Source organism: Saprospiraceae bacterium (genome assembly GCA_016717265.1).
Lineage (GTDB): Bacteria > Bacteroidota > Bacteroidia > Chitinophagales > Saprospiraceae > Vicinibacter.
Window position 1 is genome coordinate 461,371 of record JADKFX010000001.1, and the last position, 115,343, is coordinate 576,713.

90 protein-coding genes, 2 tRNA genes and 1 pseudogene (1 of these 93 running past the window's edge) are annotated in these 115,343 nt (G+C 32.5%); 38 read left to right on the forward strand and 55 right to left on the reverse strand.

The features are described from left to right. A protein-coding gene (locus IPO86_01815) for a TonB-dependent receptor (protein MBK9726833.1) crosses the window boundary here: on the forward strand, positions 1 to 875 show its 3' end. 1,558 nt of this gene lie to the left of the window's left edge; only the last 875 of its 2,433 coding nucleotides appear in the window; its start codon lies beyond the left edge, outside the window; it ends in the stop codon at positions 873 to 875. A 262-nt stretch (positions 876 to 1,137) separates the two neighbouring features. Here IPO86_01815 and dinB read toward each other — a convergent pair whose 3' ends face one another. After that, on the reverse strand, positions 1,138 to 2,286 hold the full coding sequence (dinB, locus tag IPO86_01820; GenBank protein MBK9726834.1) for a DNA polymerase IV: 1,149 nt from the start codon (positions 2,284 to 2,286) through the stop codon (positions 1,138 to 1,140). 144 nt (positions 2,287 to 2,430) lie between these two features. On the opposite strand from dinB, the gene IPO86_01825 reads away from it, so the two are divergent. From IPO86_01825 to IPO86_01835, 3 genes are all read left to right on the forward strand, one after another. Beyond that, positions 2,431 to 3,192, forward strand: a complete 762-nt coding sequence (locus tag IPO86_01825; GenBank protein MBK9726835.1) for a helix-turn-helix domain-containing protein — start codon at positions 2,431 to 2,433, stop codon at positions 3,190 to 3,192. Between the two features lie 407 nt (positions 3,193 to 3,599). Beyond that, positions 3,600 to 3,986: a hypothetical protein gene (locus IPO86_01830; GenBank protein ID MBK9726836.1), complete on the forward strand. Its 387-nt coding sequence runs from the start codon at positions 3,600 to 3,602 to the stop codon at positions 3,984 to 3,986. 29 nt (positions 3,987 to 4,015) lie between these two features. Continuing rightward, complete coding sequence (locus tag IPO86_01835; protein ID MBK9726837.1) at positions 4,016 to 6,724, forward strand: hypothetical protein; 2,709 nt, start codon at positions 4,016 to 4,018, stop codon at positions 6,722 to 6,724. A gap of 160 nt (positions 6,725 to 6,884) precedes the next feature. On the opposite strand, the gene IPO86_01840 is transcribed toward IPO86_01835, so the two are convergent. From IPO86_01840 to IPO86_01860, 5 genes are all read right to left on the reverse strand, one after another. Beyond that, positions 6,885 to 7,397, reverse strand: coding sequence for a DinB family protein (locus IPO86_01840; GenBank protein ID MBK9726838.1), 513 nt, complete (start codon positions 7,395 to 7,397; stop codon positions 6,885 to 6,887). 217 nt (positions 7,398 to 7,614) lie between these two features. Then, positions 7,615 to 8,160, reverse strand: coding sequence for a hypothetical protein (locus IPO86_01845; protein ID MBK9726839.1), 546 nt, complete (start codon positions 8,158 to 8,160; stop codon positions 7,615 to 7,617). A 145-nt stretch (positions 8,161 to 8,305) separates the two neighbouring features. Continuing rightward, positions 8,306 to 10,063, reverse strand: coding sequence for an aspartate--tRNA ligase (gene aspS, locus IPO86_01850; protein MBK9726840.1), 1,758 nt, complete (start codon positions 10,061 to 10,063; stop codon positions 8,306 to 8,308). Positions 10,064 to 10,310: 247 nt separating this feature from the next. Next, positions 10,311 to 10,850 carry a hypothetical protein gene (locus tag IPO86_01855; protein ID MBK9726841.1) on the reverse strand — a complete coding sequence of 180 codons (540 nt, stop codon included), beginning with the start codon at positions 10,848 to 10,850 and terminating at the stop codon, positions 10,311 to 10,313. A 76-nt stretch (positions 10,851 to 10,926) separates the two neighbouring features. Beyond that, positions 10,927 to 11,616 (reverse strand): serine/threonine protein phosphatase, encoded by a 690-nt coding sequence (locus tag IPO86_01860; protein ID MBK9726842.1) that lies wholly within the window; start codon positions 11,614 to 11,616, stop codon positions 10,927 to 10,929. 391 nt (positions 11,617 to 12,007) lie between these two features. Between IPO86_01860 and IPO86_01865 the strand changes: the two genes are divergently transcribed. Continuing rightward, positions 12,008 to 13,564, forward strand: coding sequence for a YifB family Mg chelatase-like AAA ATPase (locus IPO86_01865; protein MBK9726843.1), 1,557 nt, complete (start codon positions 12,008 to 12,010; stop codon positions 13,562 to 13,564). A 156-nt stretch (positions 13,565 to 13,720) separates the two neighbouring features. Here IPO86_01865 and IPO86_01870 read toward each other — a convergent pair whose 3' ends face one another. From IPO86_01870 to IPO86_01885, 4 genes are all read right to left on the reverse strand, one after another. Further along, complete coding sequence (locus IPO86_01870) at positions 13,721 to 16,324, reverse strand: T9SS type A sorting domain-containing protein (protein ID MBK9726844.1); 2,604 nt, start codon at positions 16,322 to 16,324, stop codon at positions 13,721 to 13,723. A 225-nt stretch (positions 16,325 to 16,549) separates the two neighbouring features. Beyond that, a complete protein-coding gene (locus tag IPO86_01875; GenBank protein ID MBK9726845.1) occupies positions 16,550 to 17,947 on the reverse strand; it encodes a hypothetical protein in 1,398 nt (465 codons plus the stop codon). A 123-nt stretch (positions 17,948 to 18,070) separates the two neighbouring features. Next, complete coding sequence (locus IPO86_01880; protein MBK9726846.1) at positions 18,071 to 18,859, reverse strand: anti-sigma factor; 789 nt, start codon at positions 18,857 to 18,859, stop codon at positions 18,071 to 18,073. Further along, positions 18,856 to 19,446, reverse strand: coding sequence for a sigma-70 family RNA polymerase sigma factor (locus IPO86_01885; protein ID MBK9726847.1), 591 nt, complete (start codon positions 19,444 to 19,446; stop codon positions 18,856 to 18,858). The genes IPO86_01880 and IPO86_01885 overlap by 4 nt, the downstream gene beginning before the upstream one ends. A 244-nt stretch (positions 19,447 to 19,690) precedes the next feature. On the opposite strand from IPO86_01885, the gene IPO86_01890 reads away from it, so the two are divergent. The 4 genes from IPO86_01890 (at position 19,691) to IPO86_01905 (ending at position 26,767) form a co-directional block, all read left to right on the forward strand. Continuing rightward, a complete protein-coding gene (locus tag IPO86_01890; GenBank protein MBK9726848.1) occupies positions 19,691 to 21,712 on the forward strand; it encodes a DUF4331 family protein in 2,022 nt (673 codons plus the stop codon). A 97-nt stretch (positions 21,713 to 21,809) separates the two neighbouring features. Beyond that, positions 21,810 to 23,015: a tetratricopeptide repeat protein gene (locus IPO86_01895; GenBank protein ID MBK9726849.1), complete on the forward strand. Its 1,206-nt coding sequence runs from the start codon at positions 21,810 to 21,812 to the stop codon at positions 23,013 to 23,015. 149 nt (positions 23,016 to 23,164) lie between these two features. Next, entirely contained in the window at positions 23,165 to 25,372 is a 2,208-nt protein-coding gene (locus tag IPO86_01900) for a TonB-dependent receptor (protein ID MBK9726850.1), read from the forward strand. Positions 25,373 to 25,723: 351 nt separating this feature from the next. Then, positions 25,724 to 26,767, forward strand: a complete 1,044-nt coding sequence (locus IPO86_01905; GenBank protein ID MBK9726851.1) for a fatty acid desaturase — start codon at positions 25,724 to 25,726, stop codon at positions 26,765 to 26,767. Positions 26,768 to 26,926: 159 nt separating this feature from the next. Here IPO86_01905 and IPO86_01910 read toward each other — a convergent pair whose 3' ends face one another. Genes IPO86_01910 through IPO86_01925 form a run of 4 tightly spaced genes read right to left on the reverse strand, consistent with a single transcriptional unit; the run spans position 26,927 to position 30,074 of the window. After that, the gene (locus IPO86_01910) at positions 26,927 to 27,376 is read right to left on the reverse strand and encodes a toll/interleukin-1 receptor domain-containing protein (protein ID MBK9726852.1); all 450 of its coding nucleotides are present in this window, start codon (positions 27,374 to 27,376) and stop codon (positions 26,927 to 26,929) included. A 17-nt stretch (positions 27,377 to 27,393) separates the two neighbouring features. Further along, entirely contained in the window at positions 27,394 to 28,227 is an 834-nt protein-coding gene (locus tag IPO86_01915) for a hypothetical protein (GenBank protein MBK9726853.1), read from the reverse strand. Continuing rightward, positions 28,224 to 28,895: a hypothetical protein gene (locus tag IPO86_01920; protein ID MBK9726854.1), complete on the reverse strand. Its 672-nt coding sequence runs from the start codon at positions 28,893 to 28,895 to the stop codon at positions 28,224 to 28,226. Before IPO86_01920 ends, IPO86_01915 begins: the two co-directional genes overlap by 4 nt. A gap of 9 nt (positions 28,896 to 28,904) precedes the next feature. Beyond that, complete coding sequence (locus IPO86_01925) at positions 28,905 to 30,074, reverse strand: patatin-like phospholipase family protein (GenBank protein MBK9726855.1); 1,170 nt, start codon at positions 30,072 to 30,074, stop codon at positions 28,905 to 28,907. 472 nt (positions 30,075 to 30,546) lie between these two features. On the opposite strand from IPO86_01925, the gene IPO86_01930 reads away from it, so the two are divergent. Both IPO86_01930 and IPO86_01935 read left to right on the forward strand, forming a co-directional pair. Then, positions 30,547 to 31,299, forward strand: coding sequence for a hypothetical protein (locus IPO86_01930; protein MBK9726856.1), 753 nt, complete (start codon positions 30,547 to 30,549; stop codon positions 31,297 to 31,299). A 189-nt stretch (positions 31,300 to 31,488) separates the two neighbouring features. Continuing rightward, positions 31,489 to 31,881, forward strand: coding sequence for a DUF1801 domain-containing protein (locus tag IPO86_01935; GenBank protein ID MBK9726857.1), 393 nt, complete (start codon positions 31,489 to 31,491; stop codon positions 31,879 to 31,881). A gap of 52 nt (positions 31,882 to 31,933) precedes the next feature. Here IPO86_01935 and IPO86_01940 read toward each other — a convergent pair whose 3' ends face one another. From IPO86_01940 to IPO86_01995, 12 genes are all read right to left on the reverse strand, one after another. After that, positions 31,934 to 32,083, reverse strand: a complete 150-nt coding sequence (locus tag IPO86_01940; protein ID MBK9726858.1) for a hypothetical protein — start codon at positions 32,081 to 32,083, stop codon at positions 31,934 to 31,936. Between the two features lie 342 nt (positions 32,084 to 32,425). Next, the gene (locus IPO86_01945; protein ID MBK9726859.1) at positions 32,426 to 33,049 is read right to left on the reverse strand and encodes a response regulator transcription factor; all 624 of its coding nucleotides are present in this window, start codon (positions 33,047 to 33,049) and stop codon (positions 32,426 to 32,428) included. 99 nt (positions 33,050 to 33,148) lie between these two features. After that, entirely contained in the window at positions 33,149 to 33,460 is a 312-nt protein-coding gene (locus IPO86_01950) for a hypothetical protein (GenBank protein ID MBK9726860.1), read from the reverse strand. Positions 33,461 to 33,528: 68 nt separating this feature from the next. Continuing rightward, positions 33,529 to 34,317: a hypothetical protein gene (locus IPO86_01955; GenBank protein MBK9726861.1), complete on the reverse strand. Its 789-nt coding sequence runs from the start codon at positions 34,315 to 34,317 to the stop codon at positions 33,529 to 33,531. Then, positions 34,275 to 34,919, reverse strand: coding sequence for a hypothetical protein (locus IPO86_01960; protein MBK9726862.1), 645 nt, complete (start codon positions 34,917 to 34,919; stop codon positions 34,275 to 34,277). Before IPO86_01960 ends, IPO86_01955 begins: the two co-directional genes overlap by 43 nt. A gap of 22 nt (positions 34,920 to 34,941) precedes the next feature. Continuing rightward, positions 34,942 to 35,493: a hypothetical protein gene (locus tag IPO86_01965; protein ID MBK9726863.1), complete on the reverse strand. Its 552-nt coding sequence runs from the start codon at positions 35,491 to 35,493 to the stop codon at positions 34,942 to 34,944. Positions 35,494 to 35,551: 58 nt separating this feature from the next. Next, positions 35,552 to 36,184, reverse strand: a complete 633-nt coding sequence (locus IPO86_01970) for a hypothetical protein (GenBank protein ID MBK9726864.1) — start codon at positions 36,182 to 36,184, stop codon at positions 35,552 to 35,554. A gap of 21 nt (positions 36,185 to 36,205) precedes the next feature. Further along, the gene (locus IPO86_01975) at positions 36,206 to 37,009 is read right to left on the reverse strand and encodes a hypothetical protein (GenBank protein ID MBK9726865.1); all 804 of its coding nucleotides are present in this window, start codon (positions 37,007 to 37,009) and stop codon (positions 36,206 to 36,208) included. Positions 37,010 to 37,560: 551 nt separating this feature from the next. Beyond that, complete coding sequence (locus IPO86_01980; protein ID MBK9726866.1) at positions 37,561 to 40,944, reverse strand: T9SS type A sorting domain-containing protein; 3,384 nt, start codon at positions 40,942 to 40,944, stop codon at positions 37,561 to 37,563. A 364-nt stretch (positions 40,945 to 41,308) separates the two neighbouring features. Continuing rightward, positions 41,309 to 42,610, reverse strand: coding sequence for a hypothetical protein (locus tag IPO86_01985; GenBank protein MBK9726867.1), 1,302 nt, complete (start codon positions 42,608 to 42,610; stop codon positions 41,309 to 41,311). Between the two features lie 89 nt (positions 42,611 to 42,699). After that, complete coding sequence (locus IPO86_01990; protein ID MBK9726868.1) at positions 42,700 to 44,952, reverse strand: hypothetical protein; 2,253 nt, start codon at positions 44,950 to 44,952, stop codon at positions 42,700 to 42,702. Beyond that, the gene (locus IPO86_01995; protein MBK9726869.1) at positions 44,949 to 47,267 is read right to left on the reverse strand and encodes a hypothetical protein; all 2,319 of its coding nucleotides are present in this window, start codon (positions 47,265 to 47,267) and stop codon (positions 44,949 to 44,951) included. Before IPO86_01995 ends, IPO86_01990 begins: the two co-directional genes overlap by 4 nt. Positions 47,268 to 47,874: 607 nt before the next feature. Between IPO86_01995 and IPO86_02000 the strand changes: the two genes are divergently transcribed. The 3 genes from IPO86_02000 to IPO86_02010 are packed head-to-tail and all read left to right on the forward strand — an operon-like array spanning position 47,875 to position 50,314. Beyond that, entirely contained in the window at positions 47,875 to 48,786 is a 912-nt protein-coding gene (locus IPO86_02000) for an ABC transporter ATP-binding protein (GenBank protein MBK9726870.1), read from the forward strand. Positions 48,787 to 48,791: 5 nt separating this feature from the next. Continuing rightward, the gene (locus tag IPO86_02005) at positions 48,792 to 49,631 is read left to right on the forward strand and encodes an ABC transporter permease subunit (protein ID MBK9726871.1); all 840 of its coding nucleotides are present in this window, start codon (positions 48,792 to 48,794) and stop codon (positions 49,629 to 49,631) included. Positions 49,632 to 49,675: 44 nt separating this feature from the next. Then, a complete protein-coding gene (locus IPO86_02010) occupies positions 49,676 to 50,314 on the forward strand; it encodes a hypothetical protein (protein MBK9726872.1) in 639 nt (212 codons plus the stop codon). Between the two features lie 77 nt (positions 50,315 to 50,391). Here IPO86_02010 and IPO86_02015 read toward each other — a convergent pair whose 3' ends face one another. The 4 genes from IPO86_02015 to IPO86_02030 form a co-directional block, all read right to left on the reverse strand. After that, the gene (locus IPO86_02015; protein ID MBK9726873.1) at positions 50,392 to 51,576 is read right to left on the reverse strand and encodes a phospholipase; all 1,185 of its coding nucleotides are present in this window, start codon (positions 51,574 to 51,576) and stop codon (positions 50,392 to 50,394) included. Between the two features lie 8 nt (positions 51,577 to 51,584). Then, complete coding sequence (locus IPO86_02020) at positions 51,585 to 52,022, reverse strand: DUF2062 domain-containing protein (protein MBK9726874.1); 438 nt, start codon at positions 52,020 to 52,022, stop codon at positions 51,585 to 51,587. A 271-nt stretch (positions 52,023 to 52,293) separates the two neighbouring features. Then, positions 52,294 to 52,824 carry a nuclear transport factor 2 family protein gene (locus IPO86_02025; protein MBK9726875.1) on the reverse strand — a complete coding sequence of 177 codons (531 nt, stop codon included), beginning with the start codon at positions 52,822 to 52,824 and terminating at the stop codon, positions 52,294 to 52,296. Between the two features lie 37 nt (positions 52,825 to 52,861). Next, a complete protein-coding gene (locus tag IPO86_02030) occupies positions 52,862 to 53,860 on the reverse strand; it encodes a hypothetical protein (GenBank protein ID MBK9726876.1) in 999 nt (332 codons plus the stop codon). 384 nt (positions 53,861 to 54,244) lie between these two features. Between IPO86_02030 and IPO86_02035 the strand changes: the two genes are divergently transcribed. The 4 genes from IPO86_02035 to IPO86_02050 all read left to right on the forward strand — a co-directional run bounded on the left by IPO86_02035 (position 54,245) and on the right by IPO86_02050 (position 61,549). After that, the gene (locus tag IPO86_02035) at positions 54,245 to 56,194 is read left to right on the forward strand and encodes a sensor histidine kinase (protein ID MBK9726877.1); all 1,950 of its coding nucleotides are present in this window, start codon (positions 54,245 to 54,247) and stop codon (positions 56,192 to 56,194) included. A 1-nt stretch (position 56,195) separates the two neighbouring features. After that, entirely contained in the window at positions 56,196 to 56,828 is a 633-nt protein-coding gene (locus IPO86_02040) for a response regulator transcription factor (protein MBK9726878.1), read from the forward strand. Between the two features lie 155 nt (positions 56,829 to 56,983). After that, positions 56,984 to 60,274: a glycosyl hydrolase gene (locus IPO86_02045; GenBank protein MBK9726879.1), complete on the forward strand. Its 3,291-nt coding sequence runs from the start codon at positions 56,984 to 56,986 to the stop codon at positions 60,272 to 60,274. 129 nt (positions 60,275 to 60,403) lie between these two features. Next, on the forward strand, positions 60,404 to 61,549 hold the full coding sequence (locus IPO86_02050) for a T9SS type A sorting domain-containing protein (GenBank protein MBK9726880.1): 1,146 nt from the start codon (positions 60,404 to 60,406) through the stop codon (positions 61,547 to 61,549). Between the two features lie 125 nt (positions 61,550 to 61,674). On the opposite strand, the gene IPO86_02055 is transcribed toward IPO86_02050, so the two are convergent. Together IPO86_02055 and IPO86_02060 are read right to left on the reverse strand one after the other, a co-directional pair. After that, the gene (locus IPO86_02055) at positions 61,675 to 62,127 is read right to left on the reverse strand and encodes a DUF1801 domain-containing protein (GenBank protein MBK9726881.1); all 453 of its coding nucleotides are present in this window, start codon (positions 62,125 to 62,127) and stop codon (positions 61,675 to 61,677) included. 2 nt (positions 62,128 to 62,129) lie between these two features. Continuing rightward, a complete protein-coding gene (locus tag IPO86_02060) occupies positions 62,130 to 62,570 on the reverse strand; it encodes an SRPBCC family protein (protein MBK9726882.1) in 441 nt (146 codons plus the stop codon). Between the two features lie 108 nt (positions 62,571 to 62,678). Between IPO86_02060 and IPO86_02065 the strand changes: the two genes are divergently transcribed. Then, the gene (locus IPO86_02065) at positions 62,679 to 64,766 is read left to right on the forward strand and encodes a hypothetical protein (GenBank protein ID MBK9726883.1); all 2,088 of its coding nucleotides are present in this window, start codon (positions 62,679 to 62,681) and stop codon (positions 64,764 to 64,766) included. A 49-nt stretch (positions 64,767 to 64,815) separates the two neighbouring features. Here IPO86_02065 and IPO86_02070 read toward each other — a convergent pair whose 3' ends face one another. Continuing rightward, positions 64,816 to 66,009, reverse strand: coding sequence for a class I SAM-dependent rRNA methyltransferase (locus IPO86_02070; GenBank protein ID MBK9726884.1), 1,194 nt, complete (start codon positions 66,007 to 66,009; stop codon positions 64,816 to 64,818). Positions 66,010 to 66,054: 45 nt separating this feature from the next. Between IPO86_02070 and IPO86_02075 the strand changes: the two genes are divergently transcribed. Further along, entirely contained in the window at positions 66,055 to 67,014 is a 960-nt protein-coding gene (locus IPO86_02075) for a cytochrome c (GenBank protein MBK9726885.1), read from the forward strand. Positions 67,015 to 67,063: 49 nt separating this feature from the next. Here the strand turns inward: IPO86_02075 and IPO86_02080 are convergent, their stop codons facing one another. The 7 genes from IPO86_02080 to IPO86_02110 all read right to left on the reverse strand — a co-directional run bounded on the left by IPO86_02080 (position 67,064) and on the right by IPO86_02110 (position 74,615). After that, complete coding sequence (locus IPO86_02080; protein MBK9726886.1) at positions 67,064 to 67,285, reverse strand: hypothetical protein; 222 nt, start codon at positions 67,283 to 67,285, stop codon at positions 67,064 to 67,066. A 63-nt stretch (positions 67,286 to 67,348) separates the two neighbouring features. Further along, positions 67,349 to 67,735 carry a DUF2147 domain-containing protein gene (locus IPO86_02085; GenBank protein ID MBK9726887.1) on the reverse strand — a complete coding sequence of 129 codons (387 nt, stop codon included), beginning with the start codon at positions 67,733 to 67,735 and terminating at the stop codon, positions 67,349 to 67,351. Positions 67,736 to 68,299: 564 nt separating this feature from the next. After that, the gene (gene ybeY, locus IPO86_02090; GenBank protein MBK9726888.1) at positions 68,300 to 69,064 is read right to left on the reverse strand and encodes an rRNA maturation RNase YbeY; all 765 of its coding nucleotides are present in this window, start codon (positions 69,062 to 69,064) and stop codon (positions 68,300 to 68,302) included. Positions 69,065 to 69,212: 148 nt separating this feature from the next. Further along, positions 69,213 to 69,599, reverse strand: a complete 387-nt coding sequence (locus tag IPO86_02095; GenBank protein ID MBK9726889.1) for an ATP-binding protein — start codon at positions 69,597 to 69,599, stop codon at positions 69,213 to 69,215. 2 nt (positions 69,600 to 69,601) lie between these two features. Then, positions 69,602 to 72,946, reverse strand: coding sequence for a DUF4175 domain-containing protein (locus IPO86_02100; GenBank protein ID MBK9726890.1), 3,345 nt, complete (start codon positions 72,944 to 72,946; stop codon positions 69,602 to 69,604). Between the two features lie 188 nt (positions 72,947 to 73,134). Next, entirely contained in the window at positions 73,135 to 73,950 is an 816-nt protein-coding gene (locus IPO86_02105; GenBank protein ID MBK9726891.1) for a 2,3,4,5-tetrahydropyridine-2,6-dicarboxylate N-succinyltransferase, read from the reverse strand. A 2-nt stretch (positions 73,951 to 73,952) separates the two neighbouring features. Next, positions 73,953 to 74,615 carry a hypothetical protein gene (locus IPO86_02110; protein MBK9726892.1) on the reverse strand — a complete coding sequence of 221 codons (663 nt, stop codon included), beginning with the start codon at positions 74,613 to 74,615 and terminating at the stop codon, positions 73,953 to 73,955. Positions 74,616 to 74,883: 268 nt separating this feature from the next. On the opposite strand from IPO86_02110, the gene IPO86_02115 reads away from it, so the two are divergent. The 9 genes from IPO86_02115 (at position 74,884) to IPO86_02155 (ending at position 90,310) form a co-directional block, all read left to right on the forward strand. Further along, positions 74,884 to 77,010 (forward strand): T9SS type A sorting domain-containing protein, encoded by a 2,127-nt coding sequence (locus IPO86_02115; GenBank protein MBK9726893.1) that lies wholly within the window; start codon positions 74,884 to 74,886, stop codon positions 77,008 to 77,010. 1,223 nt (positions 77,011 to 78,233) lie between these two features. After that, a complete protein-coding gene (locus tag IPO86_02120) occupies positions 78,234 to 79,199 on the forward strand; it encodes a methyltransferase domain-containing protein (GenBank protein ID MBK9726894.1) in 966 nt (321 codons plus the stop codon). 240 nt (positions 79,200 to 79,439) lie between these two features. Further along, entirely contained in the window at positions 79,440 to 80,921 is a 1,482-nt protein-coding gene (locus IPO86_02125; protein MBK9726895.1) for a cysteine--tRNA ligase, read from the forward strand. A 26-nt stretch (positions 80,922 to 80,947) separates the two neighbouring features. Beyond that, on the forward strand, positions 80,948 to 81,943 hold the full coding sequence (locus IPO86_02130; protein ID MBK9726896.1) for a M28 family peptidase: 996 nt from the start codon (positions 80,948 to 80,950) through the stop codon (positions 81,941 to 81,943). Between the two features lie 380 nt (positions 81,944 to 82,323). Beyond that, positions 82,324 to 83,316: a cytochrome c gene (locus IPO86_02135; protein MBK9726897.1), complete on the forward strand. Its 993-nt coding sequence runs from the start codon at positions 82,324 to 82,326 to the stop codon at positions 83,314 to 83,316. 71 nt (positions 83,317 to 83,387) lie between these two features. Beyond that, positions 83,388 to 83,936 carry a cupin domain-containing protein gene (locus IPO86_02140; protein MBK9726898.1) on the forward strand — a complete coding sequence of 183 codons (549 nt, stop codon included), beginning with the start codon at positions 83,388 to 83,390 and terminating at the stop codon, positions 83,934 to 83,936. Between the two features lie 218 nt (positions 83,937 to 84,154). Further along, entirely contained in the window at positions 84,155 to 88,258 is a 4,104-nt protein-coding gene (locus IPO86_02145) for a gliding motility-associated C-terminal domain-containing protein (GenBank protein MBK9726899.1), read from the forward strand. A gap of 126 nt (positions 88,259 to 88,384) precedes the next feature. Continuing rightward, positions 88,385 to 90,160, forward strand: coding sequence for a right-handed parallel beta-helix repeat-containing protein (locus IPO86_02150; GenBank protein MBK9726900.1), 1,776 nt, complete (start codon positions 88,385 to 88,387; stop codon positions 90,158 to 90,160). A gap of 42 nt (positions 90,161 to 90,202) precedes the next feature. Further along, a complete protein-coding gene (locus tag IPO86_02155; GenBank protein MBK9726901.1) occupies positions 90,203 to 90,310 on the forward strand; it encodes a hypothetical protein in 108 nt (35 codons plus the stop codon). Positions 90,311 to 90,444: 134 nt separating this feature from the next. On the opposite strand, the gene IPO86_02160 is transcribed toward IPO86_02155, so the two are convergent. Both IPO86_02160 and IPO86_02165 read right to left on the reverse strand, forming a co-directional pair. Further along, a complete protein-coding gene (locus IPO86_02160) occupies positions 90,445 to 90,891 on the reverse strand; it encodes a RecX family transcriptional regulator (GenBank protein ID MBK9726902.1) in 447 nt (148 codons plus the stop codon). Continuing rightward, positions 90,891 to 91,511, reverse strand: a complete 621-nt coding sequence (locus tag IPO86_02165) for an HAD family phosphatase (protein ID MBK9726903.1) — start codon at positions 91,509 to 91,511, stop codon at positions 90,891 to 90,893. Before IPO86_02165 ends, IPO86_02160 begins: the two co-directional genes overlap by 1 nt. 369 nt (positions 91,512 to 91,880) lie before the next feature. Between IPO86_02165 and IPO86_02170 the strand changes: the two genes are divergently transcribed. Both IPO86_02170 and IPO86_02175 read left to right on the forward strand, forming a co-directional pair. Further along, positions 91,881 to 91,954 (forward strand) — tRNA-Ile (locus tag IPO86_02170). Between the two features lie 206 nt (positions 91,955 to 92,160). Beyond that, positions 92,161 to 92,265 (forward strand) — tRNA-Met (locus IPO86_02175). A gap of 102 nt (positions 92,266 to 92,367) precedes the next feature. Here the strand turns inward: IPO86_02175 and IPO86_02180 are convergent. The 4 genes from IPO86_02180 to IPO86_02195 all read right to left on the reverse strand — a co-directional run bounded on the left by IPO86_02180 (position 92,368) and on the right by IPO86_02195 (position 97,069). Next, positions 92,368 to 92,748: a hypothetical protein gene (locus IPO86_02180; protein ID MBK9726904.1), complete on the reverse strand. Its 381-nt coding sequence runs from the start codon at positions 92,746 to 92,748 to the stop codon at positions 92,368 to 92,370. Positions 92,749 to 92,869: 121 nt separating this feature from the next. Beyond that, entirely contained in the window at positions 92,870 to 95,164 is a 2,295-nt protein-coding gene (locus IPO86_02185) for a T9SS type A sorting domain-containing protein (protein ID MBK9726905.1), read from the reverse strand. A gap of 314 nt (positions 95,165 to 95,478) precedes the next feature. Beyond that, positions 95,479 to 95,616, reverse strand: coding sequence for a hypothetical protein (locus IPO86_02190; GenBank protein MBK9726906.1), 138 nt, complete (start codon positions 95,614 to 95,616; stop codon positions 95,479 to 95,481). A 406-nt stretch (positions 95,617 to 96,022) separates the two neighbouring features. Further along, complete coding sequence (locus IPO86_02195; protein MBK9726907.1) at positions 96,023 to 97,069, reverse strand: T9SS type A sorting domain-containing protein; 1,047 nt, start codon at positions 97,067 to 97,069, stop codon at positions 96,023 to 96,025. 225 nt (positions 97,070 to 97,294) lie between these two features. Between IPO86_02195 and IPO86_02200 the strand changes: the two genes are divergently transcribed. Continuing rightward, positions 97,295 to 97,729 (forward strand): DNA repair protein, encoded by a 435-nt coding sequence (locus IPO86_02200; GenBank protein ID MBK9726908.1) that lies wholly within the window; start codon positions 97,295 to 97,297, stop codon positions 97,727 to 97,729. A gap of 37 nt (positions 97,730 to 97,766) precedes the next feature. On the opposite strand, the gene IPO86_02205 is transcribed toward IPO86_02200, so the two are convergent. Then, positions 97,767 to 98,318, reverse strand: coding sequence for a hypothetical protein (locus tag IPO86_02205; GenBank protein MBK9726909.1), 552 nt, complete (start codon positions 98,316 to 98,318; stop codon positions 97,767 to 97,769). 92 nt (positions 98,319 to 98,410) lie between these two features. On the opposite strand from IPO86_02205, the gene IPO86_02210 reads away from it, so the two are divergent. From IPO86_02210 to IPO86_02225, 4 genes are all read left to right on the forward strand, one after another. Then, entirely contained in the window at positions 98,411 to 98,752 is a 342-nt protein-coding gene (locus IPO86_02210; GenBank protein ID MBK9726910.1) for a helix-turn-helix domain-containing protein, read from the forward strand. Between the two features lie 1,066 nt (positions 98,753 to 99,818). Beyond that, positions 99,819 to 100,697: a hypothetical protein gene (locus IPO86_02215; GenBank protein MBK9726911.1), complete on the forward strand. Its 879-nt coding sequence runs from the start codon at positions 99,819 to 99,821 to the stop codon at positions 100,695 to 100,697. Positions 100,698 to 100,710: 13 nt separating this feature from the next. Beyond that, positions 100,711 to 101,496, forward strand: coding sequence for a hypothetical protein (locus IPO86_02220; protein ID MBK9726912.1), 786 nt, complete (start codon positions 100,711 to 100,713; stop codon positions 101,494 to 101,496). Between the two features lie 66 nt (positions 101,497 to 101,562). Then, complete coding sequence (locus IPO86_02225) at positions 101,563 to 102,351, forward strand: hypothetical protein (protein ID MBK9726913.1); 789 nt, start codon at positions 101,563 to 101,565, stop codon at positions 102,349 to 102,351. A gap of 79 nt (positions 102,352 to 102,430) precedes the next feature. On the opposite strand, the gene IPO86_02230 is transcribed toward IPO86_02225, so the two are convergent. From IPO86_02230 to IPO86_02240, 3 genes are all read right to left on the reverse strand, one after another. Next, positions 102,431 to 102,673, reverse strand: coding sequence for a hypothetical protein (locus IPO86_02230; protein ID MBK9726914.1), 243 nt, complete (start codon positions 102,671 to 102,673; stop codon positions 102,431 to 102,433). Between the two features lie 118 nt (positions 102,674 to 102,791). Then, entirely contained in the window at positions 102,792 to 103,877 is a 1,086-nt protein-coding gene (locus IPO86_02235) for a hypothetical protein (protein MBK9726915.1), read from the reverse strand. Positions 103,878 to 103,885: 8 nt separating this feature from the next. Then, positions 103,886 to 107,029 (reverse strand): N-6 DNA methylase, encoded by a 3,144-nt coding sequence (locus IPO86_02240; protein ID MBK9726916.1) that lies wholly within the window; start codon positions 107,027 to 107,029, stop codon positions 103,886 to 103,888. A gap of 297 nt (positions 107,030 to 107,326) precedes the next feature. Here IPO86_02240 and IPO86_02245 point away from each other — a divergent pair, with 297 nt between their 5' ends. Together IPO86_02245 and IPO86_02250 are read left to right on the forward strand one after the other, a co-directional pair. After that, positions 107,327 to 107,554: a hypothetical protein gene (locus IPO86_02245; GenBank protein ID MBK9726917.1), complete on the forward strand. Its 228-nt coding sequence runs from the start codon at positions 107,327 to 107,329 to the stop codon at positions 107,552 to 107,554. 91 nt (positions 107,555 to 107,645) lie between these two features. Continuing rightward, on the forward strand, positions 107,646 to 109,223 hold the full coding sequence (locus tag IPO86_02250; protein MBK9726918.1) for a DnaJ domain-containing protein: 1,578 nt from the start codon (positions 107,646 to 107,648) through the stop codon (positions 109,221 to 109,223). 48 nt (positions 109,224 to 109,271) lie between these two features. Here the strand turns inward: IPO86_02250 and IPO86_02255 are convergent, their stop codons facing one another. The 5 genes and pseudogenes from IPO86_02255 to IPO86_02275 all read right to left on the reverse strand — a co-directional run bounded on the left by IPO86_02255 (position 109,272) and on the right by IPO86_02275 (position 115,290). Then, a complete protein-coding gene (locus IPO86_02255) occupies positions 109,272 to 109,478 on the reverse strand; it encodes a hypothetical protein (GenBank protein ID MBK9726919.1) in 207 nt (68 codons plus the stop codon). 185 nt (positions 109,479 to 109,663) lie between these two features. Continuing rightward, the gene (locus tag IPO86_02260; GenBank protein MBK9726920.1) at positions 109,664 to 110,419 is read right to left on the reverse strand and encodes an ATP-binding protein; all 756 of its coding nucleotides are present in this window, start codon (positions 110,417 to 110,419) and stop codon (positions 109,664 to 109,666) included. 33 nt (positions 110,420 to 110,452) lie between these two features. Further along, positions 110,453 to 112,000 (reverse strand): annotated as a pseudogene (locus IPO86_02265) (IS21 family transposase). A 511-nt stretch (positions 112,001 to 112,511) separates the two neighbouring features. After that, a complete protein-coding gene (locus IPO86_02270; protein ID MBK9726921.1) occupies positions 112,512 to 113,687 on the reverse strand; it encodes a T9SS type A sorting domain-containing protein in 1,176 nt (391 codons plus the stop codon). Positions 113,688 to 114,114: 427 nt separating this feature from the next. Further along, positions 114,115 to 115,290 carry a T9SS type A sorting domain-containing protein gene (locus tag IPO86_02275; protein ID MBK9726922.1) on the reverse strand — a complete coding sequence of 392 codons (1,176 nt, stop codon included), beginning with the start codon at positions 115,288 to 115,290 and terminating at the stop codon, positions 114,115 to 114,117. Positions 115,291 to 115,343 lie beyond the last annotated feature (53 nt).

The window sequence follows — 115,343 nt, forward strand, 5'->3', positions numbered from 1 at the left end:
TACCGGAGTTACAGGAGCCCGCTGTACTTTTAAAATATTTAAGTTGGTTCCCAAGTGCCGGGATCAATTGGAATATTACAGAACAAAATAGCATGGCATTAAATTATAGTAGAAGAATCAATCGTCCGGATTACAACGTATTAAATCCATTTAATAATCAATTAAGTCAATTGTCTTATGAAAAAGGAAATCCTTTTCTAGCTCCTGAGATTGTGAATAATTTAGAATTAGGATATACTTTAGCCTCGAGATTTAATTTTAAAGTAGGATATGCTTTAACCAGTGATCAAATCACTCGTTTAATTGGTCCTGATGACAAAGATCCACGCGCTAGTTTTATTAAATGGGACAACCTTGCAACACAAGAGATTTGGAGTTTCAATGCAAGTCTTCCGATACAGATTCATAAAATATGGAATGCTTATTTTAATCTTGGTGCTTCTCATATTCATAATCAAGCGGATTATGGAGGGGATGCCATTGTAGATCTGAAAGCCTTTACCTATAGTATTTATCAACAACATAGCTTTGATTTACCCTTGAAGTTCAAAGGAGAAATTTCTGGTTACTATTCAGGACCTGGAATCTGGGGTGGTGTTTTTGTTTACGAATCAAGCTGGAGTCTTGACTTAGGCCTTCAGAGAAAATTTTTAAAAGATCGCCTGAATGCAAAATTGAGTGCAAGTGATTTGTTTTTTACTTCTGGCTGGAAAGGTATTTCAGAATTTAATGGTCTCCGATCCTATGGTAAAGGAAATTGGGATAGTCGTCGCCTCAGTTTGAATTTAAGTTATCGCTTTGGCAATGATAATGTAAAATCTCGCAAACGGAATGTGGGTCTTGAAGATGAAGCAGGAAGAGTTGGGGGAGATTAAAAATTAAATGAATTCAAAAGCTAATTCTCATAAGCTAAAATACTTTTTAGTATCCTTTGACATTTCTAAAATTCGACTTTTTATTTGATTGGACAAATATTATAGTCCAATGAATCCTTTTTGCAATTAAGGCTTAGCATTTGTAGCCAGCGGCATTAACCATTGTTATTTTATAATTGGGATTAGACTCATTTAGAAATACGTGGTATAATTTATAAACGGGATTGAAGCAAATTATAGTAAAAATTGATATCATTGCTTTCTACTTCAATACCGCCGCGCGCATTACAGATCCTACACCCCATCTGCGTCGTATGTGATCCAATTGCTGCAACAAAGAGATCTGTTCTTCCGTATCTTCAAATAAACGGATCTGGTAATTTCCATGTACCAATCCACTAAATTTTACACCTATCAATCGGATGAGTTGTCGCTTTTCGTAAAGACTATCAAATAAATCATAACTCACTTTGCGCAACATATCATCATTGGAAGTATATGGAATCTTCCGTTGTTTGGAAAATGTATTAAAATCGGCATATCTGATTTTAATTGTAACACAGGAGCAAACGCGACCACCCTGTCTCAATTCGAATGCTAATTTTTCAACCATATCCAGCAATAAAATCCGAATGCGCCGGATGTCAAGTGTATCTTGTTCAAACGTGTTTTCTTTGGAAATGGATTTCTGCTCATGAAACGGTACCACAGGCCGCTCATCAATGGCATTCGCATGTTCCCAAAGACTTCGTCCACTTTCATTTCCAAATTCCCGCTGGAGTAATCGCACCGGAATCTCACTAAGAATCCGAATCGTGCGCACACCCATAAAACTCAATCGCTTATAAGTTTCTTTGCCAATACCAGGAATTTTATTCGTGCTGAGCGGTGAAAGAAATGCGCGTTCTGTTCCTTTCAGAATCTGAATAGCGCCATTGGGTTTAGCCTCTCCAGTACCTACTTTGGAAATGAGTTTATTAGGTGAAAGCCCAAAAGAAATAGGCAAGCCAGTCTCCTTGATTAATTTAGTCCGAAGCTCAGAAGACCATTTCATACATCCAAAATATCGGTCCATACCCGTGAGGTCGAGATAAAATTCATCAATGGATGCCTTCTCATATAAAGGTGCTTCCTCCGCAATAATATCTGTAACCAAGCCAGAATACTTGGTGTATGAATCCATATCACCCCGCAATACAATTGCTTGAGGACAAAGTCGTAAGGCCATTTTCATGGGCATCGCAGAATGTACTCCAAAAGCCCGTGCTTCATAACTACAAGCCGCTACTACGCCACGACTACTGTAACCACCTACAATCAAAGGCTTACCGTATAGGCTACTGTTTTTAATGCACTCCACAGATACAAAGAAGGCATCCAGATCCATGTGTAAAATCGCACGATCAAACATAGTTTCCGGTGTTTATTAATTCTAATAGTCGAATATATCGACAAATATAGGTCGAATTATTTAAAGTGCTTCAAATTGTCGGAAAATTCAACTATTTTTGTGTAAAATATAATATACTGCTATCTAAAACTAAATTTACCTAAGATGTACTTAGCACAAAACCTAAAGTTCCTTCGCACAAAATATAATTATTCTCAAGCTGAAGCAGCCGATAAAATCGGCATACCACGCACTACCTTAGGAGATTATGAACGGGGCCATACCGAACCAAACATGGAATTACTGCTTACCCTGGCAAAAGTATATGGCGTGCAAATTGAAGGATTACTAACCCGGAAATTAGAAAATCTAGCTTGGGAAGATGTGACCACAGACAATGTAAAAATATTAGCAATGACTGTGGATCATAATCAAAAAGGAAATATCGAACTGGTAAGAACTAAAGCAGCTGCAGGATACCTTGAAAATTTCCAGGACCCTGAATTTGTCAGCGAATTACCTAGACTCCAATTTCCTGCTTTGCAAGGATATTACAGGGCTTTTGAAATAGAAGGTGACTCCATGCTACCGATGGAACCCGGATCGATTGTTATTTGTAAATATGTAGAAAAATTAAAAGACATAAAAAATAATGAACCCTATATAATCGTATCCCAACAAGATGGCGTCGTATATAAAAGACTTCAACTTCACAATGAAAAAAAAGCGCTTCAATGTATTTCTGATAATTTACAATACCCAAGCTTCCAACTTCCCTGGGAAGATGTAAAAGAAGTATGGGAATATCATGCACATCTGGCATTCACAGAACCAAAAACAAACTACGATCATTGGAAAAATGAACAAGTAAGCGATATCCAGAAAAAAGTGAACGAACTTCACAGACATTATGTAGGTAAAGAATAAATAAAAATCATAGCAATTTGAAATGTCGATAAATCTGAAGCGACTGCAAATAAGAGTACTAAAAAAGTAGCTGTAATGGAAGGAACTTCAAGCGCCTGCGAGCAGTATGAAGAAGGCTTTTGTTTTAAAATGCGCCCACATTCGCAAGTAATTAATTACTATGAAAATTCAGAATTTAATTTTTAGAATTATAAAAATGAACCCATTTTATTTTTATCACTAAATTTAAATACATCTGGTAATTTTTAGAATATATCAAATACTCATAAATGGGTATAAATTAGATTCCAAATAATACCAACTTTGGATTACGAAACACCAGCTCTATTTAGAGCCCTTATCATCGTCATTTTCAATTTAATAGTCAAGCCATAGTTCGCTTAAATCACTTATTAAATATACATGACATGAAAAACACGAAGATCTTATTTACATTCATTAGTTGCATTTTAATCTACATTCATCCCGGCTACAATCAATCCATTGTAAAATTGAATACATCAGGAACGGCAGGAAATACAAATCTTTTGCTGAATAATAGTACCAGCGATTTTTTGGGAAATATTTATTACTGTACCGTGAATCATTTACAAAACGGTACCCTGAATGTTGTAAGCTTAACAAAAGAACTAACGCTGAATTGGTCCTATAATTATACGATAGGAGCAGCGGGTTCCATATCCGGAGTACATTATTTAAATGGTAAAATTTTTATTAGTTGTTCATCTGGAAATAATACCGAATTATTGATTATTGACAGTTTTGGAAATATACTTTTTCCAAAAAATTTTTAAATGACCATACCAGCTTTACCTCAGCACTTATGAATAACCAGGATTTAATCCTTACATCCGATATAAGACCAAGTGCCGGAACCGTTGAAATATCCAGATGGACACCCCAATTTACACCTATCTTTAATAAACGAATTTCATTTACCAATCGGGATGATGTTCATATTTATTATGTAAAACAAATAGGCAACCGCATATATTTTGGAGGTACTTCCAAAGAAACCGGAATCTATCATTCATATTGGTTTATAGCTGCTCTTGAATTAAATGGCACGCTTGCCTTTTTAAAAGAATATGAGGTAATTAGTAATGACCTGTATCCGAATACTTCTATTGTCGCCTTGGATTCTGTTGATGAAAATACCATCCTTGCAGCAGGCTATGTAAATGATGCAAATCCAATAGATGGAAATTTTAATTCCTATGCTGATGGACTGATTGTAAAACTTGATCCAAAGGATGGAAGTGTGAAAGATTATCTTATTTTAAGCCCAAAGTTGGAATCTGATTACTTATATTTTCTTGGGATTAAATACCAGGCAAACAATAAAATAAGAATTAGCGGTGCACAAGGAATTAATCAGGATTTTTTAAACACTGGTTTGCTTTATGGTGAACTAGACTTGAATTTTCAAGATATTCAATTTAAATTTTCTAAATCCTATTCGATTTTAACAAGATTGGAAAAATTTATTGACTATAATCATATTTCTGGAAGGTCTGAAAATTTTGGGATTTTCACTACCCATGTAGGTTCTGGAATATGTAATTCAAATGTTTCCTGTTTCGAAAAAGCAGAAATCATAAGTATAAATAAGGAATTACGCTTCGTATCGAATCGCTATGAATTTACCAACCTTAGTTATACTGCTGAAGATATAACGATCATCCGTAAACCCATTCCGACAACCCTAAGTGCACCTTGTGGTATTTCCATTTGTAGTTCTTCACAAACGATTCCAATATGTAAACAAAAATATATTTATGATTATCGTTCCATTCCACAAATTCCTACAGCTGTTACCAATCTGACCCCATCCATTGCTTTAATGACCCATGATAAAATCAATAAAAAAATAATTCTGGATCCAATTACGAGTGGCGTAGCACTTGTTTTATTTGAAACCCAATTGGATCTGTTTACGAAACAACAGGATACTCTAAAATTTATAATTAATAATGATTCATTGCCTGATTTGAATTTAGGTTTGGATAAAACAATCTGTCAAGGGGATTCCCTGGTTTTAAGTTTTGGATTGGATTCAACACGTTGGTTTGATGGTTCAATATCAAAAAACAAAACAATAAAAACTGCCGGTAAATATTGGGGTAGCTATTTTAATGAATGCGGTTCTAAGTCAGATACAATACTTATAACACTTGAACCAAAACCAAACTTAATGCTAGGAGCTGATTTTCTAATTTGCGGAAATCTTCCAGCTCAAATTGTTTCCAATTATGACAATACAATCTGGAATACAGGGCAAAGTGGGCGATCCATTTCTGTTACCAATCCAGGACGCTATGTTGGATTTGTAAGTTCGGCATGTGGAACTTCTTTTGATACCATTCAGGTAAATAAATTTGACCGCAGCGCCTTCGATGCCGGACTAGATCAAAAAACTTGCGACACGGAAACCTTACTCAACGCAAATTTTATTAATCCCTATCCAAATTTATATACTTCTAAAATAAATTGGAAGCAAATCGATGCTTTAACAGCTGTTAATTTTAGTGCAATTGATATTTTAAATCCATTGATTACAAATCTTACAAAAGATCAATTACATTCCTTTGAACTCAGCATCACATTAAATAGCAGCTGCGAATTAAAAGATACGGTACACGTATTTTCACAAACTTGTTTTATTGATAGTTGTGCTTTTTTAATTGACAAAATCTGTCTGCCAAATGGAATGATTGAGCTCCGGGCTTTGGATGCAAATGGAAACTTAATTTCAGCAAAACCCAGACAAAGAGAACTGCTTTGGAACATCCAGGATGGCCCTTCTAAATCGACTTATTCCATATTTAATAAAAATCCAATTATAGTTTCAAACCATACAATAATCGGACTTACATCTAAAATATATAGCTGGAAAAAAGGATATCCAAAAACCATAGAATATGCTGATATCTGCGAAAGCAAAACCAGGGATTCATTAAATTTATCATGTACAGGTCCCTGCGAAGACTTTTCATTTGTGCTCTCTTCTTGTGATGATGATTATGACTTTGATTTGAATTTAAACTTCCCATTCCAATATTGTAAATCTATTTGTGATAATTCTTGTGACTATATCATTGGAATATTTGATCTGAATGGAAATCTTGTGGATCCAAATTCTTATAATATCAAATGGTCAACAGGAGAAACAAAACAAGTGAGTATTCAAAAAGGATGTTTAAATTATAATATCAGTGTTGAAATTCGCCGGGGTGATTGCGTATGGTTTGGTCGTTATCGGGAATCTTGTAATCATGCCGGAGGTAATATTATAGGTGACCAAAATGAATTTAAACAAAATCGCATTCACAATCTTGACATGAATACTTTAATAAATCTTAAAAGCCAACAAATGGAATATAGTATTTATAATTTATATGGTCAATTTATTGGTACCAAAGACTTTCCAATAAATAAATTAACTGCGGGATTGTATTTTATTGTTCAAAATAATAATGCGAAACACATCATTCATAAAATTTTTATAAGTGATCCACAAGTTCGCGATTAATGGAAGCTTAATTTTGAATTCATAGGATGTGACATTGCGATTTTATTTTACAAAACCGCAATGTCACATTTATTTAAACTTAAATCTTTGATAACCCAAAATAGTTTAGTATACGAATAATCAAATTTATTCAACAGGATTGTTTTAAACCTTCCTTTTATTAAAAATACCGCTCCTGCAAAACCTGGATATGATGTAAGGAATGTCCTATAAGCAAACAGGCGACAGCCCTTGCAGAAATAGGGTTTGCATCTGGATCTCCAATGGCCTTACTCTGCTCTTCTGTAAGATTTTCAAGTAATTTTTCAGTGCTTTGTCGAACGAGCTTAAATTCCAAAACTAAATCCTCCATTGCTCTTTCAGATACATCAACATTTGCAGCATATAAATTTTCATCGACACTTGCTAAACTTGTTTTTGTATCACCCCTGGCGGCAACTAAAGCGCGATATGACATCACCCGTTCTGTATCTAGTATATGCATAAACATTTCTTTGGGCGTCCACTTAGATTCCTCGTATCGAAAATTCTGTTTGCTTTCTGGGATTGTTAAAAAACAATCCATCGTGTAATTTGTATTTTGATTTAAATAAGTCAAAATATTTCCTTCCGGCACTAAACGAATATATTTGTCAAAATACGGTTTGTATTCATTGGATTCAGGTTTATTCATGCCTATCGATTACTTCATTAGAAAATTTATTTTCATTTAATAGTTGATTTTTTGCATGCTATAAATTGCAATAGAAAATTAAATTTTAAACAGAATTATTTAAGCATTGATTTCCGATAAACCATAATTCCTGTTAAAACAAACCAAATAGTAACGGCATAGCTCATGGGTAAATAATCATTTGGATCTTTATCTAAAATCATCAATAAACAAATGCTTAGGCAATTCCTAATACAGTGGCATAAATACCAAGCCATCGTTCCAAAAATTGACCTCTTAATAATCCCCAGCCTATGAATACAAATCCAAGATGTGTAAACATTCTCCCAAAACGTTTAATACAACTTGCCCATTCATTGGTGACTTCTAAACTTGCAATGAGTGCATTATGCTGTTCCACGGGTATGAGCCCAACTTTCCATTGCGCAAAACCCCCTGTATGCATGTAATAACCTTCGGCAATTCCTGCCACTAACATCCCAAGACTGCAGACCATAACCCCGGCATTTAACACAGGGCTCGCAGTTGAATTCTGATGTAAACTGCTTAAAGCAACTATGCCAATGATTCGAATAAAATAACCAAACACCAGAATTTGAAAAGAACGCACCCAAAATTCCAGATTATTTGTGATTATGGGTAACATGTCCAAACTGAAATTCAGAGTAACACTGACAGGCATTATAGTATAGCCTGCAAATACAAAGATCCCACCTATTAATAGGCTAAGACCTGTAAAACGAAGATTAAATTGAGAGTCCATTTGAGTTTTTTGTTTAAACCCAAAATTAAACAAAAGCCAGAAATTGAATGCTATTTTAAATTACCAGCGCTATTTTGCAATGAAGCTTTAAACTAAAATAATAAAATATTAAATGAAACTTCTTAATATAAGGAACTTTTAATCATTATTTCTCCTTGATTTGAATTCCTAATTCCTTTAATTGTTTTTCGTCAATTTCTGAAGGTGCATCAATCATCATATCTCGTCCCGTATTGTTTTTTGGAAAGGCAATATAATCGCGAATAGAAGTATGACCTTGCATAATGGTGCACAAACGATCTAGTCCGAATGCAATACCACCATGGGGCGGAGCGCCAAACTCAAAAGCACCTAATAAAAAACCAAATTGGGACTCTGCTTCTTCTTTCGTAAATCCTAATATTTCAAAATTTCGAGCTTGTAATTGTCGATCATGAATTCTGATGGATCCACCTCCAATTTCAGCTCCATTAATTACCAAATCATAGGCAGCTGCTCTTATAGATGATAAGATTTCCTTGTTTGAATTTTGCATTTTATCAAGATCTTCTGGAAGTGGACTCGTAAACGGATGATGCATTGCAAAAAATCGATTGGCCTCTTCATTCCATTCTAATAGTGGAAAATTTAAGATCCAAAGTAGTTTAAATTCACCTGATTTTATTAAATCGAGTTTCCTTGCAATTTCTAATCGAAGTGCTCCTAATTGTTTTAAAGTAGTTTCCTTCTCACCTAATAAAATAAATACGATATCCCCCTTAGCTGCTCCAATTTTTTGGGCTAATTCGTGTAATTCTTCATCACTATAAAATTTTCCGATAGAAGATTTAATACTGTCTTCTCCATATTTAATATAGATCAATCCTTTTGCACCAATTTGCGGACGTTTTAGCCACTCTGTTAATTCATTTATATCTTTATTACTAAAGGCAGATTCTTTTCCATTTGCGATGAAACCATAAACAGAATTTGCAGAATCAATCAATTGAAATCCTTTGCCTTTCATTAAGTCAAGGTTTATAAATTTTAGATCAAAACGAAGATCCGGTTTATCAGATCCATAGTTTTCCATGGCATCATCATAATTCATTCTTTGAAAATCATCCAATTCAATATTCAGACAATTTTTAAATAAGGATTTTGTCAGTGCTTCAAAGGTTTGTAAAATATCTTCTTGTTCTACAAAAGCCATTTCACAATCAATTTGGGTAAACTCCGGTTGTCTGTCGGCTCTTAAATCCTCATCGCGAAAACATCTGACGATCTGAAAATATTTGTCCATTCCAGCAATCATTAAAATCTGTTTAAAGGTTTGAGGAGATTGTGGAAGTGCATAAAATTGTCCTGGATTCATACGACTTGGAACGATAAAATCGCGGGCACCTTCGGGTGTTGATTTTATTAGATAAGGTGTTTCGATTTCTAAAAAGCCATATTCACTTAAAAATTTCCGCGTTTCAAGTGCTACTTGATGACGGAATATCATCTTCTCTTTTACAGGTGTTCTTCGAATATCCAAATATCTATATTTTAACCGAAGTTCATCACCTCCGTCACTTTCATCTTCAATTGTAAATGGTGGCACCTGTGAAATATTTAAAATTTTAAAATCAGTCACCTGAATTTCAATCTCACCGGTAGGTCGATTTAAATTTTTACTGCTGCGCTCTTTTACGATTCCGGTTGCTTGAACCACATATTCCCGTCCACAACTGCGTGCTAAGGTACATAGCGAAGCATCCTGTTCCATATTGAAGGCTAATTGTGTAATGCCATAGCGATCCCGAAGGTCAATAAAACTCAAACCGCCCAAATTTCTTGTAATTTGAACCCATCCGCTCAGTGTAACGGGCATACCAATATGATCCATTCTTAACTCTCCACAAGTGTGTGTACGATACATAATTTAAAATTAGGGCACAAAGATAATCGGAGACTTATAGAAATTAACGAATTGTGTAAATTCCAACAATTGAAAATCTAAATTGATTCTAATACCAATTGTATTTATGAATTACAAGAGTTCATGCCACAGGCTACAAATAAGGAGTGTAAATTTCCCTAAGGATTCATTAGACTAAAATATTTGTTGAAGTAGTATAAGTACTATTTTATTTAAATCTAAATGCCAAATATTAAAAGAAAAATTGCTAGTTGTATTGACGGTATTTTGATGTCATACTCACAGAAATAATCTTACTATTACTTGTAATAAAAGCCAAATCTGCAGCTTCACTACCTTTCGATAGAAAATAAATCTCAACAGCTGGTATAAACCATCCACTTAAATCTGGAAAAGCATCTTTTAATCCTACATTTAGTGTCCCCGTTAATGCTTCCTCGTTGGAAGTCAAGATTACATTTCTTGAATACAAAAATTGCCAGGAAACTACTCCGCGTGCAAAAATATTATTTTCAGAGGCTGTTTTATTATCTAGAAAGGAAACTTTAAATTCACTGTCCACGTGTTCGTCTGTACATACATGCTCAACTATTTCACTCCATTGATAGACGCGATTACTTCCTTCCATATAAGTATTTAATTTACCATTTGATGCATCAAATACGTTATTTCCCAATAAATAAAGATCATAGGTATCTTTTACCCCACAAGGAGAATCGTCTAATAATTCACAGCCTGAAAAAAGGGTGAATAATAAGCCCAAGATAAAGACTTTAAACAGTTTCATTGTATGTAAAAATTTATTATTTTAAAATTGATTCGGGCAACCAAAATAATACAATTTGAATCAAATACTAAAATTTTTATTCTTTTCCTTCATTTATTAAAATATCGATGCATTCTGTGTAGACAAACTCCATCGTATCTAAAAGCAATGCTACTAAATATCCCTGACCCTTACCTTGGTTTTTGAAAACACATCCACCATCTAAATTGATGCAATTTCCGGTTTGCTGTAAGAGCGATTCTAATGGTATCGGTGTGTGCCCGTGAATTAATTTACGGTTTCCTAATTTGGCATCCACTGGTTTGATTTTTCGGGACCATAGCATCGCTGTAGTATCTTCAAATAGATTTGCTTTTTTAAAATTAAGACCAGCATGGACCAGGATAAAATCAGCTAATTCGACATAATAAACCGTTGAATTAATGAAATCCTGATAGCTTTTAGGGAAATCTTGAAAACGCCTGACTCCAAAATCTTCCATAGTCGAATCACCACCATTTAATAACCATTGGAAATAGGAAGAAACATTATTGACAGAATCGATCATAAGCTGCTCATGATTCCCTCTCAAACAGTATATCTGATAAGCATTTTCTTTTAATTCAAGAATCGTATTTATAACTCCTATGCTATCCGGCCCTCTGTCAACAAAGTCACCCAATACATAAATTTTGTCCTCAGAGCGAATGGCTAACACCTCAAAAAGGAGCTTTTTGAAAGTTTTATTGCAGCCATGGATGTCACCAATTACAATTCTTCTTTCCATTTTTTTTCCTACAATATAAGAGGCTGTCAAGAGGGGCCCATGGGAATGCTATACAATCAACCCAAAAAATACCTATCAAACAGTAATTAAATCCTGTAAAATAAAGATTTTAGATAAGCAACTGCTCGATATTTCAAGGCTTAGCCTGATTAGAAGATCTGGAATTTTGAATTCCCGGGTAAATCATTAAAACATATTAAATGGATCAAATTCTTTTAAAATACCATCTGTGTTTATTTCTGTGGTCCTTATGTAAGTTAGAATGAAATAAACCTTCCATAATTTGATATTATTAAAAATAAAAATTTTATTATCTTGCTTTCGAAAACACTATCATTTCAAGCTCGTCTTGAATATTTATTATCTATGAAACACCTAAAATTAGTATTTTATGTTAGTCAAATTATTTTCTGCGGCCGGTCATGGCGTAGATGCTTCTACCATTACCGTAGAAGTGAATGCTGGAGGCACTGTAGTCACCGGTAAAATAAGTTATTGGATGGTTGGCTTGCCAGATAATGCGATCAAAGAAGGGTATCAACGCATTCAATCTGCAATTCGCAATATTGGGTATCAATTCCCACGAGTAAAAATGGTCATTAATTTTGCACCAGCTGATATAAGAAAAGAAGGTTCTGCATACGACCTACCCATTGCACTCGGGATATTAGCAGCAACAAAACAAATATCCACTGCAAAATTTGATGAGTATTTAATCATGGGAGAACTCAGCCTCGATGGCAGTTTGCGACCATTTAAAGGCGTTTTACCAATTGCTATTTTAGCAAAACGAGAAAAATTTAAAGGAATTATTGTTCCAAGAATAAATGCAAGAGAAGCTGCTATCGTTAATGATCTGGATATTATCCCAGTCGAAAATCTAATGGAAGCTGCAGAATTTATGGATGGTCGACTTGAAATTCCAACACTTGTTGTTGAACCCCGGGAAGAATTTGCACAAAGTCAAACACATTATTCAAAAGATTTTGCAGATGTAAAAGGACAGGAAAATATTAAACGCGCATTAGAAATCGCTGCAGCAGGAGGACATAATGTAATTCTTATAGGCCCTCCTGGTGCAGGAAAGACTATGCTCGCGCAAAGACTTCCTACCATTTTACCTCCTTTAAGTCTTCAAGAAGCATTGGAAACTACCAAAATTCATTCCGTAGCTGGTATTTTACCAAGTGATTCAGGCTTGGTAAATAGCAGACCCTTTCGATCACCTCATCATACGATTTCTGATGTTGCTTTAGTAGGTGGAGGTTCAAATCCAATGCCGGGAGAAATTTCATTAGCACATAATGGCGTTTTATTTCTAGATGAACTTCCTGAATTTAAACGCGCTGTGCTGGAAGTTTTAAGACAACCTATGGAAGAACGAAAAGTGACGATCTCGAGAGCTAAAATTTCAATTGACTATCCATCTAGTTTTATGCTGATTGCCAGTATGAATCCTTGCCCCTGTGGATTTTATAACCATCCTGAAAAAGAATGCGTTTGCGGTCCTGGTATTGTAAAAAAATATCTGAGTAAAATTAGTGGCCCTTTATTAGACCGAATCGATTTACATGTTGAAGTAACACCAGTTTCTTCGGATGAATTAATGGAAAATACAAAAGGATCCGAACACTCCACGCAAATCAGAGATAGGGTAATGATTGCAAGAGATCGGCAAGAAAATCGATATACTGATTTTATAGATTTGTATTGCAATGCACAAATCCCATCTAGTATGGCAAGAGAAATCTGTGCTATCAATCCTGCTGGCGCTACCTTATTAAAAACGGCCATGAATAAATTACAACTATCGGCAAGAGCATATGATCGTATCCTTAAAGTTGCACGTACTATTGCAGATCTTGGAGATAGCGATGAAATAAAAATTGAACACCTGGCAGAAGCTATACATTTCCGGAGTTTAGATCGCGAAGGTTGGGCCGGCTAACAAATTGAATATCCGCTTTTGTAAATTTTAAGATAGCATAACTCAAATAAATGAAAAATAAAAACGATCCTATTTAATTAATACTAAAGTTGTATAGTATTAAAATTTATAAAAGCCTCACTATTCATTTATTAAAACTTTTGTCTTTAATAAATTTTACATTTTCTCGAAAGCCCTTCTTTGATTGCCCTGTACGCTAATAAATTGAATAAAATAATATCCTGGACTTAAAGATTGTATATTAATTTTTCCATCTTGCAGATTCAAAGTTCGAATAATTTTCCCTTCTGCATTCAGTAGTATTAAGCTTTCTGGTTTTATACTCGACTTTAATTTAATCGTAATATAATCTTTAGTTATCGTAGGATATAATTCAAATAAATCGATCCTATCAACTTCAGATACTGCAGTTCTGATTGGAATCGTTATCTTAATTATTTTCTCACATTGATTCGCATCCGTAATTATTAGATTATAATCACCTGCTGCTAAAGAGTCTAATTTTTCATTATTTATTTTAAATGTAAACGGAGCGGTTCCACCAGAAATATTCAAATTTGAAATGCCACCATCCTTTTTACCTGGATTTGCTGACTTCGTATTAAATGTTGCATTGATATCAGCAGGTTGTGAAATTGTGAAATTATAAATATTTTCAGTATTTTTTGCTGAGGTAATGGTTACTGAATAATTTCCTGCCGCAACATTTGTAATTTTATTTGTCTTACCTCCAGTACTCCAATTAAATGTAAAAGGATCAGCACCTAATAAATCTTCTATTTCAATACTGGCTTTTCCTCCAAAACAAGGGATCGTATCTTGCTTAATTTTAGTAATCGTTGGAATACTGCAAGCATAACCAATAGTTTTACAATGAATATCCTGATCGCAATCACCTTCTGCAATCAAACAAACTTCCTGAGACGTTTTATTGCAATCTAAAATGGCATCTATTTCACTAGCATTCAAAGTATCTTTACCAATCACCCATTTTACATTTCGGGTATTTTTCGATTCCGATTTTAAATGTATAAATTCATAATCCGTCGTAAATACAAAATCCGATTTAGGTGCACCTGCCTGAAGTTTTGTTATCGTGTCCCGAATACCTTCAGACAAATTATAAAAACTACCACTTGCGTTTGTCTCTAATTTAACTGCCCGAATCATATATTCAAATTTAAACCCAAGTCGTGGACATAAATCTTTATATACGGTATCGGTTACATTTTTTGCTATAACCTCAAATTGAGTATTTCCTTCTGTTTTGCGATAAATATAATATCCATCGGTAGCACTTGCTGATCGTGTCCATCTCAATTCGATATGTGGACCCGATTCAACGGCTTCTAAACTAGATACTGCTTCTATCGGAAACATTGCTAAACTAGGGTCCCCCAATAAAGCAATATGGATAGATCTGGGACTAGACCCTGCATTATAAAGTACGGTATTATTCATGCTTAATCGGGCTCCATATCCTATATGATCTCCCATGGCCATATGATGCACTGCCCAATGAGGTCTTCCTGCCCAGGCGCATGTTAAAATGGTGCCACTTCCTAAAGAAGATCGCATAAAATTATTTTGACTATCCCAGTCTCCAAAATAACTACCAAATAAAAATGTGAATACAGTTTGCAAGCTATCCGTTGCCATATTTTGTGATGTTGAAATCCCACCTGCACTGGTATAACTTCCACCACCGGAACCATAGGAACACAGGTACGATTTTTTACGCAAACTATCCCTATAATTACCATATTCAACATTCGCAGGATTAAAAAATACAGAGAAATTTTTCATTCCAGTTTGACCGAATGCTTCATTTGCAAAATTAAAATTATCAAGTACAATGCCCCGTTTCTCAGCTTTTATTTGGCCTGTTCTCCAAAGATGATTTTTATTTAGATAGGCACGAGTTAATTCAATTTCATTTTTACTAAAAGCTGGCAAATTTGCAAAATCAGCGCGTCCAACTTCCAAATCAATATCAGATGGAATTGAATTTTGGTCAAATTTACCATCTCCAATAATATTTTTATTTTCTGCTCTGCTAGCTCCTGGATCACTCACTAAAACATCTGTCCAATTCCCATCGAGATCCCCATAATAAGCATCTGCTGGCCAAGCTCCTAGGTGATCCGGTACATGTCCATCAGGTGCAATATCTCCAGAATACGGAACTTTCACATGACCTAAAATGAAGATTGTTTTTAGATCCGGATTTAATTTCTTTAAGTCAATAATTTTTGTTCGAATATCTACCACGGTATTTTTTGCAGTTGGCACATACGTTAATACATTCCAGGCTTCATTTGCTAAATCTGATTTCCAAATATTAATTTCCGTTTTTAACCGGGCATTAATGGTACTGTCAACCAATAATAAAATAGATCCTTTAATTTCAGTCGCAGGCAATTTTATGGAAGCGTAAACATATCCAAATCCATTCCCTGTTGGACTCACTTTAGAAACTCTATATTCATAGCCTTTGCCAACTTCTATAGTTTTATCAACATACCGGCTTGAATCTTTTGAAACATTGGCAATTGCATTTCCCCAAGAGTTCGCTGTTTTGTTTTTACGAAAAATATAATAATTCGTGGCATCCGGATCTTTTATCCAATTTAAGGTAATACTAGCAGGGTTTTCTTCAGTTTCAACCCAAAGTAATACAGAAGCCTTAATGCTATAATTTTGGGAAGTAGCTATAAAACTCAATAAATTGGCAAATAGAAATGTCAATATAAAACGCATAGTAGGAAAATTTAGGTCGAAATTAAGGAAAATACTGGAAACCAAAAGATTAATATTTACAGCCACATTTATTTCATAAAACCCGATTTCGTTTTTGATAAATGCCCCTCTATCACATTTTTATAAATAAATATTCTAAATAATATAAAATCATTTAAGAATAAAATTTGAATCTTGTTCTAAATTAAAAAAATACTGCACTTATAATTTTTCCGTTTGGTTGAATCAGGTAAAAATCCAACCATTGCTAAAAAACATATTCCATAAATAAGTATTCCAAATAGTATTCAATAAAATTAAACCAATTGCATTTAGTATCTGTAACGATCTAGTCAATGATTTATAGCGAATTAAAAATAGGGAAGTTGCAACTAACAAATAAAGTCCAAAAAATGAAAACTGAAATCGATTTCCACCATAATTCACAATATAAAGAAACAAGAATAAAGCAATGGTGAGCATACTAAAAATTCGAATTGTCCATTTTATAGACATTTGAGAATACGAATTCAAAAATATAATTAAGAAAATATAGAAAAATGGAGAAGCCAAAATAAATCTAAAAAAACTATGCAAATTTCCTCCTGATGTCAAACAGGTAAAAAGAAAAATACCAATCAAGTAAAGCATGGAAACCAATTCTAAATATTCAACTTGATAATTGGCAATTTTTAAAAAGTAAGGATCCTGATTTTTAAATTTATTAATTAGAATATACAGAAATAAAAGAAACACAGGAATGCATACAAAAAATATTGCGAAACTTGTCAAACCGAAACCTTCAATAGACCAATCCGAGATTTGCCTAAATACTTGAATTCCTCCGGACCAGCTCTTTTGCGCTTCCCAAAATGCAGTCCATGTATTTGTATAAAAATATTGTATCCATATCACACACAGGTAGGCTAAAATAAACGGAACGGATTTTAATACTGCTTCTTTTAGAAATGCAGAAAAGTTTTTGGTCTTTAATAGTAATAAAAATTCAATCAATAAAATTGGAATCAAAACAAAAACAGTGGCTGGTCTCACCATGCACATTAAAAAACAACCGACAAAAAAAATCCAATATTTCTTATTCAAAATTCCTAAAACCATGATCGTAGCAGTAAATAGGAATAGTGCCTCTGTATAAGGGAGATAATAAACAATGGTGGAAGGCAATGAAATGAAAAGCGCATAAAGCAGATATTTAGAATACAATGTAGTTTGTAAGAATTGCCAAATTAACACTCCTATAGATATCATAAACAGGAGATAATTGATCATGGAAATCCCGATGGTGCTGCTCCCTGTTAGTTTCCACAAAAGCGGAAAAAGTGGAAAGAATGCAGCTCTTACCTGGCCATAACATTTAGTTTCAGGTTGGTACATTCTTTCACTAATGCATTTGTAAATAGCTGCATCCCAAGTATCAAAATGGTCCTTTTCTATTTGTAAAAATGGTTTTGAGACTTTTTTAATTTCAAAATTATTCCAATCCCCAATGCGCTCATAGTTTTCTGATATGATCCCAAGGGTATTGTGATAAATGTACTCATTTTGGAAAAGAATAAATACACCCAAAAATAGAATTAAATTCAGGATGCCAATTCCAAACAGCAGTGTAATTTGTCTTTTCATCACAAGATTAAACAAACGGAAATTAAACTTTTCTATGATTCTTTGTTGAAGGTATCAAACTAAATTCAAAATTAAAATAACACTTGGATTTGGATGTCTTCCAAAACCTATTATTTGAAAATTTTAAATACCTCCAATTACATACATTTGATCCATGGTTGGCGAAGGAAGTCCACCTTGAGGTTCTAAAGTGATTGCAAAAGCTTGTGCTTGAGACACAAATTTAATTTCTTTAAACATCGTATTTCTAGTACCTATATCAAAAACGCCTAGGTCTACAGGTTTACCAGCAACAATGGCCCATAATTGATATTGCTTTTTAGCCGGACTTGGTGGAAGATCTAAAATATCTAAAAATATTTTTGCCGACACGGTATCATAATATATAGCTGCAATTGATTGAGGAGACTTTGCAGTCCCTTTTAACAGCACTCGCAGAGAATTTTGATTGCGTAATATATCCAACTGCTTTCCACAATCAATCAACGAAAGGCTGTCTTGAAAATAAGCTTCTGAGAGTTGATTGAACTTTTGATGTTCTACTTGTAAATCTAATTCCAATTTACTGCGATCCATCCAAAGATAAGCAATAAAAAGGCATAATGGAATTGCAATTGCTAATATCGTTTTTATTAAATTATTTCTTACCCGGGTTTTTATTGCAAATGCATTTTTCTCCAATTCAATGGAATCAAATATTTTATTTTTCAAGGTATCTGGTACTTGAACTGCATATTGTTTTGCAAATTGTTCAAGTGCACTTTGTATCGTATTAAATTCAGTTTGAAGTTCAGGATGTTGTTGTAGTAGCATTCTAATTTCTTCATTCTGCTGCACAGTCGTTAAACCTAAAGCATATTGCTCCAGAATTCCAGAGTTGATATATTCTTGTATGTCTATTTGTTTTTTCATTCAAAAAAACGTAAAACGATTAGCATAAATGTAGATAATGCGGTGCGAAGCATTTTAATAGCGGTATTAATTCTTGTTTTAACGGTACCTAATGGTAATTCAAGTTGATCTGACACTTCTTGTTGTGTAAATCCCTTTAAATAGATTAAATCGATTAGTTCTTTATATTTAGGTTCCAATTTATTTATTTGTTGCATTAGTCCACTATCTGAAATTTGATTTTCCTCGCTATGTGATATACTATCATATACGCCTGGACTTAACATTTGGATTTTTCTATTTTTTTCTTTGCGCGCTACATCGATCGCTGTATTTCTAATGATGGTTAACATCCAGGTAAATAAAGAAGCAATTTCAGGATTAAATTCAGTTAAATTTTTCCAGATTTTAACAAATCCTTCTTGCAAGGCATCGTCTGCTAAACTTTTTTCATCCAGAATGCGCAATGTAACACCATACATGGTATCTCCATAATGATCCATCAATAGTTTCAACGCCAACTCCGGGGTCTCGTTGCGTAGTTTTAAAAATTGAGGAAGTATGGTATCTGTCTTAGCCATATATTCTAAGTGGCTAAGATAGGCCATTCGTGCATAATTTTAATCCTATTTGCAATTTTTTCAAAGATTGGTAAAAATCAGAAGGCCTATTTCTAATTCCGAATATTCTAATTCCTAAAAAGCAGAATTCAGAGTGCTGCGATAATATAGTGTATGTTATAAATTCTGTCCATTTATGTACTTAATATGAATTTTTAGATAAGTTTTTAAAATTTAAAGAAAAAGGAAATCCAATATCCAATTCCGAATCGTATATCTAAAAAATCAAATTATGAAATTAAAATTTGTACTATTCAGTCTTTGCTTCTCTTATATGACGGCTATTTTAGCTTCGAGTCATAGAGAAGCACCCCTTATTGCAAACGATCCATTGGCCGACAATGTTGATTTGTATGCTTTTAGAAGTCCCGATAATCCGGGAATGATTACCTTAATTGCGACGTATGTCCCTTTACAACTTCCACATGGAGGGCCAAATTATTACAGTTTTGGCGAAAACATACGCTATGAAGTCCATGTGGATAATGATGCCTCCAAACCTGGGGATGAGATTACTTACCGCTTCACTTTTAAACAGGTGAATGAAGACCCGACTACGTTTTTCAATATTCGTCTTGGAAAACAAAACTTAAAAACGACCTATACTCTTGAACGGAGTATTGATGGCGGACAAACCTTTGCTGTTATTGTTACAAATGGCATCGTGCCTCCAACAAATATTGGGGCACGTTCTATTAATTCACCGGTTGGTTTAGGTACAACGTATGCAAGTTTAATGCAGGGCGCTGTTCAAAATACAGCTTCCGGAGAACGGGTATTTTGTGGACCAACAGATGATCCATTTTTCGTGGACTTAGGCGGTGTATTTGATTTAGGAGATTTACCACGTCAAAATGGCAAAGCTCGCGATGGATTAGCGTGTTTAAATGTAAGTGCAATTTGTATTCAAATACCAATCGCAACCTTACTAAAAACAGGTGCTCCTGCAAATCCTAGAACGATTTTAGATCCTGATTATGTAATTGGTGTTTGGGCTTCGTCAAGCAGAAAAGCAATCAGAACGTTGACTCCTGGTGGAGAAGAACATGCAGGAAATTGGGTTCAGGTTTCCAGATTGGGAATGCCATTAACAAATGAAGCTGTTATTCCAATTGGTTACAAAGATTATTGGAATGGTTTAACACCTTATCAGGAGCTTGCAGATACTTTATTAGATAATTTCTTTTACAATCCAGAATTAGCATTGTATATGGATGATGCATTATTTGGTGGAGCTGTACCTGGTTTTTCAAAACTTAGAATTCAAAGAAATTCATTACAAGCCTTTGACTTTGGTTATGGAAAAGATGGTTTATTTGGTTTAAAAGGAAACGCAGCTTTGACCGGTACCGCCTTAGATGATGCTATCTTTGGTACTTTGCTATTACCTGGAAAAGGAAAAGCGCGGTCTGTTGATTTATGGCCAACTTTTCACACAGGAGTACCAAACTTTAAACCGTATCAATTAGCTACCGGTAAAAACGGTAACCCATTAGCAGAAGGAAAGCCATTCATTCATAATTTCCTTCCTAATGGAGGAGATATGTTGCGATTGAATATGGCCGTTCCGGTAACCCCAAGAAATGATGCTGCATTTAGCACTTTAGGATTAATTCAAGCATGTGTTCTTGGATTAACAGATCCCAAATATGCAAATACAAATATCGAATTTATTCCAAATATGGATGGCTTTCCAAATGGAAGACGTCTCGAAGATGATGTAACCCGTATAGAATTACAAGCTGTTTCTGGTGCTGTCTTAGCGGCTATAGGTTTATGGTATGATGACTATACCGCTGGAAGTCCAAATCCTGTTACTCCAAATTTACTTGGAGTGCTTACCTATTCAACTGGTGTTGAAAAAAATGATGTGGCGTTCAGATCTGATTTTCCGAACCTGGCAATGCCCTGGTCTGGTGATGGCGAATGTGGTGGCAAAGTAGTAACCGCAGTTCAAAATCCTGGTGGTGGTATTATAGGATTGGAAGGTCCTAAAGTTTCATTAGCAAACTTCCCAAATCCAGTTGCAGATTATACAACCATTAAATTGAATACACAATTTGATGGAAGAGTAAAAGTGGATCTTCGGAATGCAGAAGGAAAAACAATTCAAACTTTAAGTCAAAATACTTTTGAAAAAGGTTTACATGAATTTACGGTGGATTTAAGCAAAATTAATGCAGGTATTTATTTTGCAACGGTTATCAGTGAAAAAGGCGGTATCCTTGGAAATACGAAATTGATAAAAATTTAAATTGCATTTTTGAAATAAGTCCTTATAAAATTTCAAAATAAATAAGGACTTATTTTTTTTAAAAAAATTAGTTTACAAATCCATTCAAATTTAAAACATGAAACTATTCCTCTACATTTCACTTTTATTTTGCACTCTGTTTGCATGTACAGATCAAGCTAAAGTAAGCTTTGAAACACCTGCACTTTTAGAACGCTCAGAAAAAATCCAGTATTTTAATGAATGGTCTGAAATAAGAACAAAGTATGCAGATCTCAAGCATATATTAACAAAAGATGCATCAAAAATTGATGCGCTTATTCAATTAACAAATCTATTTATTGCAGAAGCAAGAGTTACAGGTGAACATGGACATTATTACCCTGCTGCAATGACCACTATTACACAAGCCCTAAATCAAAAAAATATAAGTAAAGACCAAAAATTTATGGCCCTAAGTGCAAAAGCAAGTATTGAATTATCCTTACATAATTTCAAAGAAGGCTTGAAAATTGCACAGGAAGCAATTACTTTAAATCCTTATAATGCACAAATTTATGGAGCCTTGGTAGATGCATATGTTGAACTTGGACAATATGATAAAGCCATAGAAACAGTAGATAAAATGGTTTCCATTCGACCGGATTTAAGATCTTATTCCAGGGTTTCTTATTTAAGAGAAATCTATGGACTGCCGGATGAGTCTATAAAAGCAATGCAAATGGCAGTAGAAGCTGGAAGTCCGGGTAGTGAAGAAAAATCCTGGGCTGCACTACAATTAGCCCAATTATGTCTACGGTATGATAAAGTAAAAGAAGCGGAATCCATATTAGTACAATTATTATCTGAACGTCCGGATTATCCATTTGGAAAAGCAGCTTTGGCAGATGTATATTTAAAACAAAACAAGATTGCAGAAGCTGAAAAAGAATTAAAAGAAGCATGTTTAATTATTCCAGAAGTTGGATTTTATGTTCAATTGGCAGAAATCTATAAAAAAGAAGAAAGAAAAAATGAATTTGATGAAAAAATAAAAGAAATTATGGAAATGCTTGAAGATGATATGAAACATGGACATAATATGAGTTTAGAATATGCAGCAATCTATACAGATCTATTAGAGAATCCGGATAAAGCATTAGAATATATTCAACAAGATCAAACGCTGCGCCCTGACAATATAGACATCAATCGTAGATTAGCAAAAATATATATGCTTAAAAAAGACAAGTTAAAAGCACAGGAATTTATTCAAAAAGCAGAAAAAACAAATTCAAAACATCCGGAATTAAAAATATTACAAACAGCATTAGCAAGCATGTAACTGAATTTGAAGTCAGTATTTTCATATTTTTATTTGAATAAAAATAAATTTCAAAATCAACTTTGGGTTTTTCAAATATAAAGTGAAAATTAGATTCCCTAAATTTAATGTAAAGCATTCTGATTACGAATAAATTTAAATATTAAAAAATGAAAAGAACTTTACTTTATTTAATTGTAGTATTTTGTATTGGTTCTGGAAATTCCCAAATCAAAGGTCATGTTTTTGATCTCAACAATAAGCCCCTACAAGATATTGTAGTTCTAAATAAACAAACCAACGAACATACGCATTCAGATGCAAATGGATACTTTAAATGTTTGAAAAATAATCCTGGAGATACACTGCAATTTTCATTTCTCGGTTATAAATCTGTAGTTCATTGGATTGTTGAATCGGATTTTAAAATAAATTTAAAAATTCAAATGGAAGAAAGCTCACTTCTATTGGACCAGGTAAATATTACAGAGCCCTTGCATTATAATTTACAAAAAATTGATATGATTTTGCAACCTGTCCAAAATAGTCAGGAAATGCTGCGACTGGTTCCAGGTCTATTTATAGCACAACATGCAGGAGGAGGTAAAGCAGAACAATTATTTTTACGTGGATTTGATATTGACCATGGAACTGATATTGGTATAACAGTAGATCACTTGATTCCTGTAAACATGGTTTCACATGCGCATGGTCAAGGCTATGCAGATCTTCATTTTGTAATTCCTGAATCCGTCAGAAGTATTGATTTTGAAAAAGGAAGTTATAATGCTTCAAAAGGGAATTTTGCTACGGCAGGCTCTGTGGATTTCCAATTAAAGGAACGAATAGCGAATAATTCTTTGATTTTTGAAACCGGAAAATTTCAAAGTCATCGATTGGTTGGACTGATTAAATTATTGGAGAACGAAAAAAGCAATGCTTACATAGCTTCTGAGTACATAAGTACAGATGGCTATTTTGAAGCTCCACAAGATTTTAAGAAATTCAATACTTTATTGAAATATAATTTTCAACTGAATGAAAATTCTAAAATAAAATTAACTGGAAGCTATTTTACAAGCTCCTGGAATGCCTCCGGTCAAATCCCGGTAAGAGCAGTAGAATCCGGATTCATTGGCCGATTTGGTGCTATTGATCCAAATGAAGGAGGAGAAACAAACAGGTTTAATTTTATGGCTCAGTACCTACTTTCTACGAAGTCACATCAGGCTTTAAAATTAAGTGCATATTTTTCCAATTATAACTTTGAATTATATTCCAATTTTACATTTTTCCATAATGACTCTGTGAATGGAGATCAAATTAAACAAAAAGAACAACGAAACATCTATGGTTTCGAAGCAAATTATACGGATCATCTAGGGAATATCGAATTCAACACAGCCTTAGGTAGCAGAATCGATGAAACTAAAGATAGTGAATTATCCCATACCAAAGACAGATCTCAAGTATTGAATAGACTAGCCCTAGGCGATCTGAATGAACACAACTTATATCTGTATTTGAAATTAAATTGGCTCTTTAATAAATTAGAATTCCAGGTACAAGGAAGGGCAGATTTATTTAAAGTTTCATATTCAGATAAACTACTAAATCCAAATAGTAAAAGTAGCGATTGGGATTTCAAAATTTCTCCTAAGTTAAATGTTTATTATAATCTAAATAACTCTATGCAGTTGTTTGTGAAATCGGGATTGGGATTTCATTCTAATGACACGAGACTTTTGAGGGAATCACAAGAAAAAGGAATTCTAACTCGTAGTTTCAATGTAGACTTAGGCACGCAAATTAAACTTGGCAATTCTGCTTTATTGCATGGAGCGTTATGGCTTATTAAAATGGAGGATGAATTAGTGTATGTTGGCGATGAGGCTGTAGTAGAATCGAGCGGAGAAACGGTACGAAAAGGAATTGAAGCAGGTATTAGATGGCAACCCATTTCTTGGTTTAGCTTAAACTTTGAAACTTCCTGCACAATTGCTAAAAGTGCAGATGAACCTGAAACTTTAAATTATATTCCATTGGCTTCAAAATGGACAACCATGGGAAGTTTGAATTTTAAAAATATACGAAACTTTTCTGCCTCCCTAAGATACCGTCAATTAGGCGATCGCCCGGCAAATGAAGACTATAGTATTACAGCAAAAGGTTATCAATTATTAGACGGAAATATAAATTATAAATATAAAAATATAAATTTTGGGTTTGTAGTTGAAAATATTTTTAATACAAAATGGAATGAAGCACAATTTGCTACCTTGTCCAGATTAAAAACCGAAACAGAATCTACTGAAGAAATCCATTTCACTCCGGGTACTCCGATTCATTATCGATTTAAAATACAAATCGATTTTTAAGTTAAATTAGTGTAAACTGTAAATAGAATTGCAAAAATATTTTGTAATGTTTTCAACATAATTCACTATTTACTAATGTGTAAGCAGGTTAAACTGTGCAAATAAGCTAATTTTTAAGTCAGATTCTTGTATCATGTTGATAAAAGACCGCTTTTCATTAAGATGAACTTATCCGCTTTATCCTTTGTTTTAAATGGGTAAAGGAATTAAGAGATAAATTTTTATTTTTGCTTTAATATCATCTATATTAAGCTGATTATAAAGCCTTTATAAATTTTTCTGAAAGTTTATTTTTCTTAAATTGCGATGCGAATATGCGTATATTTGCACGCTTAAAATGGAATCTAAAGAATGAAAGCTGAAGTACAAGAATTTACAACCAACGTTAAATTAGCTCTTAAATCAATAAAGCCTTATCAAAAAACAGACACTAAAAAAGCTGTTTTTCAAATTATCAATTCCGTAGGGTCCTTTTTACTGATCTGGGTTGCAATTTATTTTATTTGGGATTATAGTTTTCTTTTAGCAGTTTTACTTGCTATTTTAAATGCACTCTTTTTAGTGCGTATTTTTATTATACAACATGATTGCGGTCACAATTCTTTTGTAGAATCCAGTGGTTGGAGAAAAATTATCGGATATTCTTGCAGTATGTTAAGTTCCGTACCTTATTTTTATTGGGCAAAATCACATCATTTTCACCATATGAATAATGGAATGCTTGAGGTGCGTGATATTGGGGATATAGATACTTTGACTGTTAAAGAATTTTCGCAATTAAGTAAATTTGGTAGGTTTAAATACAGAATTTATAGATCTCCAATAGTTATGTTTTTCTTTGGACCTTTATATTATATTTTTATACATAATCGTTTACCATTAGTAAATCTTGAAGAATTTAAAAAAGCAAAACCAGGATTATGGATAAATAATTTAATTTATATCATTGTAATTGTTGCTCTTTGTTTTGTCTTAGATTGGAAGCGATTTCTTACAATGCATGTTATTATTTTATCTGCTTTTGCAATTATCGCTATTTGGTTTTTTTATATACAACATCAACATGAACATGGCTATAAACATTGGCGTGATAAATGGGAATTTATGTATGCTGCTGTGAAAGGAAGCAGCTATTATAAATTACCCGCTATTATGAATTGGTTTACTGGAAATATAGCGATTCATCATATTCATCATTTAAATCCAGCAATACCGAATTATAATTTAAAAAAATGTGTAGATGCCATTCCCTGGTTCCAAAAATATACTACAGAAATAACATTTTGGCAAAGTCTAAAATTAGCTACACATAAACTTTGGGATGAAAGCCAGCAACGGATGATTACATTTAGAGAGTATTACCAAATGGAAAAATTAGGACTTGTAAAAGTTTAATCAACAGCCTTTAATTTTATTGAATTATTTAATTATAATTGCAAAAGCAATTATTAATAGCTTATTTCCTTTATATTTTGCTTTATCCTTTTGGCTTTCTAAAAATAAATCATCAGAAGCAAGCCATTTATTAAAAGAAATTTTGAAATATCAGTTTATTCATTGTAACATAAAATCAACAACTTCCCTTATTTTTTTTGCAACCTCTGTTAATACTTCATCTTTATTTACGGCGCTATTAATTGGTTTTGCTCCAACTGGCAACGCTTGAAGTTTTCTAAATGGCATACCACTCCAATCACATGCTCGGGCAATGATGGGGATTACCCGTGCTTCTCCTTTTTCATGGCGCTCCATGGCTGTCTTAAGTTCGTTTCTCCAAATATATTCTGAAGCAATGAAATCCACACTAACTAATAATAATATAATGTCTGCTTCTACCAGCTCTTTTTTAATAAGGGCATCCCATTCATCACCTGCATGGATTTGTCGATCTTGCCACAAATTTATTTTTTCCGATCTTTTAAGTGTGATTAGAAATTTATCGAGGTCGTTTTTTATAGACTCATCTTCATGAGCATAGGATATAAAAATATTTAATTTTGCCATGCTAAAATAATGAGGATTTAAAACTTGCGGTCCTGCTTATGTAATTTATTCTGGTAACGAGGATTATTTAATATATCCTCAACAGATTTCTTAGTCGCTTTTCCAAGCCAGATCTCAATTTTTTTAGAAGCTCCCGGCAAATCAACAAGTAAGGGTTCTTGATACATTTCAATTTTTGCATTCAACAGGGTACGGTACATTTCATATGCCAGTTTCTGATCATTTTTATCAAAATACTTAATATAAGAATTGAATGATTGATTTTCAATTTTCACATTTTCTGCAACGAATTTATCATACCAGTCGTTATCTTTCAATGCATAATAAGCCCTCTTTGCTTCTGCTTCAAAACCCGGCATATACTGTATAAAACATTTATACTGCCTTGCATATTTATCAATGTTTTGAACCTTTTCTTTTAAAATGTTTTCAGTGGCTGGCTTAATGACAATATTAAGTCGTTTCTGCAATTCTATCGTTTGCTTTTGTAAAGAATCGTATTTGCTTTGAAGACTGTTTAATAAGCTAATAGACTCCTTTTTAATGGAATCTGATTCCGTAGCAGAGGTACTTAATACTTTATTTGAATTCTCTAATGAGGTTTGCAAACTATCAAGCCTTTGTAATGCAGTATTAAGCTTTTCTACTAATAACTTTTTTTCATCCAATTGTTGTTGCAATTCTTTTTCCTTTTTGCTCAATTGACTTCCTAAATAAACAATGGCTATACCGAGCAAACAAAAGCCTAGTATTACAATAACTGTTAGAAGCTTTGATTTTTTCTCGTTTTCGAGCAATGTATCCAATACCTGAATACTTTGTTTCATAATTTCTTTTCGTTCAGCGCTCATACACCAGGATTTGAAGAATTTGATAATTTGGTAGGAAATAAAACACTGCGTAAGGATAATAAGGCTACTAATCCAAACATTAATAAACTTAAAATTGATAAGAACAGATCCTCGATTCTAGTATAAAGATAATACGATGCCATGGCACCGATAATTAAGACCAAACTAGCGAGAATCCAGTAAAAACGATGACCTTGATCCGCAATTTTAATAGACTGCAACTCCGGAAATATAAAACATTTAATATCATCACCAATCTGCTTAAAAATGGTTTGTTTGTCGGGAAGTATTTTACTTAAATGCTCAACTGATTTATTATCATCTGGAATTGCGTCATGAGAATATTTATTCAGTATATCATCTGTTTTCCAATCACAGGCACGCAAAATAATGGGTATAATTTTTATATGCTCAGTATCGGCAATTTTCAACATGGACCGGCATTCCTCACTATTTAAATAATCAATACTAATCAGTGGAATGGTGATATCCGATAATTTTAAAAACTCAGCATTTTTCGTGATATCTCCGTTTTGTTTAAACAATTCTTGCTCATCATAAATCTCTATCCAACCTTTTCGTTTATATTGCAATAGATGGTTATTTAAGTCTTTATAGAGACTATGGTCTTCGGCGGTATCAGAGTACGAAAAATAAATTTTTTTCATAACGTTGATTTATTGATCAAATGTTGAAGGCAAATTATTTTCAGTAAAATGTACAGATGCTTTTCTTCCGATTTCTAACAAATCAGGAATATTTTCATAATGATCCATTTCTGTAATAGATTTAATTTTTTCATCGCTAAAATGTAAATCTAATTTAGTTAATTCCGATTTTATTAATTTAACATTATGTCTGGTAAAACTAAATAATTTTTCTTTTAAGTAATTAATGTCTTTTAAATCTCCAAATTGGCTATCAATAAAGTCGGTAGGTCCGTGATTTTTACCAAACGATTGTAAAATAATTTGATTCATTTCCAACGCATCAATCATAAACAAATTAGAAAGTTTTGACGCCCAACTAACACTTCTTGCTTCAATAAGAGCATTTGGATCATCCTTTGCAATTCCATTTCCTGTTCCTAACGAGGTAATTAAAAGATTATTTTCACCTGTATTCCATTGAAATCCAAAGGTCGGCACAGTGCTCGCTAAAAACATTTGGAATGCCGGATTATTTGCTAAGCTGACTCCTCCATCAATAAATGCAGCATCAAAGGATTCCCCATTTCGTTTCTTTAATTTCAACAATTTAGGCTTAAAATAATAAGGTGCTGCCGAACTGGCCCGGCATAATTCCCACAATTTTAAAGATTTATTCGCTCCATAATACATTCCGGCTGGATGATTAGTAACAGTCCAAAGACTATAGGTGTCCGCTCTCTTGCTGTGAATTGCCAAGCCACATTTCAATTTTTGAGGATCCCCGATTTCAATATTACCGAAGGCATTTTGCAATTGTTTTTCAAGATTCTCAGAGCTATAAGTAGATTTAAAAATGGCCCGAAAAGAAGTCCAATCTCTTGGGATTAAGGAGTAATTCAATTTCCCGAATACGACCTCCCCAAGTTCTTCATAGAGTTTAATAATTTCACTTACTTTCAAACCAATTGAAAGTCCGGCTGCAATAATGGCTCCGGTGCTAGTGCCGCCAATAAGGTCATAATAGTCACTCAAACGCAAGTCTTTATCCTCATATCGCTCCTGAAGTATTTTTTCAATTTTCTCCAGAAAGCCTAAGGTTAAAATTCCACGTACACCGCCACCATCGAGAGACAGAATGCGTTTTGTACCCGTATTTGCGTCTAGTTTTTCTTGTAAGGAGCGTTTTTTGAAGAGCATAAATATTGATTTTAATGTCGTTAGCTAATAAATAAATAGGGTTCTAATATCAAGCCAATTATTTAAACCTTTGGAAATCAATAGCCAATAATGGTCATTGCTTAAAATTAAAAAAGTGATCAGTTTAAAAATTCGGAAGGACAAAAAACTATTTACTACAGCATTTTAGCTGACCGGCTTGATTGCATTGAACATGGGGAAGATGCAAAGTGAAGATAGTACAATTGATAATATCCACAAAGTTTCCAATTAAATTAAATAAAACTCACTCTTTATTAAAATAGCATAAGTTGATTTGGGACCCATTTTGGGCCTTCTTCTCGAATCAACGTAGGCTCAAAAATTAGACTTAAAAATAAGGACTCAAAGAAACGAAAGCTAATGCAAAAGCAAATACGCAGCATTGTAATTTAAATATTGTTAAGGTGATTACGAATTTCAAAATATGCAATATCTTTATAAAAAGTACAAAATGCTTAGCTTATCAAAGTGTATAATTCTTGCATATTTACTGGTATCCTTGCTATCTTGCCAAGCACCACTACAAGATCGTCGCTATTATTCAAATCCATATATACTACGGGACGAATATAAAAAATCAAACAGTATAAAGCTTGTGATTAACTATCTTTCTCTAAATGCAGATGACGAAACTTCTAATAATGAAATACAAAGATCGCCAAAAATGACCTTTTATAACTCAAAGGATACTTTAATCGGAGATCTTTTAGATGTAAAATTAGAATTGAATCTAACTTATAATGAAAGAAGAATTCAAGACAGTATGTATTTTAAAGTTTCAAAATATAATGAAATAAACGAGTTAATTTCTTCCGTCAAAATAAAGAACCAAGCTTATTTCTATCAAAGTTATGAAGAACAAAAATTTCATACTGTAAATAAAACCGAATCTGTCACGGTAACTATCCCTTCAAGAACGGAGACGGTTGTTGATTCTAAAGGCGAACGCCATACAATAGACATTCCTGCTTCCACAAATACTCAAAATATATCTGTACCAGTTTCAAATTCGGATACAAGACTATTTAATATTATTCATAATAAAATAGATTTTCAGCTTAGCAAAGAAGATTTAAAGTTAATCTCTACTTGCTCAAATTTAGAGTTTCGGATTTATACAGATAATGGTGGGATAAGGCTGAATTTTCCATATTCTAAACTAAATAAATTGAAAGATTTTATAGCAAGCTGCAGTTCTAAGTAAAAAAAAGAATTCAATATAGAATAATAAAAGCCTGCAAAAATTAAGCCTCCTTTTGCAAATAAATTTTGCTTTTTCAAGTTAAATATAAATTCATAAAACATTCTATGTTTTTCATAAATGCTTTGCATCTTTGTAATGCAAAATCGATATTTTGGTTTTTCATAAGTAAATAATTGAAAATTATAAAGTATGCTTAAGTTGAACTTCAATACAGTGGATGAATATATCGCTTGTTTCCCGGAAGACGTTCAAGTTATTTTAAATGAACTAAGACAAACCGTAAAAAAAGCTGCTCCAGATGCAGAAGAAGTCATTAGCTATCAAATGCCCGCTTATAAATTTCATGGTGCATTGATATATTATGGCGCATATAAAAATCACATTGGATTTTATCCAACCGGTTCGGGAATCGCGACTTTTAAAAAAGAACTTTCAATCTATAAAGGAGCAAAAGGCAGTGTACAATTTCCATTAAATCAACCAATTCCCTTTTCCTTGATTAGCAAAATTGTGAAATTCCGTGTAAAGGAAAATTTAGAAAAAGCAAAGCTTAAAGAAAAATTGAACAAGAAAAACAAATAGTACTTATTTAATAACATTTGCAATCCTTTTCGCTTCTAATGGTCAAATGAATTTAATTTTCATTTGTTAGTAAATCCAGGTAGCTATAAGAATATGCATTTGGATTTGCCGGCGCCATCTTTAAATCTGTTTGCGCATTTATTTTTAAATGCATTAAGAAAATTAAAAGGACAAGAATGAATAAATTTAGTTTCGTTTTCATTTTGAATACATTTTTGTTTGATTAGAATACGATTGAATATTATAAATGATTTTTATTATTACACTCTTTAAATTATTTCGCGAATTAGAAGAATCTACAATCAGTTACTTCGCATAAATAAATGTATAATAATTACAACTCAAAAATATTTTGCTTTGATGAGCTTAGAAATATAACTTTTGTTATATGCTAGTTACCAGGCGTAAGATGACTTAAAATTATTTGGCTGCCACAAGGACATATTGACATGCATTACATTCCCAAAAAGGAGAATGCAAATTCTTCTGATGTCAAATTTGCTGAACTAAAAATTAAGGAATAAAATACAGCACTATTTCCTTTTCAATTTCCCTTGAGAAGGTTTATAGCTTCTGTGCGATTGCTCACTTGTAACTTTTCGTAGATTTTATGAATATGTTGCTTAACCGTACCGGTTGTGATTCCCATTTTATCTGCAATCTCTTTATACAAAAAACCTTGCGCTAAGAATTCTAGTAATTCTTTCTCTCTTGAAGTAATCGGTAATTCCTTGTTAACTGTAGGAATATTAAATTTTTGAAATACATCCAGAATTCTTCTGGCAATGCTTGGCGACATTGGGGAACCTCCCTTATATAATTCCTGAACTGCCTCAATAATTTTATTAGTAGCCGATCCTTTTAAAATATATCCTTTAGCGCCTGCCTGAAGTGAGTTAAATATTTTTTCATCATCTTCATAAACCGTAAACATACAAAACTGCATTGCCGGACAGTATTGTGTCAGATATTTAATGGCATCAATTCCACTCGCTCGGGGTAAACCAATATCTACTATAAGTATATCTACCGGATTTTGAGGTAAAAATTTCATAGCATCTTCAGCATTATAATAGCATTGATTGCAACTCATGTCGACCTGTTCGTTAAACAATTCGTGGAGCATGGACGATACTTCTTTCAAATCTTCCAGGATGGCTATTTTCATAAATGCGAATTGTTAACTACCAGCGTACTACAAAAATAAGGAATAGAATACATGCGAAATCTAAATTTATAAAGGAACTTGTTCATTTAAATTCTTTTGTTATAAGAAACGGTCTATTAAATAAAGGCAAAATGTGATTACAAGGAGTACTGAAATAATTTTAACACAACCCTGTTTAGAAGCTTCGATGATGGGCAATTCATTTTTATATAAATCAAATTGCATTCCACTTAAGCCTAAAAAAAAGGTTATAGTATATACATTATTCTCATGTTCAAAGCGATGCTTAGCTCCAAAAATTGAATATTTTGAACTCACGATATTTCCATTGACCTTAATAATTTCTTTTCCTAAGATAGAATTATGCACTTCAATAATCAGATTATCCAGATAGATACTTACTATTTTCATATTAATATTTTTTACAAAGTTCAGTTATTAAAAATTAAAAGACATATAACTTTTGTTGGTATCAGAATTTATGAAATACTAAATTGCAGCATAAGTAAAGTGCCTTTGGATTGTTTTTGAATGTTCAGGCTACCCTGTACTTGCTCCATCCGTTTTTGCATATTAAACAGACCATTGCCAAGTTCTTTTTTCGATTCAAATTCAAATCCAATTCCATTATCTGCTATTGAAATTTGAAGCAAATTCTCTTGAAATTTTGCAGAAATAATAACTTTATCTGCCTGGGCATGTTTGGTAATATTATGTAAGGCTTCTTTACAAACCAGAAACACATTTCTTCTTTTTTCTCCGCTTAATTTTAATCCTTCTGCCATGATTTCTTGTTGCCAATCTAATGCTATGACATGCTCTTCAAGATATTCAGAGGCATAGCGACGAATGTAGGCCAATAAATTTTCGAGCGTATCATACCGGGTATTCATAGCCCAAATGATTTCCGACATATTTCGAACAAGTTGGCTGGAATGCTCCGAAATTCTTTTAACTTGTTTTTCCTCTTCCGGATCTTTAGCTTGTTTTAAAGCGCGTTCACTCAAATACTTTATGGTTGTTAAACCAGATCCTAAATCATCATGCATTTCGGAAGCGATGCGATTGCGTTCTTTTTCAATAGCTTGTTGGTTTTCAATTATCAAATTTTGTTGTTTCAAAAGCAGATCCTTTTTTTCTAGTTGTTGAGTATATTTCTTTTTCTGATAAAAAACCAAGAACCAGATCAGCAATCCGGATAATAGTACAGGCATCAAAAATGCCGTTAAGATAATTCTATAGATTGCTTCTTGTAGATCCAGGGACATAATAAAACGGCTATATAGCTCAAACTTAAAAAGATATTTCCAATTTTAAGCAATGAATATAATGGAGCCACTAAAGGTAACTCTGAATTAATAATCGTGTTTAGAAATACGAGTACTGGAAATGTAGCAGAATAAAATAGTAAAATGCCTACTGAAAGCCAAAAAAGGGGTATCGACATTAACAAATAATCCTCATTGAATTTGATTAAATCATAAAAAAATAATACGATCAAAATTAAAACAAAACACATTCCAAAATTATAACTTATAGTATTGATAGTATTGTAACCTTGCCCATATAAAAAATTGAGGATTGAAGCAGCAGAAATCACAAAACTACCAAGAAGTAACTTTTTTGAATAGTTCCGTTCTCTAAAATGAAAATAAAACATCAAACTGAAATATTGGACTTCCAAAATAATTAATATATTATAAACCCAGGTGTTATTTCCAAAATTTTTGCCAACATATGGACCTACAATTAATTCAACAAGTACTAGAATAAACAAAAATAATCTGAACCAAGGCAATTGAAACTTTGAGTTTTTCTTTACCAAAAGGCATAATACAAAAGCAATAGCTAAAAGTATTTTATAAATCATGCTAATTTTAATCCTTTACTTATTATTCAGGAATTTCCGTTCCACATATCTCTGGTGGACATAATCCACCAAGATTTTTTAAAGGTCTATCTAAATAATTTAAGTCACTATCTGCTGCACTTAAGATAACTGAAAACCTGTTATTATAAGTAGCAAATTTTCCATAATCTACAAGGTATTTAGCAATTAATGGATTATTTTTATTGTAATATCCAAAATAAATTCTCAAATATCCATCAGCTGGAATCGTATTCATAAAAGTAACTAAATCCGCCTTAGAAACCAATACAGATCTTTCAATGTTTGTCATACCCATATCATTATGACTTTGAATTGAATCAATTACTTTAACCCATTCTTTGATAAGTTCTCTAGCTGTATCTCTGGGAATATCCATTGGAATAGCCGCCTTTTCTACAGCAGACAATATTCTTTTCTGATTGGGACTAGTGTTAATTGTATCTTGAGATATTTGTGTTGTTTGAGAAGCTGGTTTCTTGCTTTCAGTTTTACACATAAGAAGAAAAACAGTTACGAATAAAATTGCAATTAATACTATTTTAGAATTCTTCATGATTTTGATATTGAATTATGTAAAATTATTTTATTAAATACTTGATTTGAATGATTTACTAATTACCATGATATAATGGATCTTCATTGGAATATCTTGCAGGACGACAATCAGGCGGACAAAGACCACCAAGATTTAGTAATTTTTTTGTAAAATCAATTTCCCCATTTCCGTCTGTTAACGCAAGAATCACCGAAAATCTATTCTCTGAAAATTCTTTAAATTTATTATAGTCATTAGGATTTGTTAATTTTGAACTAACATACTTAAAGATATCTGTATCATTATAATCATACTTTCCAAAGTAAATTTTTAATCCGACTGTCTGTGAGTTGGTAATATGATCACCCAAATATTCTCTAATATTTTTATTTGGAAAATAAACAGACCTTTCAATATCATTTGGTTTCGGTGACCCCGGATTTCTACATTTATCTAGTTCATTAACGTAAGCTTGTACCATTTTTTTTGCAGCTGGTTCAGGAATTTCAAAAATCTTATCATTTATAGATTCATACCCTAGAACAGATACAGTTTTTTCAGATTTTTCAATTGAATCCTTTTGAGCATTCTTTACAAGCTCAAGATTACTTATTTTCCTGGCTTTTTCAGAAATTTTTGATTGTTGGTAAAATACCAAAATGATTAGTACAATAATAATAAGTATTAAAAAATAACTTGCAATTTCCATATTAATAAATTTTAATTGTGATTAATTTTCCACTGTTTTTGTAAACGGATTTTTATCCAATCGAAGACTAAGGCTTAAAAATGGATTAAAAATATATTTTAATTTATGAAGTGCTTCATCAGAAATAAATTCCTTTAATTCCTGATCTTCTGTATAACTTCCATTTAGAAATTTCTTTCTATGTAATGACACACCGATATCCAGTCCGATATTTTCATAATAACGAACTCCCCCTCCTATAAAAAGTGTTGGGTTTGAAAAATCTAAGCCCAGCCCAGCAGTCCAGGAAAAAGTATATCTATCATATTTAGTTCCTACCCAGGTAAACATTACAGAAGGTGTATAATAAATATATTCTGGGCTGCGATCTTTTCGAATGCTAAAGATACTATTCGTATCTTTTAAATAATAAGTTCGCTTTTTACCAATGTCAAAAATGGCACTATAACCAAATGTAGTAATCCACTTTCCTCTTGTTGGAGTTATATATTTATAATTCCAGGTTTTCTTTTTGCCTGTAGCATCTGTTTCTATTATTATTACAGTAACAATCTGGTCCTTTTTCAATTTACCAATATGAATTGGCTTTTCTGGAATAAAAGATACTGGTGCTAAAGACAAAGGAGCTCTTTCCACATTAGAAACAACTACAGAAACGGTATAAGAATTTGCTGCAAGCATATTTTTAATAACAAGAGTATAATCTACATTATCCTTGATCGATTGCGTAAAATCGGTAATTGGATCCTTGAGATTAATCTCAAGAGTTTGAGAAATAAGCAACAAACTGCAAAAGTTGAATAGGAGAAAAAATTTATATTTCATGATTATAAAATTGAGATGTGTTTGAAAAAATAGAGGCATCTGTTTATTTATTTTAATAATTTTAGGATCACAACGACTCCATATATTTTATAGCAATGCCATAATCAAGACTACCTACCAATCTTAAAATAATTAATAAACTCCTCAGAAAAACTAAAATATATCCACTGTTGGTTATTCAGGCGATTTACAAAAATAAGAATGCTTTAATATATTCCAAATTAAATTACCATTATTTTTTAAAATACGCAATTAGATTTTATTTTTTCCAAAATTTAAATAATAATTAGATAGTATCTACTTTTAAAATCGAAGTTCTTACAATATATAATTCTGATTCGCTACATTTTTTTAATAAACTCAGTTTAAAATATTTTTGAAATTTAATTTTCAAAATATGATTCTGATCTATTGTAATCCACACTGCTTTAAAAAAGGGTACCACAACTCTGGGCTTTTGTTGGGATTTGACTCCGTATTCATTTACAGATATTAATGGTACCCCAAACAGTATTTATGATTCTTATCATTAATCACCAATTCTAATTGTATTACATCCTTGTAAAAGGAATAGCAGTCAGGCCTTTATCTGTTTTAATTCTTAGGTAATACAAACCTTTCGTTAAATGCTCTACATCTAATTTAATAAGAGCTTCAGAACGACGTTCATAGTTTGCCGGAATCACTTTCCCATCTGTAGAGAAGAGTTCTAACTTCAAATTCTCCTGTATCGCTGTTTCAAAGGATATAAAAAGTTCCTTCTCTGCAGGTGATGGCCATAATTGATATTTAATAGTTGCGTTAAAATCTTTTGATGCAACAATATTCTTGTCTATTGTTATAGCACCATTTTTTGAATTTACAGTAAAGTTTGATTGTCCATCTGCAAAAGAAATCGGAGTAGGGCTTGAAGTAAAACTGATTTTAGATTCTTCCTTATCTTGCCCAATAGCTGTATATTCAATGGTAAATAAAACCTCATTATCATTTAGCGTTATACCTTCATTATTTAAAATAAACCAGGTAACTCCTAATTTACCTTTCTCTACTTCTTTTATATTAAAATGACCAGAGCTTAAGTTTAATTTTGGATTTAAATTTAGCAATTGATTAAATTTAATTTTAGCTTCCTGCCAGGAAACTGAGAATCCGAAACTTATCACTTTAGTAAAGCCTTTTGCTGTTACTTTAATGAATCCACTTTCACCAGGTTTAACGCCTATACTATCTAATTTTATATCAATCACAGGTGCTGCTCTTGAAACCATTTGATTTCCTTTAATAATTTCGCGATCTCCTCCAACAATTTTTTGCGGATCATTATCTAAATCTACATCTCCCATTTTTATACCTGTAAAATCTTGATTGCTTTCGTTTTTGCTAACTTGTAATGAAATCGATTCCGGAAATGTTGCCTGAAATGGATTATTTGCATTCGGAAATACAAATGACTTTGGTATAAAACGCCAACTTTCTACTGCTGCAAATGGCTGTGATTTATTTAAAAACACTGGAATAATTCGCGCAATATCGGTCGCTGTTATAGAACGATTGTTATCAGCATCTGCCGCGATCATTTTATATGGTGATGGCAACGTAAAGGTTCCTAACAAATGCCCTTGAATATCAGAAATATCTGCAATCTCCACTCCATTTCCAAAATTGATATTTTTTCTTGGACGGATCGTAAAACTTCCTGCCGGTACATTCGTGAAACAATAATTTCCAGAAGCATCTGTCTTCACCGTTTGATTAACTGAACCCGTTAATTCAACATTTGCATCTTTAATACCCAGATTGTCTTCTCGTGTAATTTTACCACAAATAGTATAAGAACCATTTACACAAACACTTCCCGTTTTTAAGGTAGGGATAACCGTTACCCGATTTTGCTTTACAATATGGTTGGTACCATCAATTGAAATTGTTGCCATAGAATTTGCAGCTCCTTTCATCTTGATCTTTAAATAACAGAAAATATCATTATCATTTAGTGTCGTTCCGGAACCAGAAGTTCCCGCCCAGGCTACTTTCATTTTGGAAGTACCGGTTAATAATTTAACAAGTGTACTGGAATTGATATTTGGACCACCTACTACATCGATAAAATCAGCTACCGTGGTTGGATTTAATACAAACGTAAGATCTAATGAAGTTACATTTGTAAATCCTTTCACACGCACTGGCACTAATACTTCCTGTCCTGCTGCTACACATGCCATTTCATCCGGATCAAAACTTATTACACTTACAGGTTGTGGTTTTATTGTGAAGCAATAGCAACATTGATAACAGCTTCCAGAAAACATTCTTAAACAAATCATATAAGAACAACTTGGATCCGGTAGTTTGCAAATAGGGTTTTTTGAATTGCTTGTTGTCCCTCCTGTAAACGTACAACCTTCTGACAAAGTCCATTCATAGGTATCCATTTGTGGAACATTCAGAAAACTAACTTCGGCATTTTGATTTAACTGATACAATATGGGAGGATGTGGTGATGGTTTCGTGCCACAATTTGGATTAGGCCTACATATTTTAACACATTTATAAATCATTCCACAACCATTTCCAATTGTCAAACAAACATTGATACATTCCTTTCCTGTTGGTATTTTACACTTAAAAGTAGAGGCCGTGGTACTTACATTATTAATATAGGCATTCTGATCATCCACTCTCCAACTGAATGTTTCTGCATCTGTCGACACTTGTGTAAATGAAACTTCAGAATTGCTATTCGGATTTGTTGAATTTATATAAACCGTAGGTGAACTTGTACAAGGTTTTCCAATTTTAACAAAATAACAGCATTCGTAAATTTTAATTCTTCCAGATCCTGTGAATCTAAATACTTTAAAACAAATAAGATACGTACCTGAAATTGGAATCTTACAGGATGGATTAATTGAAAGAGAACTTGTGCCATTTAAATATTCAGGCTGAATGATAACATTATTTTCATTTTTAAACTCCCACTCAAATTCTTCAAGTACCGCTGTGCCTTCCGGGCCATTCGTAGGGGTAACTTCTTCGCAATAACTACTCGTCAAATGGATAATTCTTGGATCAACACAATCAAAAAGATAACTGAAACAATCATCACAATCGGCACACGGATCCAAAGCATTTCTGCAAGGATGATACTCTGTTCCTAAATAGCCTGCTTGACCCGCCCAACATCCATTTGTGCCTACCTCTTCATTGGTGCCATTTAAACATACCGGATTATAATCAAGGGAACAGGTGATTAATATAAATTTGCTGGTTGTTAAACACACACCACCCAAAAGGAAGGCATCATTTGTTCTGTTAGCATAAAAATTTGCAATCGAAGGAAAAGTGGATTTTGTGTTGGGTATATTCGTAGCATTAAATACTTTATAATTGTTTCTAAATATTTCAATGGATCCACTTTGATGATAATATAAATTCATGTTAAACCAGGATTTTAACGGATAACTAAATTTTCCAATAATAGCATCATTTGCATTTCTAATATTTGCCGTTCCACTACCTAAAAATTCAAAAGTTAAAACTAAATTGTAATTAGCATCTAACATACTAAGTTGGCCCTTCCAACCTTGTTCAAACAACATGTCATAACTAAATCGATAGGATTGCGGATCAATTCGCAAATGATAATTATTGTCTACTGGTGTTCCTCCATAATAAAAATCAGCAAAAGCAAGAGATTGAGTGCCAAACGTGCCATAATTTATGCCCGCTGCTTTCGGACGATAATTTGGACTTGCTGGATAAACTTCCCAATCATTCGTAATCAAAGGATCACTAAGGCTTAAATTCTCATAGTGCTCACATTGTTTTGATTCCCAATTCAAAAATGGAATTGGACATTTAGTAGAACAGTTGTTCTGAGAAAATCCTATACTGTATAGGAAGCATAAAACTAGAAATGTAAAAATTGGTTTCATTTTAATTGAATTAATAGTTAATTAAAAAATTTAAATCACGTCGTAAAAGTAGAATGGAGAGAAAGGTCTTGAAATATAACTTTTGTTATAGACCAGTAGATAAATGTGATTAGAACAATTCAAAAAAATGAAATCAAATAAAAATTTAGGAGCTTATACAAATGGACTCCGGAACAAATCGCAAGAATTGAATAAATTAAAAGGGAAGTACTAGCAATCTTAAGGTTTCACTTAGAAAATTCCATTCAGGAATTCAATAAAATAAATATCGAATCCAAGTATTCTCATAAATCGACAAGATTACTTTTTATATTTTATGAACAGGAATCTTGTGCAATTTCACAGACTTAATCTGCATTAAATGCTATTCCTTTCCATAAATAATCTCCCGGATAGCATCCATAGATTCCGGATTTTTTTTATCCCAATAATGCGTATGTGATGCGAGTGGAATTGATTTTACGAAACTATTTTTCGCAAGAACTTGAATGTCTTTGATCCCGGGCCCAAAATTTAAGGAAACAGGTCCACCTATAAAATCATTCTTAAAATAAATATTCGTCCAACGGGTGGCTGCAAAATAAGCAGCATGATGTAAAACCTTAAGCGTCCTCTTTTCTCCACTTTCGGATATATAATCTAAATGAAATGCAAAATGCTTATCTTTTAAATCAATTACTGGCGGACAGGTAGGAAACTCCCGCTGTTCTTTCTTCAGCTTAAAATCCTCCTCATTTTTCGTTAATAAAAAAGATCCATGGGTCAATGGAGAACCGATTGTAATGAAATCACTTATCCTCCAGGGATTTCTTAATTTATTCTGTTCAAAAAATAATTCTAATTGATGCTCCATATATTTTTCTGAACTTACGTTCCCCTTTTCAATATACTTCAGGTTCTCATCCAACGCATCCTGTTTTAGGATTTTAGTATCCGTAATATGCCCATGTACTGCATTATACTCAGCAAATAAACTTGCCATAACATCATATGCTACAATACTTCCAAGACTATGTGCAACAACTACAATCCTACCATACTTTGCTTTGTTTGGATTTGACGATGATTTCTGCTCATGCAATTTGCGCAATAGATCTAATGCACCTTTTCGTATTTTATCGCGGGTATCAATATTTTCTGGAGAAGCAATTGTGTATCTTACAACATCACCTAAATATTGAAGCACTGTTTCTGAAAATAAACCTTTTAATAAAGGAAGTACAATTTTCCACAATAGATAAATTCCAACACCATAAATTGAAACCTGGAAAATTGTCACTTCGGATTTAAACTCATAATGATTCAGCCACCAAATAATTAGAATACTCATTAAAACGACAAAACCCCGAAGGATTGGTACGAATTTTCCTAAACGATTGGATGGACTTTTAAAAAATAATAATTTAAATAACCAGCTTAAAACATCAGCCATGCCAGGAACCTTTACATGGTGAGCCCAATAATATTCATAAAAATCAAAAGGCTTATCATCAAAACTTAATCTGCGAAGTTCCAGATCTTCTGTTATCCTGTTTGGGCTACTATATATAATCTGATCTTCAGTACTAAGATTCTTAACAAAGCTTCGCAGGGTTTCCATTGGATATTGATTTCCCATTCCATGAATCAATACAACCGCTTGTCTGCCGTTTTCAAATTCATTCATATTGATGATTTAATTTTTCCAAATTACAAGTTCTTAAAATACATATAAAAATTGATTACCATTCATCTGAATACTTTAAAGTATCGACATCAGTTGTCTGAAGTATAAAAATTCATAAGCGGAATATCTACTAAAACGGAAAAGCTTAAACGCCCATAATAATCCAGCTTTGAAATATTATTTTCTGGTCCAACCGTTCTTAATAAGGGTGCTATTTGATATCCAGCATTTACAGATATTGGCGTTTTTCCAAATCCAAAAGACAAAAAGGCTCCTGGTGAAAATATTTCTGCAAACGTGATTTTAGGAATTGAAGATTCATTATCCCGAAAACGGAATGCAGTTAATGCACCTATATCTATAATTGGAAAAAAAAGACTTAAACTTTTACCTCCCTTTTTTCCCTCATTCTTACCTAGTTTTCCCGCACTAAAAGAAATTCCAACGGGAGCTGTCAATCCCCAAACAAATTCAAATGTATCATTGACGCGAATATTGCGCTCCGTTCCGATAAACGGACCTAAATAAGCATTCAAAGCAATATTGCAGGAGGTCTCTCTTTTAATTCTGGCAGAACCTGCAGGGAGTGCAAAAGTTTCTATAATCTCCGCTGCCTGGTCTGAATTCTCAGCTTCTGACATGGCTGCCATAAAGTTTCCATATTTAAGAAGTTTATTGCGCAGCTTCTTATTGATTTCAAAATCTAATTTACTTTCATTTTCTAAGAATATTAAATCATAAAGACTTGTCAAGTTTGATATAGCAGAAGAATATTTACGGTTATTAATATGACTAATTAATTGAATCGAATTTCTTGAAATGTCAATATAATGATTTATTTTCTTAAGTGCATCTGGATTGAAAATGTCTGCCGAAATATTAGCTGGCAATAATTTTGGAATTTTTGCAATGTTATCCATCAATTGCATACAGACATCAAAATAGCTTAAAACATTTTCCAGTTTGTCTTCCGGACTAGTTGTAATTTTTGAATTCTCAAGAATTCTATTTAATCGATCGGTAGTTCCTGTCAGGTTTTTTAAAAACGTTTGATAAATGGGAGCATAGAGATTATATTGTTCGCCAACTTGATTTAGCATCGAGTCCACTGCGATTCCGGCGATTGTAATTTGTGCTCGCTTTACATCCTGTAAAAATAGACCTAAAAATATTTTTAGAAATTTAATGTCTCTAACTAATGGCAAAAGTTCTTTTGAATCGATCCAATATCTTTTTCCAACAGCATCGTTATTCTTTAATGAAACTGAAAATAATTTAAGCGTTTGAATAAGCCCAGTTAATGTTGGATCTAATCCTCTAAGTTGAAAGTTATCCAAATTTTCTAAAAATTGTGCTGGATGCGTTCCATCTCTAATTGCAATTGAAAATGCAGAAGAAAGATTTAAGCTTGTTTCTAATTGCGGATATTGATCAAAAAATGGCCTATGGTTATCTATTATTTTTGTTACATTATCTGGCAATAAGGATAAATCTTTTTCAAAATTTTGGCGTAATGTAGATAAATACATTTGGTAATTATAAATCTCCGTTCCTATAACTAATAAAGTCCCATAGGTATGTTGAAATAGACTTTGAAAATCCCTATAATCATTAGACTCGATCGTTTCTTTAAATTTCTGAAAGAAATTGATAGTCAATTCCTCTTTGGTTCGTTTTACTAAAAATTTAGCGAGCGCATCGGCATACAATGTAACATCTAATCCTCCTAAACCACTTTCGGATTTTGAGCTTCTATTAATGGGACTTTCACTCTCTGTTCCAGCTTCTTCATACAAACTTATAAATTCTCTTAGAAAATTGTTTGTAGTTATGTTTAATTTATGGAGTTCATATTTGGCTAAAATCTTTTTCGAATTTACAGTACTTGTAGATTTATATAAATTCAGCGCATCATTATAAATAGACGATTCAGGACTTACTAATCCTGGACTTCTAGGGTCCGTTGATTCAGTACCAATCTTAAATTCTATTTTATATAGCTTTAGTGTTCTGACTAAAAAAAATTCAACTTTATCTTCCTGTTTCAATATTCGCTTCACACTTCCAAATTGGATCTCTTTATTTGAAATTAAAATCTGAGCATTAGACGATACCGGCTGTCTGTTAGAAGTCCAACCGCCAACTTTAATATCTAATGAATCTTTTTCCTTAATCTTCGTTAATTTAATAGAGAAAGAATCTGAGATATACACTTCAATATTGGCATCTTCCTCAACATTCCAATTTAAATTAATTACATTTTGACTCTGTGCTTGCTTACTATGAATAAGCACAAATACTAAAATAAATACTAGACATTTTAATTTTGAAATGGTATTCATGATTCGCAGCATTTTAATTGTAAAACTTCAAAGACATCCTTAATTTTAATTGCAAAACTAAAGTGCCGGTTATCAAGTAAAGCACCACCAATAATAATTCCTATAGGAATTTGATTTGCATCTACTACAAGCGCACCTGAATCACCAGCTTTTGTTAAGTAATTTGTTGATTCCTGATTTAAATTTCCAATCATGATAAGATTATACATTTTATATAGATGCAGACCATCTGTAAAGATATATTCCTTTTCACTGTGGTAAATTTTTCCAGGAATATCTGCATTCTCACCGGATTTTATAAACACTGCACTTTGTTTGGCCATATCCAGTCGACTTACTTCTCTAAACTTTTTAATAGGGAATAAATTTAACTTAAGAATTGCAGCATCTGAGGTATCTGCAATCGCTGCATCAATAAAATTAGACATTACCAAATTTGTTACTTTTCCTAATTCCCATTTCTCATTATTTCTTGTGCTGCATTCAATGCGATTTGCTCCTTCTTCAATAAAATAGGAAGATTCACTTTTATAAACATGGGCACAACTTAAGACAGCTTTCTTGCCAGTTTTTGCATTGATGACTAAGCCCGTTGGAGTCCCTACACTTCCCGTTGTCATATTGATGACATTAAAATCATTCGCTACTGTAGAATCTAAAAAATTAGCAAGTTCTCCAATAACAAATTGTATGGGGACCTTTACATTCCTACTTTCAATATTTATATCCATAGGGGTTTGCACCAAGGTTTTGTCAAATGAAGGGTCCACCACGAGTTCAACAGCGGGTGTTTGAACTCCGTTATTTGTGATTACACTCTTATTGATGGAGATTAAACCATGCAATGATTCCCAATATTTTCTATTTTGGGCAATTGCAATTTCTACTGGATCTTCTGTTGTCAAACTTAGACCATTGGATTTGCTTAAATTCGGATTTTGACTCTGATTACTATTTCCTTGATTCAGTTGTTTTTCCTCTGGCTTAATACCTGCCCCGCGCAATGCTACAAGTTTTTTAAGCAGATCAAACCAAAAAGGAGCTCCCAAGCAAAGTGCCAAAGCAGTTATTGTAAATCCCCAGAATTTCTTTTTAAGCGGACTCAGGTGAGATAAAATATACCCGAATTTTTGTAACGAACCAGGTTCAATGGTCACGCTTGCTTCAAGATAATTTCCATTGGAATGAAAGTTTAAAGACTTTAATTCTTTTATTCTTTTCTTAAATAATTTTGAGATTACAACCAAATTTGAATCTAATTTTAAATTATAATAGCTCATGAGATTTTTATAATACTTCAAACTATCTAATTTTAAGCTGTCGGATTTTAGTTTAAGCTCACAAAATAATAAGGAGTCTTTATAAATTAAATATTGTATATAATGTATGTCTGTCCAGAATTTAGAATCTGTTGGCGACATTTCACATCTTAGACTATCTTGTTTAGCCAAACTAGAATAATCCCATCTGCTTGATAGTATGTTTTGGGATTCCGCTATATCATTTCTTAACTGCATATAAGTAGTTTTCAATTGATCCTGCGTTACGGCGGTATCTTTTGAAGTTTTCATGGCTTTTGATATCATAGAATTACTATCAGATGCAGCAATTGCCATTTGGACCATTTGATCTCTTGCGTTCCTATCTTTAGAAAGCAACTGCACAATTTCAAAAGTATCCACATTAAACACCATGATGATGAAAAATCCCAACCAAAAAAGTATAAATTGGATTTTCCGTTTATACCACCCATTTACCCGATCCATCATTTCATCAAACCATTGTTCAATTTTTAGCTGAAATAATTGAAAATCATTATTAGAGTCCATTAAAATTGCCTTCAATTGATCTAAACTTTCTGGCTCCAAATGCAAAGCATTCCTTTGAATTGCAAAACGTATTTTTTCCCATTCATTGATACCCTGACCTTTGACGCGCAACATATTCAAAAGTGTCGCTGAAAAATTTTGCTTTGATATATAAGATGGTTTCACCTTATTGGTGCTCATCCAAAGCTTTTTTTGCGAAAGAGAAAGATACTTTATAGATGCTTGTTCATAAAACTTTGCAGCTGTAGTAAATTTAAAATCGAATGGTTCGAACAGAAAAAAATCTTGGATAAACTTTACAAGGATATTCTTAACTGGCTTTTGTTTTTTTGTATCCGTAAGTAGATTGGAAATTCCCTGACGAAGCATCCGGGCTCGCATACCCAACCAGGTAGCAATCATTTCACCAACGATGGTAATGAAAATACTATAAATTAAATAAATAAAAATCAAACCAATCACAATATCTATTACGAGCGTATTCATATACAGTATATTTTAAAACTATAATTAACTCAATAAACTTAAATACATTGGATATCTTTCCAATTACAATCAGAATGTTAAGGAATTAATATATTAAGATACGAACATTCTGTGGTTTGCTTCTTTGCCTTGTTGATATATATTCTTGATCTACGTGAAGATATAAAATTACATTTGATATTTGACCCTTTATCCTGGAATATATTTTATAATCCTTTCATTCCTCAAACAAATTATAAATCCTAAAATGGGCTCCTATAAAAGTTTACCCTTTATAATTAATAGGATCTCAATTTTTTACAGATTACACAACTACTTAATTTATCAATCATTTCAAATATCAAAAGCAAAGTTGCAATCCATTTTCCAGACTCTCTATATAACTTTTGTTAGTAGAATATCCAGACTTTAACAATGAAATCTATATGCAAGAGCATTGAGAATCGAAATATGAAAGAATTGAAAATAACGTAAGGCTCCAAACCATCCATTGGCTAGAATTGAGTTCATAATAGCGCTAAAATCTAATAGCATTAAATCAATTTAAGCTTTTAAAAATACGATTTCCACTACAACATATCAGCCTAAAATACTGTTATTTAATACGATGTCGTTTCCCATTATTAGTTTGCAAGGATTGAACAAATCCTATGGTCATATCAAAGCCATTGATGGTTTGAATCTGGATGTAAATCATAATATTGTTTTTGGTTTTTTAGGTCCGAATGGTGCAGGAAAAAGTACCTGTTTGCGAATGATGCTTTCTTTGATCTCTCCGGATTCAGGAACGATTCGCATTTTTAATAAAGATCTGAAAACGCAGCGATCTGAAATCATGTCCCATATTGGAAGTATTGTTGAAAAACCTGATTTCTACCTGTTTCTTTCAGCTAAAGACAATTTGAAAATATTAGCACAACTTAACAAAGTAAATCCAACAGAACATCGAATCCATGAAATCCTGGAATTGGTTGGCTTATCAAATCGCGCTTCGGATAAAGTAAAAACATTTAGCCATGGAATGAAACAGCGACTTGGCTTAGCGCAAGCTTTAATTCATGACCCAGCATTGATAATCCTGGATGAACCAACAACAGGCTTGGATCCACAGGGTATCATTGATTTGAGATTACTGATTCTACAACTCAAAACAGAAACAAAGAAAACGATCCTGCTTTCTTCCCATATTCTTAGTGAAATTGAATTAGTAGCCGATGAAATGGTAATTATCAATAAGGGCAAATCTATAGTACAGGGGAAAGTAAATGATTTAATGAGTGATCAGGATTTAATATTAAATGTAGAAATATCGGATGTTCATTTTGCAAAACAAAAAATATTAGAACGCTTTCCAGATTGTGGTTTAAATATTATTGATCAATATAAAATACAATGCCATTTATCAAGAGCGGAAATTCCAATTGTCAATGAATTACTTAGACATCCTGAGATTAAAATTTATGCACTCCATTATAAAAGACGCCTGGAGGATTATTTTCTTAAACTTACAGCTTCCTGATTGATATGCTGAACCTGTTAAAAATCGAATTATTTAAAATTTCAAGGAAACCGAGATCCTATATTGGCTTCGTTGCAATAACAACGATTGTTCTTCTTATTGAAATGGCTTTATATGTTGATGGAAATAACTATATGCAGTTTTTTTTACAACAACTTGAAACATCCTTTCAAATCGAAGGAAATTTATTGACAGGCAATTTAGTATGTTTTATTATACTTCAAACCTTAATTATTCAAATGCCATTATTGGTAGCCTTAGTTACCGGAGATCTAATATCCGGTGAAGCAGCCTCAGGAACCATCCGTTTTCTTTTAACAAAACCATACTCTCGTACCAAAATATTGTTTTCCAAATTTATCGCAGGCAATATATATGTAGCATTTCTATTAATCTGGCTTGGGATTCTAGCATTAGGGGGCGGTCTATTAATTTTTGGTGATGGAGATCACCTTGTTTTAAAAAGTGAGGAATTAGTAATCCTTCGACAAGGAGATACCTTGTGGCGTTTTATGGCTGCATTTGGCATTGCATTTCTAAGCCTTGGTGTAGTTGCAGCGTTTTCATTAATGCTTTCTTGTTTTACAGACAACTCCATAGGCCCAATAGTAAGTTCAATGGCTGTTATTATTCTATTTACAATTATAGGTTCTCTTGAACTTCCAATTTTTGATAGCATTAAACCCTTTTTATTTACTACGCATATGATTGTATGGAGAACTATGTTTGACAATCCGATTGATTGGACATTGGTTTCTAATTCTTTGCTAATATTAGTTTTTCATATACTCCTGTTCTTAGGCATTTCATGGTATCATTTTAAAACAAAAGATATTAACCAATGATACGATTTCTCCTTGTATTCTGTTTCCTTAATATAATGTTCAAGATGGTTGCCCAAACTCCAGTGCAACTCTTAAATAGTATTAGTCAAAAGTTTCAAATTGTTCAGGATTACCAAGCCGATGTATTTATGCAATTTGATATTCCATTTATCCGGATTGAACAATTAAAAGGTAAAGTCTACTTTAAACAGCCGGACAAATTCCAAGTCAAAACACAGGGTATTGCCTTCTTGCCTAAACAAGATCCATATTATGCTTTGGCAGTGCTTAGAGATACCACTCAATATATTGCAGTAGAAAGTGGTAAACAACTGTATGGTAAAACACTAAGTCGCATTATTCAAGTGATCCCTCACGATCAAACAGACTTGGTGTTAGCTAAATTTTGGATTGATCCGGAAAATAAATTGATCCTCCGATCACAATTAACTACACAATCAAATGGTACCATTCAAATTGATTACGAATATGGTAGGATGAAAACATATTGCTTGCCAGATATCATGCTATTTACTGTAGAAGTTGCTAAATTTAAAGTGCCAAAAGCAATCGCTGTAGATCTAAATTCTAAGAAAAAAGATTCTAAATTGAATAGCAATTCAAAAGAGATTGGTAAAATTAAATTAACGTTTACAAACTATGTAATCAATCAAAAATTGCCAGATACTATTTTCAAAAAATAGCATTGAAAATTGTTAATTTTACAAATACAATTTTAAATGCATTTCTAAACATTCTTAAATAAACAAGTTAGATTTCATTAATCTACCAATTTAGAATAGATATTTCTAAAATTCGGAAAAAATGTAACTGCCTTTATCAATGTTCTTCCTAAAAAATAAGCAAATAGTTCTCTGATTTTAGTTGAAAGGTTTCTTGCTCTGGTGCTTAATATTTCTTCACAATCGTTTTTAATTAAGCCATTTAAATGGGTGCTCACATGAGTCACAAATGTTGTGTTTAAAATATCTACATTGAGTTCGATACTTGCATATTTACTTAAATGGTTTAAGTTAAAAGATCCAATAGTCATCCACTGCTCATCAATCACAGCTAATTTTGCATGGAGTACCGATTTATTCCATTCAAACACTTTGATCTTATGTTTATGCAACCAACTATAAAGATAATAGGTAGCATTCAGTAAAAGTGGGATATCTGATTTCCCTGCCAATACAATTTGAATTTTTACGCCTCTTTTTGCAGCTTGCTCCAATGCCATCCGAAGCTTTAATCCGGGTAGAAAATAACTCCCAAAAATGGTAATAGATGTTTCTGCTTTTTGAATCGCTAAAATATAACTCTGGAAAATTTGCTTCTTATTTCTCAGCCAATCATTCTGCCGAATGCTTATATCATATGGATCTTTTGAATTTGAAATTAGCTTCTTGGTTTGATCTATGAGGCTAAAAGATTTTTCTTCAATTCTAAAACAAATATCTTTAAGTTTTTGACAAACATTACCATGAATCAATACTGCAAAATCCAACCAGGGTTCTATAGTACTTGTTCCACGGTATTTATTAGCCAGGTTAATACCTCCAACTAAAGCATATTTTCCATCAAATACGGCCACTTTGTGATGAAGGCGCCGTCCGATATTCAAATTCTTAAAAATGGAGATAGGAGAAAAAAAGCGAAATTGAATACCAGCCTCTTTCAATGAATTAATAAAATGATTTGATAAATGTCTTGAACCAAATGCATCCACCACTAAATCTACCGCAACCTTTCTTTTCGTAGCAGCCATTAAAGCTGCTGCTATTTCCTGCCCTGTCTCCTGATCATCAAATATAAAAGTTTGAATCTGAATGGATTCCTTTGCATGTTGAATTAATAAAATAAGTTTTTTAAAAAAATGGTCCCCACTTTGAATAAACTGAATAGTCTTTGCGCGTAAAAATGTATTTTTATATCGCCTTTCTTTATTCGTAGTAAAATTCATTTTTTAAATCATTGCGTAAGTGATTTCTTCAATTTTTGGTCCCGATAATATTGCATAATTATTTTAACACTATAATAGATTAGAAAAGCTGAAAAAGTACTCAAAATAAAACCACCAGTCAATACTGAAATCCCTAAATGATCTAAATGCTTATACCAATTTTTAAAATCCAGCGCTGATTCTGGTTTAAATATCAAGGATCCGATTTTATAACTCAATGCCATAAATAAAGGACTTGTAAATATATTTGAAATCAAACTACCACTTATGGCTGAAACTAAATTAAAATTTATAAAACGATAGGCCAACAAAACTAATAAAGTACCCAATCCAAACGTTGGGAAAATACTTATAAATGCACCAATGGCAGCACCCAGTGCTATTTCATGTACAGTACCATGCGCACGCGAAACTTTAATGATTTCATATCGAATTTTTCTAAACACAAATAGGTATTAAAAGGTACAAAGCTTGCCATTTCAAAGCAGAGAAACAAATTATTCAGTAAACAGTTTCCAAAAAGATTTAAAACTTCTGGTGGTTTACTACAATTTCAAATTCATAAAATTGAATAAAACACGATATCCATTGGTATTTGCATTAGTAAATAATAAAAATCCCTCTTTTGTTCGCAAAAACAAAAGAGGGATTTATCTTCCTGAATTTAAATTGAATTGGATTCATCCAATTCTTTATCTCAGTATTATACTTTAATTATTAATTTCCAGATGGAGTTGCTTCTGGTGTAGCCGGCGCTGGCATAGGTGGCATTGGCATAACCGGTGTCATGGAATCAAAATGAATCGTCCAGCTATTATTTTTCTTTTTCAAAACAGCCATACCAATCGCTTTTCCTCCCATATCCTGGCCTTTAATTTTAATTTGTGCATCTGAATCCCAGGTAACAATTGCCACATCAGGAGTCACCATACGGGAAGATGTTAGTTTGTAAGTAAATATTGGTTTTTCATCAACCATACCATCAAAAGCTTTCCAGGCAGCTTCCAGGTTTTTTATACCTTGAACCATACTACCATCCGGATTAATCTCCGCTGCAGACCGATCATAATAATTTTTCAAGGCTTTATAATCTTTGTTTTCATAAGCTGTATAAATTTCTTTTAGAAAATTCTCAAAGTTGATTCTGTTTTCTAATGGAAGTTTTGCAGGTTTAGCTTGTGCACTTAACGATTGTGGGTTGCTAAAAACAAGAACTAAAAGCAATACACTGTAAAATAATTTTTTCATTTTTTTTTTATTTAAGTTAATAATTTTGAATGCTACATTAAATAATTTCTCCTTCAATAATAAACTGTGGACTTCCAGTAGGTATTATTTTAGTTATTCTTAAACCTGCAGAAGCAAATAAAACCCGAAATTCTTCTTCCGTACGTTCTCTTCCATTCATCATCAGTTGCATATGCAGATCGTAAAAATAACTTAAAATGGATTCATCCTTACCCAAAATCATATCTATTACAAGAATTTTTCCAAAAGGTTTAAGGCTTTTAGCACAGTTTTTTAAAATGGTAGTCGCTTTTTCATTACTCCAATCATGCAGAATGGATTTTAAAATATAATGATCTGCTGCTGGAATTTCATCAAAGAAACTTCCTCCAACCACCGCACATCGGTCTGAAATATTGGATAAATTTACATCTTTAATGACAAAAGGAAGATCAAATAATATACCATTTTTATCTGGGTATTTTAAAAGGATCTCATTTAAGAGAAAACCATGTCCTCCTCCAACATCACAGAGTATACCAGCTTCAACAAAATTATAGCTATTTAAAAGATTCGCAGCTCCATTTTTTGAAATTTGGGTCATATATTCATTGAACGGTATTCCGTATTCCGGATGCTTTTCAAAATAATCCCAGGGCTGCATACCCATACTTTCCTTAAACGCAGCATCGCCTGTTTTTAAGGAATACATCAAATTAGACCAGGTATTAAACCAGGGTGGCGAACACATAAATTCAATATTTTTGCAGAAATTTCCCGGCTGGTCGTTTCTAAAATAATTACCAAGAGCTGTTAATTTGAAAGAAGTTCCTTCCATTTGAACCAATCCTAACTTCGATAGAAAACGTAAAAACCGGAAGCTAATTTCTTCTTGCGTTTGACAATGTTTTGCGATTTCTGCCACGGATTTTTGCCCTTGATTTAAATATTCTGGAATTCCAAGTTGTATAAACGTATTTAATGCAAAACTAATTGGAATCCCTGCTAGTAAATGAATTGCTTCAGCGATAGGCGGCTTTGGATTTGTTGGATTCATTCTAAATTTATATAAATTTTACGAAAAAGATTTCAATTCTTAAACAATGATATCTTTTTGAACCCCAGCTTACAAAGATGCCCAAGAAGAACAACGATTACCATATTGTATTAAATCATCTTTAAGAACCATGAAAAAATTCATCATAGGCGAAAAACAATAAAGAATTATTAAAGCAATGGCTAGTATAAATACGCAAAAGCTAAGCATGTTTAAACTGATCTGTTTTAGTGACATTGTTTCCATTTTTTAAAAGTTACGAAATAATAGCTCAAAAGTAGAATAGGTCAAAGACCTGTATGCTCCGTCAAATCATGTAATGTGTCTACGTAGATTTTCGTATTTTTACCCAATAAACTGCTGTAATTCTCAAATTCTGCTTACATGAGCCCGTTAAATCGGTTAATTTTAATTGGATTCCTCCTGTTTGCTTCAGGTAAATCACTGATTGCACAGCAAGCTCTTTCCGATAGTCTGAGGAATTTATACAGTCTAGAAAAGGACCCATCAAAACAATTGGAACTCTATCATAGTATTGCAAAAGAAGCAATTCGTATAAATTTAGAAGAGGGCAGTATATATGCTGATACCCTTGACCAATTAGCAAAAAAAACAAATACCTTAAAAGCACAAGCAATCTCCATTAATTTCCGAGGCAGGATAGCGAAAGAAAAAGGGTCCTTTGAAGAAGCTTTGAAATTGCTTTATATGGATCTGTCAATCCGGGAAAAACTAAACGATAAATTTGGAATCGCTTTAAGCTATAATGACCTTGGAAGCACCTATGCAGATTTATATAAAGCTGATTCAGCAATTAGCTACTATCTCAAAGCGGTTGAAATCTTTGATCAATTAAAAGAGTATAGCAATCTGGCTTCTGCATATAGTAATATAGGAAGTCTTTACAGTGATCAAAAAGCCCACGAAAAGGCGATATCTTATCTTCAAAAAGCACTTAAAATCCGATTAGAACATGGGGAGGAAAAAAAATGTATGTTCACTTATAATAATTTATGTGTTGCGTATGGCAGCATGGAAGGAACTCCTGAAAACATAGAAAAGGCTATTGAGTATGCCAATAAAGGAGTAGCCATTGCTTTAAAGTATCATAATTTATATGTAGCTGGTGTTATTGAAGGTGGTTTATGTCATTTACTGCTGAAAAAATCAAAATACAAGGAGGCAATACAATATTGCAATGCATCAATACAAAAACTTGAAACCGCAAAAAGAAGCTTAAATCTTGTCTTTCCATATGTAAATCTGGCTTCTGTATATAATAAAATGAATCAACCGGATTCTGCTTTAAAGTATGCTCAAAAGGGATATGTAATTATGGAAGAAAAACATTTAGTAGATCCCTTGGAAGTATATTATGAAGAGTTTGCAAATGCATATGAACAAAAAGGAAATCACAAAGAAGCACTTGTTTGGTTTAAAAAATTCATGACTTTAGACGATTCCCTATTTAAAGCAGAAAATGTAAAGAATCTTGCAGATGTTGAAACAAAATATCAATCTGAAAAAAAAGAAAAAGAGCTGATTGTCCAACGGGAAACCAATTTCAAACAAAGAACCTGGCTAATCGGACTTGCAGTAAGTATTTTTGTAATCTTAATTTTTTCATACTTGTTTTATAATCGGTATCGGTTAAAACAAAATCAAACATTACAGGAAGCCATTATTAAAGAGCAAAAATTAGGTCTAAATGCTGTAATTGAAGCCCAGGAAGCAGAACGAAAGCGCATCGCAAAAGATTTACATGATGGCATAGCACAGGAATTGGTTGCACTTAAATTAGGATTTGATCATCTCTATCGAAAGGTCGAACAGAGTATACCAAATGAAGCGATAAAACTTGGAGAACTAAGTGTACAACTGAATGAAACCTGTACTGAATTGCGCAATATTTCACATGTCATGATGCCACCAACTTTGGAAACAAAAGGATTGGTACCGAGTTTGCAAATGCTTTTACGAAATACAATAGAACAAACAGGTATCAAAACACAGTTTGAACATTTCGATTTGCCAGATCGCATGGATCCTAAAACAGAATTGGGATTATATAGAATTACGCAGGAATTACTTCATAATATTCTTAAGCATGCAAGGGCCAAAAACATTTTTTTGCAATTGTATAAGGCTGGCAATAATTTAATACTTCGTATTGAAGATGATGGCATGGGATTTGATTTTAATGAGGCCAAACAAAAAGGCAGTATGGGTCTCCTTAATATACTGAGTCGGGTAAATACCTTAGAGGGCAGTTATTTTTCAGAACGCGGTGACCAATTGGGCACAATTTCTACGATTCGTATACCTTTAACATAACATGAAACTTAAACTTATTTTAGCGGATGATCATCACCTCGTTAGACAAGGTTTTAAAGCTTTACTTTCAGAAATGCCAGAAATAGAAATCATTGGGGAAGCATCCAATGGCGAGCAGGTTTTACAATTACTGCGAACTGGAAAATTGGCGGATATCATATTAATGGATGTTGAAATGCCAATTTTAGGTGGGCTTGAAACCACTGAAAAAATTATGAAAGATTTTTTTGGGGTAAAAGTTATTATTATAAGTATGCTCAATGATAAAGCAATCATCGAATCTGCTTATGAAAAAGGGGCGAAAGGTTTTCTATTTAAAAATACTACCTTGCCTGAACTTCAAGAAGCCATAAAATCAGTTGCCAGCGGCGAAAACTATTTTAGCCACGAAGTAGCAAATGTGTTATTACAAAAAAGACCAAAGGACCAAAGCAGCCTCTTATCCCATTTAACAGATCGGGAAATTGAAATTTTAAAGTTAATTGCGGAAGGATTTTCAAGTACAGAAATTGGAACCAAATTATTTATTAGTCCAAGAACCGTAGATACACACCGAAATAATTTAATTCAAAAACTCAATGTTAATGGAATCGTAGGTCTTGTAAAATTTGCATTTCAAAACAAACTGATATGAAATATTTAAACTATAATTGTCTTTATAATTTTTACAGTTTATGCTAATTTTCATATTTATGAAATAAAATGTATTCAAAAACAATATTTAAAAATAAACTAATTATTAATCAAAATTTAGAATTCCAAATTATGAATCTATTCATTAAAACCACAATGATTTGTAGTCTTTTAATACTCTCGTTGAATTTGACTTCACAAAAGAAAACGAATGCAGTTAAAGCAAAAGAAGCTACAAAAGAAACATCAAAAGATAGTATACCATCTTCTTTATTTAGTGCTTTGAAATTCAGGAGTCTTGGACCTGCATTAACTTCCGGTAGAATTTCAGATTTGGCCGTTAATCCAAATGATCCAAATCATTATTTTGTGGCTGTTGCATCGGGTGGTGTCTGGAAAACTACAAATTCAGGGGTGACTTTTGATCCTGTTTTTGATGGCGAAGGTTCATACTCTATTGGTTGTTTAGCAATGGATCCTAAGAATACAAATGTGCTCTGGGTAGGAACTGGAGAAAATAATAATCAACGGAGTGTAGCTTATGGCGATGGAATTTATAAAACTGAAGATGGCGGTAAGTCCTGGAAAAATATGGGTTTAAAAAATTCCGAACATATTGGCAGAATTAGTATTGATCCTGTAAATTCAGATATCGTTTATGTTGCAGCCTACGGACCGCTTTGGAGTTCTGGAGGTGAACGTGGAATTTATAAAACAACAGATGGTGGTGTTAGCTGGAAACAAATTTTAAAAGTTAGTGATTATACTGGTTTTAATGAAGTTTTTGTAGATCCTCGATTTTCAAATATTATTTATGTTGCCGCCCATCAACGACAACGCAAAGTATTTTCTTATATCGGTGGTGGACCAGAATCTGCATTATATAAAAGTACGGATGCGGGTGCAACCTGGAATAAAATAATGAGTGGTATGCCAACCGGGGATATCGGTAGAATCGGCCTTAACTATGCGCCTTCAAATCCAGATATATTGTATGCAGTTGTTGAAGCTTCAGAAAACAACGGTGGTGTTTATAAAAGTATGGATCGCGGAGCTAGTTGGGAAAAACAAAGTAGCTATTCTACTTCTGGGAATTATTATCAAAAAATCTATTGCGATCCAAAAGATATCAACAAAATATTTGTCATCAATACGTATTTTGGTATCAGTAAAGATGGTGGGAAATCATTTTCTATTTTAGGTGAAAAAAATAAACATATAGACAATCATGTTATTTGGATAGACCCAAATAATACCAAACATTATTTAGTTGGCTGTGATGGTGGCCTATATGAAACTTTTGATGCAGCTGAAAATTGGCTTTTCAAACCAAATTTACCAGTCACCCAATTTTACAAAGTAAGTACCGATAATGCTTTTCCATTTTATAATATACATGGGGGAACACAAGATAATTTTAGTATCGGTGGACCTTCCAGAACTACAAGTATTAATGGAATTGTAAGTGCTGACTGGTTTTTTACAAGTATTGGAGATGGTTTTGAAACACAAGTTGATCAAAGTAATCCAGATATTATTTATGCACAATCACAATACGGAGGTTTGATACGCTACGATAAAAAGAATGGTGAATTTGTAGATATCAAACCTATTGAACAAGCACCCGGCGAGGCTTATAGATGGAATTGGGATGCTCCCTTATTAATTTCAAAATTTAATAATAAACGACTTTATTTTGCTGCTAATAAAGTATTTCGGACAGATGATCAAGGATCCACTTGGAAAACTATTTCTGGTGATCTAAGTAGAAATCTGGATCGAAATAAATTAATGGTCATGGATAAAGTATGGAGCGTTGATGCTATTGCAAAAAATGGATCCACCGATATTTATGGAAACATTACGAGTATATCAGAAAGTCCATTTGATGAAAATATTTTGTATGCAGGAACAGATGATGGACTCATACATACAACCCTTAATGGAGGCGCAAACTGGACAAAAATTGATAATATTTCAGGAGTGCCCGAACGCTCGTATGTACATCAAATTATCTGCTCTCAACATGAAAAAAATACGGCTTATGTAGTTTTCAATCATCATCGTTATGGTGATTTTCATCCGTATATATTCAAAACTACGGATGGCGGGAATACCTGGAGTCCGATTCAAAATAATTTACCAGAAAGAGGTTCCGTGTATTCAATAGCGGAAGATCATGTAAATAAAAATTTATTATTTGCAGGCACCGAATTTGGAGTTTTTTTTAGTGTAGACGGAGGCCAAAAATGGATCCAGTTAAAAGCGGGATTACCAACAATAGCAGTTAGGGATATTGAAATTCAAAGAAGAGAAAATGATTTAGTATTAGGCACCTTCGGAAGAGGCTTCTATGTTTTAGATGATTATTCTCCATTGCGGACGATTACGAAAGAAAATCTTGAAAAAGAAATCCTTCTATTTCCAATTAAAGACTCCTGGATGTATATTGAATCTACGCCTTTGGGTGTGCGGGGTAAAGGATTTCAAGGTGAAAGTTTTTTTACGACGGCCAATCCAAAAGTTGGAGCCGTTTTTACATATCATCTTAAAAACGATATCAAAACACTTAAAGAAAAACGAAAGGAAGTAGAAGCTGAAAAAGCTAAAAAGAAAGAAACAATATATTATCCTAGTTTAGATTCCTTAAGAATGGAAGATGTACAAGTTGCACCTCATTTATTGTTTACAATTCGGGACGAAATGAATCAAGTTGTTAGACGACTTAAAACTGCAGCTAAAAAAGGATTAAACCGCATCCTTTGGGACTTTAGATATGCCCCATTTGGTCCTGTGGATTTAAGTACATTTGATGAGTCTTTTGTGTTTAGTTCCCCTGAAATTGGATATCGCGCATTACCTGGAACTTATACTTTATCCATTAGCAAGTTTGAAAATGGAATTTATACAGATTTAGGCGTTTCTCAAACATTTAATGTGAAAGCATTAAATGTAACAAGTTTAGCAGTTGCAGATAAAAAATCACTAGATGATTTTAGTAAAAAACTAGCTGAACTTCGCAGAATTACGAGCGCTGTTGATGCTTATCGAAATGAATTAGTTGATAAATTAAAGTATTTCAAACAAGCCATATTGGAAACCCCAAAATTGCCTTTGGAAATCTCTAAACAGATATTTGATTTGGAAAAACGACTCCATTCTGTAAATGTACTTATGAATGGTGATGCAAGTTTGGCAAAACGCGAATTTGAAACCACACCTTCTATAAATGGCAGAATCGGAAATATAGTGGGTGGATTGTGGAGTACAACTGCCGCACCTTCTCAAACATACATTCAATCTTATGAAATTGCACAGAAGCAATTTGCAAGCATCTATAAAGAAATTAAAAATATAAACATGGATTTTGAAAAATTAGAACAAATTTTAGAAACGCATAAATCTCCTTACACCCCTGGTAGATTGCCAGACTGGAAAGATGAATAATGCATTCAATTCGTTTTTGTTAAAATGAATAAAATTTAATATGAGCGAATGAAATAATAATTTTAATTCAACTTTTTGGTATGTCGTAATAAACATAGTTTATGACCGCAAATTTTTATCCATTTACAAATGAAGTTTAAAATAATTTCCATAGTATTCGTCTTGATTTCGTATCAAGCTCAGACACAGACTTCATCTTGGAAACAAATTTGTGTTTTGGATCAAGCCATGAGTCATAGCTCTGGATTATTAACACTCAATCATGGTGAAACATTTTGGACACAAGTTGATAATGGAAGTCCTGCTGAAATTTTTGAATTTGATAAAAATGGTATCATACTCAGAACATTAAAAATTGAAAATGTTTCAAAGATGGATTGGGAAGATATAACGCATGATGGCAAAGGAACTATCTTTATTGGTGATTTTGGAAACAACAATAATAATAGAAAGGATCTTAAGATTTACATTTTGAAAAATGTCGATCAACACCTGGCAGAGACAATTTCTGCAGAAACAATCGTGTTTTCATATGCGGATCAAAAAGATTTTCCACCGGCAGCTCCTTACCGCAATTATGACATGGAAGCTATGGTATGGTTTCAGGATAGTTTGCATTTGTTTTCAAAAAACCGTACAGATCCATTTTCAGGATATACTTATCAATATGCGATTCCTGCAAAATCAGGTTCCTATAATGTAAATCCGATGGACCGTTTTAAAACCGGTGACGGACCGATGTTGTTCTTTTGGATTACAGCTGCTGCAATGGATTTGGAAAAAAACAATTTAATTTTATTATCCCATGACAGAATATGGAAATTTTCAGATTTTAATGGAAGCCAATTTTTTCAAGGAAAGTCCAATATGATACAGCTTCCTTCATACACTCAAAAAGAAGCTATATGCTATGCTAAAGATAATACTTGGTATATCACGGACGAATATAATTCAACAATTCGCTTGGGTGGAAATTTATATGAAATGAAGTTGGAAACGGTAGCAAATGAAAACTTAGTTGAGGATTTTGAGTTCGTCGTTTCTCCAAATCCGGCACAACAGTTATTGGATATTATAATTCCAAATGTTTCGGAAAATAATAACGAAAAAATAAAACTTTACGATGCCATGGGTAAGTTAATTATGAGCCTTGCTATAAATAAAATAAGAACTACGGTGCCCTTACAAAATTTAGCGAATGGCATTTATTTTATAAATCGCAGCTCAAAATTTATAAAAAATTGTAAAACTAAAAAATTGATAATACAAAAGTAATTCACATTGTATTTCAAATGAGTTTATAGTCCTTAGCCGTTTTTACAATATTAATACCTCATTTTTTTTATTGTTAATTTCCAAAATAAAATAGCGATTGACTTTAAAAATAATTTGTAACTACTTCATTTACGCTTCGCTTCTTCATACAGCTCAATCCACTTTTCAGCTGTTATTTTAGAACAAAGTGTTCCTAATAATTCATATGGGATATCTTCTGTTTTTTTGAATCGAATACAACATTTTCCCATATCCAATTTTTTAGTAGATACTTTCTCCCATTCCTTTTTAAACCAATTCAATAATTCCCCCTCATACAAAGCCATATGATATAAGGATATATAGTTTTTTTGAGATGCTAATGCAATAAATGGCAAGGCTTGTTTAGGATCACAATGATAACCAGCTGGAAACAGTGTATGGGGTACAACATAACACAGCATTCCATAACTCATCCCTTCGGAAAATCCTTCGGGTAGATTCTCTAGAATCTGCTTTCTTATCTTGGTAATTGGACCTTTTCGTTCTTCAGGTAAAGATTCCAAATATTCTTTGGCTGTGATTGCTTTTGATTGCATTCTTAAACTATTTGGGATTCTGCAAAATTCTTAAATGCCTCTAAATATTTCATAGACTGTTTTTTGAATGCCCCTGGCATTATAAAACCTATTACTTTCATGAAACCTTTAAATTGAAACTCCTGTTTAGAAATATACTTTGTTCTATTTGGACCCATTTCCTTAAATGAATTCTTTACAATATTAAAAACACCATTTGCTTCGTAAGTCCCACTAAATTCGGTTGGCAAGTTTCTGACCGTAATCGTTTCAATCATTTCCATTTTGCGCTTGCCCATTAGAAATATTAATCTAGCTTTTGCTCCAACCTGTCCGGGATTTCCAGAAATAATTTCAAAACTTTGAAGTCCTTCCATCCATTTAAGCATGTTATCGGAATTATCAAAAAGCGATATAACCTTTTCTATTGGCAGATCAATTTCAATTTCGCAAGTGTATTTCATAAAGAATTAATTAAAATTATTGTTTTAATCTTTTGTGCACAATTTTCAACAAAAATAGCAATATTTGCAAAATATCATGAAAGTCGTTTTCAAAAATTCTAATCCAAAATGTTGAATTCTAAACGCATATTTCAAGAGTATCCTGAATTACTATTCATTTTCATACTTCTTACTATATCTTTCACCTATAATTACCAGGAGTTATTGTTTAAAAAACCACAATCTATTCATAAATGGAGACAAGCAGACTGTGCTTCTTTAGCATTGAATTATTACCAGGACGGTATGCATTTTTTCAATCCGCAGACAAACAACTTAACCTCTGATTTTGGAACTAGTGGAAAATGTTGCCCAAGTGAAATCCCTATTTTATATTATGCTGTTGCTATTTTATATAAAATTTTTGGATATCACGATTCCATTTTTAGATTTTTAAACACACTTTTGTTTTTTATTGGTCTATTATATTTGTTTAAGACACTTTTTTATTTATTAAAAGATAGGTTTTGGTCTGCTGCACTTTCAATATTATTTTTTGCATCGCCCGTTTTGGCATATTATGGTAATAATTACCTGACAAATACCGCAGCATTAGCATTTTCAATGATTGCCTGGCATTACTTCATAAGATATTATTTTGAAGAAAAATCAAATTGGTTAACTTGTTCGCTACTCTTCTTTTTACTAGCTTCTGCATTTAAAATAACTGCACTCCTTAGCCTTTTTGCTATTTCTGTAATTTTCACATTTGAATATTTTGGGATTCTGCGAATAAAAACTACTGGAAAAATATTTAAACGTCCCATTCGGTTTATTGTTTGTTTAATTTCAATTTTAAGTATTGTTGGAATTTGGATACTATATGCCAAATGGTTTAATCAAAAGCACGATTGTTTTTATTTTTCTACAACAATTTTTCCAATTTGGGATCTTTCAAAGGAGGAAATACTTGGTGTTTTAGATAACATTAAAAACCTTTGGTTTGATCAATACTTTCATGTTTCTGTTTACATTTTTCTGGTTATTTGTTTTTTATATATAATTTACTATAATAAAAAGAATTTACGATTTTTTAATCTTACCCTCTTGCTTCTGTTTCTACAATCGATCTTCTATATAATTCTAGAATTTTGGACCTTTGCTGATCATGACTATTATGTAATAGACTTATATATTTTGCCAATTATTTTGGTGATCAGTGTATTTGATGTTTTAAACAGACATCATAATAAAATATTTAAAGCGATTCCAATAAAATTTATTTTTCTAATATTCTTACTTTTCAATGTATATTATACAAAAGAAGAATTAAATGCCCGATACCGCACTCCAATAAATGATTATGAAAAATATGAAGCCCTCTATTCCATTTCTCCTTATCTAAGGCAAATAGGCATTATGCCTCATGATACGGTGATTTCAATTCCTGATGTAAGTCATTGTTCGTTGTATTTAATGAATCAAAAAGGCTGGACAGAATATACCGATGCACGATTCAATAGAGGTCAAAAAATAAGCTATAATCAAGATAGTTTAGGTATCCAGGCTTCTATAGATAAAGGTGCAAAATATATGTTGGTGAATGGTCTTGATGAGCTCTTTGCCAAAGCTTATTTAAAATCCTTTTGTACACACCTAATCGGTCGTTACCAAGATGTTTTAATATTTAAATTAAAAGATTCTCTTCAAAATTTCAGTTTGGAAGATAAGGTCATTCAAAAAAAATTAAAATGTAATGCTGAAACCCTAAGTGTAGATGGTCAATATTTTATAAGCGATTTAGATAATATTCAGTTTGAATTTGGTAAATCACAATCATCGGAGCAATCTTTTAATAGCAAATTCTCATCAAAACTGGACGCAAACATGCCATATGGTATGACGATTCGTTTTCCAAATTTAAAGCACGCTGAAAGTTTTTCAATTTCAATTTGGAGAAAAGCAATTCAGAATACCAAAGCTGGAATTGTTGCTACTTGCAATGCAAAACAATTTTACAATGGCAATTATAAAATTCTTGAAAAGGATACTAATAACTGGGAAAAACTATGGATGGAATTTAGTATACCTAAGCAATTAACAGATCAGGAATTAGTCATTTATATGTACAATCCTGATTCAAATCCAGTATATTTTGATGATCTTGAAATAAAGTATTATAAAAGTATTTTAATGGAATTACCAAAGACACATTGAGGATTCTTTCTAAAAACACAAACAATGCCCTCCATTGGATCTGCTTTTTCTACTCAACATAAAGCACTAAGCCTTTTAAATAAGCACCTTCTGGATGAAATAAATTTACCGGATGATCTGGTCCCTGGCTAAGTTTATGCAATACCCTAATATTTCGTCCGCTTTCAATTCCAGCAGAAACCAGCGTATTATAAAATAATTCTTCAGAAACTACTTGCGAACAAGAAAAGCTAAATAAAAGTCCATGCTTTTTTATTTTCTTTATCGCCTGAATATTAATTCGTTTGTACGCTTGTACCGCAGTATGTCTTTTGGCAATACTTTTTGCAAATGCTGGTGGATCCAAAATAATGATGTCATATAATTCAGATTCCATTTGGTCCAAAAACTGATGTACATCGGCACAAATGCTATCATGCGGAGCATCCTGCATGTTATTAATTCGTAAATTTTGTTTCAAACCTTCCAGTGCTTTTTTTGAAACATCTACGGAGCTTACATGTTTGGCTCCTGCCCCTAAAGCATAAATACTAAAACCTCCATTATAACAATACGCATTTAAAATTATTTTAGATTCCGCATATTTTGAGAGTAGTTTTCTGTTTTCCCGTTGATCTAAAAAGAATCCTGTTTTTTGTCCGCCGAGAACATCAATTTCAAACCGAAAGCCATGTTCGATACAATCTAATTCAATTAAATTTCCATGCACTACGCTGTTTTGAATTGAATTTGCATACTGCGTAGGTAAACTATCTTTACTTTTATCGACGATGCAAATATCCTGAGCCTCAAAAATCTGTTGAATTGCCAGAATGATCTCCTGAATTTGTTTATGCATACCAATAGTATGGCATTGAATTACAATCGTTTTATCATAAATATCTATAATTAAACCTGGCAGCATATCGCCTTCTCCATGAATCCATCGAAAACAATTTGTGTTCTGACTTTTAAACATTAAAAGTTTGCGTGCTTCAAATGCATTTCGCAATCTTTCTTCCCAAAATTTAAGATCATAATCAGCAATTCCAAAAGCCAATAATTTAACAGCAATACTGCCATGATGAAAATGACCAAATCCTAATCGCTGTTTTTTTGAATCTTGTACATACACCAATTCTCCATCTTCAAATAAGTTAACGGCACCAAAAATAGCACCTGAAAATAGCCAAGGGTGCTTTCGGTATAAATTAACTTCTTTACCTTTCTTAAGTTCTATCGTTTTTAGTATTTTTGAATCCATAATGCCACAATTTTCGTAAATCTTCCAAAGCAAAACCAACAATTTATGAAAAAAGCTTTCAAAATCCTGATTTATTTAATTTTAGTATTCATTGCTATCCTATCAATCTTTGCGGCGTATATCCATTTTAAAGGAATCCCGACGTATGAACCACCGAAAATAAAAGAAATCATAATTAACCCAACGGCTGATAAAATTGAAGAAGGAGCTAGAATTTCTTCCCTTCTCTGTAGTTCCTGTCATTTAGGTAATGATGGGAAATTGAGTGGTGGTTTTATGAGAGATCTGGATGAGGCTTTTGGAAAAACCTGGGTTAAAAATATCACCAATGACTCAACCTATGGTATAGGTTCCTGGACACCCAGCGAAATTGTGCATTTTTTACGTACTGGCGTCCGGAAAGATGGCCGTTTTGCACCTCCCTGGATGCCTAAATTTCCAAGATTGTCAGACGCGGATATGGAAGCTGTTGTTTGTTATTTAAAATCTGATAGACCACAAGTCCAGGCTTCTCAAATAGCCCAACCTGAAAGCCAACCAAGTTTTCTGTCTAAGCTTTTAGCCAATTTTGTATTTAAACCCCTGGAGTATCCTCAAAATCCAATAAAAGCACCAGACACTTCAAATTTAATAGCCTACGGTAAATATATTGTTCAAAGTAAAATTGAATGTTATTCCTGTCATTCTAAAGATTTCAAAAAAATGGATTTAGTAATTCCAGAAAATAGTTTGGGCTATTTAGGCGGAGGCAACCTTCTTTTAAATTTAGATCGCGAGCATATTTTTTCACCAAACATTACCATGGATGTTGAATCGGGACTAGGAAAGTGGGGTTATGAAGATTTCAAGCGGGCTTTATTGGAGGGTAAACGACCTGATGGTAAAGCTTTAAGATATCCGATGATGCCTTTAACAAATCTTAAAGAATATGAGATCCAAAGTATCTGGGCTTACCTTCAAACAGTGCCAAAAATATCGAATAACGTAGACCGAACCGGTTTATAAAATATACCGGTACATTCGGAAATATGCTTTGAATTAGCTTTTAAATAGACTATGCCCAGGTACGACTATATTCAAGAATATGTTGAATAGAGTTAGGGTGGGCTGAGAATAAAGCTTTCGGTAAAAAACGCTTAGCTTCCATAAGTAAGGTAAGTTCCTCCTTTAAAGAAGGATCAGAAGCGGCGCATTCTTCCAAAACCTGTGATTCGGTTTGGCTGCATTCAAGGTACGTGTAACGAATTAATTGTAAAGATGTAAATGTATCAACCATAGGCATTTTTTCATTATAAATATGTAACTGCTTTCAATAGTTGAATATTGTTTTAACCCGATCTTATTTTATTCTGGTCCAGATTTTCGTTTTCCCAAATATTGGTAATTTATAATATCCTCTTACCATGATTTCATCATTTCCAACCATCCATAATTTGCAATCATATTCCTTTCCAGACTCGGGATCAAGTATAAATCCTGAAGTCCATTCATTCTGATTCTTTTTTAAATCCCAAATGATATCCATTCCTAATAAAGATTTATTTTTTTTAATTCCACTACACATCCTACATGTTTTAATAAGGGCTTTTGGATCCAATTCAATGACTTTTGCATAGAGCATTTCCTGCTTTTGGTAAATCTCTACAATAGTCCTGATATCAGCTTGTTTATCATCTGTAAGCATCCAAAATCCAAGGGGAGTTTGTGCCTCTATAAGCAGCTTCATAAAGATTAATAAATGGATTGTAAAAACAGCTTTTTTAGACCTCATATGGACTACAAACAAGTAAGCCTTAAAAAAGATTTTTTTAACGAATTAAAAAAATTGGCATAGTATTAGAATAATATACAATATGTAAGACAAAATGTATAAGACACATAAAAAATATAAAAGAAGTAGTTTTCTTTATTTGAGACCTTTAGCCACCTGTAAATACACCGGTATTTACAGGTGCTATATTTATATATGTTTAGATGAATAGTTGTTGTTTGGATTTGGAATTTGGATATTTTGCCGATGGAATGAATCTACCTTCTGTTCCTGTTTTGAATTTAGAGTCAAAAGCTTTGCTGAATTTTAGCTTGTTAAACAATGCATTGCTGTAATTAAAAAATTAAATTGCTGCATATTTTATGCATGGTAAATACAGACTCTTGTTCAAATTTCAGGAAGTGTATGAGAAATAAAATAGTTTTCCAGATCCTATATTAAATGAAAAAGTGGAATTGACTTTGAATGCTAAAGTTTAAATTTGTGTACAACACAATTTTTCAGAAATTAAACGAATGCTTATTCATGGTTTAATAACAAGGGACTCCAAAAATACAGTTCCAACTTTTCAACTTTATGATTTTTTATCGGAACACCTTCTGCTTTAAGTAGTTCTTCCATTCGATTTCCGGAATCTCCAAACATGAGTCGGCCACTGAGCTCTCCTTTAACATTTACAACTCTGTGTGCAGGAACATTCATTACGTTGCCTTTCAATTGATTTAAAGCCCATCCTACCATTCTGGCAGATCCTAAACTTAAATAATCTGCTATGGCTCCATAACTGCATACTTTGCCTATTGGAATACAACGTACTACATCATATACTAAATCAAAATAGTGTTCTTGTTTTATAAATTCATCTTTGTATAAAGCAAGCGCATGATCTTCGGCTCCACGCATTTCTTTTATGTCCTTTGCCGTTTTATCCTGATAGCCAATAAAATGAAGAATACCATGAATGATCACTCTTAGGAGTTCCCATTCTTCATCTACTTTAAATTTTTTTGCATTCTCCCGAACCCGGTCAATACTAATATACAATTCCCCTTCAATTGGATCTTTTGATAATGGAAAACTAAGAATATCTGTAAAATAATCGTGCTGTAAAAATTTATTATTCATGTTTCTCAAGTACCTATCATCACAAAAAATGACGCCTATGATTCCAGCTTTCATTTTATATTGATGAATTACCTTTTCTATCCATTGAGATACCTTCCTTTGATTGAAATCAAAAGCTTCCACATTAAAATGAAATTCAATATTGGGCTTATTCTTCACAACAAGTAATGAATGTAAAGAAAAACAGAATTCAACAAGTATGTTGAAAATAAATTGCGAAAAACAGGAGATCCAAAGGAATCACTTAGATCTAAAATGGATTCCAGCATGGCTTATACATATAGCTCACATTAAAAGGATGTGTCGTTTAAACAATAAATTTAATCTCTACTGTCCTTCCATTGTCTGAAAACAATACACGATCCGATAATTTTTGCATAAGAAAAACCCCTCTTCCACCGCAGGTTTCAAGATTTTCAGGCAAGGTAGGATCAGGGATGGCAGTCGGATCAAAACCAGGGCCTTCATCCGATATTTTAAAACAAATATGCTTTCTTAAACGGGTTGTTTTTACACAAACAAATTTAGATTCATCCGATTTGTTTCCATGCAATATCGCATTATTAACTGCTTCTGTAATGGAAACCAATACATTAGGATACAAATTTATATCTAATCGATGCTCACTAAATATCTTTTGTAGATATTCTTCTACCTGTGTAATATTAGCCGGTACAGAAGAAATTTTTATCATTTCTACTTTCTCAGACTTTGATAATATTGCTCGACCAGTTTTTTGTAGAAAGGTCGTAATTCCGGTGAAACTTGCTTGAACCATTCTGTTTCTGCCTGTCTTTGTTTAATGTATGCTTCTAAGCCAGGCGGTAGTTTACGCACAATATTCGTACCAGTTTGTGATTTTCGTTTTTCATCCCAATCTCTTTCTCGATCTGCTTTTTCTGCATCTAACAAGCGAGTTGTAATTTCCTGCTGTCTTTTCAGCATTTCATTTGTGAGTTGTTTATTAACTAGCTGTTTCTCTTGATTATTCATTTCATCAAGAATTTCCTGAGCTTGTTTTGTGCCATTACCGCTTTCTTTCTTTTCTTCTTCTAAATCTTGCAACATTTTCCTGAGTTTTGCTTGCTTGGCAGCCATTTCAGCAAATTCTTTCGAACTTCCTTGCTTTCCATCCTTCATTTTTTGAAGCATTTCCTGCATCCCTTTTTCTAAAGTCTTTTGTCCCTGTGAAATCTTATCCGAAGGAACTTTACCAGACTTTGCCTGTTTTCCACCACCTTTGCTACCGGGTTTTTTACAAGCCTTCTTTCCAGGTTTATTACAAGAACCTCCATTGCACTCTTTTTGCTTTTCATCTAAAGATTCAGAAAGCATCACGGCAAGGTCATTCAGATTTTTCATTACCCTACCTTGATTATTTGAAGCCTCTCCACTCCTTCGATCTTCCAATAACTCCAATCCAATTTTGAAATTGTCATTAATCTCATTTACTTTCTCCATCACAAAAGATTGAATTTCAACCAAACGTTGACTCAAAACTTCTAAGGTATCTTGCACAATTTTGAAATTGTCTTTAATTTTAAATTGATCCTGCAATAAACCAAGATATCTGGGAGTTTGTGGATTTAAGTTTGCCATTTCATTCACTACCCGCTCTTGATCAAAAGATAGTCCGACTAGATTTTCTAATAATTGCCGCAACATTTTGGCATCTTCTTCTGCTTGTTCCTGGTCTGATTCTTCCATCTCCTTTTCCATCTTATTAGCCATTTCCTTCATCTTTCCTGCAGCATCCTTTTGTTTTTTAGAAGCCTTTTCATTTTTAGAATTATTCAACTCCTCTTTAGAATCTTTCAGATCTTGTTTAATTTCAGATTCTTCCTTCTTCGTATCTTCTATAGTTCTAGGAGTCTTTAATTCTTCATTTTTCTTTTTGATCTCTTCTTGCTTCTTAGCTAATTCGTCAAATTTCTTATGAATATCTTCTTGCTGCTTTTTTAAGTCGTCTTGTTGCTCCTCTTTCTTTTCTGTTTTTTCAGAAAGCGCTTCTTGCTTTTCTGCCAATTTATTAAGTTCTTTAATCTGATCCTTTAAGTTCTTTTCTACTTCTAACTGTTTAAATAATTGTAACAACCGATCCATCTCCTTACTCATGTCTGCATTTTTATTTTCAAATTGCTCTGACATTTGGATTGCTTGATCTTTATTCATTTCATTCATCAAATCCTGAATCTGCTGCATTAATTTCTTCATTTCTTCATTTGCTGTTTCTTTAAACAGTTTTTGAAGTTGCTCTTGTTTGTTTTGAAGATTTTCATCTTCATTTTTTTGTTTCTTTAAATTTTCATCTAACTTTTTTTGCGCATCCTCAAATTTTTTCTGAATCTGCTCTTGTTGTTGAATCATTTTTTCAAGATCCTTTTTATTCTGCCAATCCAAATCTTTTTTCTGGCGCATTTTGTCTTTGTAATCATTGAGCTTCTCCTGCAGTTTTTTTGCTTGCGCTAATGCTTCTTCCAGGTCATCTTTTATTTCTTCATTATTGTGTTCTTCTAATTTCGCAAGTTCTTCCAGGGAAGCTTCTTTGTATTCAAGATACTGACTTCTTGATGATTTGCTACCATTGATTGCATCATTATCCCAAACTTCAAAATAATACCGAATCGCTTCACCCGGTGCCAGATTATATTCTGCTGCATCAAAAGAATAACTAAAGCTGTTGGTTTTTCCAGGGGTCAAATTATTTAAAACGACAGACTTTACAGCTTCTTCGCTTCCATCCTTTTTAAGTCGGATGGAATTAAATGTAATATTTCGAATACCATAGTCATCAGATGCCTGACCTGCATAATAGTTTACTTTATAGTCGCTGCTATCTGAAAAAGCTTCAAGCTGAATTTGTGGATATTGATCTGGAATAACGCTCATTTGGTATTGAACAGAATCCAGATTCGACAGAAAATTATTCTTTAAAAATAAAGTATAACTTTGGTCTTTTAGGATCTTTCGGGAATATTGAAATTCATTTTCTCCTTTTCTTTGTAATTCTGCTTTTTCCTTGTCTTCTAAACTTTTAAAATATAAATGATCCGTATATTCAGAATTAAAATACCAATTCACTTTAGTGCCTACAGGTATAATTAAATCTCCTGTATTTTCTAATGTTTCATTCTTTCGTCCGGTATATGTAGGATATTCAAGTCGAACCTGGAAAGAATTGATTACCGGTTTCATCAATACTTTTAATGTATATTCTGGAGATTGAATAGCACCTGAGAATAATTTAAATGGTAAATCCTTTTGAACATTATTAAATGTGTAGGTAAATACATCCTGACTTTCTTTTTTCAAACGATATTGAAAATTATCAACATCAATAAATGCATCTGCAGGCAAGGCTGATCCATCAATTTTAATTTCCAGGGTAAAATCTCCGTTTTGTTCGACATGTAATGCATCTGCTTCAATTTTAAAATGAAATGGTGCTTCCTTTTCAAAATCTTTATTGATTGAAATTAAACGTTGCGTAGGTTTTTGAATCATACCTGGTGCCCACACTAAAATAGCTCCCAAAAGAAACAATGGAGCAATAGCGTATTGCAAATATTTTCTGTTTTTTTGTAAGTCTATAGCTTGGACAAATGGCACAGGCGTTAATTCAATAGATTTCTGTTGAATACTGGCATCAATCAGACTTCTGTCGGAATAATTTACGGATTGCGTTTTAAGTTGCAACACATTTAACAACTTGTCCTTTACATCTCCAAATTGCGAACCGATAATTTTTGCAGCTTCTTCATGTGATATGAGCTTCCCTAATCTAAAATAATGAAGTAAAGGGCTAGCCACCCAATACCAAAGACTCGATGCAAAGAGAACCAGATAAGATAAGCTTAAAAATGTGCGGACCCCTTTACTAAAATAAAATTGATTTTCAAGGAGATTATAAGCTAAAAATACTAAAGTTACCAATCCAGTAAAATACAAACTGCCTTTAATCAATTGGTTGATATAATACTTTCGGGTAAATTGATCAATTTTAAGGATTAACTGATCATAATAATTTTCATTCCATGCCATAAATAGAGTTCAACTTAATAAAACGCAAAATAGCCTTAAATAATTTCAATATTTAGTTAAAACGAGCAATAAAATTTTAAAAACTGAAGCAGTTCCTGAATTTAACTGTTTTTCTATTGATATCAGGCCCTGATCCATTATTATTAATGGGTATATCTATTCCTAAAACAACAAAAATGAAAGAGGGTTTAAGCTGAAATATTGTATTCCCTTAAAGTTTCATTTAAACTTACTTTTTTATCCGTAGATTCTTTGCGTTGGCCAATGATCAATGCACAGGGAACCTGATAGTTTCCAGCTGGATATTCTTTTGTATACGACCCCGGGATGACTACCGATCTTGGAGGTACATAGCCCTTATAACGGATGGGTTCTGATCCGGTTACATCAATAATATAGGTAGATCCTGTAATTACTACATTGGCACCTAATACTGCCTCCTGACCAATAATAGCACCTTCCACTATAATACATCGCGAACCAATAAACGCATTGTCTTCTATAATATTTGGCTTTGCTTGTAAAGGCTCGAGAACTCCTCCGATACCGACTCCTCCAGCCAGATGTACATTTCTCCCAATTTGAGCACAAGAACCTACGGTTGCCCAGGTATCAACCATCGTTCCGGCACCAACATACGCACCTATATTCACAAAACTTGGCATTAAGATTACTCCCGGTTCAATAAAAGCGCCATATCGGGCAATAGCACCCGGTAATGCCCTTATTCCAAGACTCTGATAATTTGTCTTTAAAGGAATTTTATCATAAAATTCTAGTTCTCCTGCCTGAATCAATTTATTATCCGATATTGGAAAATAGAGTAGTATGGCTTTTTTAATCCATTCTAGAACAATCCATTCTCCGGATCTGTATTCTGCGACTCGAATTTTGCCACTGTCTAAAGCTGCGATTACTTCTAAAATCTGGGTTTTTACCTGTGGGTCTGTCAATAAACTGCGATCCAACCAGGCACTTTCAATGGTATTTATGATTGCTTGCATTTTTAAAACGTATATGAAAATGCAAGTATAGTAGAAAAAATGCCAACGAAATAACCTAAATAAATTTCAGAAGCATCGTGAGCTTTTAAATAAAGTCGACAAGTACCTATAAATCCAGCTAAAACAAGTGAAATACCAATCAAATGATTCACATGAAATGCGGATACACCCGATTTTAAAAACCGGAATTGTAAAATTCCATCTTCAAAATGATAAAAGCGAAGAATAATCCAGAATGTAACAAAAGCTCCAAAGGCAATCGTATGTAAACTGACTTTGATTTTTGTATTCAATGCAAAAGCTAAAAAAATAGAAAGAATGGATGCTAAAATGAAAGCAATCATCAACTTTGGGATCTGGTCTTGCGATTTTAAATTAACCCATAACCATAGGTAAAATATTGCACATATAATTAATGGACCAAAGCGATCCATTCGATCTTCCATGCGAAAAGTTTTTACAAAACCTGTAAATTTAAGTAATACAAAACCAATTGCAGGCACAACACAAGTATAAATAAAAATCAAAATGAGCAATAAGGATTGATCCTGCCAATGTAAAGCACCAAATAAATGAGGCTTCAAACAAATTAATAAAAATAAGGAATAAAATAAAACCAACAATGGGTGAAAGACAAAAGAAAAAATATGCGAAATGGTTTTCATATAATATTCGAGTGCAAGGTATATGAAATTTTTGAATCCAAGCTCATTAAAAACAAGCTAGAATTCTTTTACTAATTCCTGACAATCAAGTTTATACAAATATAATTTTAAACCAAATACAGAACTTATGCTTGGCTTTGGGGAAGCTCGTTAGAATGGGGTTTCATTTTCAATTTTAGAGGATCAAAGTCTTTAATTCACTTCGAACACAGCTTAAATTCAGTGCATAAAAATATTTAATTTGTTTATAAAGTAGTATCTTTAAATAATGAATACACTAATTATGAACTCTTGTTTTTTAATTCACACCTTACCCTTATTAAAACTCCATTTAAATAAAATTATTAATTATTCGCGATTTTTATGGGTAGCATACTTCCTGTCAATAATCCCATTGCAAGCCAATACGTTTCTCTTTTCAAAGGATCCTTGCTTAGATACTGACAAGCCAATTTTACTTATTAAAACGGGTGCATGCAACCCCGCATTATATGACACTGTTCTGAATACTTGTAGTTCTTTTTTATCAATAACCGCGGAGGCAAATGACAATCAAACACCATCCGCTTGTTTGAGTTTTACCTACAAAATTGATTTATACAATGATGGTCTTGGTATTTACAATGGATATGATATTCATGTCGGTTCCTTAATGATAAAAGAATTTGAAAAAGGACAAACTCCAATGTTTAACGATAATCCATTTGCCAGTAATCCAAATAATATTACAGATGGAAGTGGTACATATCCTTTAGGTGTTCACAAAATTTGTTGGTGGGTTACAGATACCTGTGGCAATCAAGCAGTCTTATGTCAGTTATTTGAAATATTGGATTGTAAAGCTCCTACGCCAATGTGTAAAATTAAAGTAGACAGTTTTAATATGACACCGCAAGGTTGTATTACAATTTATGCAAAAGATTTTGATACTAAAAGTTTTGATAATTGTACACACCATGATAAATTGAAATTTTATTTTAATGGTGACCCTAATCAAGATAGTTTAACGGTTTGTTGCGATGATTTAATAGCTTCTGTTAATTGTGATTTTCTTTGGGTTGAGATTCAACTTTGGGTTGAAGATGTAGAAGGAAATACTGATTATTGTAAAACTGCAATTCTTGTTACAGACACAGATGATATCTGTTGTGATATCCGAGAATATGGTAAAATAAATGGTATGATTCTATGTTCCTTAGATGGGAAAGACAGCATTGAAGGTCCAATCGTCCACGTGAATCTTATAAATGGCAATTTCCTTTATAAACAACAAACAACAAGCAAAGATTATAAATTTGGCGATTTACCGATTCGCAAATACGAGCTGAATGCTTATAAAGATTCAGATTCCTTAAATCATGTTACAACCTATGATATCCTAAAAATTACCAGACACATTTTAGGTCTTGAACCATTTACAAATCCATTTCAGAGCATTGCTGCTGATGTAAACAACTCCTCAACTATAACTGCAGCGGATGGAATTGAAATTCGAAAATTGATTGTTGGAAATATGGATCGTTTTATTTCTCCTAATCCTTGGAAATTATTTGCTGTAAGAATAGATACCACCATATTAAATAGTAAACCTCAAGAAATAACACTTGATCTAAATGCTGGTATCAACAGAAGGGTGGATTTCAGACTTGTAAAAATGGGCGATGTAAACGACTACTCCATGCCCTTAAATTATAAACCCTTACAATGGAGTTCCGATTCCATAATTTTCAAATTCAAAAATCAGCATTTTGCTAAAGGAGATTCTATTCATATTGATTTTTATGCTTTTGGTTTTGACTCTATTGTTGGTTTTCAAGGTACTTTTAAATTTGATTCTACGCGTTTTAAGTTTGAGAATATACATTCTACAATACTAACACTGGACAATCGGAATATAGGAACCAATTTTTTAGAAGCCGGCTATATTCCAATAAGTTGGATTGAGCCAAACACAGCTAAAATAAGTGCACCGCAAAATCAGATAATTTTCACCTTGGACTTTATTGCAAGACAAGCTGGTGATCTTTGTGATGCTATTCAATTTACAAGTGAACTTACCCCGAAAGAAGCCTATCAGGATAGTTTTTTAATTAAAAATATAAGCATAGAGAATTGCAATATCATTATTCAAAATAAAGAATTAAGAAAAAATAATATTCTTGTATACCCTAATCCATTTTTGGGAACCCTCCATTTTCATTTCGGACCACAAAATGAACTTCCAATCCAGTTACAATTATTTACAAGCACTGGCAACAGTATAAAAATACAAGAATTAAATACTAATGAAAACCATTTCGAATGGAAACTTTCTGAATTAAAAAATGGAATCTATTTTTTAAAAATTAAATCCGGAAATCAAATACAAGTTGAAAAACTGATATTAGAAAACTAATTCATTCAATAAGATTAGAAAATTCAAAGATTTAATTAAACTAAAGTAACCCTGAAGTTGATTAAATACAATAGTTATAACCATCTTGATTCCATTAAATTCATTATTAAACTAAAATGTGAGTCTGAATAAAATAAGCTTAAAGCCTAAGTTATACATTTGTTAGGCAGAGTAAAAACCTAGATGAGAAGTAAAAAATAAATTCTATAATTTGATAACAAAATCAATAAAAAAGGATATTTAAACATTAATACAAATCCTATATAAATATCAAATCATTAATTATAAAAAAACTAATATTTAATCTTCTATCTGTTTTGGCTTTAGGAATGGGTTCAGAAGTGTAGACTCAGGTTGAAATACGCATTCCAGATTCTGCGGAGTCAGGAGGTTCTGCACAGAAAGGAGGCTATGAAAGAGCAAAGCCTGCTGCTGTAATCACTTACCAAAGTGACCGATCAAGACCAAAAGAGCCGTCTCTGCAGATTCCTATTGTAGAGGATGCTCTCGCAGGAAAGGATTCACGAACTGCACGAGTGTATGTTTATGATGGTTCGGTTCGGGTTCCTATTAAATCAACTCGTGTAACCACGCAGTTAATGAATAATAGATTTCATGTAACAGTGTATACAGATGGACTTGGCAAACCTAAAAATGGCAAGAAATTCAGAGTAAGAATTACCGATGCTCACGACAAGTCAGAGGAATTCGACCAGAATTAATTATCAAATGAAAATATGGAGATAATTTTTATTACAAATTACATTCTAAAAAAATGTTGCCTGAAATTCAGACAGCATTTTTAATTTTTAGTCAATCAAAAATTTGCAGGATTGAACCTTTTGGATTCTAGTCATACTATAGGAATTATTTCATAATAGCCTTCCATTTGTGCGACCACCAGGCTTAGGGCAAATAAAATAATTTAATTTTACTACTTAAATACAGCGAAATATATCTAATTAGACCAATAATGATGTTTAATGCATAGCTATTTGTTTTTTGAAATAGTTGAAAAATTTTCATATTAAATTGAAATTTACAAGCTAAATTAGTAGCAATCTTCTATTTTTGCATTTTACTTTTAAAATCCATATCTAAACTGTTTACATTTGAATTCATAATTTCAATTAATGAGCGCTTTACTAAATATAAACCAGAGAAAGCCTCATACAATTTTTAAATAATGAATAATTCCTATCTGCATAAATCAAACTATAAATATGATTCTTGATTATTTTAAAATTCCAATGCTTGTCAATCACAATGTTTTAATAGACAGTTCCAAAAAACAAGATTTAGAATTTAATCAACAGCAAACAAAAGAAACTTTTGATACTAAGTGGAAATCTGCAAATCATTTTGAAGATATTGAAAAACTGCACAAAACACAATATGAATGGTTTCTGAAATTATATGGATTTAATGATCTTGAAACTTTTAGAGCATTTTTAAAAAATAAATCCTTTATCATTGATACGGGTTGTGGTTTAGGTTATAAATCGTTTTGGTTTAGTCAACTTGCACCGCATGCTATCGTTTTAGGAATTGATGTATCTGAATCCTGCCTATTAGCAGCAGCACATTACAAGGATATTAAAAATTTGTATTTTTTGCAATCAGATATTGCAAATACGCCACTAAAAGCAGGCGTTTGTGATTTTGTTGTTTGCGATCAGGTCATTATGCATACCGAAAATCCTACGGCAACTTTTGCACATCTTTCTTCTTTACTTTCAGATAAAGGAGAATTTGCTTGTTATTTTTATAGAAAAAAAGCATTGCCTCGTGAATTAATAGATGATTACTTTAGGACAAATACACACAACATACCAGATGCAGAAATCTGGCAATTATCTGAACAACTTACCGAACTAGGAAAACGGCTGTCTGCCCTCCAGATAAGCTTTGAGTCTCCTGAAATTCCGCTTTTAGGAATTAAAGCTGGGACCTACGACATTCAACGATTTATATATTGGAACTTTTTAAAGTGCTATTGGAATCCAGAATGGGGTTATGATCTCAGTAAAATAACCAACTATGATTGGTATGCACCCAGTAATGCCAAACGTTTTTCAGAAGAAGAAGTCAAATTACTCATATCCCAAAATAACTTAAAAATTATATTTTGGCACGAAGAAGAAGCTTGTTATAGCGGCCGTTATGCTAATTTGGAAACAAGTTATTAAGTGGCATTAAATAAATATTTTCAAACGTTTTTTACAATTTCTAAAAATCATTTATTTTTTCAATTCGTTAACAAATCGAAGTTCTAAGTGCTTAGAAAAATTTAGAACATGTGGTATTCATAAATTAAAATAAAATAATACTAGTTTACTTTGTTTTTAATTCGTTAAAATTAGCATAATAAATAACGCTGAATACGGAACGCTTTGGCATGAGTCGGCATCTTTATTATCTTTGCCACCATGAATATCTCGGTATATAATAGCCTTCGTGGAGAGAAAGAAGTTTTTAAACCTATCCTGGACGGTATGATTGGCATGTATGTATGTGGACCAACCGTTTATTATGAAGCACATTTAGGAAACTGCCGTACGTTTATTTCTTTTGATGTCATTTATCGATATCTAATGTATTTGGGCTTTAAAGTGCGATACATCCGAAACATTACAGATGTTGGACATTTATTAGATGATGGTGAAGATCGGATGATGAAAGGAGCCCGATTAGAAAAATTACAACCCATGGAAGTCGCCCAAAAATATACCAATGGCTTTCATGATATGATGCGTTTGTTTAATAACCTGCCTCCAAGTATAGAACCCCGTGCAACGGGTCATATCATAGAACAAATTGAAATGGTACAGGAAATTTTAAAACGCGGTTATGCTTATGAAAAAAATGGCAGCGTTTATTTTAATACTGTAAAATTTATTAAAGATGATCATCCCTATGGAAAATTATCTGGTAGAGTTGTTGAAGATCTTTTAGCCGAATCACGCGACAATTTAAAAAATCAGGATGAAAAAAATCATCCTTCCGATTTTGCATTATGGATAAAAGCAGGTGATGAACATATTATGCGTTGGAATTCACCCTGGTCGGTTGGATTTCCAGGATGGCATTTGGAATGTTCTGCAATGAGTACTAAATATCTAGGTGAAACTTTTGATATTCATGGAGGTGGGAATGATTTAAAGTTTCCACATCATGAAAATGAGATCGCACAAAATATAGGTGCGAATGGGCATGCCCCAGCCAATTATTGGTTGCATACCAATATGCTTTTACTGAATGGAAAAAAGATGTCAAAAAGCGATGGCAATACCATATCTCCCGCTGAATTGATTACTGGAAACAGTATACATACTACGAAGGCTTATTCGCCGATGGTCTGCCGTTTTTTTACATTACAGGCGCATTATCGCAGTACTTTAGATATCACCGACGATGCTTTACAAGCAGCCGAAAAAGCATTTAAACGCCTTTTGGAAACTGTAAAAATTTTGCATCAGTTTTCGGCAGAATTTGCAACCACAACGGGAACTAAAGATGCAGAAATTAAAGCTCTTATGGACCAATCTTTCACCGACATGAACGATGATTTTAATGTTCCAAAAGCCTTAGCTTCCTTGTTCGAATTGTGCACTTTAGTGAATTCTGTTAAAGATGGACATATCCCGGCAGCTAGTATTTCTATCGCTTGCTGGAGTGCTCTTATTAAACATTTTCAAGTTTTTGTGTTTGATATATTTGGCTTAAAAGATGAAAATCAAAATGCTGATAGCAGTACCTTGGATGGATTAATGCAATTGATTATTGAACTTCGAAAAACAGCAAGGGAAAATAAAGATTGGGGAAGTTCTGATAAAATCAGAGATATGTTAAAAGCAGCCGGTATACAGCTCAAAGATGGTAAAGAAGGAACCGAATGGATGCGTTCTTGATTTTTTTAATAACTAGATTAACAAAAATGAATATCCGAATTTTATATTTTCTTTTGATGGTGTCTCTACTTGCAATGTACTGTAAAGAGGATGCTAAAAAGCAAACTGTTTCAAATAAAAAAGAAGAACTCAAATTACCTTCATTCAATAAAGACAGTGCCTTTCAATTTGTAAGGCAACAATTATTATTTGGTCCGCGAATTCCAAATACAGAAGCACATAGAAAATGTGCTGCCTGGTATGTAGAAAAATTTACAGCTTATGGCGCCGACGTGATTCAACAAAAATTTCAAGCAAAAGCGTTTGATGGCACTTTATTAAATGGCAATAATATTATTGCTCAAATCAACCCCACTGCGAAACGCAGAATTACATTGGCAGCACATTGGGATACGCGACCTTGGTCTGATGCAGATCCTGATCCGAAAATGCAAAAAAAATCCTTTCCAAGTGCCGATGATGGACCCAGTGGAGTCGCTGTTTTAATAGAACTAGCGCGAATAATACAAACACAAACATTAACTGGTATAGGGGTAGATTTCGTATTATTTGATTTAGAAGATTATGGATCTGAAAGTACCGCAACAAATACAGATAATTTAAAAACCTGGGGACTCGGTTCTCAATATTGGTCTGCAAATCTTCATGTTTCAGGCTACCGACCCATGTATGGTGTATTGTTAGATATGGTAGGTGGTGCCAATCCTGGTTTTTATACTGAAGATTACTCCGTTTATTATGCCAAAGATATAGTAGAAAAAGTCTGGTCATTAGCAGCCTCTATGGGTTACTCTAGTTTTTTTCCAAGAGCTTCTGGTGGCGGTGTAACGGACGATCATTATTTTGTAAATACCATTGCTAAAATTCCAATGATTGATATTATTAATCGCCCGGATGGAAAAAAATTTCCGCATTATCACCATACTCAAAAAGATAATATTGACGTCATTGATCCATATACTTTATTAATGGTCGGAAAATTGATGACAAAGTTAATTTATATGGAAAATGAAGGACTTTAAAAAATAAATTTGCAAAGAGTCCATTTTCATTTGAAATTCTAAATGAAATTTGAATGAATGAATGAATGAATGAATGAATTAAATAAATTTTCTTTCGTTTCATTTTATTCATTTCTATTTGTAAAAATTTTTCCCTTGAACACTTTATAGATTGGTTTTAAGGAAACCAAGTGTCTTTTTCTAAACAGTTCACTTTCAAAATTAAAGCTTCTTAATTATTGACAAGTTTCCTGCTAAATTCAATGTCTTTTAACTTATAATTTTAAATTACGCAAATCTGCGTATCAAATTCAGTTACTATACTGATGGATGAGCCTACACCAGAACTATACCTTTGATCATTGAATAAAATTTCACTCATAGATCAAAATAGTATTATTATGAAAAAAGCAGTTAAAATTATTAAATGGATAGGACTTACGCTTCTTTTCCTAATTTTTTGTTTAGTGGCTTATGTTCAATTCTCATGGAATCGAAAATTTGATGCACCGTATCCGGATATAAAAGCAAGTAAAGATTCTAGCATTATTGCACGGGGGAAATACCTAGCCTATGGTCCGGCGCATTGTGGCACCTGTCATGTTCCGATGGATAAATATATGGATGTAGAAAATGGAAACCTACTACCATTAAGTGGTGGATGGGAATTAAAAATTCCACCAGGTACATTTCGAGCGCCTAATATTACACCAGATCCGGAAACCGGAATTGGAAAATTAACGGATGCAGAACTTGCACGAACACTGCGTTATATGGTAGGTTCAGACAATCGTTGTATTTTTCCATTTATGCCTTTTGCAGAAATGTGTGATGATGATTTAACTGCAATTATTTCATTCTTAAGAACACAAACTCCTGTTAAACATGAAGTCAAAAGGAGTGAATTAAGCTTTATTGGTAAAGCATTAATGGCATTACATGTTATGAAACCGGATGGCACAAAAGCAATTCCTTTAAAATCAATCACTATGGATAGCACAATAGAATACGGAAAATATCTTGCAAACAATATAGCCGATTGTTTTGGCTGTCATACACAACGCAATTTAAAAACAGGTGAATTTATTGGTAAACCTTTTGCCGGTGGTATGGAATTTGAAGCTGATAAATTTAGTGATGGCAAAACCTTCATTTCTCCAAACCTAACACCACATGCAAATACAGGAATTATAGCAGATTGGAGTGAACAAGCTTTTGTAGCCAGATTTAAAGCAGGTCGTGTACATAAAGGAAGTCCTATGCCCTGGGGTTCTTTTTCAAGAATGAATGAACTGGAATTGAAAGCAATTTATCGCTATTTAAATTCTTTAGAAGCCGTAGAAAATAAAATTGAAAAAACGGTTATAAATACCGCAATAACATCTTCAAATTAATTCTCTTAAAATTTAAACAGCCTTACTTTAGTACTCTATAATAATTGATATACTCATTTAATATGTTAAACATGGAATATAAATTACCACTGACAATAGAAAGCGGACAAGGCGAAAAAATTATTTTTAAAGAAATAATAAAAGAATCAGATGGAGATATCGTTCATTTAGAAGGCTATTGTACTCCAAATGCAGGACCTGCTATGCATGTGCATTATTTACAGGATGAAGGATTTACAATCGTCAAAGGAAGCGTAGCTTGTCAAATAATGGGACAAGAACCAGTCATTTATACCGTTGGACAATCTGTTACTTTTTATAGAACGATCCCGCATCGATTCTGGAATATTGGAGACAATGAACTTATTATCGATGGCTGGATAAAACCTGCAAACAGCATTATTTTTTTTCTTGATACTTTATATACTGCGCAGCGAAAATCCGGAACAAACAAACCGGAAATATTTGATGCTGCCTATTTATTAATAAAATATCGAAGAGAATATGGTATGCCTGAAATGCCAGCTTTTGTTAAAAAAATATTGTTGCCAATAATTTATACTTTAGGAATCCTATTTGGTAAATATAAAAAATTTAAAAATGCGACAAAACCATTATAAGAAATTCAAATTAAAATAAGTTCAAATTAAATGCAATATTGAATCTTAATAAATGGAATTGCCTAAATTTATTCTAAAAATAAAATTTAATGCTACGCTATGCTAACAAAAAAGCAACACAACATCTTGTTACGTAGTGGTCACCAATTAATTTTTACAGCAATTTAATTTAAGAAAGAACTAAATGTAAACTACCTGTAATTTCTTATATTTGTAGTATGCCATCAATCCTCTGGCGAATTTACATCTTGTTCGATTTGATCTTTCTTATCGGTAGTAGTTCGCTTTTTGCTCAAAGACATACCAAATGCGGTTCCAACCCAGTCCAACTTTCAAATATATGTTCTGATGCCTGCTTGGTTTGTGATTTAAATGGAGCCTCTGCAAGAACCACAAACACAATAGTAGGCCAGGCACCTCCCGGCTATTGCACCCAGGTGCAGCACAGTATGCAATGGCTGGCTTTTATAGCGGGTTCAGCAAATTTAAGTTTTAACGTGACCGTTTCTAATTGTACCCAGGCAAATGGAGTAGAAATGGGTGTATATGCTTCTGATGATTGTCAGACATTTAGGTTGGTGAGCAATTGCAATACAAATATGTTTGCGAATCAAACCTGGCCATTTTCTACTACAGAAGCGCTGAAAATAGGTTGCATCTACTATTTAGTTTTTGATGGCAATGGTCCTAATTCCTGCAATGTAGATTTTGCAGTGACCGCTGGATCCGCAATGGCTCCTGTACCAAATACTACGGCAAAAATTATAGGCAAAAAATTAGTGTGCAAAGGCGAAACGGTCGATTATAACATTGCTCAAATTTTAGGTGCCTGCGCTTATGATTGGCGTGTGGAAAATGGAACACTTAATTTTTCAAAAGACAATTTGGCACAAGTTACCTGGGACCAACCCGGAATTGGGAAGATTTGTGTTCAGGGTAGTAATGAATGCCATACCGGCAATGAAGTTTGTCTTGATGTCGAAATCGGGGACGATAGTCCTCTGACGGAATATGGTCCTTTCTATGTGTGTTTTGGTGAAAGCTATAAATTCAATAATGTTTTTCTTACCGCCGGTACCTGGGATTATTTTTTCAAAAATAAATATGGATGTGATAGCAATATTACGGTAGTCGTTGAAGAACTTGAATTACTGGAAACACATTTAGATACCTTTCTTTGTTTTCCAGATAGTCTTAAATTTGGACAGAGAAAATTTGATAGTTCAGGTATTTACAAACTGCTTTTCACTTCTAAACAAACTCCCTTTTGCGATTCTACCGTATTTATCAATTTAAAATATTCGAAACTCATTTCGATACCCAATAAAACCAACGACATTTCTTGTATTGATACACTTGCAATCCTATATGCAGATTCTTCTCAATATCCAATTAATGGAACCTTAAGCTACCTCTGGACAACGATTAAAAAAGATACTCTAAGCTTAACATCTCAACTTGAAGTTACACAAGCTGGTGAATACACTCTTCAAATTATCTATACCTTAGATTCTATATATTCTTGCACATCTGCACATTCTATTATCGTAAAAGGATCTCGGAATTTTCCGGATCTATTGTTGCTGGACTCATTGAAGTTCTGTTTAAATGATACTATTTATCTTTCTTCAATTTCATTTTTGGATCAGAACAATACCAATGCTACTTATAGTTTTTATTTCAATGATTCCTGCACACAGCATTCGAGAATCGACAGTAACTTTCTTATATTACAAAAGGACACTACAATTTATTTGAAAGCAAGTAATGGAACTTGTGAAGACATTATCGCACTGCCTATAAAAATAAATGCTATAGATCGATTTCATATAACGGACGTTTCTATCTGCTTAGGCGAAGAATTAGATCTATCAACCTTAGCTTTTACAAAAGAAGGTAACCCAATTGGTAATCCAGTTTTTTATTCTTGTTCGATACCAGATTCCAATTGCATATTAAAAAATTTAAAATCTGTATATTTAAAAGACACTACATTTTATATTTACCCTGAAAAAGCAAGTTGTCCTGATTTTACAAATTTTAAAATAATTATAAAACCAAAGCCTTCAGCAACTTTTACTTTAAATAAAACAGACTATTGTCTGGATGATAGCATGCAATTAAGTCTTTTGATACCAACATCCGATAGTTTGGAACATTATTTTTTTAAATACGACACGAATGAAATTCAAATAAACAGTACAGCAAATGCATATTATCAGCTGGTAAAAGAAACCGGATTTCATCAAATTTGCTTGCGCAGTGACCGCTTGTTTTGCAGGGATACATTTTGTACTTTCATTCAAGTTCATCCACAACCTATTGTTCCAATAATTGATTGTTTTGCAACCGATAGTAGCATTCTATTTAGTTGGCCTTTTTATACCGGTGAAACATATAAGATTGACACCATTCTAGGAGGACCTTTTAACAGACTTTCAGATACCAGTATCTATTTTTATAATTTAAACCGGGGTCAAACTATTAAAATAAGAATCCGGTCATCAAATCCATATTGTATTGAACAAATAGCTGAAATTGAATGTCAATCTAAAACTTGTCCATCCGCTATTGTAGATATAATACCGGTTGATACACTTTGTATAGATGCAAATAGTACTGCAATTCAATTGAATACAAATACAAGTCCCAACCAAATTGGTGGTATATGGAATTGGCGAGGACCTGGTATTATAGATAGTATTTCTGGACTCTTTCATCCTGCAATTGCAGGACCAGGGAATCATAGAATCCAGGTGTTGTTAAATCAAAATGGATGCAGGTATTTGGGAAATACGACCATTATTGTACGCGAAAATCCATTAGCAGATTTTACTTTGGATAGTGTTGTTTGTCAGGATTCTTTAATCCAAATTAAATTCATTGGAAATAGGGCAGACTCATCTTCCTTTTTATGGAATTTAGATAATGGCATTTTTAAATTTACAAAAGCAGATAGAGAACTTGAAGTTAAATGGGCAACACCAGGTAAAAAACAATTATTATTAAAACTAAATAATTATAAATGTTTTAACCAACAATTAAAAGAAATTGAAGTGTTGACACCACTGCAAAAACCAAATTTAACTTGTGAATCCACAGATACCACCATTATTTTCAAATGGAGTACAACAAAACGTGTTAAGAATTATAAAATTAAAGTTCTAAATGGCAATATTGGACAGCTAATAAATGATAGTACTTATCTTATAAAAAAGAGGTTTTTTAATGATAGTGCCGGAATCCAACTAACAATTGAAGATAGCGGACCTTGCTCTGCAATCAATAGCGATATTTATAATTGCAAATCTCCCGATTGTTTACCAAAAAATTTAATCCAGGATACCGTATTAAGACTCTGTATTTCCAATCCTCAAATGCTCGTATTGAATCAGTTCATAAAGGATACTACAAAGCAGTATCAATGGCTTGGTCCATTTATACAGGGGAACACCATTAACACAAGCTTTTTAATTTCAGGTAGCTATCTCTATATTTTGCAAGGAGAAGATTTTGGATGCAAATATGATGATAGCTTATTTATTCATATTCATGCAGTTCCTGAAATCCGGCAACTCAATATACAGCATCTTCCATGTGACCCACAAATTAAAACAGGATCTGTTGAATTTAAAACAGTAATTACTAAAAATCCACCCTTGTATTATTCCTTAGATGGAATTATTTTTAATGCACAAGCTGTTATTAATAATTTAATTGGTGGGCAACATTTACTCTATATTAAAGATAGCCTTGGATGCATTTCAGACACCTTGATTGAAATTAAAAGTCCCGAAATTCCATTCATAGATCTTGGACCTGACCTAGAAATTCTAAAAGGAGAACAGATCCAGTTATCGGCTATAATTCAAGGCTCATATACAATTATTGATTGGATCAGTTCGCAGTCATTATCTTGCTTAAATTGTACCAATCCTTTACTCATTCCTGAATACTCATTAAAAATATATTGCAATATTATCAATGAGGATGGATGCACAGCATTAGACTCCATTAATATAAAAGTGTTTGACAATAAAATATTTGCACCAAATGCATTTTCTCCAAATGGTGATAATATCAATGATATCTTTAGTTTTTTTGGAAATGCAAAAAGCATACGACTCTTAGAAATTTATGATCGCTGGGGCGAAAAAGTTTTTTCAAAACAAAATTTTTTAGCCAATGAATTAGAACAAGGCTGGAATGGAAGATCTAAAGATAAAAACTGTTTACCAGGAGTGTATGTATATTATGGAATTGTTGAATTTGAAAAAGGAAACGATCAGGTATTAATAGGAGATGTAAGTTTAATTAGATAATTGTTGATCCATTGTATTTCAATTCATAAATGCTTTTTCTCTGTTATCCAAACATAATAATTAGATAGTACAATACTCAAAAAATAAAATTACAAAATTTAAATTAACTTTTTTAAAAGAATCACTATGAAAATAAAATGCATTTTCTTATGTTGTATGTTTTTGTCATATATAACATACGCTACCAATTACTACTTTTCTGAAAGTCTTGGCAATGATTCCTGGAGTGGAAGATTTCCAGTACCGAATGGCAATAATACTGATGGTCCTAAAAAAAGTCTTATAGCTTTAAATACCCTCCTGGATAATCTTGCAAAACCTGGTGATAGCATTCTTCTTCGCCGCGGTGACCGATGGTCTGGAACCAATGGTATCGCTGTTGGTGCTGCCCAGGGAACAGCTTCAAACTACATTATCATTTCTGCATATGGACTCGGAAAGAAACCAATCATTAATAAAACAAGCCCAGGAGAAATTCTGCTTTGCAGAGGATCCTCAAATAAAGAATCTTCTTATTTAAAATTTCAAAACTTATCACTTACAACTACTGCTGCCATTGGAAACAGGCCTACTGGTGTTTATATAAATGAAAGTTTTTATAGCCTAAAACCGCATCATATTATACTAGATAGCCTGCATATTATGGGTTGTCAAAATGGAATGATTTTATATCAGCAAAATATTCTTGTAGAAAATTGTCTGATTGAAAAAAATGGAAATATGAATCAAGGTCATGGCATATTTTCGGCTGCCAATGATGTAAATTTTAAAAATAATGTTTTAGATAGCAATGGTTGCGGCAGCTTCTTTGTTCATAGTGTCTATATTAGTCAATCCAATAATGTAATTTTTGAAGGAAATGAAATTAAAAATGCTGATGACGGACTTAAATTACGCGCTTCCACAAATCTATTAATTAAAAATAATAGGATTCATGATATGTATATTCACACCATTCACGTTGGTGGAGATCAATCTTCCGGAACTAAAAATGTAATTATAGAAGGCAATATCATTTACAATTCACCTCAGGGATTGAGAATCAGCTCTGAATCTGGTACGCAAACATTGCTTAGTGAAAATATTATTATTCGGAATAATATTTTCCCGTCACAGGTATTTATTTCTGATAACGGCCCTATAAAGGACGTCTATTTCTATAATAATCTGGTTCATACTGGCAATAATCAAGCGGCGCTCTTTCTAACAAATGCGATCAATCCAATAAATCTTCAAATAAAGAACAATATTTTTTATAAAAACACAGTAAATAACAACCACTCTTTGCTTGGTTTTATTTCAAATACTGGATTAAATGGAATCAGCTTAGATCACAATTTGTATTATTTTCCAGTCTTAAGCAACACCTTATTGACCATTGGAACCACAGCTTTTAAAACGCTTCCGACATTCCGGGCAGTTTATACAAATCAAGAATTAAATGGTCAGCATGGAAATCCAAATTTTGTAGCACCACCTACAGATTTCCATTTAACACCAACAAGTATTCTTGCTATTGATAGAGGATTGAATCTCAACAATACCGTTTCATTTGATTTGGATGGCTTGTCAAGGCCCTTGGATGGTGATGGTATAAACGGTGCAGCAATGGATATTGGACCTTACGAATATTGTTGTGTTGTAAATATAAAAACCAACATTAATCCTAGTGTGGGCTTCTCTATCTATCCAAATCCGACAGAAAACGAACTAAGTATTTCAATTGCTGATGAAATACCTAAAAAAATAGTACTCCTTAATTTATCTGGTAGCGTCGCTTTAGAAATTACAAATTGTAATTTAACAACAAAATGCAATCTTGAAAATTTAAATACTGGGGTCTATATAATTTTTGTCCATTTAAATAATGAAATTAGAATAGATAAAATTATAAAACAATAAGATTGAAAATAAAAAATTAACTCCTTTTTATATATCGCTCTATTGGTAGCTATTAATTTATTCCAATCTGCACTTACAAAATGGTGTCTACTTGAAGATATATTAAAAAAACTGAACGTAAAAAGTGAATGTGAAGATTCGGTAATTTAATGAAATGATAATTGAACTATTCTATATCAAAAATGAACATTATTAGAACATGCTCCGTTTTTTGAAATAAAAGATAGGACAAAAGGATATATGACGTATAAAATTAAAAAAATTGTTCTCAAAGAGAGTCTATTTTAAAGCTTCTTAAGGTCTGCAGTTTTTTCAAATACCAGTTCGCTTTCATATCCTTTTCCTATTAAAAATTGAATGGTCTTATGAATATCTTTTTTTTCCTGGAATGCTTTCTTTATTTGCCTATCTAATTCAGCAAGGTAATCTTCTTCATTGATTTCGAGAATTCCTATTTTTATTAAGGGTGCTGAAATAAACTTTGATTTTAAATGTGCAATAATTTTATTTCTACCCCAATGATGAATTCTAAATTTACCACGCGCATAGGCTTTAGCAAATCGTTCTTCATTTAAATAATCATCTCGAATCAAATCCATGAATATTTGATCCGCATATTCCTGATCTGCACCTAACTGTTTTAATTTTTGTTCGACTTCAAACTGACAACGATCCTGATACGCACAATAATGTTGAAGTTTTTTCAATAATACATCTTTTGTAGAATACATCAATTGACATTTTTGATAAGATCTTGAATAATCTCTGATATTTCCTGAGCTGGCTGAAGATGATGTACATGCATACCAAAATTACCGGCTGCTACTGTATTTTCTATTTTATCATCAATATACAAACATTCCGAAGGAATTAGCTTCATATCCTCAACAATATATTGATAGATTTCCAAATCTGGTTTTCGCATTCCAATTTCATGTGAAAAATAAGCTTTATCAAATAGAAGTTTATCAAATTCAAGAAGTCCAATTTCCTTTTCAAAGTTTCGCTTTACTTTTCGCAGATGGGTAATGTTTGTATTACTCAATAAGAAGATCTTGTATTGGTTTCTTAATGCTTTTAGCATTTGGATTCTTTTTTCAGGAAAATCGAGTAGCATTGCATTCCAGGCAGCATAATAGATATCACCCTGAAGTATAATTTTAGATCTTGATTGAAGCCTATGAAAAAAAGCTTCTTCTGAAATTAGGCCTTTTTCAAATGGAAAAAAGACCATTTTATCAAGATCGAGACATTTTGAGCTATCTAAAATGGATGTTAATGCATCCATCGTGGCATTTTCATCAAGATTTAATAAAACATTCCCAAAATCGAATATGATATTTTTTATCATTTTTGTTGTTTCAATAGCGCAAATATGTAATTTTGCCCACTCTTAACGAAGAATCCAACAAATATTGTTGGTAATATTATGTTTGTTTATATTTCCATAAAATTTAAGAACCAAATTAACTGTAATTAGTTTTTGGTACAATCTGCTTAAAACAAATGCTTTATGAATCTTCTCGAGAAGTAAACTAGCATGAAAACAGCAGCGATCTTAAATTTTTTATGGCTTTTTTAAGGTGGTTATTTAATTGGTCCCTTAGCTCAGCTGGTTACCTGCCTACTTGGCAGACTTGGCAGGCAGGGAGCATCTGACTCCTTAATTTTTATTAAAACAACACTCATTCAATATTATTATTTAATCGTTTTTTGTTTTGGTCCCATAGCTCAGCTGGTTAGAGCATCTGACTCATAATCAGAGGGTCCCTGGTTCGAGCCCAGGTGGGACCACTTTTCAAATTTAATTTACTATTTATATTTAATCGCATTTGAGACATGATTAAATTGTATAAAATAATAAATTAGCTTTCTATCTCCAAATTTCTTTTTTATTGGTAAAAATTTAGGCTATTAGACCTATGCAATAAACCTGCATTTAAAATTCTTTTGTTTCTTATAACTTATGTGAAATTCAACTTTAACTTGTTTTTTGTTTTGGTCCCATAGCTCAGCTGGTTACCTGCCTGCTTGGCAGACTTGGCAGGCAGGGAGCAATCTGACTCATAATCAGAGGGTCCCTGGTTCGAGCCCAGGTGGGACCACTTAAAACCCTTCTAATTAATTGATTTATAATTAGTTAATTTTTTGTGCCTCCTTTTTTGCCTCCTTTTCTCTTAAACTGCCAAGTGGACAAGCAACACTTCTTATTTTGTTTTTTTCGAACCCGGATTAAACTCCATTACATGATAGTAATTAGAATCATGTGCTACATAAAATAAAGTACTATCATCTAATATTTGAAGGGATTCTGGCCAGGCAAAAAAATGTTTCAAGGTTGGGCGAATTGTATCTATTGAAACCAAATCCCCATTTAAATTTAGTGTCAAAATTGCAGATGATCCGTAAATACTATTTAATGAAGGATCATTAAAATGTGCTAAAATGAATATTTGTTGGCGCCATTCGATTAATGATGTGAAATAATAATATCCGCCGTCTCCCGAATAATGCTTGTTAAAATATAATTGAGCATCGAGAGAAAATCTACAAAAGAGTAAGATGCAAATTAATAAAACTCCGCGCATAAATTTAAAAAGTCAGGAGAGTGAGTATACACTCTCCTGAATGGTTTGATATTTAATTTCGAATAATTTTGTGAATACTGATGCTTTTTGTATGGTGTTTTTTGTTTTAAAAATAAGAATATTATATCTTCAACCATTTCCGACTGATTTTCTGTTTAGAATTCTGAATAGAAATTTTGTACAAACCCGGATTATAATTTTCAACAGGAATTACCATCTTACTTGTATGAACATTTTTAAACTCTAGTAATGAACTACCTGATAAGTATTCAATCCTAATATTATAAGGTAATTCTAAATTGGATTCTATTGTTATGTTCGATGCAGTTGGATTGGGGTAAACTAAGAAATTGTTTAAATTAACATTAACCGTTCTAGTTAATACTACAGGTATACAAGTAGTTGTATCAATACATGGAGGTGAATTTAGAATAACCGCATAGCTTCCATCTTTAAATGGTGTAAATGTTTTTTGTATTGCTCCAGTAATGATACTAAAATTATCATTGCAATCTAACCATTGATAAGTAGCGACACTATCCAATGCAATTAAAGTATTTTGGAGATTGGATACATTGGTATCAACATTTACAATAATAAGATTAATTTCAATCAAGCTATCGCAGCCGTGACTATTTCTTAGTTTTTGATAAAACTTACCACTTACGGTATATACTTGATCGTTAAAACCGAATAATTCACATGCTCTTTTTTGTATCATTGTATCACTTCCATTGTTTATGATTAAGTTTAAGGTTGTGTTGCTATCACAGCCGACTGCAGTTTGGTTCATGAAAAGAAATGTACCGCTCTCATAATAACTTTTTCCATAAATGACAACACTATCACATGCTGTTTGTACAATGGTCTTATTGTAGGAATTATTTATTGTCAGATTTAAATGAGTTGTTTGTTCGCAACATTCCGGATCCCTGGCCTTTATAGTAATCTGGTCGGAACTCGCTGAATATGTCTTACCATCAATCCATTTATATGAATCACAGGCTGATATTGTATCATACGTGGTATTAGGCTGACAATATTTCAGTTTTAATAAGTAATAATTGGTGATTCCAAAATTAATGAAATTGGAGATTCCATTACCAGGATTAAAATCTACAGTATCTTGAAAAATTCCAGTTAAATAGATATTGTCCTTAGCATCTGTTTTTATGTCATATGCGGCATCAAATCCTTTTCCTCCAATTCTTTTTACACATTTAAAATGACCATTAGAGTCCAATTTCAATATAAAAATATCTGCTTTACCAAAAGAGGTTAAGCTTTGAGCCCCTGGAATACTATCAAAATCAGAAGTAACTTCAAAAGACCCAGTTAAAAATACATCGTCATGTTGATCTACGTTAACAGACCAACTTATATCTGAACCAACTCCACCTACTTTTTTTGCCCATTGTAGTTCGCCATTCCTATTAAATTTGCAAATAAAAATATCATCTCTTCCTGAACATGTTAATTCATATACTCCTGGACCAGGATCAAAATCAGCAATATCATAAAAATAACCTGTGCAGTATAAATTACCCTTAGAATCTAAATCAAGATATCTTGTGAATTCTATTTTTTTCCCTCCAAAGTTCTTAGCCCAAATTAATTTTCCGTTTGAATCTAATTTGCAAATAAATCCATCATATTGTCGTTCATTTGAACTTAATTTAAAAACTCCGGGCCCAGGATCGAAATCCACTGGCCCAATTATATTCCCAAGAATACATACATTATTATTAAGATCTACTTTAACACTTATACCATGACATGCAGATTCACTTTCAAAAGCTTTAACCCATATAATTTTTCCATTAACATCAAGTTTTAAGACATAAATATTAGCTTTTGAGCTTCCTGTTGGACTTAAGGTAAATACTCCTGGACCAGAATCAAAATCAACCTTTCCTCTAAATTGACCAGTGATATATATGTTACTTAAACTATCTGCCGTAATTGATGCTGAACCAATTTGGCTTGGCCCACCAATTTTACCAACCCAAAGTTCATTACCATCTAAATCCAGTTTACTGATTAACATTTTTCCATCGAATGATCCCCCTGTTGCATAGATGTAACCTTTGTCTCCAATTAGCTGAATATCGTCAGGGTCATCACTTTGTGGGTAAACTTTCACCCAAACCAAATTACCCTTAGAATCCATTTTAGAAATAAATGCATCTCCATAATCACCTTTTGCAGTCACATTTTGAGTGCCAGGTCCTGGATCAAGATCTGCAGTCTCTGTAAAAAAACCACTTGTATAAATATTTCCTGAACTATCAACAGCGATTGCATTACCTCCTATTTCTCCAGTTCCTTTTAATGATTTATTCCAATCAAATTCCTGCGCGAAAACTGAAGTAGACAAAAGAATACAACTAGCTTTCAATAAGAACCGATTATTCATAATATTCTGATTTGTTTTTTAACTAGACTATGTTTTTATAAAATAAGACTCCATAAGAAGTAAAAATGCTGCATTCAATATTTGGTAAACTTTTAACAAATTATCCTTCTATTCATCTAGTCATTATACAAATTTAGCCTAATTAATTAAAATAGTTCCTGATAACTCCCAAAAGAGGAAATGCAAATAGGATATGCGCATTCATAAATCAGCAAGTGCCTTAAAATTACCTTAAAAATTTATTATTATAAAACTTTAACTTCTACTAGTCCAAAAACCTTTGCTATTATTTGCTCTATTGATTCTTTTACCTTTTAGGATTGGACGGTGGTAAGATTAACCCTGAAAACTACACAAGTACCTTCAGATTCTAATGCTTTAGCAGATTTAATATCATCAGCAACAATATGTGTAATTCCTACTTCAAGAAGGTTCCAAGTTATTAAAGGCATAAAGATAGCTATACGGGGTAATAGTTATAAATAAGGTAAGTGTCCAGGAAGGGTAGTTTTTGTACCTTGGATTTGACTTATTCAACTACCTTATAATATGATTAAGCTATATCTATAGACCAGCGCATGCACAGATCTGTAGATCAGGACTTCGTGATCTTGTGCAAGAGCATTCCCATTTTACCTTTTAGACTAATAGGGGAATATCCAAAAATGGAATACTGTCCTCACTTTCAAAATTTGATTCCCTAAACATAAAGTGAAAGTGGTGACAGATTCATGTTAAGTATCTGATTTATTAGTACTTGACCTATGTTATTCAAGTTAACCATTGTCAAGATTTAATGATTGAATGATATATCAATCCTTTTATCGGGGTGTATATCTTCTACATGTCATCCTTTTATTACTTAAGGATTTTACCAAATTTCAATACCTTATTCTTATTTCTCAGTTCATAAAAGTATATACCATTTGTCAAATTCATTGCATTTATTGAAACTGTTTTTAGAAATTCTTGCTTGAGTAGTCTTTGCCCTTGAATATTATGCAGAATAAATTCAATTGGTTCTTCCAGGTTGCTAGTTATATTTACTTCATCAATAACTGGATTAGGATAAACCAGAATTTGGTTATCTTCATTTTGATCATCAGTGGCAGTTAAACAAGGAGTAACTGATGGTGACAATTCAGAAAGAGAGTATAATCTGACATTGTCTAGGACAAGTTCAGTATGATGATATTCAATATGACCCCAATTTGTAAACTTTATTTTATGAGAAGTCGATGTGGCTTTAAATTGGATTAGATACGTCAAACCTAAACTTCTTTCAATAATATCTGAACTTGTAGGCTTGCATCTCAAATAGTTATTTCCAAAACCAATATCCAAAGCAAATAATCCTTCTAGATAAAAATTTAATCCATTAGTTTCTCCACCTGCCCAAAATTCTAAAACGTAAGTATTCCCCTTTATTAAACCTGAAACAGTTTGCTCTAGACTAACACCTAATGGACCACCATAAGCTGTGTCACTCTGAGGGAAACCGTTAGGAATACCAGTTATCATACATGATGTAGAAATTATGCATGAAGTATCAAAAAGTCCATTATTAATTGAACAAGGATAACCCTTTAGATTTCCAAAATAGGCAGCTTTATTTCCTTCTGGAATTACTGAAAGAGTTCTGTCGAATATATATGCATAAGTTAACCTTCCACCACCAATACAATCCCAATTCAATAAATCACATTTGTATTTATTCGAGTTTGGGCAAAAGGAATAATCAAAGTTAGCTGGTATGCAAGTTGTATTTTCAAATCCTCCATTTTTTAACAGATTCTGAACTCCAGAACTTATGGAATCATTTTGCTCATAGCATTTTATGCATAAGATTTGACCGGGCAACAAATGGCAAGTGATCAAGATTGAAAATAAAATGGCATTTTTCATGATTCTTGAGATATAGAAACCAAATTTACATAAATTCCTTCAACAATTAATCAGGATCTTGTACTTGTCATCACTTTCAGATTTCATTCCCTATAAATAAAGTGATGGTGATGACAAATAGGAGATTAGAAACAACCATAAACCTTACTCAGCCTGGATATCCCTGCTTATCTCTATGCCATTATGTTATCAATATTTTAAAGTAAGTCATTCAAACAAATACCAATGAACACCATATCAGAAATACAAGTCAGTTATCATCCTAAAAGCTCTGATAAACCGCAGATTAAAACCAGTCAGGATGCTTATGAATTAATAAAACCTTTGTACAACGAGGATACACTGCAATACAAAGAGATATTCATGGTGCTTTATCTCAACAGATCAAATAGAGTTTTGGGTTATCATGAACACTCAATAGGATCAGATACGGGAACTGTTGTAAGTCCTAAACAGATCATTGGAATTGCTTTAAAAGTAAATGCTAGTAGTTTAATTCTGGTCCATAATCATCCAAGTGGAAGTACTAAACCTAGTTCTGCTGATATTGAAATTACCAAGAGAATTAAAGAAGCTGCTGGATTATTTGAGATCCAGGTATTGGACCATTTGATAATTGGTGATGGGTTTTATTCTATGGCAGATTATGGGATTTTTTGAATTAAAGGTAGTTACAGATCTTTGTTTTGTATATAAATTAAAGAATAGTTATTTCTGGTAAATTTCCTGGTTGCCATTTAATTTGAAGTCTTACAATTTTGGATATACCATTTTTAGTATAGTATTTAAATTTAAGAATTGTTGTTCCACTTTTTATATCTACCATGCCTCTAATTGGTAGGATTACAGGTGCGCATAAAGACGCCCATGTATATTTCACATTCATTCTGATTATATCAAGATATACCGTTTGATGAGGAAAAATATCACGTAATGAATTATTTTCAATGTGTGTCCAGGAATGGGGAGCAGGGATGAAATTGCTTCTTAAAGTGTCATTATCTTTAACTTCTAAAATATCAAATTCCACTTGTTCTGCAATATTGTTACTATCATTCTCTATAACAAGACGAAAGTTAATAAAGCTATTTTGCTCGGTCTGAAGAACATTTTTAAACTTCAATTTGGGTTTCCATAATTTACGTTTTAACTTATCTCCAAATAATGCAACCATAACTGCTGCAAAGGATGCTATGCCAGAAAACCATTGAGCAAAATTACCCCAATCAATTGATAATGGACAAAACATAGAATTTGGTTTTAAATGTTATAGTAGCCTGAAGATATGTCATAGTGTAGAATTTCTGCAATTAATTTTTAATTAATTTTCATCAATAAAAAATGGAACTGAAATTTGAAGACCCACCAAATGCTACATCAAGGATTTTAGAAAAGCTAGAGCGTATTGAGAGACTGTTACTTGGTAATCTTGACAAACATAAGATAGATTCAGATGAACCATTAACCATAACTGAAGCTGCTGAATTTTTGGGTTTATCAAAACAAACTATTTATGGGTTTACTAGTAGAAATTTAATCCCTTATTCTAAACCTGGTAAGAGAATTTATTTTTTGAAGTCTGATTTACTCAATTACTTAAAGCAGGGAAGGAGAAAATCTCAGAGGGAAATTAATATTGAGGCAGAGAATTATTTGGTCCAGAAAAAAAGAAAGTCTAAATAGTTCTTGCTTTTTAACCATAATCTATCAATTTTGAAGTAAAAATCATACATGAGCTAATTTGCAATTAAAAAAAGAACTTAAGGAGAATTCCAGTTTGACCTGAAATCTGGAAATGACCATGTAATGTTAATCAATGAGGATTTTGGTTCAAAAGTAGTTTGACAATATGGAATTTGTTCAGCAAAGAGTAACCCTTTAAAAGTCTATCTATAAGTGCTAATAACGTCTGTAAATGGAAAGGTTGACCTTAGGTTAAAGATTTAAATAGACAGATTATTGTTAATTTTCAAATGCACCATGATGAATCTGGATGGAACAAAAAACAGGAATCTGTAAAGTAAAATGTTCCAGAGGCAATGAAAATGGGAGAGTTTTTGCCCAAGAGAGTTGAAATGTCAACACTTTCACTTTATACTCTTATATCATAATCTTTAAATGACGGCAAATACATAGGTTAGCTTTCCAAACGCCTGCAAAAAACAAACTCAATATTATTTGCTTTTACCAGCCTGGCTCAAGTTTGGAAAGGAGCCAAAATGGCCAACTTTCTGGAATTCAATATTTCAATTTCAATAATCACATTCCAAGGTTCAATAAAGTTGGCAATTATCAGGCTTATAAACCATTATGTTATCCATATTCAGGAGTAAGACCTGAAACTGTTTATTAATATTTAATTTAGACAGTATTCTAATTAGTTGATTATCTAGATTTTAAGCTTCTATTGTGCCTTAACAAAGATCGTTCTGCAAGAAAAGATCGCGCCTTGTAGAGTTTCTAAATGCATTTTAGAGGGTGTTTTAAAGGGATAATTTAAGTAACTTTTTTCTTCTTAGATTGTTGGTTTATAAGGTTTTAGGAATTCTAGTTTTGCATTAGTCTTTAAAGAGGATTTATGCAGTTTTGGAATGGGTAAGTGTCCTCAGATTTAGGATTGATTCCTTATAAAAAATGTGAGAGTGGGGAAATTTAAACTTTATAAACCTTCAGGGAACTTTTGCAGAAAATACCTGTTTTATCATATTATTAAAATATCTTATATTAGGTAACCTTTACTCACACTCTCATGAATGAAATTTGGCTTGTTTTAAATAACAGGGAAATAGCCATTGGAATCTGGTCCATACTTTTCTTAATCCTGTTTTTATTTTTTTCCAAATCAATAAGGAAATTTTTCGTAGAAGCCTTCAAGTTAATTACAAAAAAATCTCTGCTAATAGTTTTGTTCCTATTCTCAGCTTATATAAGTCTTGAAGTAATAATTTTAAAATCAATTGGTTTCTGGGAAATTTCTTTTATTAAAGATCTTATTTTCTGGGTTGTTTTTATTGCCCTGGGTTATTTGTTTAATTTCGAGAAGTTTAAAAACGTCTCTTATTTTAAACAAACCATTAAAGAAAATCTAAAAATTATCTTAATCATTGAATATATATGCAATTCATTTGTCTTTAGTCTTAGCACGGAAATGTTAATATTCCCTATAATGTGTTTTTTAGGATTAATGCTAGGCATTTTAGAATCTAATCTGGATGAAATCAACAAATTTAATGTGGGTACAAATTTTAAAATTAAGAAAGGACTATACTTGCTACTTAATTTATACATTATTACTATTGTTATTTACTCTCTTGTTACAATGCTTTTAAACCTAAATGATGTCTTCACATACAGTAATTTAAAATTGTTTGCGTTGCCAATTATTTTAACAATTATGTTTTTGCCTTTCATCTACTTACTTCTAATCAAAGAAACTTATCATGAATTGTTCTTGAGAATTGATCTATTTATTGAAGATAAATGGCAAGCAAGGCAAATTAAAGCATATATTGTTAAAGAAGTCAAGTTGAGTTTAAACAAGTTAATCACTCTAAATAAAAGAATAAACTATGTTAAGCTAATTGAGCTTTCCGACAGGAAAAAATATATTTCAAAATTAATCCCTTAAAACATCTTTACAAATGAAATTAAAAGTTATCTGTGATACCAATATTTGGTATGATTTAGTTGCTGGAAGTGTTTCTCTAGATAAAAATAGATTTGAATATTTTGCTACCGGAACCAATATTGGTGATTTAATAGTGTCAGATAAATTGAATGGTAATCCTGGTGAAGTTCAACTAATAAAGGATGCAATTAAAGCAATAGAACAATATTCTGATGGATTCATTTATGATGATCCTTACATGTTTGCCGCGATTAGTTTATTTGGAGTATCAAATGATATAAGTGAATCTCAACAATATCAAAATGCTTTTGCTACTTTATTAAGTTATGCTAAAGATGAAATTCCAGGATTTTATGGTAATGGATTAGAAGAATTACAAAACCGTAAATTAGATTTTAAAAAACATACACTTGATGCAAGAATGCAATTTGAACAATTAGCAGCTTCTCAAGGGAAGACTTTAACTGAAATCCAACCTATTATTGAGAGCAACATTGCGACTTGGTTAATAGATAATTTAAATATATTATGTGAAACAAATAAAAGACATTATGAAATTATTAAATGGAATTCAGTAACCGTTTTTATTAAAACGTTCAAAAAGTTTTTTCTGGACATGAACCCTCACCAGGAAGCTAATGCAAATACAATGATTGATTTACTACAATTGCTTTATATAGATTTAAATAATCCAATGATATTTTGGACCAATGAAAATAAGATAAATAATAAAGTTAGGAATCAATTTGGTGTTGATTCAAATAGGATTTTGTATCAAGACTATTTAGAGATGAATTAATTTCTTAACATAAAACAAATCACCCTTTTAATTTTTATTTCTATCCATGTAATTAAATTCAGAGTAATGCCTAGATTGAAGCAAATTATCGCAAGTATTAGTAATTTTATTTTTAAAATGTTTAAAAATTCACAAACTAGGAAAATTGATTTTGAGAAATTGGATAATGCTGATTTTATTGCCTATAAATCTTTAAAAAGCAATAGGATAATAGCACGTTGTACAATTGGTGCACTATTAATTTCAATATTTACACTTTTTTATACAAGGATGGATATTGAAAATTCAAATAATACAATGACTAGAATACTTAATCTGGCTGATACAACAGCCAGAGCCGCTAAAAAATCGGCGGAATTTTCTGAAAAATCTTCAATAATAGCAGAACGCGCCCTAATGCAATCAGATAAACAATTCATTAATCTTAATCGTAGTGCTTTAATTTATCATTCAGCTTCTATTGAAAATGAAGGTATAAATGTTTATTTATCAATTCTTGGAAAGAAAGACATTAAAATAAATAAAATAGATTACTCTATTCAATTCCTTCCAAGAGAAAGTGCATTTAAATTTAACAATAATGCACAACTGAATTCACTGTATAATACAAATGTACCAACAGTAGATTATAACGATTTAGATAAATTGGAAGGCGGTGGAATTACATTTAAATTCTATAATTATCCGCCAACAGAAAAATTATTGTGGAATAATGTAGACAGCGTATATTTATTGAATTCTAAGATTGAATATGTGAATTTCATAACAAATAAAAAGTGTATATATAAACTTGCAATACTATGTGAGTATAGCTCAAAGTTAGGAAATCAATGTGAACTAATTTTAGAAAAATAATTTGGTGCTTAAAAAAGAAGAGGTCAATAAAATTATTTAATGTAAATTCCATTATATATGAAATTTAAACTCAAGTAATTTAGAATGCTAACCATAAGCGTATCCTATCCATTTGTTCCCTAATATGTTCATCTGTACAACTTGCATCATGCAAATAATCAAAGAAAGCTTCTAAAACATTTTCTTTTGTTAAAATATTATCTTCAATCATTCTATTAATTTCCTGAGATTTCTTCTCATCAAGAGGATGACTATTAAAAATTAGATCAGTTTCTCCAAAGCATCTTGGAATAAGTTCTTTTAAGTCTAATAAATTATTCATACTTAGTTTTTATTAATCAATAGTTTAAGTTTAGCATTAAATTATATCATTCAAAATTAACAAAATTAATCTCCTTCATTATCCTATCTGTTTCTGATAAAGCAACAATTTAAATACTCTAAATCTCATGAGGTAAAATAAAATTACCAGAACTATTTATATGTTTAATGTGTATATTTTTCTTTTGTGGTTCAGTGAGATACAATTTTATTTTATCAACTTGGTCTTCTGAGTTTTGGTCAACAGTTTGATATCTAATTTTTAAACCTTGTTTCAATTTTGAAAATAGCAGTTTATCAATTGAATAATTATATGGAGGAAAAGAATATCCAATAATTATTAATGTATTTGTATTTCCCATAATTTCTAATGCCCGTTCAACTGCTATTTGGGAATAATCATTTCCATCTTTATATTCCCATGCAAAATTGATTAAAAAGTCAATTTTAACTGAATCAATTAAGGTTGGATTAAAAGCAATAATAGCATTCTTCAATCTTTTTTCAAAGTTTGCCTTTTTAAATACATTAGAAGGTGAATTAATCGTGTCAATTTTATTTGAATTAGGTTTATAATTAACATGATTCCCAGAGTGTCCATTTAATTTAATGTGTCTTATAAATTGAATATCTTTTTTAATTTCATCAATAGGCTTTTTATTAGGAAGAATTCCATATTGATTCTGAATATTTTCTATGGCAAGAGTGGAAGAATTAAAATTTGATAAGGTGAGTTCCATTTGATTATCATAATTCCAAAAGAGCAAACTAATATTATCTGGTAACATTGGAAATTGATCTGTTTTAAGAAGAATTGCAGAGAAAAATACATCATACCTCTGATCTAAATTTAGTCTCTTCTCATATTTGAATATTTGCACATACTCTATATAAAAGGAAATTAGGCATTTTAATAATTTTAATAATGCTAAAGATTCATCAGTATTCTGTAAATATAATTTTCTTGCAAAAGTATCAACAGAATAATGAATATATACTTCATCATAAATAATTTTGATCGATTGTAATAGGTTTTCTTCAATATCAATTGGGGGAGATGTAAAATTTATATTAGAAGGTGTTTGTATAAAGTACAAATCTATAAATTGTCTAAACGCAATTGTAAAACTTCCTTGTTCTCTAGTATATGTAGGAATAGCGTTAGCACTAGCACCAGCTCCAAATAAGTATGTTACGTTTTCCATCTAGATTATCATTCAAAATTAATCAAATCAATTTCATTCATTATCCTATCAGTCTCACTAAGAGCAACAATGATCTTCTGATAATGCAAAATATCTTCATAGGATAATGTTCTTCCTTTCCTATCCTTTAACCATTTTTGAGCTGGTTGATAACCTCCTATGTAAAACTCCCAGGATACTTGAGGAACTTTATCAAAGTATTGACTTTCATTTATCCAGACTTTGTTATTCTCGTATTTAATTTTATCAACTTGATTATTTCCATCAATAGGGTATGAGGTAATATACTTTTCAACTATTGGACTTTCCAATAAATGAATTTTTCTTAGTTCACCTCCTAGTTTTACAAGGTTCCAAAATGTATCTTGATCTTTGGGATATGGTACTCTGGGAAAATCTATTTTAAGGAATTCTTTATACTTTTCTCTGTATGATGGTGAATGTAAAACAGCATAGAGGTAATCTAATATGTCAATTGGTGCAAATGTATTTTTGGCTGTTTCTTTTTCGTTGATAAAAGTTAAACCCAATTTCTCTTCTATTTGCTTTACTATTTCAGTGTTTAGGTTTGGAGTTCTTTCCGCACTTTCTTTAATAGACTGTTGTCCGTTTTTATCAGAGTATAAATATAGTGGAAAAAACTTACAGTTATCCAAAGATGAAACTCCATCCTTATCAACCAATTCATTTGCAATAAAATAATTGTTGATATTATTGGTTCGTGTATTTCTTATTGCAAGCAATGAAATATTTTCTTTGATGCAATTTTTACTCAAAGGGCTTCTCGGATAAGCCATAAACCCTTTACTTCTTCCTGTGAAATAAGATATTCTAATATCAAATGGATGATATAGAACATTTACTATTTCCCCATCCTTTTTGGCTATATCCTTTCTGGCAAAATCAATAGTCCAGTCTCGTCCATCTTCAGGCAAATCGTATTTGGTTTTTATTTCTTGGTTTGATAAATCAATAATATTTTTAAGAATATTACTTAAGATCTCTTTCGTAAAACTATAAACCAAGGCATCTCTTTTTGTTTGTATTCCAGTATTGTTATTTAAATATATTTGATCTATTTTAAAACCTTTTTCATAATTCAATATTTCATCAAAATTTTTAGGTACAAGGAATAAATTTGGTTTTGTGTACTCTAACCTCTTCCACTGAATTGACTTAAATGTGTTTTCATTTAAAGTCTTGTATTTATATTCTCTTATTCCTTGTAAGTCACTATGAATCACTTGTCCTAATTCATTTTTTTTCTTTTTACCTGTCTTAACAAAAATATTAATTGAAACACCTTGCATTATATCAAATACATTTTGGTCAGGTGAGCCATCAGAACAAGTTTCTTTTCTCTTGGCATTTCCATGTAAATCCAGTATGTAAATTTTATCAAAGCTTTCCAATAAATGCTTTCTCATTTGGCGGTGAGTGATTCCATCAATAAAACTATTATTAGAAATATAAGCTAAGATCCCACTTCCATTTTTATCAATATAATGTTGTCCATATCTTATAAATTTGATGTAATCATCATCTAAATTGATTTTACGTTCATTTAAATCTTTCTTATAATCAGCAATAAGATTCTGAATCCATTCTCCTTTATTAGTGCTACTTACAGCGTACGGAGGATTACCCAATACAACCATTACTGGCGTATCTCTTTTTATAGAATTAGCTTCATTTGATTCTGAACTTAACCAGGAAGCAAATAATGTTCCTGTATCTGGATGGTGTTCTTCTAAAGAGTTTGTTAGAAAAACTTTAAGTCGTTGGTCCTTTGTGGGTTTATATCCTGTTTCAGTTAATAGTAAATCCAGTTTTAAATGTGCCATTGCATAACTAGCCATTAATATTTCAAACCCATTTAATCTTGGAATTAAATGATCATCAACATATCTGGACCAAATACCTTGTTGTCCTTCAAACTTTTTATAGATGTGTTTGATGATCTCAGCTAAGAATGTTCCTGTGCCAGTAGCAGGATCTAAGATTTGAACTTTATGAACTTCTACTTCTTGTGTTTCTTGCTTTTTCTTATTGCTCTGAACATTTACTTTGATCTTTGTTTTAGATGTATCAGCTAATCCTTCCTTTAAACCAAATTCATCTTTTAATATATCATCTACAGCTCTTACAATAAAATTTACTACGGGTTGCGGTGTATACCAAACACCTCTGGACTTTCTTAATTTAGGATCATATTCTGCTAAGAAGGTTTCATAAAAATGGATAATAGGATCTTGTTGCCTTGTTGGTTTTCCAAAGTCTTTCAATAAAGCAGCTACATTAGTCGCTCTGAAAATATCAGCTAAAGCATCGACTATCCATTTTATTCTTTCATCAAGATCATATCCTGCTATATACTGAAATAGCTTTCTAAGAAAAGGATTGGACTTTGGAATAAGGTTCGCAGCTTCTACTCTTGAAAAATTATCCAGACTTGAATCATGTAATCTAGCGGCAAACATTCCATAAGCTATTGTTTGAGCATAAACATCAGCAAACTGTTTAGGTGTAATATCATGGATCAGCACCTGTTTAAATGCTAATAACTGGTCCCTGAGAGAACTATTAGCTTCTCTGAATAATCCTTCAGATTCACCTTCATCCTGGTTTAAAGCATTCTCAATTACATTGGCAAGCAACCTGGCTTTTGATGCCATCATTTTTGCAAGCTTCTCAGAGGAAGTAATTGATTGAGTTACTGTATGACTAAAATCCCTTAAGAGATCCTGGAATTCTTGAAACTTGGCAGGATTACTTATTAGTTTTTGATTAGAAATTTCAGCTATAGATATTCCAGAAACTTTGTTCCCATCCTTGTAAAACCAGAAATCAATGTAATTGGTGATGATCAAGTTTGAAAGAGAGCTAGTGTATCTTTCAAATTGCTCTTTATAGTTCTTGTTGCTTAAATCATAGCCTAGGTCTTTAGCCTCAATATATCCTATAGGTATAGAATTCTTTGTTAGAATATAATCCGGTGCTCCACAAGCTATCCTTGATGGTTCATTTGTGATAAAGACATCTGGCAATAAAGTCTCTAAATAGTGCTGTAAATCACCTCTATAGCTATGTTCTGTTGATATTCCTGTTTTAAATCTGGAATTAAGCTTTTCTAAGTACTGGTCTATGGTCATCTGTAGGGCTAATATAGGAAAAACTGTTTAGTGATAAAGGTATTTAATGTTGATTTCTTTTATAGGTTTATTTACAGCAAAGGGAATTGGCTTTGCCTACTGAAACTACATTCCTGGCTTATAGGAGAAAATGTAAAATTGAACATTGTCATCACTTTGGGATTTACACCCTATAAGATAGTTAAGAGTGATGACAAATGGGTGAGAAATAGACATATTATAATAATTTATAACATGATAATTTTCCCTTTTACCTTTTTAAAATATAGTATATTTGGAGGCTTTAAAATCCAACCAATGAAAGTCTTAATCTTCTTCCTGTTATTCCTGTTTTCAGGAAATACTGACCAGGAGTATCATTTAATCTGCACTGGAAAATATTCTAAATCCTATCATAAAGACTATGATAAACCAAGTCAATACTGCAGAGGATTAAAAGATTGTAGAGCAGAGATACAACGATTACCTGTTGATGAAGCAAAGAGATTAAGACCTGATCCTTGTGATTACTGTTTTGTTCATTGATATTTATATCAAATCATGATTGTCTTTAAATATTATTGGATCATAAATAAATCTCATTATTTTTGATCAGTTAATTTTATTGTAAATTTTAATGAAGGATTATTATTATATACTAGGTGTTCCTAAAGATGCGACTAAGGATGATATTAAAACAGCTTATCGTAAGCTTTCATTAAAATTTCATCCTGATAAAAACCCAGGAGATGCATATTTTGAAGAAAGATTTAAGGATATACTTGAGGCTTATGAATATTTGATGAAGTTAAAGGGAGATCAATCTTCATATTCTAAGAAAACTGAGGAAATACCAGATCCAGTGATATTAACCTTTAAGTGTTCAAAATCTGAAATTGAAGGAGGGGAAGAGTTTGAATTAGAATGGGAAACAAAATACTGCGTTGAAGTTAATATTAAACCGTTGGGTAGTGTTCCTACAAATGGAAATAAAATCTATAGATTGAATAACCTTAACCAAAAAAAGGATATTCGTTTAGAATTAATAGGAAGAAATACTTTGGGTAAGATAGCAACTAAATATATTATTCTTAAAAATAAGACAATTTATGATATTGAAAAAGTAACATTAGAAAATTTAAATAAAGGAAAAACTTCTGCATTAAAGTTATTCATTTTAGGTTTATCTGTTTTAGTCATTTGTTTCTTAGGTGCTTATGTTTATAGCCAAATGACAAAAGATAATTCAACGGTCACCAGGAAGGCAAGTAATCCCGGCGACCTTGAATCTTTGTATAATGAGATAGCATTATTGGATAGCAGTTTTGTCGAAGCATATACCAAAGAAGAATTTGTAATAAAATTTTCTATTGAAAATAATTTAAAAAAACTGTATGATGTGCTAATAGATAAGTATCCAGATCTTATTAGTAAATACGGTGATAAAGAGCATTTTATTGAAATCCTTAAAAACAGCAATTTAAAGTTGGAAGCTAAAAGTATAAATTCTGAAAAAATCCTTGATAGTGGCAAGAATCCAATAAATAAAAGCTATTTCTTCTCACCATACATTCACCATCTTTATAAACCCATTCAATATGAATCTGATTCAAGTGGATACTATATAATGGACGTTAGCAATACAAATACAGATTCTTGGGGACCTCTAAAAGGAGATACGTGCTATTTTAAGTATGTTAAATATGAAGAATTTCATCATAATAAAATTAAGTATAGAATATTATTCTTTGATAATTCGCTTGCAAGTGTCAATACTAATCAAAACTCAACAAATTTACAACTTGAGCAAATCCAATGTCATGCGTGCATTGGTTACTTATCTTTAATTAGGCTTAAATATGTTTCAAACAGATGGAGTTTGGATGAAGTTAGTAAAGTTTGTAAATGTGGCCACGATGATTTTGGGATGGCTAGCATTCCAAAAATAAATTCAATTGAAGAGTTTTATTTTTTAACTAACGAGGGAAGTGCAGGGGGGCAAGGTTGCTTCAATTCTTGGTTAGATATTTGTAATCCATTAGATTTTACAAAATTTATGCATTTTAGTTTACCAAGTTGCGAAATTGAAAATCCTGATATTAACACGAATGATTATCAATTTGAAATTGTGAATAAAGTTTTAAACATCACTTATATAGATGCAAAAACTAACAAGAAGAAATATATATCATTAAAGAATCTGTATTATGAATAATATGCAGAAAAATTCAATTGCAGATAATTACTTGCAGTGATAACTTGATTAATTCTGAGTAAGCTGCTTTATCCTATTTTCAAGCAACCGGATTTTATCCTCATAAAGCTTTTTAATATCATTAAAATCAGCATTGATTATTATAGCACCATTGTTACTTCCTTCAACATTATTAAAGCTATTAAAATATCTTTGTTCATCAAACCTGACTAAGCCTTCAACGCTTACTCCTAAAATTTTGGCAATTTCTACCATTTTAGAATAAGTAATATCTGTTTGACCTGTTTCAATCTTGCTGTAGCTGCAAAATCCGGTGTAATTGACCACCTCTCGCCGCTCCAAATTGACCACCTAAATGTGGCTCCAAAGAATCACCAAAACTGCTGGCAAAGATTTCATTATTCCTAACTTGTTAAGGTCGTTAAACAAAAGTACTATTTTCAATTAAAATCAGTCATTAATTCTTCCATTCTTTTCTCCTTTTTACGAAGTGATTCTCCTTTGAGTTCTAATCGATGTGCTTCATGAATGATTCTATCCATAATTGCATCTGCTACAGTTTGCTCACCGATGATATCATGCCACTTGTTTACTGGAATTTGTGAGGTAATTATTAATGACCCTTTTCCATGTCGGTCCTCTATGATCTCCATCATAGCAGCTCGATTCAAATTATCTAAAGGCTGCAAACCAAAGTCATCGAGAATCAGCAAGTCTACTCTTTCTATTTTAGAGACATCCCTGATATAAGATCCATCTGCTTTTGCCATTTTCAATCTTGCAAATAATTTAGTAGCATTAAAATAGGCCACCTTATAACCCATGCTGCAAGCATGATAACCTAATGCTGATGCCAGATAACTTTTACCAATTCCTGTACTTCCAGTAATCAATATATTTTCAAAGTTATCAATAAAGGTACATTGTACAAGACGATGAATTTGATTCTTATCCAGGTTTCTGTCTTTGCCATAATAAACATCTTCCACTGCAGCTTTGTATCGGAATCTTGCGTTCTGAACTTTTTTAAGTATGCTTCTATTATGTCGTTCATCCCATTCGGATTGTATGAGCTGAGCAACCATTTCATCCGGAGTAAGCTGTTCAGATTTTCCGGAATCAAGACTTAGCTTAAAGGCATTATACATGCCATTGAACTTCATCTGTCGCATAAGATCTAATGTGTTTTGGTTCATTTTTTAAATTGTTTTAATGGTGATTAAATAATTTTATTGGTAATAGTCGTTTCCTCGTATGTTATCATGCAATGGCATTTGCAACTGCTCCGCATCTGGTTCATTGTATTTATCTAATCCAGTCTTGAGTATTTGTTCTATGATTCCATAATTGTAAATGCCATAAGCTAATGCGCGTTGACAAGCTTTTATCAAGCGATCATTACCTACTCTTTTTGTAAAACTCAAAACACCAAGACATGATTTGTATGCTTGTTCGGGATGAGATTTATTCATAAATATTTTATGAATAAACAAACCAACATCTTCATGAATACTATGAGCCCACTCTCGGAATCGATCCGGATTCCATTCTGCTACAAAGCGATGTGTTGAAGCCAAATGATCTTTATCTGTAGTGTATGCACGTGGAGCCTTTGACCGGTTGTGAATGGCTATTCGCTCATGTTCATAATAGATTTCAACACTTTGGCGTGTGTATAAAAATGTAATTTTCTTTCCAATATAATTATAAGGCACGCTATATAAATGCTTATCCTCACTTAGATAAGCATGACCATTTTTACCAACAGTAGCATAATGCGTTTTTTTAAATTCATATTTGCGACCAGGCAATGCTGACATGAACTGTCTTTCTATTTCTTCATATTGTTGACGACGACTTTAGTCACGACCTGTTAAGAATGCATTGTTTAATTCTTCCAATGCCTTTCTTATGGCTTCATTAAGTTCTTGTAAACTGTAAAAAGTTTGATCGTGAAGTTTGCTGTAGATCCGTTGATAAACTATTTTGACAGCATTTTCTACATGTGCTTTATCTCTGGGCTTATATGCTCTTGCAGGTAATACGGTAAATCCATAATGTTCCGCAAAATCTTCAAACAATTCATTCACTGTTGGTTCGTACTTGCTACTTTTAATTACCGCTGATTTTAAATTATCCGGAACAACTGCAGCAGGAACTCCTCCATAATAATGAAGTGCTCCTTCACATCCTGCAATGAAGTCTTCTTTTTTCTTACTAGCTACAGCTTCAACATAAGTTAATTGACTTGCACCAAGAATGCTGACAAATACTTCAACAGCACACAATTCTCCAGTTTGTAAATCCGTATAATGCAATTTATCTCCTGTAAAATCAACATACATCTTATCTCCGGCTTTATGCTCAATGTGCATAGTCGGATTTATCTGCATCTTCCACAACTTGAAGTAATGATTAAATTGACTTCGTTTAAAGCCATCTGGATTAACCTTGTGGTAATCTTCCCACAACAGCTGCCTGGTCATTCCTTTGCGTTTAAGCTGTTTTTCATAGTTAGGCAATAAATTGAAAAGTTCTTTCTGCTTTTCATTTAAAGGCTTCTCAGCGGGCTTTATAAAAATCTGCTCTAAATCTTTATCAGACAATTCATCAAGTTGTGAATAACTCAATTCACTTTCTTCAAAAAGTCTGATGTAAGTTTTTAAAGTATTGCGAGAAACGCCTCCATGCATTGCAATTTGTAATTTGCTTCGCCCCTGAGAATACAATCGTAGTATATATCTTATTTTGCTCATGTCGATTCGATAATTTGCCATAAGCTTATTAGTTTTGATTGCTCAAAACTTAATCGTTTATGGCTCCTTTACAACAGGATCAAAAATCTTATTTGCAGGTGGTCAATTTGGACCGGACAGCACTGGTCAATTTAGACCGGATTGAGGTGGTCAATTTGCGCCGGATTGGGGTGGTCAGTTTAAACCGGACAGGGGTGGTCAATTATGCCGGATTTTCCAGGTAAACTTCCTTTCTTTGTCCTTCTTGTGTTACCCTAACTTTTAATGGACCCAAGCCCATTCTGTCCTTTTTTGATCTGTTAATAATGATTCTAACTTTTGCCATTATAATTTTAATTAAACTAATTGCCTCCTTTTTTGCCACCTTTTTTGGCGACTAAAAGCAATTATAGATAAACTAAAATGAACACATGATGTTTAAAATAATATATAATTATTTAACAATGTGTTTATTAATGTTCAAAGTTGTTTAGGTGAGTTTAAAGGTTCGAGCCCAGGTGGGACCACCAATAAATAGCTAGTTACTTCTTGATTAATTAAAAACAATTTGCTTTGTAATTACTTTATGGTCTCCTTCAATTCGCAGTATAAATAATCCTGTACCAAATTTAGATTTTTGCAATTCAAGTTTCTGCGTAGATAACTGCTTCTTTGAATAAACAAGTTGTCCTAATGAATTAAATAACTGTAGCCGAATTTCTTTTGGCAAATTATTTTCATAAAATTGAACTTTCATGGATTCATTTGCCGGATTTGGATAAATCTGAATTTTAAATGCATCTTGATTATTAGATTTTGTATTCACAAGTACCGAACTTTGAAAAAATTCCCAAAATAATTTGGGTCCATCAATTGGGCTGTTTGTACCATTTGGAAATTCATGCGTCATCCCTTTCACTAAAGTAAAAATATACGGTTTGCTTAGTTCTCCACTAGCGCTTTCTGTAAATTTATAAGTATGCGTTATTGGCGTTTCTATTTTTGTAAAAATTTGTGTTAAACCTTGACAAACTATGGCAGCATTTAATGGTCTGTTTAAATATGATAAAATCGTATCCCCACCAAATGGAACCTCAGTTCTTGGTGGTGAAAAATATCGATCATCTAAGTTTCCAAGCATCACCCATATTGGAATTCGCCTTAGTGGTTTTGAAGAATCTGCCGGACTCAAAAAAGCACTTGTTCCTGCTACTGCAGCAAACACATCACCAGCGTCAACTGCCATCTTATGGATCATAGCACTTCCATTTGAAAATCCACAAGCAAAAATCTGGGTTTTGTTTACTGGAAAAGTATCAGAAATGCGACCAGCCAAAAGTTTTAAAAATTTAATATCATCAATATAATCTTGCGGCGGACCTGCACAAGGGTTCTCTGTAACATTTCCATTCACCCAGCGTGTATTATGTTTTTCGATTCCGTCTTCTACAAAACACCAGGATAATGAAGATGGAAATACAGTAATAAAATTTTCTGCCTGTCCCAATTCTTTCCATCCGGAAATATTATAAAATTTCTCACCATCGCCACTGGTGCCATGCAGCATAAATACCACTGGATATCCACCAACTGGAGGTGCAGTGCTCGGTTTCACAATAATACATTCTCTTACATGGCCATCCAGCATAAACTGAATGTCATAGCGTTGTTGACTTTGTAAATCAATTAAAAAAATGAGTAAAAGTCCAATTGTAAAAAATCCTTTCATATACTATCCGTTTTGTTGCACAAATATAGAATCTTTTTATCCTTGCTAAGTTCACCCATGGAGGTGATTTTAAAATTTTTACACTCCTATCAAAACTAGTATTAATTTAAACTGATCAGAAAACTATTCTTAAATTCCAATCTCTATGGGATCAACATAGCTTTACGTCAATGCAAATCTCAAAAATTGAATTCCATAGCTTCTGCTTGCTGACCTTTATACTGCCTTGCTAAATTTATAAAATCATTTTCCTAAATTCAATTTTTAATCGACTAAAATTTTCTTCGTTTTTATCAAATATAAATTTCTTTAGCTTGCTGCATTCGATAGCTGAATTAAAAGCATTTCCAAACAATGGACTTATAATCAGCGGGTTTCTTGTTCGAGCCTATGTGGTTCCACAAAATAATAGCTAGTTTCTTCTTGATTAATTAAAAACAATTTGCTTTGTAATTACTTTATGGTCTCCTTCAATTCGCAGTATAAATAATCCTGTACCAAATTTAGATTTTTGCAATTCAAGTTTCTGCGTAGATAACTGCTTCTTTGAATAAACAAGTTGTCCTAATGAATTAAATAACTGTAGCTGAATTTCTTTTGGCAAATTATTTTCATAAAATTGAACTTTCATGGATTCATTTGCCGGATTTGGATAAATCTGAATTGTAAATGCATCTTGATTATTAGATTTTGTATTCACAAGTACCGAACTTTGAAAAAATTCCCAAAATAATTTGGGTCCATCAATTGGGCTGTTTGTACCATTTGGAAATTCATGCGTCATCCCTTTCACTAAAGTAAAAATATACGGTTTGCTTAGTTCTCCACTAGCGCTTTCTGTAAATTTATAAGTATGCGTTATTGGCGTTTCTATTTTTGTAAAAATTTGTGTTAAACCTTGACAAACTATGGCAGCATTTAATGGTCTGTTTAAATATGATAAAATCGTATCCCCACCAAATGGAACCTCAGTTCTTGGTGGTGTGAAATACCGATCATCTAAAGTACCAAGCATCACCCATATTGGAACTCGTTTAACTGGTTTTGAAGAATCTGCCGAAGTTAAAAAGGCACTTGTCCCTGCAACTGCTGCAAACACATCACCAGCGTCAATTGCTATCTTATGGATCATTGCACTACCATTTGAAAATCCACAAGCAAAAATCTGGGCTTTGTTTACTGGAAAAGTATCAGAAATTCGGTTTGCCAACAATTTTAAAAATTTAATATCGTCAACATAATTTTGAGGAGGACCTGAACAAGGATACTCAGTAACGTTTCCATTTACCCATCGTGTGCTATGTTCTTCTCTTCCATCATCAACAAAACACCAGGACAATGAAGAAGGAAATACAGTAATAAAATTTTCTGTCTGTCCTAATTCTTTCCATCCGGAAATATGATAATATTTCTCACCATCACCACTGGTGCCATGCAGCATAAATACAACCGGATAACCACCAACTGGAGGTGCAGTGCTCGGTTTCACAATAATACATTCTCTTACACGGCCATCAAGCATAAACTGAATGTCATAGCGTTCTTGACTTTGTAAATCAATTAATAAAATAAGTAAAAGTCCAAGTGTAAAAAATCCTTTCATATACTATCCGTTTTGTTGCACAAATATAGAATCCTTTTATGCCCGCTAAATTC

Coding starts and splice junctions, on each gene's coding strand:
- IPO86_02200 (MBK9726908.1), top strand. CDS start 97,295: ATGAACACCATATCAGAAATACAAGTCAGTTATCATCCTAAAAGCTCT.
- IPO86_01840 (MBK9726838.1), bottom strand. CDS start 7,397: ATGAATAAACCTGAATCCAATGAATACAAACCGTATTTTGACAAATAT.
- IPO86_01960 (MBK9726862.1), bottom strand. CDS start 34,919: ATGATTTATAAAATACTTTTAGCTATTGCTTTTGTATTATGCCTTTTG.
- IPO86_01890 (MBK9726848.1), top strand. CDS start 19,691: ATGAAATTAAAATTTGTACTATTCAGTCTTTGCTTCTCTTATATGACG.
- IPO86_02230 (MBK9726914.1), bottom strand. CDS start 102,673: ATGAATAATTTATTAGACTTAAAAGAACTTATTCCAAGATGCTTTGGA.
- IPO86_01970 (MBK9726864.1), bottom strand. CDS start 36,184: ATGGAAATTGCAAGTTATTTTTTAATACTTATTATTATTGTACTAATC.
- IPO86_02115 (MBK9726893.1), top strand. CDS start 74,884: ATGAATACACTAATTATGAACTCTTGTTTTTTAATTCACACCTTACCC.
- IPO86_01925 (MBK9726855.1), bottom strand. CDS start 30,074: ATGCTCTTCAAAAAACGCTCCTTACAAGAAAAACTAGACGCAAATACG.
- IPO86_01920 (MBK9726854.1), bottom strand. CDS start 28,895: ATGAAAAAAATTTATTTTTCGTACTCTGATACCGCCGAAGACCATAGT.
- IPO86_01860 (MBK9726842.1), bottom strand. CDS start 11,616: ATGGAAAGAAGAATTGTAATTGGTGACATCCATGGCTGCAATAAAACT.
- IPO86_02225 (MBK9726913.1), top strand. CDS start 101,563: ATGCCTAGATTGAAGCAAATTATCGCAAGTATTAGTAATTTTATTTTT.
- IPO86_01915 (MBK9726853.1), bottom strand. CDS start 28,227: ATGAGCGCTGAACGAAAAGAAATTATGAAACAAAGTATTCAGGTATTG.
- IPO86_02080 (MBK9726886.1), bottom strand. CDS start 67,285: ATGGTTGATACATTTACATCTTTACAATTAATTCGTTACACGTACCTT.
- aspS (MBK9726840.1), bottom strand. CDS start 10,063: ATGTATCGTACACACACTTGTGGAGAGTTAAGAATGGATCATATTGGT.
- IPO86_02245 (MBK9726917.1), top strand. CDS start 107,327: ATGAAAGTCTTAATCTTCTTCCTGTTATTCCTGTTTTCAGGAAATACT.
- IPO86_02140 (MBK9726898.1), top strand. CDS start 83,388: ATGGAATATAAATTACCACTGACAATAGAAAGCGGACAAGGCGAAAAA.
- IPO86_02190 (MBK9726906.1), bottom strand. CDS start 95,616: ATGCCTTTAATAACTTGGAACCTTCTTGAAGTAGGAATTACACATATT.
- IPO86_02250 (MBK9726918.1), top strand. CDS start 107,646: ATGAAGGATTATTATTATATACTAGGTGTTCCTAAAGATGCGACTAAG.
- IPO86_02220 (MBK9726912.1), top strand. CDS start 100,711: ATGAAATTAAAAGTTATCTGTGATACCAATATTTGGTATGATTTAGTT.
- IPO86_01870 (MBK9726844.1), bottom strand. CDS start 16,324: ATGCGTTTTATATTGACATTTCTATTTGCCAATTTATTGAGTTTTATA.
- IPO86_01835 (MBK9726837.1), top strand. CDS start 4,016: ATGAATAACCAGGATTTAATCCTTACATCCGATATAAGACCAAGTGCC.
- IPO86_02255 (MBK9726919.1), bottom strand. CDS start 109,478: ATGGTAGAAATTGCCAAAATTTTAGGAGTAAGCGTTGAAGGCTTAGTC.
- IPO86_01950 (MBK9726860.1), bottom strand. CDS start 33,460: ATGAAAATAGTAAGTATCTATCTGGATAATCTGATTATTGAAGTGCAT.
- IPO86_01895 (MBK9726849.1), top strand. CDS start 21,810: ATGAAACTATTCCTCTACATTTCACTTTTATTTTGCACTCTGTTTGCA.
- IPO86_02275 (MBK9726922.1), bottom strand. CDS start 115,290: ATGAAAGGATTTTTTACACTTGGACTTTTACTTATTTTATTAATTGAT.
- IPO86_02235 (MBK9726915.1), bottom strand. CDS start 103,877: ATGGAAAACGTAACATACTTATTTGGAGCTGGTGCTAGTGCTAACGCT.
- IPO86_02120 (MBK9726894.1), top strand. CDS start 78,234: ATGATTCTTGATTATTTTAAAATTCCAATGCTTGTCAATCACAATGTT.
- IPO86_01910 (MBK9726852.1), bottom strand. CDS start 27,376: ATGGCAAAATTAAATATTTTTATATCCTATGCTCATGAAGATGAGTCT.
- IPO86_01975 (MBK9726865.1), bottom strand. CDS start 37,009: ATGAAATATAAATTTTTTCTCCTATTCAACTTTTGCAGTTTGTTGCTT.
- IPO86_02215 (MBK9726911.1), top strand. CDS start 99,819: ATGAATGAAATTTGGCTTGTTTTAAATAACAGGGAAATAGCCATTGGA.
- IPO86_02050 (MBK9726880.1), top strand. CDS start 60,404: ATGAAGTTTAAAATAATTTCCATAGTATTCGTCTTGATTTCGTATCAA.
- IPO86_02160 (MBK9726902.1), bottom strand. CDS start 90,891: ATGTATTCTACAAAAGATGTATTATTGAAAAAACTTCAACATTATTGT.
- IPO86_02000 (MBK9726870.1), top strand. CDS start 47,875: ATGTCGTTTCCCATTATTAGTTTGCAAGGATTGAACAAATCCTATGGT.
- IPO86_01935 (MBK9726857.1), top strand. CDS start 31,489: ATGCTTAAGTTGAACTTCAATACAGTGGATGAATATATCGCTTGTTTC.
- IPO86_02055 (MBK9726881.1), bottom strand. CDS start 62,127: ATGCAATCAAAAGCAATCACAGCCAAAGAATATTTGGAATCTTTACCT.
- IPO86_01965 (MBK9726863.1), bottom strand. CDS start 35,493: ATGAAGAATTCTAAAATAGTATTAATTGCAATTTTATTCGTAACTGTT.
- IPO86_02045 (MBK9726879.1), top strand. CDS start 56,984: ATGATTTGTAGTCTTTTAATACTCTCGTTGAATTTGACTTCACAAAAG.
- IPO86_02150 (MBK9726900.1), top strand. CDS start 88,385: ATGAAAATAAAATGCATTTTCTTATGTTGTATGTTTTTGTCATATATA.
- IPO86_01875 (MBK9726845.1), bottom strand. CDS start 17,947: ATGAAAAGACAAATTACACTGCTGTTTGGAATTGGCATCCTGAATTTA.
- IPO86_01980 (MBK9726866.1), bottom strand. CDS start 40,944: ATGAAACCAATTTTTACATTTCTAGTTTTATGCTTCCTATACAGTATA.
- IPO86_01900 (MBK9726850.1), top strand. CDS start 23,165: ATGAAAAGAACTTTACTTTATTTAATTGTAGTATTTTGTATTGGTTCT.
- IPO86_02210 (MBK9726910.1), top strand. CDS start 98,411: ATGGAACTGAAATTTGAAGACCCACCAAATGCTACATCAAGGATTTTA.
- IPO86_01955 (MBK9726861.1), bottom strand. CDS start 34,317: ATGTCCCTGGATCTACAAGAAGCAATCTATAGAATTATCTTAACGGCA.
- IPO86_01905 (MBK9726851.1), top strand. CDS start 25,724: ATGAAAGCTGAAGTACAAGAATTTACAACCAACGTTAAATTAGCTCTT.
- IPO86_02165 (MBK9726903.1), bottom strand. CDS start 91,511: ATGATAAAAAATATCATATTCGATTTTGGGAATGTTTTATTAAATCTT.
- dinB (MBK9726834.1), bottom strand. CDS start 2,286: ATGTTTGATCGTGCGATTTTACACATGGATCTGGATGCCTTCTTTGTA.
- IPO86_02100 (MBK9726890.1), bottom strand. CDS start 72,946: ATGGCATGGAATGAAAATTATTATGATCAGTTAATCCTTAAAATTGAT.
- IPO86_01930 (MBK9726856.1), top strand. CDS start 30,547: ATGCTTAGCTTATCAAAGTGTATAATTCTTGCATATTTACTGGTATCC.
- IPO86_02085 (MBK9726887.1), bottom strand. CDS start 67,735: ATGAAGCTGCTTATAGAGGCACAAACTCCCCTTGGATTTTGGATGCTT.
- IPO86_02260 (MBK9726920.1), bottom strand. CDS start 110,419: ATGAACCAAAACACATTAGATCTTATGCGACAGATGAAGTTCAATGGC.
- IPO86_02205 (MBK9726909.1), bottom strand. CDS start 98,318: ATGTTTTGTCCATTATCAATTGATTGGGGTAATTTTGCTCAATGGTTT.
- IPO86_02240 (MBK9726916.1), bottom strand. CDS start 107,029: ATGACCATAGACCAGTACTTAGAAAAGCTTAATTCCAGATTTAAAACA.
- IPO86_02195 (MBK9726907.1), bottom strand. CDS start 97,069: ATGAAAAATGCCATTTTATTTTCAATCTTGATCACTTGCCATTTGTTG.
- IPO86_02040 (MBK9726878.1), top strand. CDS start 56,196: ATGAAACTTAAACTTATTTTAGCGGATGATCATCACCTCGTTAGACAA.
- IPO86_02185 (MBK9726905.1), bottom strand. CDS start 95,164: ATGAATAATCGGTTCTTATTGAAAGCTAGTTGTATTCTTTTGTCTACT.
- IPO86_01865 (MBK9726843.1), top strand. CDS start 12,008: ATGTTAGTCAAATTATTTTCTGCGGCCGGTCATGGCGTAGATGCTTCT.
- IPO86_01945 (MBK9726859.1), bottom strand. CDS start 33,049: ATGAAAATAGCCATCCTGGAAGATTTGAAAGAAGTATCGTCCATGCTC.
- IPO86_02180 (MBK9726904.1), bottom strand. CDS start 92,748: ATGCGCGGAGTTTTATTAATTTGCATCTTACTCTTTTGTAGATTTTCT.
- IPO86_02005 (MBK9726871.1), top strand. CDS start 48,792: ATGCTGAACCTGTTAAAAATCGAATTATTTAAAATTTCAAGGAAACCG.
- IPO86_01825 (MBK9726835.1), top strand. CDS start 2,431: ATGTACTTAGCACAAAACCTAAAGTTCCTTCGCACAAAATATAATTAT.
- IPO86_02145 (MBK9726899.1), top strand. CDS start 84,155: ATGCCATCAATCCTCTGGCGAATTTACATCTTGTTCGATTTGATCTTT.
- IPO86_02010 (MBK9726872.1), top strand. CDS start 49,676: ATGGTTGCCCAAACTCCAGTGCAACTCTTAAATAGTATTAGTCAAAAG.
- IPO86_02110 (MBK9726892.1), bottom strand. CDS start 74,615: ATGAAAACCATTTCGCATATTTTTTCTTTTGTCTTTCACCCATTGTTG.
- IPO86_02130 (MBK9726896.1), top strand. CDS start 80,948: ATGAATATCCGAATTTTATATTTTCTTTTGATGGTGTCTCTACTTGCA.
- IPO86_02105 (MBK9726891.1), bottom strand. CDS start 73,950: ATGCAAGCAATCATAAATACCATTGAAAGTGCCTGGTTGGATCGCAGT.
- IPO86_01830 (MBK9726836.1), top strand. CDS start 3,600: ATGAAAAACACGAAGATCTTATTTACATTCATTAGTTGCATTTTAATC.
- IPO86_01990 (MBK9726868.1), bottom strand. CDS start 44,952: ATGAATACCATTTCAAAATTAAAATGTCTAGTATTTATTTTAGTATTT.
- IPO86_01885 (MBK9726847.1), bottom strand. CDS start 19,446: ATGGCCTATCTTAGCCACTTAGAATATATGGCTAAGACAGATACCATA.
- IPO86_02015 (MBK9726873.1), bottom strand. CDS start 51,576: ATGAATTTTACTACGAATAAAGAAAGGCGATATAAAAATACATTTTTA.
- IPO86_01845 (MBK9726839.1), bottom strand. CDS start 8,160: ATGGACTCTCAATTTAATCTTCGTTTTACAGGTCTTAGCCTATTAATA.
- IPO86_01985 (MBK9726867.1), bottom strand. CDS start 42,610: ATGAATGAATTTGAAAACGGCAGACAAGCGGTTGTATTGATTCATGGA.
- IPO86_02065 (MBK9726883.1), top strand. CDS start 62,679: ATGTTGAATTCTAAACGCATATTTCAAGAGTATCCTGAATTACTATTC.
- IPO86_02060 (MBK9726882.1), bottom strand. CDS start 62,570: ATGAAATACACTTGCGAAATTGAAATTGATCTGCCAATAGAAAAGGTT.
- IPO86_01880 (MBK9726846.1), bottom strand. CDS start 18,859: ATGAAAAAACAAATAGACATACAAGAATATATCAACTCTGGAATTCTG.
- IPO86_01940 (MBK9726858.1), bottom strand. CDS start 32,083: ATGAAAACGAAACTAAATTTATTCATTCTTGTCCTTTTAATTTTCTTA.
- IPO86_02035 (MBK9726877.1), top strand. CDS start 54,245: ATGAGCCCGTTAAATCGGTTAATTTTAATTGGATTCCTCCTGTTTGCT.
- IPO86_02070 (MBK9726884.1), bottom strand. CDS start 66,009: ATGGATTCAAAAATACTAAAAACGATAGAACTTAAGAAAGGTAAAGAA.
- IPO86_01855 (MBK9726841.1), bottom strand. CDS start 10,850: ATGAAACTGTTTAAAGTCTTTATCTTGGGCTTATTATTCACCCTTTTT.
- IPO86_02030 (MBK9726876.1), bottom strand. CDS start 53,860: ATGAATCCAACAAATCCAAAGCCGCCTATCGCTGAAGCAATTCATTTA.
- IPO86_02125 (MBK9726895.1), top strand. CDS start 79,440: ATGAATATCTCGGTATATAATAGCCTTCGTGGAGAGAAAGAAGTTTTT.
- IPO86_02135 (MBK9726897.1), top strand. CDS start 82,324: ATGAAAAAAGCAGTTAAAATTATTAAATGGATAGGACTTACGCTTCTT.
- IPO86_02075 (MBK9726885.1), top strand. CDS start 66,055: ATGAAAAAAGCTTTCAAAATCCTGATTTATTTAATTTTAGTATTCATT.
- IPO86_02270 (MBK9726921.1), bottom strand. CDS start 113,687: ATGAAAGGATTTTTTACAATTGGACTTTTACTCATTTTTTTAATTGAT.
- IPO86_02095 (MBK9726889.1), bottom strand. CDS start 69,599: ATGATAAAAATTTCTTCTGTACCGGCTAATATTACACAGGTAGAAGAA.
- IPO86_01995 (MBK9726869.1), bottom strand. CDS start 47,267: ATGAATACGCTCGTAATAGATATTGTGATTGGTTTGATTTTTATTTAT.
- IPO86_02025 (MBK9726875.1), bottom strand. CDS start 52,824: ATGAAAAAATTATTTTACAGTGTATTGCTTTTAGTTCTTGTTTTTAGC.